104 protein-coding genes, 4 tRNA genes, 1 other RNA gene and 1 pseudogene (2 of these 110 only partly in view) are annotated in these 113,591 nt (G+C 65.0%); 59 read left to right on the top strand and 51 right to left on the bottom strand.

What is annotated here, in order from left to right; all coding sequences use genetic code 11:
• From coxB to GB880_RS08840, 10 genes are all read left to right on the top strand, one after another.
• Positions 1-467 carry the 3' portion of a cytochrome c oxidase subunit II gene (gene coxB / locus GB880_RS08795; protein WP_154491023.1) on the top strand. Its footprint begins 427 nt before the window's first position, so the window shows 467 of its 894 coding nt (coding positions 428-894); the start codon falls outside the window, past its left edge; it ends in the stop codon at positions 465-467.
• Between the two features lie 9 nt (positions 468-476).
• Complete coding sequence (gene cyoE / locus GB880_RS08800; protein WP_263467055.1) at positions 477-1,394, top strand: heme o synthase; 918 nt, start codon at positions 477-479, stop codon at positions 1,392-1,394.
• 5 nt (positions 1,395-1,399) lie between these two features.
• Positions 1,400-1,666: a hypothetical protein gene (locus GB880_RS08805; protein ID WP_229774285.1), complete on the top strand. Its 267-nt coding sequence runs from the start codon at positions 1,400-1,402 to the stop codon at positions 1,664-1,666.
• Positions 1,663-2,247 carry a cytochrome c oxidase assembly protein gene (locus GB880_RS08810; protein ID WP_154491029.1) on the top strand — a complete coding sequence of 195 codons (585 nt, stop codon included), beginning with the start codon at positions 1,663-1,665 and terminating at the stop codon, positions 2,245-2,247. Before GB880_RS08805 ends, GB880_RS08810 begins: the two co-directional genes overlap by 4 nt.
• 34 nt (positions 2,248-2,281) lie before the next feature.
• Positions 2,282-3,082: a cytochrome c oxidase subunit 3 gene (locus GB880_RS08815; RefSeq protein ID WP_154491032.1), complete on the top strand. Its 801-nt coding sequence runs from the start codon at positions 2,282-2,284 to the stop codon at positions 3,080-3,082.
• Between the two features lie 70 nt (positions 3,083-3,152).
• On the top strand, positions 3,153-3,821 hold the full coding sequence (locus GB880_RS08820) for an SURF1 family protein (protein WP_154491035.1): 669 nt from the start codon (positions 3,153-3,155) through the stop codon (positions 3,819-3,821).
• Between the two features lie 9 nt (positions 3,822-3,830).
• Positions 3,831-5,219 carry a threonine synthase gene (gene thrC / locus GB880_RS08825; RefSeq protein WP_154491038.1) on the top strand — a complete coding sequence of 463 codons (1,389 nt, stop codon included), beginning with the start codon at positions 3,831-3,833 and terminating at the stop codon, positions 5,217-5,219.
• A gap of 53 nt (positions 5,220-5,272) precedes the next feature.
• Positions 5,273-6,481 carry a M16 family metallopeptidase gene (locus GB880_RS08830; RefSeq protein ID WP_154491151.1) on the top strand — a complete coding sequence of 403 codons (1,209 nt, stop codon included), beginning with the start codon at positions 5,273-5,275 and terminating at the stop codon, positions 6,479-6,481.
• A complete protein-coding gene (locus tag GB880_RS08835) occupies positions 6,481-7,062 on the top strand; it encodes a GNAT family N-acetyltransferase (protein ID WP_154491041.1) in 582 nt (193 codons plus the stop codon). The genes GB880_RS08830 and GB880_RS08835 overlap by 1 nt, the downstream gene beginning before the upstream one ends.
• A complete protein-coding gene (locus GB880_RS08840; RefSeq protein ID WP_154491044.1) occupies positions 7,062-8,513 on the top strand; it encodes an FAD-binding oxidoreductase in 1,452 nt (483 codons plus the stop codon). Before GB880_RS08835 ends, GB880_RS08840 begins: the two co-directional genes overlap by 1 nt.
• On the opposite strand, the gene GB880_RS08845 is transcribed toward GB880_RS08840, so the two are convergent.
• The gene (locus GB880_RS08845) at positions 8,425-9,339 is read right to left on the bottom strand and encodes a LysR family transcriptional regulator (RefSeq protein WP_154491047.1); all 915 of its coding nucleotides are present in this window, start codon (positions 9,337-9,339) and stop codon (positions 8,425-8,427) included. The two genes, GB880_RS08840 and GB880_RS08845, sit on opposite strands and share 89 nt — an antisense overlap.
• Positions 9,340-9,444: 105 nt before the next feature.
• On the opposite strand from GB880_RS08845, the gene GB880_RS08850 reads away from it, so the two are divergent.
• Positions 9,445-9,870, top strand: a complete 426-nt coding sequence (locus tag GB880_RS08850) for a DoxX family protein (RefSeq protein ID WP_154491050.1) — start codon at positions 9,445-9,447, stop codon at positions 9,868-9,870.
• A gap of 64 nt (positions 9,871-9,934) precedes the next feature.
• On the opposite strand, the gene GB880_RS08855 is transcribed toward GB880_RS08850, so the two are convergent.
• From GB880_RS08855 to GB880_RS08875, 5 genes are all read right to left on the bottom strand, one after another.
• Positions 9,935-10,717: a MetQ/NlpA family ABC transporter substrate-binding protein gene (locus tag GB880_RS08855; protein WP_154491053.1), complete on the bottom strand. Its 783-nt coding sequence runs from the start codon at positions 10,715-10,717 to the stop codon at positions 9,935-9,937.
• A gap of 17 nt (positions 10,718-10,734) precedes the next feature.
• On the bottom strand, positions 10,735-11,409 hold the full coding sequence (locus tag GB880_RS08860) for a methionine ABC transporter permease (RefSeq protein ID WP_154491056.1): 675 nt from the start codon (positions 11,407-11,409) through the stop codon (positions 10,735-10,737).
• Positions 11,399-12,445 (bottom strand): methionine ABC transporter ATP-binding protein, encoded by a 1,047-nt coding sequence (locus tag GB880_RS08865; protein WP_154491059.1) that lies wholly within the window; start codon positions 12,443-12,445, stop codon positions 11,399-11,401. The genes GB880_RS08860 and GB880_RS08865 overlap by 11 nt, the downstream gene beginning before the upstream one ends.
• Positions 12,446-12,577: 132 nt before the next feature.
• Positions 12,578-13,318: a triose-phosphate isomerase gene (gene tpiA / locus GB880_RS08870; RefSeq protein ID WP_154491062.1), complete on the bottom strand. Its 741-nt coding sequence runs from the start codon at positions 13,316-13,318 to the stop codon at positions 12,578-12,580.
• A 101-nt stretch (positions 13,319-13,419) separates the two neighbouring features.
• Complete coding sequence (locus GB880_RS08875; protein WP_154491065.1) at positions 13,420-13,791, bottom strand: HesB/IscA family protein; 372 nt, start codon at positions 13,789-13,791, stop codon at positions 13,420-13,422.
• A gap of 190 nt (positions 13,792-13,981) precedes the next feature.
• Here GB880_RS08875 and rpsD point away from each other — a divergent pair, with 190 nt between their 5' ends.
• Together rpsD and GB880_RS08885 are read left to right on the top strand one after the other, a co-directional pair.
• The gene (gene rpsD, locus GB880_RS08880) at positions 13,982-14,602 is read left to right on the top strand and encodes a 30S ribosomal protein S4 (RefSeq protein WP_154491068.1); all 621 of its coding nucleotides are present in this window, start codon (positions 13,982-13,984) and stop codon (positions 14,600-14,602) included.
• A gap of 165 nt (positions 14,603-14,767) precedes the next feature.
• On the top strand, positions 14,768-15,406 hold the full coding sequence (locus GB880_RS08885) for a hypothetical protein (RefSeq protein ID WP_154491071.1): 639 nt from the start codon (positions 14,768-14,770) through the stop codon (positions 15,404-15,406).
• A 78-nt stretch (positions 15,407-15,484) separates the two neighbouring features.
• Here GB880_RS08885 and acnA read toward each other — a convergent pair whose 3' ends face one another.
• A complete protein-coding gene (acnA, locus tag GB880_RS08890; RefSeq protein ID WP_154491074.1) occupies positions 15,485-18,265 on the bottom strand; it encodes an aconitate hydratase AcnA in 2,781 nt (926 codons plus the stop codon).
• Positions 18,266-18,521: 256 nt separating this feature from the next.
• Here acnA and GB880_RS08895 point away from each other — a divergent pair, with 256 nt between their 5' ends.
• The 12 genes from GB880_RS08895 to GB880_RS08950 all read left to right on the top strand — a co-directional run bounded on the left by GB880_RS08895 (position 18,522) and on the right by GB880_RS08950 (position 31,035).
• Positions 18,522-19,658, top strand: coding sequence for a DUF1223 domain-containing protein (locus tag GB880_RS08895; protein ID WP_229774286.1), 1,137 nt, complete (start codon positions 18,522-18,524; stop codon positions 19,656-19,658).
• Between the two features lie 45 nt (positions 19,659-19,703).
• Positions 19,704-20,306 carry an inner membrane-spanning protein YciB gene (locus GB880_RS08900; RefSeq protein WP_263467057.1) on the top strand — a complete coding sequence of 201 codons (603 nt, stop codon included), beginning with the start codon at positions 19,704-19,706 and terminating at the stop codon, positions 20,304-20,306.
• Positions 20,307-20,363: 57 nt separating this feature from the next.
• Positions 20,364-21,536, top strand: a complete 1,173-nt coding sequence (gene metZ / locus GB880_RS08905) for an O-succinylhomoserine sulfhydrylase (protein ID WP_154491077.1) — start codon at positions 20,364-20,366, stop codon at positions 21,534-21,536.
• Positions 21,537-21,631: 95 nt separating this feature from the next.
• Positions 21,632-22,597, top strand: coding sequence for a GTP cyclohydrolase FolE2 (folE2, locus tag GB880_RS08910; protein WP_154491080.1), 966 nt, complete (start codon positions 21,632-21,634; stop codon positions 22,595-22,597).
• 54 nt (positions 22,598-22,651) lie between these two features.
• Positions 22,652-25,048 (top strand): ATP-dependent helicase, encoded by a 2,397-nt coding sequence (locus GB880_RS08915; RefSeq protein WP_263467058.1) that lies wholly within the window; start codon positions 22,652-22,654, stop codon positions 25,046-25,048.
• Positions 25,049-25,093: 45 nt separating this feature from the next.
• Positions 25,094-25,463: RNase P RNA component class A (gene rnpB / locus GB880_RS08920), an RNA gene on the top strand.
• A gap of 181 nt (positions 25,464-25,644) precedes the next feature.
• Complete coding sequence (rpmG, locus tag GB880_RS08925; protein ID WP_011750518.1) at positions 25,645-25,812, top strand: 50S ribosomal protein L33; 168 nt, start codon at positions 25,645-25,647, stop codon at positions 25,810-25,812.
• A 97-nt stretch (positions 25,813-25,909) separates the two neighbouring features.
• Positions 25,910-26,644, top strand: a complete 735-nt coding sequence (locus tag GB880_RS08930; protein WP_154491083.1) for a TIM barrel protein — start codon at positions 25,910-25,912, stop codon at positions 26,642-26,644.
• Positions 26,645-26,870: 226 nt separating this feature from the next.
• On the top strand, positions 26,871-28,166 hold the full coding sequence (gene ugpB / locus GB880_RS08935; RefSeq protein ID WP_154491086.1) for a sn-glycerol-3-phosphate ABC transporter substrate-binding protein UgpB: 1,296 nt from the start codon (positions 26,871-26,873) through the stop codon (positions 28,164-28,166).
• Positions 28,167-28,217: 51 nt separating this feature from the next.
• Positions 28,218-29,099: a sn-glycerol-3-phosphate ABC transporter permease UgpA gene (ugpA, locus tag GB880_RS08940; protein ID WP_154491089.1), complete on the top strand. Its 882-nt coding sequence runs from the start codon at positions 28,218-28,220 to the stop codon at positions 29,097-29,099.
• Entirely contained in the window at positions 29,092-29,955 is an 864-nt protein-coding gene (gene ugpE / locus GB880_RS08945) for a sn-glycerol-3-phosphate ABC transporter permease UgpE (protein ID WP_154491092.1), read from the top strand. The genes ugpA and ugpE overlap by 8 nt, the downstream gene beginning before the upstream one ends.
• Complete coding sequence (locus GB880_RS08950; RefSeq protein ID WP_154491095.1) at positions 29,956-31,035, top strand: sn-glycerol-3-phosphate import ATP-binding protein UgpC; 1,080 nt, start codon at positions 29,956-29,958, stop codon at positions 31,033-31,035. It begins immediately after the preceding gene.
• Here GB880_RS08950 and GB880_RS08955 read toward each other — a convergent pair.
• Together GB880_RS08955 and GB880_RS08960 are read right to left on the bottom strand one after the other, a co-directional pair.
• On the bottom strand, positions 31,030-31,353 hold the full coding sequence (locus GB880_RS08955; protein WP_154491098.1) for a carboxymuconolactone decarboxylase family protein: 324 nt from the start codon (positions 31,351-31,353) through the stop codon (positions 31,030-31,032). The genes GB880_RS08950 and GB880_RS08955 overlap by 6 nt on opposite strands.
• A 12-nt stretch (positions 31,354-31,365) precedes the next feature.
• Positions 31,366-32,262, bottom strand: a complete 897-nt coding sequence (locus GB880_RS08960; protein ID WP_154491101.1) for a LysR family transcriptional regulator — start codon at positions 32,260-32,262, stop codon at positions 31,366-31,368.
• Positions 32,263-32,374: 112 nt separating this feature from the next.
• Here GB880_RS08960 and GB880_RS08965 point away from each other — a divergent pair, with 112 nt between their 5' ends.
• Positions 32,375-33,574 (top strand): acyl-CoA dehydrogenase, encoded by a 1,200-nt coding sequence (locus tag GB880_RS08965; protein WP_154491104.1) that lies wholly within the window; start codon positions 32,375-32,377, stop codon positions 33,572-33,574.
• Complete coding sequence (locus GB880_RS08970; protein WP_154491107.1) at positions 33,574-34,725, top strand: CaiB/BaiF CoA transferase family protein; 1,152 nt, start codon at positions 33,574-33,576, stop codon at positions 34,723-34,725. Before GB880_RS08965 ends, GB880_RS08970 begins: the two co-directional genes overlap by 1 nt.
• A 42-nt stretch (positions 34,726-34,767) precedes the next feature.
• Here the strand turns inward: GB880_RS08970 and GB880_RS08975 are convergent, their stop codons facing one another.
• From GB880_RS08975 to GB880_RS09000, 6 genes are all read right to left on the bottom strand, one after another.
• Positions 34,768-36,108, bottom strand: coding sequence for a branched-chain amino acid ABC transporter permease (locus GB880_RS08975; protein ID WP_154491110.1), 1,341 nt, complete (start codon positions 36,106-36,108; stop codon positions 34,768-34,770).
• A gap of 12 nt (positions 36,109-36,120) precedes the next feature.
• Positions 36,121-37,122, bottom strand: a complete 1,002-nt coding sequence (locus GB880_RS08980; RefSeq protein ID WP_154491113.1) for a branched-chain amino acid ABC transporter permease — start codon at positions 37,120-37,122, stop codon at positions 36,121-36,123.
• Between the two features lies 1 nt (position 37,123).
• Positions 37,124-37,834: an ABC transporter ATP-binding protein gene (locus GB880_RS08985; protein WP_154491116.1), complete on the bottom strand. Its 711-nt coding sequence runs from the start codon at positions 37,832-37,834 to the stop codon at positions 37,124-37,126.
• Complete coding sequence (locus GB880_RS08990; protein WP_154491119.1) at positions 37,831-38,712, bottom strand: ABC transporter ATP-binding protein; 882 nt, start codon at positions 38,710-38,712, stop codon at positions 37,831-37,833. The genes GB880_RS08985 and GB880_RS08990 overlap by 4 nt, the downstream gene beginning before the upstream one ends.
• Positions 38,713-38,813: 101 nt before the next feature.
• Complete coding sequence (locus GB880_RS08995) at positions 38,814-39,998, bottom strand: ABC transporter substrate-binding protein (RefSeq protein ID WP_154491122.1); 1,185 nt, start codon at positions 39,996-39,998, stop codon at positions 38,814-38,816.
• A 124-nt stretch (positions 39,999-40,122) separates the two neighbouring features.
• Positions 40,123-41,127: a GlxA family transcriptional regulator gene (locus GB880_RS09000; protein ID WP_154491125.1), complete on the bottom strand. Its 1,005-nt coding sequence runs from the start codon at positions 41,125-41,127 to the stop codon at positions 40,123-40,125.
• A 116-nt stretch (positions 41,128-41,243) separates the two neighbouring features.
• Between GB880_RS09000 and GB880_RS09005 the strand changes: the two genes are divergently transcribed.
• The gene (locus GB880_RS09005) at positions 41,244-42,650 is read left to right on the top strand and encodes a class II 3-deoxy-7-phosphoheptulonate synthase (RefSeq protein ID WP_154491128.1); all 1,407 of its coding nucleotides are present in this window, start codon (positions 41,244-41,246) and stop codon (positions 42,648-42,650) included.
• A 55-nt stretch (positions 42,651-42,705) separates the two neighbouring features.
• On the opposite strand, the gene GB880_RS09010 is transcribed toward GB880_RS09005, so the two are convergent.
• On the bottom strand, positions 42,706-43,404 hold the full coding sequence (locus tag GB880_RS09010) for a PAS domain-containing protein (RefSeq protein WP_229774287.1): 699 nt from the start codon (positions 43,402-43,404) through the stop codon (positions 42,706-42,708).
• 275 nt (positions 43,405-43,679) lie between these two features.
• On the opposite strand from GB880_RS09010, the gene gmk reads away from it, so the two are divergent.
• From gmk to GB880_RS09025, 3 genes are read left to right on the top strand one after another with little or no spacing between them, the layout of a single operon-like run.
• On the top strand, positions 43,680-44,312 hold the full coding sequence (gene gmk / locus GB880_RS09015; RefSeq protein ID WP_195840727.1) for a guanylate kinase: 633 nt from the start codon (positions 43,680-43,682) through the stop codon (positions 44,310-44,312).
• Positions 44,309-44,836, top strand: a complete 528-nt coding sequence (locus GB880_RS09020) for a gamma carbonic anhydrase family protein (RefSeq protein ID WP_154491136.1) — start codon at positions 44,309-44,311, stop codon at positions 44,834-44,836. Before gmk ends, GB880_RS09020 begins: the two co-directional genes overlap by 4 nt.
• Positions 44,833-45,885 carry an ATP-binding protein gene (locus tag GB880_RS09025; protein ID WP_154491139.1) on the top strand — a complete coding sequence of 351 codons (1,053 nt, stop codon included), beginning with the start codon at positions 44,833-44,835 and terminating at the stop codon, positions 45,883-45,885. The genes GB880_RS09020 and GB880_RS09025 overlap by 4 nt, the downstream gene beginning before the upstream one ends.
• Before the next feature lie 76 nt (positions 45,886-45,961).
• Here GB880_RS09025 and purF read toward each other — a convergent pair whose 3' ends face one another.
• The 6 genes from purF to GB880_RS09055 form a co-directional block, all read right to left on the bottom strand.
• Positions 45,962-47,464 carry an amidophosphoribosyltransferase gene (gene purF, locus GB880_RS09030; protein WP_154491160.1) on the bottom strand — a complete coding sequence of 501 codons (1,503 nt, stop codon included), beginning with the start codon at positions 47,462-47,464 and terminating at the stop codon, positions 45,962-45,964.
• Positions 47,465-47,593: 129 nt separating this feature from the next.
• Positions 47,594-48,220 (bottom strand): CvpA family protein, encoded by a 627-nt coding sequence (locus GB880_RS09035; RefSeq protein WP_154491142.1) that lies wholly within the window; start codon positions 48,218-48,220, stop codon positions 47,594-47,596.
• A gap of 42 nt (positions 48,221-48,262) precedes the next feature.
• Entirely contained in the window at positions 48,263-49,627 is a 1,365-nt protein-coding gene (gene radA, locus GB880_RS09040; protein ID WP_154491145.1) for a DNA repair protein RadA, read from the bottom strand.
• Positions 49,628-49,687: 60 nt separating this feature from the next.
• Entirely contained in the window at positions 49,688-50,878 is a 1,191-nt protein-coding gene (locus GB880_RS09045) for a UbiH/UbiF family hydroxylase (protein WP_263467072.1), read from the bottom strand.
• A 3-nt stretch (positions 50,879-50,881) separates the two neighbouring features.
• Positions 50,882-51,082 (bottom strand): hypothetical protein, encoded by a 201-nt coding sequence (locus tag GB880_RS09050; RefSeq protein ID WP_154491964.1) that lies wholly within the window; start codon positions 51,080-51,082, stop codon positions 50,882-50,884.
• 43 nt (positions 51,083-51,125) lie between these two features.
• Positions 51,126-51,812 (bottom strand): pyrimidine 5'-nucleotidase, encoded by a 687-nt coding sequence (locus GB880_RS09055; RefSeq protein ID WP_154491961.1) that lies wholly within the window; start codon positions 51,810-51,812, stop codon positions 51,126-51,128.
• Positions 51,813-51,876: 64 nt separating this feature from the next.
• On the opposite strand from GB880_RS09055, the gene GB880_RS09060 reads away from it, so the two are divergent.
• The 3 genes from GB880_RS09060 to GB880_RS09070 are packed head-to-tail and all read left to right on the top strand — an operon-like array spanning position 51,877 to position 53,796.
• Positions 51,877-52,512 (top strand): GntR family transcriptional regulator, encoded by a 636-nt coding sequence (locus GB880_RS09060; RefSeq protein ID WP_154491959.1) that lies wholly within the window; start codon positions 51,877-51,879, stop codon positions 52,510-52,512.
• Positions 52,512-53,135: a DNA-3-methyladenine glycosylase family protein gene (locus GB880_RS09065; RefSeq protein WP_154491956.1), complete on the top strand. Its 624-nt coding sequence runs from the start codon at positions 52,512-52,514 to the stop codon at positions 53,133-53,135. The genes GB880_RS09060 and GB880_RS09065 overlap by 1 nt, the downstream gene beginning before the upstream one ends.
• Before the next feature lie 10 nt (positions 53,136-53,145).
• The gene (locus tag GB880_RS09070) at positions 53,146-53,796 is read left to right on the top strand and encodes an alpha/beta hydrolase (RefSeq protein WP_154491953.1); all 651 of its coding nucleotides are present in this window, start codon (positions 53,146-53,148) and stop codon (positions 53,794-53,796) included.
• 220 nt (positions 53,797-54,016) lie between these two features.
• On the opposite strand, the gene GB880_RS09075 is transcribed toward GB880_RS09070, so the two are convergent.
• On the bottom strand, positions 54,017-54,436 hold the full coding sequence (locus tag GB880_RS09075; protein ID WP_154491950.1) for a VOC family protein: 420 nt from the start codon (positions 54,434-54,436) through the stop codon (positions 54,017-54,019).
• Between the two features lie 99 nt (positions 54,437-54,535).
• On the opposite strand from GB880_RS09075, the gene GB880_RS09080 reads away from it, so the two are divergent.
• The 3 genes from GB880_RS09080 to GB880_RS09090 all read left to right on the top strand — a co-directional run bounded on the left by GB880_RS09080 (position 54,536) and on the right by GB880_RS09090 (position 57,031).
• Positions 54,536-54,856, top strand: coding sequence for a DMT family transporter (locus tag GB880_RS09080; RefSeq protein WP_154491948.1), 321 nt, complete (start codon positions 54,536-54,538; stop codon positions 54,854-54,856).
• 126 nt (positions 54,857-54,982) lie between these two features.
• Positions 54,983-55,579 carry an HNH endonuclease gene (locus GB880_RS09085; RefSeq protein WP_154491946.1) on the top strand — a complete coding sequence of 199 codons (597 nt, stop codon included), beginning with the start codon at positions 54,983-54,985 and terminating at the stop codon, positions 55,577-55,579.
• A gap of 369 nt (positions 55,580-55,948) precedes the next feature.
• A complete protein-coding gene (locus GB880_RS09090) occupies positions 55,949-57,031 on the top strand; it encodes a PA0069 family radical SAM protein (protein ID WP_154491944.1) in 1,083 nt (360 codons plus the stop codon).
• On the opposite strand, the gene bmt is transcribed toward GB880_RS09090, so the two are convergent.
• On the bottom strand, positions 57,023-57,991 hold the full coding sequence (bmt, locus tag GB880_RS09095) for a betaine--homocysteine S-methyltransferase (protein ID WP_154491942.1): 969 nt from the start codon (positions 57,989-57,991) through the stop codon (positions 57,023-57,025). The genes GB880_RS09090 and bmt overlap by 9 nt on opposite strands.
• Before the next feature lie 78 nt (positions 57,992-58,069).
• Entirely contained in the window at positions 58,070-59,089 is a 1,020-nt protein-coding gene (gene trpS / locus GB880_RS09100) for a tryptophan--tRNA ligase (RefSeq protein ID WP_154491939.1), read from the bottom strand.
• A gap of 85 nt (positions 59,090-59,174) precedes the next feature.
• On the opposite strand from trpS, the gene GB880_RS09105 reads away from it, so the two are divergent.
• Positions 59,175-59,891 (top strand): rhomboid family intramembrane serine protease, encoded by a 717-nt coding sequence (locus tag GB880_RS09105; protein WP_154491936.1) that lies wholly within the window; start codon positions 59,175-59,177, stop codon positions 59,889-59,891.
• Here the strand turns inward: GB880_RS09105 and murJ are convergent.
• The 3 genes from murJ to GB880_RS09120 are packed head-to-tail and all read right to left on the bottom strand — an operon-like array spanning position 59,882 to position 65,456.
• Entirely contained in the window at positions 59,882-61,426 is a 1,545-nt protein-coding gene (gene murJ / locus GB880_RS09110; RefSeq protein WP_263467075.1) for a murein biosynthesis integral membrane protein MurJ, read from the bottom strand. The two genes, GB880_RS09105 and murJ, sit on opposite strands and share 10 nt — an antisense overlap.
• Before the next feature lie 19 nt (positions 61,427-61,445).
• Complete coding sequence (locus tag GB880_RS09115; RefSeq protein WP_154491933.1) at positions 61,446-64,256, bottom strand: [protein-PII] uridylyltransferase; 2,811 nt, start codon at positions 64,254-64,256, stop codon at positions 61,446-61,448.
• Positions 64,257-64,259: 3 nt separating this feature from the next.
• Positions 64,260-65,456, bottom strand: coding sequence for a penicillin-binding protein activator (locus GB880_RS09120; RefSeq protein WP_154491930.1), 1,197 nt, complete (start codon positions 65,454-65,456; stop codon positions 64,260-64,262).
• Positions 65,457-65,552: 96 nt separating this feature from the next.
• Here GB880_RS09120 and rsmI point away from each other — a divergent pair, with 96 nt between their 5' ends.
• The 3 genes from rsmI to gshB all read left to right on the top strand — a co-directional run bounded on the left by rsmI (position 65,553) and on the right by gshB (position 67,880).
• Positions 65,553-66,452: a 16S rRNA (cytidine(1402)-2'-O)-methyltransferase gene (gene rsmI / locus GB880_RS09125; RefSeq protein ID WP_154491927.1), complete on the top strand. Its 900-nt coding sequence runs from the start codon at positions 65,553-65,555 to the stop codon at positions 66,450-66,452.
• An 86-nt stretch (positions 66,453-66,538) separates the two neighbouring features.
• Positions 66,539-66,862, top strand: a complete 324-nt coding sequence (locus GB880_RS09130) for a YraN family protein (protein WP_154491976.1) — start codon at positions 66,539-66,541, stop codon at positions 66,860-66,862.
• A gap of 67 nt (positions 66,863-66,929) precedes the next feature.
• On the top strand, positions 66,930-67,880 hold the full coding sequence (gshB, locus tag GB880_RS09135; RefSeq protein ID WP_154491924.1) for a glutathione synthase: 951 nt from the start codon (positions 66,930-66,932) through the stop codon (positions 67,878-67,880).
• Here gshB and GB880_RS09140 read toward each other — a convergent pair whose 3' ends face one another.
• Positions 67,881-69,395 (bottom strand): YifB family Mg chelatase-like AAA ATPase, encoded by a 1,515-nt coding sequence (locus GB880_RS09140; RefSeq protein WP_154491921.1) that lies wholly within the window; start codon positions 69,393-69,395, stop codon positions 67,881-67,883.
• 129 nt (positions 69,396-69,524) lie between these two features.
• Between GB880_RS09140 and coaBC the strand changes: the two genes are divergently transcribed.
• From coaBC to GB880_RS09190, 10 genes are all read left to right on the top strand, one after another.
• Positions 69,525-70,784 carry a bifunctional phosphopantothenoylcysteine decarboxylase/phosphopantothenate--cysteine ligase CoaBC gene (gene coaBC / locus GB880_RS09145; protein ID WP_263467076.1) on the top strand — a complete coding sequence of 420 codons (1,260 nt, stop codon included), beginning with the start codon at positions 69,525-69,527 and terminating at the stop codon, positions 70,782-70,784.
• Positions 70,781-71,848, top strand: coding sequence for a cysteine desulfurase family protein (locus GB880_RS09150; protein ID WP_154491918.1), 1,068 nt, complete (start codon positions 70,781-70,783; stop codon positions 71,846-71,848). Before coaBC ends, GB880_RS09150 begins: the two co-directional genes overlap by 4 nt.
• A 1-nt stretch (position 71,849) precedes the next feature.
• Positions 71,850-73,376 (top strand): Fe-S cluster assembly protein SufB, encoded by a 1,527-nt coding sequence (gene sufB, locus GB880_RS09155; RefSeq protein WP_154491915.1) that lies wholly within the window; start codon positions 71,850-71,852, stop codon positions 73,374-73,376.
• Entirely contained in the window at positions 73,373-73,690 is a 318-nt protein-coding gene (locus GB880_RS09160) for a heavy metal-binding domain-containing protein (RefSeq protein WP_154491912.1), read from the top strand. Before sufB ends, GB880_RS09160 begins: the two co-directional genes overlap by 4 nt.
• 5 nt (positions 73,691-73,695) lie before the next feature.
• A complete protein-coding gene (gene sufC, locus GB880_RS09165; protein WP_154491909.1) occupies positions 73,696-74,451 on the top strand; it encodes a Fe-S cluster assembly ATPase SufC in 756 nt (251 codons plus the stop codon).
• Positions 74,451-75,776 carry a SufB/SufD family protein gene (locus tag GB880_RS09170; RefSeq protein WP_154491906.1) on the top strand — a complete coding sequence of 442 codons (1,326 nt, stop codon included), beginning with the start codon at positions 74,451-74,453 and terminating at the stop codon, positions 75,774-75,776. The genes sufC and GB880_RS09170 overlap by 1 nt, the downstream gene beginning before the upstream one ends.
• 3 nt (positions 75,777-75,779) lie before the next feature.
• Entirely contained in the window at positions 75,780-76,274 is a 495-nt protein-coding gene (locus GB880_RS09175; RefSeq protein WP_154491903.1) for a hypothetical protein, read from the top strand.
• A 4-nt stretch (positions 76,275-76,278) separates the two neighbouring features.
• The gene (locus tag GB880_RS09180; RefSeq protein WP_154491900.1) at positions 76,279-76,866 is read left to right on the top strand and encodes a YIP1 family protein; all 588 of its coding nucleotides are present in this window, start codon (positions 76,279-76,281) and stop codon (positions 76,864-76,866) included.
• Positions 76,863-78,074 carry a cysteine desulfurase gene (locus GB880_RS09185; RefSeq protein ID WP_154491897.1) on the top strand — a complete coding sequence of 404 codons (1,212 nt, stop codon included), beginning with the start codon at positions 76,863-76,865 and terminating at the stop codon, positions 78,072-78,074. Before GB880_RS09180 ends, GB880_RS09185 begins: the two co-directional genes overlap by 4 nt.
• Before the next feature lie 134 nt (positions 78,075-78,208).
• A tRNA-Arg gene (locus tag GB880_RS09190) sits at positions 78,209-78,285 on the top strand.
• Between the two features lie 768 nt (positions 78,286-79,053).
• Here the strand turns inward: GB880_RS09190 and GB880_RS09195 are convergent.
• The 12 genes and pseudogenes from GB880_RS09195 to GB880_RS09250 form a co-directional block, all read right to left on the bottom strand.
• Positions 79,054-79,129 (bottom strand) — tRNA-Phe (locus tag GB880_RS09195).
• Between the two features lie 73 nt (positions 79,130-79,202).
• Positions 79,203-79,352 carry a DNA gyrase inhibitor YacG gene (locus tag GB880_RS09200; protein WP_154491894.1) on the bottom strand — a complete coding sequence of 50 codons (150 nt, stop codon included), beginning with the start codon at positions 79,350-79,352 and terminating at the stop codon, positions 79,203-79,205.
• Complete coding sequence (locus GB880_RS09205; protein ID WP_154491891.1) at positions 79,349-80,407, bottom strand: ribonuclease E/G; 1,059 nt, start codon at positions 80,405-80,407, stop codon at positions 79,349-79,351. Before GB880_RS09205 ends, GB880_RS09200 begins: the two co-directional genes overlap by 4 nt.
• Positions 80,404-80,940, bottom strand: a complete 537-nt coding sequence (locus tag GB880_RS09210) for a Maf family protein (protein WP_327077741.1) — start codon at positions 80,938-80,940, stop codon at positions 80,404-80,406. Before GB880_RS09210 ends, GB880_RS09205 begins: the two co-directional genes overlap by 4 nt.
• Positions 80,941-81,008: 68 nt before the next feature.
• A complete protein-coding gene (gene infA / locus GB880_RS09215) occupies positions 81,009-81,227 on the bottom strand; it encodes a translation initiation factor IF-1 (protein WP_022707441.1) in 219 nt (72 codons plus the stop codon).
• A 159-nt stretch (positions 81,228-81,386) separates the two neighbouring features.
• Complete coding sequence (locus tag GB880_RS09220) at positions 81,387-82,496, bottom strand: FliM/FliN family flagellar motor C-terminal domain-containing protein (protein WP_154491888.1); 1,110 nt, start codon at positions 82,494-82,496, stop codon at positions 81,387-81,389.
• A gap of 58 nt (positions 82,497-82,554) precedes the next feature.
• Positions 82,555-85,224: pseudogene (locus GB880_RS09225) on the bottom strand (ATP-binding protein).
• Positions 85,214-85,471, bottom strand: coding sequence for a hypothetical protein (locus GB880_RS09230; protein WP_154491882.1), 258 nt, complete (start codon positions 85,469-85,471; stop codon positions 85,214-85,216). The pseudogene GB880_RS09225 and the gene GB880_RS09230 overlap by 11 nt, the downstream one beginning before the upstream one ends.
• A complete protein-coding gene (locus GB880_RS09235; protein WP_263467082.1) occupies positions 85,468-85,830 on the bottom strand; it encodes a response regulator transcription factor in 363 nt (120 codons plus the stop codon). The genes GB880_RS09230 and GB880_RS09235 overlap by 4 nt, the downstream gene beginning before the upstream one ends.
• Before the next feature lie 54 nt (positions 85,831-85,884).
• Positions 85,885-87,183 (bottom strand): short-chain fatty acyl-CoA regulator family protein, encoded by a 1,299-nt coding sequence (locus GB880_RS09240; RefSeq protein ID WP_154491879.1) that lies wholly within the window; start codon positions 87,181-87,183, stop codon positions 85,885-85,887.
• Between the two features lie 138 nt (positions 87,184-87,321).
• Positions 87,322-90,447, bottom strand: coding sequence for an efflux RND transporter permease subunit (locus tag GB880_RS09245; RefSeq protein ID WP_154491876.1), 3,126 nt, complete (start codon positions 90,445-90,447; stop codon positions 87,322-87,324).
• A gap of 32 nt (positions 90,448-90,479) precedes the next feature.
• Positions 90,480-91,736: an efflux RND transporter periplasmic adaptor subunit gene (locus GB880_RS09250; protein ID WP_263467083.1), complete on the bottom strand. Its 1,257-nt coding sequence runs from the start codon at positions 91,734-91,736 to the stop codon at positions 90,480-90,482.
• A gap of 166 nt (positions 91,737-91,902) precedes the next feature.
• Between GB880_RS09250 and GB880_RS09255 the strand changes: the two genes are divergently transcribed.
• Positions 91,903-91,976: transfer RNA gene (locus GB880_RS09255), tRNA-Gly, on the top strand.
• Between the two features lie 43 nt (positions 91,977-92,019).
• On the opposite strand, the gene GB880_RS09260 is transcribed toward GB880_RS09255, so the two are convergent.
• Positions 92,020-92,442, bottom strand: a complete 423-nt coding sequence (locus GB880_RS09260) for a DUF1489 family protein (RefSeq protein WP_154491163.1) — start codon at positions 92,440-92,442, stop codon at positions 92,020-92,022.
• A 124-nt stretch (positions 92,443-92,566) separates the two neighbouring features.
• Between GB880_RS09260 and GB880_RS09265 the strand changes: the two genes are divergently transcribed.
• Positions 92,567-93,781 carry a multidrug effflux MFS transporter gene (locus GB880_RS09265; RefSeq protein WP_229774289.1) on the top strand — a complete coding sequence of 405 codons (1,215 nt, stop codon included), beginning with the start codon at positions 92,567-92,569 and terminating at the stop codon, positions 93,779-93,781.
• Positions 93,782-93,820: 39 nt separating this feature from the next.
• Here GB880_RS09265 and GB880_RS09270 read toward each other — a convergent pair whose 3' ends face one another.
• Entirely contained in the window at positions 93,821-95,206 is a 1,386-nt protein-coding gene (locus GB880_RS09270; RefSeq protein ID WP_154491316.1) for a Glu/Leu/Phe/Val family dehydrogenase, read from the bottom strand.
• A 187-nt stretch (positions 95,207-95,393) separates the two neighbouring features.
• Positions 95,394-95,468, bottom strand: a tRNA-Glu gene (locus tag GB880_RS09275).
• 211 nt (positions 95,469-95,679) lie between these two features.
• On the opposite strand from GB880_RS09275, the gene GB880_RS09280 reads away from it, so the two are divergent.
• Positions 95,680-97,113 (top strand): NAD-dependent succinate-semialdehyde dehydrogenase, encoded by a 1,434-nt coding sequence (locus tag GB880_RS09280; RefSeq protein WP_154491166.1) that lies wholly within the window; start codon positions 95,680-95,682, stop codon positions 97,111-97,113.
• Here GB880_RS09280 and GB880_RS09285 read toward each other — a convergent pair.
• Positions 97,110-97,688: a cupin domain-containing protein gene (locus GB880_RS09285; protein WP_154491169.1), complete on the bottom strand. Its 579-nt coding sequence runs from the start codon at positions 97,686-97,688 to the stop codon at positions 97,110-97,112. The two genes, GB880_RS09280 and GB880_RS09285, sit on opposite strands and share 4 nt — an antisense overlap.
• Positions 97,689-97,828: 140 nt before the next feature.
• Between GB880_RS09285 and gabT the strand changes: the two genes are divergently transcribed.
• Entirely contained in the window at positions 97,829-99,109 is a 1,281-nt protein-coding gene (gene gabT, locus GB880_RS09290; RefSeq protein WP_154491172.1) for a 4-aminobutyrate--2-oxoglutarate transaminase, read from the top strand.
• A gap of 9 nt (positions 99,110-99,118) precedes the next feature.
• Here gabT and GB880_RS09295 read toward each other — a convergent pair whose 3' ends face one another.
• On the bottom strand, positions 99,119-100,087 hold the full coding sequence (locus GB880_RS09295) for a helix-turn-helix domain-containing protein (RefSeq protein WP_154491175.1): 969 nt from the start codon (positions 100,085-100,087) through the stop codon (positions 99,119-99,121).
• A 272-nt stretch (positions 100,088-100,359) separates the two neighbouring features.
• Here GB880_RS09295 and capB point away from each other — a divergent pair, with 272 nt between their 5' ends.
• The 3 genes from capB (at position 100,360) to GB880_RS09310 (ending at position 105,719) form a co-directional block, all read left to right on the top strand.
• Entirely contained in the window at positions 100,360-102,108 is a 1,749-nt protein-coding gene (capB, locus tag GB880_RS09300) for a caprolactamase subunit beta (RefSeq protein ID WP_154491178.1), read from the top strand.
• Between the two features lie 89 nt (positions 102,109-102,197).
• Positions 102,198-104,321 carry a caprolactamase subunit alpha gene (capA, locus tag GB880_RS09305; RefSeq protein WP_154491181.1) on the top strand — a complete coding sequence of 708 codons (2,124 nt, stop codon included), beginning with the start codon at positions 102,198-102,200 and terminating at the stop codon, positions 104,319-104,321.
• A 75-nt stretch (positions 104,322-104,396) separates the two neighbouring features.
• A complete protein-coding gene (locus GB880_RS09310; protein ID WP_154491184.1) occupies positions 104,397-105,719 on the top strand; it encodes a purine-cytosine permease family protein in 1,323 nt (440 codons plus the stop codon).
• A 198-nt stretch (positions 105,720-105,917) separates the two neighbouring features.
• On the opposite strand, the gene GB880_RS09315 is transcribed toward GB880_RS09310, so the two are convergent.
• The 5 genes from GB880_RS09315 to thrS form a co-directional block, all read right to left on the bottom strand.
• Positions 105,918-108,179, bottom strand: a complete 2,262-nt coding sequence (locus GB880_RS09315) for an adenosylcobalamin-dependent ribonucleoside-diphosphate reductase (protein ID WP_154491187.1) — start codon at positions 108,177-108,179, stop codon at positions 105,918-105,920.
• A 63-nt stretch (positions 108,180-108,242) separates the two neighbouring features.
• Complete coding sequence (locus tag GB880_RS09320; RefSeq protein WP_154491190.1) at positions 108,243-108,893, bottom strand: DsbA family oxidoreductase; 651 nt, start codon at positions 108,891-108,893, stop codon at positions 108,243-108,245.
• Positions 108,890-110,353, bottom strand: coding sequence for a class I adenylate-forming enzyme family protein (locus GB880_RS09325; protein WP_154491193.1), 1,464 nt, complete (start codon positions 110,351-110,353; stop codon positions 108,890-108,892). The genes GB880_RS09320 and GB880_RS09325 overlap by 4 nt, the downstream gene beginning before the upstream one ends.
• 132 nt (positions 110,354-110,485) lie before the next feature.
• Positions 110,486-110,692 (bottom strand): cold-shock protein, encoded by a 207-nt coding sequence (locus tag GB880_RS09330; protein WP_154491196.1) that lies wholly within the window; start codon positions 110,690-110,692, stop codon positions 110,486-110,488.
• A 227-nt stretch (positions 110,693-110,919) separates the two neighbouring features.
• Positions 110,920-112,866 (bottom strand): threonine--tRNA ligase, encoded by a 1,947-nt coding sequence (gene thrS, locus GB880_RS09335; RefSeq protein WP_263467085.1) that lies wholly within the window; start codon positions 112,864-112,866, stop codon positions 110,920-110,922.
• Between the two features lie 157 nt (positions 112,867-113,023).
• On the opposite strand from thrS, the gene GB880_RS09340 reads away from it, so the two are divergent.
• Positions 113,024-113,591, top strand: the 5' portion of a protein-coding gene (locus GB880_RS09340; protein ID WP_154491199.1) for an alpha/beta hydrolase. It continues 179 nt past the right edge of the window; 568 of the gene's 747 nt are visible here — the first part of the coding sequence; it begins with the start codon at positions 113,024-113,026; the stop codon falls past the right edge of the window.

Genomic DNA, 113,591 nt, shown 5'->3' on the forward strand with positions numbered 1-113,591 from the left:
AGGCCATCGGTCATCAGTGGTACTGGTCCTATGAATATCCCAATGACGGTGTCGCCTTCGACGCGCTGATGCTGGAGAAGGATGCGCTGGCAGATGCCGGTTACACCGAGGACGAGTATCTGCTGGCGACCGACAACCCGGTCGTGGTGCCCGTGGGCAAGAAGGTTCTGGTTCAGGTGACCGCGACCGACGTCATCCATTCCTGGACCGTTCCCGCCTTTGCGGTAAAGCAGGACGCCGTTCCTGGCCGGATCGCACAGCTGTGGTTCGAGGTCGACAAGGAAGGGGTCTATTTCGGCCAGTGCTCCGAGCTTTGCGGCATCAACCACGCCTACATGCCCATCGTGGTCAAGGCTGTCAGCCAGGACAAGTATGACGCCTGGCTTGCGGGGGCGAAGGAAGAATTCGCCGCCGACGCCTCGGACTACCTGCCCGCCCAGCCGGTAAAGCTGGCGCTGGCGGAATAAGGACGGCTCGTGGCCCAGATCAACGCATATGAGGGGCCCGCCGAGGCGGGCTTCGGCGATTACGTCGCCCTGCTGAAGCCGCGGGTGATGTCGCTGGTGGTGTTCACGGCCTTTGTCGGCCTGTGGATCGCGCCGCAGCCGGTGAACCCCTTTGTCGCCTTTTGCGCGGTGCTGTTCATCGCCCTGGGCGGCGGCGCCTCGGGCGCGCTGAACATGTGGTATGATGCCGACATCGATGCGGTGATGCGCCGCACCTCGGCGCGGCCGGTGCCGGCGGGCCGGGTCACCGCGGGCGAGGCCCTGGGCCTTGGCATCGGGCTGTCGGTCCTGTCGGTGATGATGCTGGGTCTGGCGGCGAACTGGTTCGCGGCAGGCTTCCTGGCTTTCACCATCTTCTTCTACGCAGTGGTCTATACCATCTGGCTGAAACGCTCGACGCCGCAGAACATCGTCATCGGCGGTGCTGCCGGGGCGTTCCCGCCCATGATCGGCTGGGCCTGCGCCACCGGCGGCATCAGCTTGGAATCGCTGCTGATGTTCGCGCTGATCTTCTTCTGGACGCCTCCGCATTTCTGGGCGCTGGCGCTGTTCATGAAGGACGACTATTCCAAGGCCGGCGTGCCGATGCTGACGGTCACGCATGGCCGCAGGGTGACGCGCCGCCACATCTTTGCCTATACGCTTGTTCTCGCGCCTTTCGCGCTGTGGCTGGGTTTTACCTCTGTCGGCGGACCTCTGTATCTGGCGGTGTCGATGGTGCTGAACATCCTGTTCATCGCGGGCGGCTGGCGAATCCTGCGCCGGACCGAAGAGATGGCCCAGGCCGATGGCTACAAGGTTGAAAAGGCTTACTTCCGGCTGTCGCTCTATTACACCTTCCTGCACTTCCTGGCGCTGCTGGTCCAGCATTGGGTGGGGTCGTGGTGATGCCCATGCCGGTCGAACACGAATTGCACAAGCGCCGGCGCAGCCGCAACCTCGGGCTGCTTGCCGTCCTGCTGGCCTTTGTCGCGCTGGTGTTCGGGCTTTCCGTGGTCAAGATCACCCAGGGCGACCTGATGCAGGGCTATGACCATCGCCCGCGGGCGTCGATGCTGCCGGTCGATCCCGACGCTCCGCCGCGCGATGGACGCGCTGGTCCCGTTGCCGCGCCGGGGACGCCTGCCGCCGCGCAAGAGCATGAGGAGTCCGGCCAATGACTGCCAAACCCCGTTCCAACGCGCACACCGTGGCCATGCTGGCGGGGGTGGTGCTGGTCATGGGCGCATTGTCCTGGGCGGCGGTGCCATTCTATTCCTGGTTCTGCCGCGTGACCGGCTTTGCCGGCACCACCAACGTCGCCACGGCCGCCCCCGATACAGTCCTGGAAGAAACCGTCACCGTGCGCTTCGACGCCAATGTCGATCCGAACCTGGACTGGACCTTCCGACCCCTTCAGCGCGAGATGAAGCTGCGGATCGGTGAAAACGCCATCGGCTTCTACGAGGCGGTGAACAACAGCGATCAGCCCCTTACCGGCACGGCAAGCTACAACGTCGCGCCCGATGCCGCGGGCTATTTCTTCAACAAGATCGAATGTTTCTGTTTCACCGAGCAGACTCTTGCCCCAGGCGAGCGGGTCGAGATGCCGGTCAGCTTCTTTGTCGATCCCGAACTGGTCAAGGATCGCGATGCGGGTCGCATCCGCGACATCACCTTGTCCTATACCTTCCATCGGACCGATCCGCCGGCGCCGAAACAGGCGGCGCTGGACGCGGCAGCCGCACCGACCGTAAACTGAGCAACAAGAACCAGCAACAGCCGGGAACCCAGCCATGGCCCATGTAAAAAATCACGATTACCAGATCCTGCCACCATCCATCTGGCCTTTCCTGGGCGCCATCGGCGCCTTTGTGATGCTGTTCGGCGCCGTGCTGTGGATGAAGGACAGCGGCCCTTGGCTGTTCCTGATCGGCCTTGCGGGGGTGCTGTATGTGATGTTCGGCTGGTGGGCGGATGTCGTGAAAGAGGGCGAGACCGGCGAGCATACCCCCGTCGTCCGTATCGGCCTGCAATACGGCTTCATCCTGTTCATCATGTCCGAGGTGATGTTCTTTGTCGCCTGGTTCTGGGCCTTCATCAAGAACGCCCTCTATCCGATGGGGCCGGACAGCCCGATCAAGGATGGCGTCTGGCCGCCCGAGGGTATCGTTACCTTCGACCCGTGGCACCTGCCGCTGATCAACACGCTGATCCTGCTGCTCTCGGGCGTCGCCGTGACCTGGGCACACCATGCCTTCGTGCACGAAGGCGACCGCAAGACCACCATCAACGGGCTGATCGTGGCGGTGATCCTGGGCCTGTGCTTCACCGCGCTGCAAGCCTATGAATACAGCCATGCCGCCTTCGGTCTGGCCGATACGGTCTATGCGGGCACCTTCTACATGGCGACAGGTTTTCATGGCGCCCATGTGATCATCGGCACCATCTTCCTGTTCGTCTGCCTGATCCGGTTGTTGAAGGGCCAGATGACGCAGGAACAGCATGTCGGCTTCGAGGCTGCGGCATGGTATTGGCACTTCGTCGATGTCGTGTGGCTGTTCCTCTTTGTCGTGGTCTATATCTGGGGCCGCTAGGCGCGGCGCAAACGAATGACGGCGCGGCGGCATCCCATGGCCCCGCGCCGTCTGCATTCCAAGGGTGGTCATGCGCCGATACCTGTTTCCGTTGATCCTGGGGGTTGTGGGCTGCGCGATCCTGGTGGGATTGGGCCTGTGGCAGTTGCAGCGGCTTGAATGGAAGCAGGCCTTGCTGGACGACATCCAGCAGCGTATCGACGGCCCGCCCGTGGCGCTGCCCCGGACTGTTACGCCGGACATGAAATATCTGCCGGTTGCAGTCTCCGGGGCCACGACCGGAGAGGAAATCGATGTGCTGTCCGGCACCCGCGAAGGTGCAGGCTATCAGGTCATCACCGGGCTGGTCACCGATGACGGTCGGCGGATTCTGGTCGATCTGGGTTTTGTGGACCAGGATCACAAGCGTGAACCGCGGCCCCCTGTGCATCTCGAAATTGTCGGCAACCTGCACTGGCCGGACGAGGCAGGGGGCGCGACCCCTGCGCCGAACCTTGAGCGCAATATCTGGTTTGCGCGAGACGTGCCGGCGATGGCGCGGCATCTGGACACCGAGCCGGTGCTGGTCGTCGCCGCCAGGGTAACGGGCGACAGCCACGGCGTGGTGCCGCGTCCCATCGGCATCGAGGGCATCCCGAACAATCATCTCAGCTATGCGGTTCAGTGGTTCCTGATCGCGCTGGCTTGGGCGGGGATGACAGTGGGTCTGATCTGGCGTATCAGGCAACGCAGATTCTAGGGGGACGCGATGCGTTACGTTTCGACCCGGGGGCGGGCCCCGGTCTTGGGCTTCGAGCAGGCGATGATGACCGGGCTGGCGCGCGATGGCGGGCTTTATCTGCCCGAAACCTTGCCACGGTTCACCGTTTCCGACATCGCGCGCCTGGATGGCCTGCCCTATGAAGAGGTGGCGCTGCGGGTGATCCAGCCCTTTGTCGGCGACAGCTTTTCCGAGGCCGAACTGGCCGGCGCCATCCAGCGCGCCTATGCGGGTTTTGACCATGTGGCGCGGGCGCCGCTGCGGCAGCTGGCACCGGGTCAGCACCTGCTGGAACTGTTCCACGGGCCCACGCTGGCCTTCAAGGATTTCGCCATGCAGCTGATCGGCCAGCTGTTCCAGCTGGCGCTGGCGCGCTCGGGGCAGCGGGTGACCATTCTGGGCGCGACGTCGGGCGACACCGGCTCGGCGGCGATCGAGGCGTTTCGCGGGCTCGACAATGTCGATGTGTTCATCATGTATCCGCATGATCGGGTCAGCGAGGTGCAGCGTCGCCAGATGACGACGCCCGCCGACAGCAATGTGCACGCCCTGGCCGTGGACGGCACCTTTGACGATTGCCAGGCGCGGCTGAAGGATCTGTTCAACGATCATGACTTCCGCGATCGCGTGGGTCTGGCCGGGGTCAATTCCATCAACTGGGCCCGGGTTCTGGCGCAGATCGTCTATTACTTCAGCGCCGCGGCCACGCTGGGCGCACCCCTGCGTCCGGTGGACTTCAGCGTGCCGACCGGAAATTTCGGCGATGTTCTGGCCGGGGCATTGGCGCGCAGCATGGGCCTGCCGGTCGGCAAGCTGTGGGTGGCGACGAACCACAACGACATTCTCTATCACGCCCTGACCGAAGGCGAATACCGGATCGGTGCGGTGCGTCCCTCGATCAGCCCGTCGATGGACATTCAGGTCAGTTCCAATTTCGAGCGTGCGATCTGGCTGGCTTGCGGCAAGGACGGCGACGAGGTCACGCGCCTGATGGAGGAGCTGAAAACCGGCGGCTTTTCCATCCGCGCCGGCATCCTGCACGGTCTGATGGCGACCTATTGCCCGGGCCGCGCCTCGGAACAGGAAACGCTGGACACCATCGCCACCGTGTTCCGTGAAACCGGCACGGTGATCTGCCCCCATAGCGCCGTCGGGGTGAAGGTCGCGCGCGAACAGAAGCGCCCCGAGGTGCCGATGGTCACGCTGGCGACCGCGCATCCGGCCAAATTCCCCGATGCCGTCGAACGGGCCATTGGCCAGCGGCCGGCGCTGCCGGCGCATATGGCCGATCTGTTCGACCGGCCCGAGCGGATCACCCGCATCGACAACGATGCCGATGCCATCCGCGCCCTGATCCTGGAACGGAGGACGGCGTGAGCCAGACCCGCATCGCTACCTTGCCCAACGGGCTGCGGGTCGTGACCCGCGACATGCCCGGCCTGCATTCGGCCGCCATCGGCATCTGGGTCAACGCCGGCTGCCGGGACGAACGCGCCGAACAGAACGGCATCGCGCATTTCCTGGAACACATGGCGTTCAAGGGCACCGCAAGCCGCAGCGCGCTCGAGATCGTCGAGGCGATCGAGAATGTCGGCGGCTACATCAACGCCTATACCTCGCGCGATGTCACCAGCTATTACGCGCGGGTGCTGGCGGGGGATGTATCGCTGGCGCTGGACGTGATTTCCGACATCGTGCTGAACCCGATCTTCGAGCCGCGCGAGATCGAGGTCGAGCGCGGGGTGATCCTGCAGGAAATCGGCCAGTCGCTGGACACGCCCGATGATGTGATCTTCGACTGGCTGCAAGAGGCGGCCTATCCCGACCAGCCCATGGGCCGCACCATCCTGGGGCCGGCCGAACGGGTCAGCCATTTCGGGCGCGAGGATCTTGCCGGGTTCATCGGCGAACATTACGGCCCGGAACGGATGATCGTGGCGGCGGCCGGCGCCGTCGATCACGACCGGATCCTGCGCCAGGTCGAGGCGATCTTTGGCCATCTGGCGGCGCGTCCGCGCACCACGCGCGAGCCTGCCCGCTGGCAGGGGGCCGAGGCGCGCCACATCAAGGGCCTGGAACAGGCCCATTTCGCCCTGGCATTCGAGGGGCCTGGGTATCAAGCCCCCGACTTCTACGCCGCGCAGATCATGACCTCGGCGCTTGGCGGCGGCATGTCGTCGCGCCTGTTCCAGAAGCTGCGCGAGGAAAAGGGCCTGTGCTATTCGATATTCGCGCAATCGGGTTTTCACGATGATACCGGCATGATCACCATCTATGCCGGCACCTCGGGCGAGCAGATCGCCGATCTGGCGCATCTGACGATCGATGAAATCAAGCGTTCGGCCGAGGACATGACCGAGGCCGAGGTGGCGCGCGCCCGCGCCCAGCTGAAGGCGGGTTTGCTGATGGGGCTGGAAAGCCCGACCGGCCAGGCCGAGCGCATGGCGCGGTCGTTGGCGATCTGGGGGCGCGTGCCCGATCCGACCGAAGTGGCCGAGCGTATCGACGCGGTGACGGTTGCCGACATTCGCAACCATGCGCAATCGCTGATCGCACGGGCCCGTCCGGCGCTGGCGCTATACGGGCCGGTGGCGGGCGCCCCAAGCCGCGAGGCACTGTCCGAAAGGCTTGCCGCCTGATGTTCGGCCGGCGCCGTCCGCTGCTTCTCGAGACAGAGCGGATGGTGCTGCGCCTGCCTGCGCACGCCGATTTCGCGCAATGGGTGGCGCTGCGCGTGGAAAGCCGCGAGTTCCTGACCCCTTGGGAACCCGTCTGGGCCGCTGACCACCTGTCGCGGCGCAGCTTTACCAATCGTGTCTATTGGGCGCAGCGCGCGCGCCGGAATGCCACCGCGCTGCCGCTGTTTCTGATGCGGCGCGACGGTGTGCTGCTAGGCGCGATCACCCTGGACAACATCCGGCGCGGCCCGGCGCAATCGGCCACCATCGGCTACTGGATCGGGCGTCCGCATGCGCGCCAGGGATACATGCGCGAAGCCATTGCCGCGTTGGTCCAGCATGCGTTCGGTCCGCTGGACCTCAGCCGGATCGAGGCGGCCTGCCTGCCCGAGAACACCCCTTCGCGGGGGGTGCTGGAAAAGTCCGGGTTCAAGTATGAGGGCGTCGCGCAAAGCTATCTTCAGATCAACGGCCGCTGGCGCAACCATGTGCTTTACGCCAACCTGCGCAATGACCGCCGCGGCAAGACCGAGGTGCGGTGATGCTCAATCCTGCCGATGAATCCCTGGCCGCGCGGCTGCCTGCGGGGGTGCTGCGTCCCGTGACCCCCGCCTATGTCGAAGAGCCGCGCGGCCGCTATCACGGTCAAGCCGGTCTGGTCGCCGCCCCGCGCAGCACCGCCGAGGTGGCCCAGATCGTGCGCGCCTGTGCCGCTGCGCGGGTGGGCATCATCGCCCGCGGCGGCGGCACCGGGCTGGTGGGCGGTCAGGTGATGACCCACGGCCCCGCGCCCCTGCTGCTGTCGCTCGAGCGGATGACCGCCCTGCGCGGCCTGTGGCCCGAGGAAAACGTGATGATCGTCGAGGCCGGCATGACCCTGCAGTCGGCGCGCGATGCGGCACAGCAGGCGGGGCGGCTGTTTCCGCTGTCGCTGGCGTCGCAGGGCACCGCGACCATTGGCGGCAATCTGGCCACCAATGCCGGCGGGGTCACGGCGCTGCGCTATGGCACCGCGCGCGCACTGTGCCTGGGGATCGAGGCGGTGCTGCCCGACGGTTCGATCGTTCAGGACCTGAAACGGTTGCGCAAGGACAACACCGGCTATGACATTCGTGATCTGCTGATCGGGGCCGAGGGCAGCCTGGGCATCATCACCGCCGCCAGTCTGAAGCTGGTGTTGCCGCCGCCGAATGTCGGGGTGGCGCTGTTGCAGGTGCCCGACCCGGCGGGGGCCCTGCGCCTGCTGGCCCTGGCCGAGGGGCGTATGGCCGGCTGTGTCACCGCTTTCGAGCTGATCGGCGGCCAGGGTCTGGCCTTTCTGGCCGAGGTTCTGCCCGAAATCCGTCAGCCCTTGCCCGGGGTGCCGTGGTCGGTGCTGATCGAGGTCGGCCTGCCGCAGGGGCTTGCGCCGCAGGCCGCGCTGGAAGGCCTGCTGGACGAGGCCATGCAGCGCGATCTGGTCGTGGATGGGGTCATCGCGCAATCGGGTCAGCAGGCCCAGGATTTCTGGAACCTGCGCGAGCACATCCCCGAGGCGAACCGTCGCATCGGTGCCATCGCCAGCCATGACATCAGCCTGCCGTTGTCGGAAATCCCGGGCTTTATCGCCGATGCCGACCGCGTGCTGGCGGGCGCAGGGGTGCGGATCAACTGCTTTGGCCATCTGGGCGATGGCAACCTGCATTTCAACCTGTTCCCGGCGCCCGGGCGCGGCCGGGCCGAATACGACGGCCAGCGCGCGGCACTGTCGCAGCAGGTGCATCAGATGGTGGTGGATCGGGGCGGGTCATTTTCGGCCGAACACGGCATTGGTCGGCTGAAGGTGGCCGATCTGGAACGCTGGGCCGATCCGGCGCGGCTGGCGGTCATGCGCGCGTTGAAATCGACGCTGGACCCGCAAGGCATCATGAATCCCGGAGCGGTGCTTTCGCCAGCTGTGGCGCCAGGGCCTGGCGCAGGTGATCCAGATAAGCCGTCACCCGCGGCGGGATGAACGCCTGCGGCAGATACAGCGCCTGAATGTCCAGCTGCGGGCCGGGGAATTGTGCCAGCACCCGGATCAGCCGACCCTGGGCCACGTCCTGCGCCACCATGAAGCGGGGGATGATCGCCACCCCCTTGCCGTGCAGCGCCAGTTGCCGCAGCGCCGCCGCGCTGTTCACGGTGATCTGGCCGGGCAGGGGCACGCTGACCTGCTGGCCGTCGATGACAAAGCTGGCACGGGTGGCCACGGCGGCATTGCTGTCGCGGATGTTGCGATGCGCGCGCAGATCGTCGGGATGTTGCGGCACCGGCGCCCGGGCCAGATAGTCGGGGCTGGCGACCACCCAGGTTTCGGTGCTGCCGATGCGCCGCCCGATCAGGCTGGAATCGGCCAGCACGCCGATGCGCAGGGCCAGATCGAAGCCCTCGGCGGCCAGATCGACATAGCGGTCGCTCAGGTTCAGGTCCAGGCTGACGCCGGGATGGCGGTCGACGAAATCCTGGGTCAGGGTGACGGCAAACATTTCGCCAAAGCTGACAGGGGCGGTGATGCGCAACCGGCCCGCAAGCGCGCCGCGATCGGCATGGGTCTGGGCGTGCAGCTCCTCGACCGCGGCCAGAACCCGGCGGGCGGCGGCGGTAAAGCGCTCGCCCGCCGGTGTCAGCGACAGCGACCGGGTAGTGCGATTGAGCAGGGTAATCCCCTGCTGGCGTTCCACCGCGGCGACATATTTGCTGACCAGCTTGTTCGAGATGCCCAACCGCTCACCCGCGCGGGTGAACGACCCCGCGTCCACCACCGCGACAAAGGCGCGCAACCCGTCGATGCGATCCATTTGATACCCGTAGTGGCGACAATATTTCCATGAATATGCCCATTATGGCGACAATGACCAAGCGCTATCTTGGCCTTATCGCAATTCTTTTCCGGGAACGCTCCGATGAACACCGACACCACGCTGCGCAATGCTGAACTGGCCGCCCTGATCCTGCGGCTTTCGACGGGCCTTTGGTTCGTGATCCACGGCCTGATCAAGGTCTTTGTCTTTACCCCCGCTGGCACCGCCGGCTATTTCGAGTCGATCGGCCTGCCGGGTGTGCTGGGCTATCTGACCATCGCGGCCGAGGTGCTGGGTGGTCTGGCCCTGCTGGCGGGGATCGGCACGCGCCTGGTCTCGTTGCTGCTGGCGGCGGTGCTGCTTGGCGCGGCCTGGTTCGGGCATGGCTCGGCCGGTTTTACCTTCAGCAATGCCGGCGGCGGCTGGGAATATCCGGTGCTGTGGGCGGTGGTGATGCTGACCCTGTCGCTGCTGGGCGATGGCGCCTGGTCGCTGGCCCGGCGCGGCCGGACCACCGCCGCCGGCTGACGCCCGCAACCCGCAATCGCAAGGCGCCGCGCGCCCCGTTGGAACGGGGCGCGCGCATATGTTCTTACCAGGCGGGGATCACCGCGCCGGTGTATTTGCCCTGGATATAGGCCTTGACCTCATCCGAGTGGTAGGCCTCGACCAGGGCCTTGGCCCAGGGTGCATCCTTGTCGGCGCTGCGCACCACGATGATATTGGCATAGGGGCTTTCGGCCGCCTCGATGGCGATGGCGTCCTTTTCGGGGTTCAACCCGGCCTCGAGCGCGAAATTGGTGTTGATCACCGCGATGTCGGCATCGGCCAGCGCCCGCGGCAGCTGCGCGGCATCCAGCTCCAGGAATTTCAGACCGCGGCTGTTTTCCGTCACATCCAGCGGGGTCGGGGTGAGGCCGGTGCCCTCGGCCAGCTTGATCAGCCCCTTTTCCTGCAACAACAGCAAGGCCCGGCCGCCGTTGGTCGGATCGTTGGGGATGGCGACCTTGGCGCCCTCGGCCAGGTCGTCAAGCGACTTCAGCTTGTCGGAATAGACGCCCATGGGGGTGGTGATGGTCTTGCCGACGGCGACCAGGTCAAAGCCGCGGTCCTTGATCTGGTTGTCCAGATAGGGCTGGTGCTGAAAGCTGTTCGCGTGCAGGTCGCCGTCGTTCAGCGCCTGGTTCGGGATCACATAGTCGGTGAATTCGATGATCTGGATGTTCAGCCCCTTGGTCTCGGCGACCTTGGCGACCTGTTCCATGATCTGGGCATGTTCGCCGACGGTCACGCCAACCTTGATGTCCTCGGCCGCGGCCATGCCGGCGCCCAGCGCCAGGATCGAGGCGGCAAGGGCAAGGCGAAATCTGCGCATGGTGTATCCTTTCATGCTTACCGGCCCCGGTTGCGGGGCGCGCGCTTGTCGAAACGGGCGGCGATCCATTCCCCAAGGGATTGCACCGCCTGAACCAGGAAAATCAGGATAAGGACGACGGCCAGCATCACCTCGGGCATGAAGCGCTGATAGCCATAGCGGATGCCCAGGTCGCCCAGGCCGCCGCCGCCGACCGCGCCGACCATGGCCGAATAGCCGATCAGGCTGACCACGGCCAAGGTCAACCCCAGGATGATGCCGGGCATCGCCTCGGGGACCAGCACCTTGCGCACGATCTGCAAGGGCGTGGCCCCCATGGCACGGGCGGCCTCGATCAGGCCAGCATCGACCTCGCGGATGGCGGTTTCGACCAGCCGGGCGATGAAGGGCGCGGCGGCGATGGTCAGCGGCACGATGGCGGCGGTGGTGCCGATCGAGGTGCCGGCGATCAGCCGCGTGAAGGGGATGATCGCCACCACCAGGATGATGAACGGGGTCGAACGGGCCGCGTTGACCACCAGCCCCAGCGCCGTGTTCACCAGCGGCGCCGACAGCAGTTCCCCCCGGCGCGAGGTGGCCAGGAAGATGCCCAGCGGCGCGCCGATCAACGTGCCCAGCACCGTCGACATCAGCACCATGTAAAGCGTTTGCAGGGTCGAGCCCCACAGGATCGGGATCAGGTTAGCCGACATAGCCCAGCACCTCGGTCATAAGCCCGTGTTGTTCCAGAAACGCCTGCGATTGCGCCAGCCGTCCGGCGGGCAGGCCGACGATCAGGCTGCCAAAGGGCTGGGTGCCGATTTCCTCGATGGCGCCGGCCAGGATATTGACGCTGACGCCATGTTCGGCGGTCAGTCGCGCCAGCATCGGGTCGGTGGCGTGCTGGCCGGTGAAGGTGATCTGAACCACCGCCTCGGCATCCGCGGTCTGCGGGCTGTCGGTCAGCAGCTTGGCCACGAATTGCGGAATGGCGACGCTGGTCACGCCTTGCAGGAAACTGCGTGTGGTCGGGTGCTGCGGGCGCGAGAATACCCCGTAGGTTTCGCCTGCCTCGACGATGCGCCCGGATTCGATCACCGCCACATGGCTGCAGATGTCGCGCACCACCGCCATTTCATGGGTGATGAGCAGGATGGTCAGGCCCAGATCGCGGTTGATGTCGCGCAGCAGGTCCAGAACCTGCCGGGTGGTATCGGGATCCAGCGCCGACGTTGCCTCGTCCGACAGCAGCACGCGGGGCCCGGTCGCCAGCGCGCGGGCGATGCCCACGCGCTGTTTCTGCCCGCCCGACAGTTCCGCCGGATAGCGCCCGGCCTGGGCGGTCAGGCCGACGCGCTCGATCAGTTCGGCCACACGGGGGGCGATGCCTTCGGCCGGCTCGCCGGCGATTTCCAGCGGCAGGGCGATGTTTTCGGCAACCGTGCGCGAAGAGAGCAGGTTGAAGTGCTGAAAGATCATCCCGACCTCGCGCCGGATTGCGCGCAAGGCCACGTCGCTTGCGGCGCCGACGTCATGGCCATTGACCAGCACCTGCCCGGACGAGGGACGCTCAAGCCCGTTCACCATCCGCAAGAGCGTGGATTTGCCCGCGCCCGAGCGGCCGATGATACCGGTGATCGCGCCCTGGGGCACGTCAAGGTCGATGTCATGCAGGGCCACCACATCGCCGCCGCCCTTTTGCGGATAGCGACGTGTCACCCCCCGGAATGAGATTGCTGGCTCGGCCATGGTCCTGTCCTGAGTGTCCGGGCTGACCTATGCGGCATCGGCCCCGCTTGACAAGGGCAGGCGGGGCCGAAATCCGATGACATCATTCCGGTGCAGGGCGTCGATCAGGAACAGCGTTCCCTTGCGCCGGTATCACGCCGCGTCAAGCGCGGCGATGATCGGGCCGAAATCGTCGGCCTTCAGGCTGGCGCCACCGACCAGCGCCCCATTCACATGCGCGATGGCAAAGATCTCGGCTGCGTTGCCCGGCTTGACCGAACCACCATATAGCAGGGTGATTTCTGCACCATCGGACAGGCGTGCCGCCAATTCCTTGCGCATCAGGGCGTGAACCTCGGCGATCTGATCGCCGGTCGGGGTGCGGCCGGTGCCGATGGCCCAGACCGGCTCATAGGCGATGACGGTATTTGCGGCCGTTGCGCCTTGCGGGACCGATCCTGCCAGCTGCGCCGAAATCACCGCCAGCGTCTCGCCCGCATCGCGCTGGGCTTCGGTCTCGCCCACGCAGATCACGGCGACCAGGCCGGCGGCATGGGCGGCCTGCGCCTTGGCGGCGACCAGGGCATCGGTTTCGCCGTGATCGCTGCGGCGCTCGGAATGGCCCAGGATCACATGGCTGGCGCCCGCATCCCGCAGCTGCGCAGCGGCAATATCGCCGGTGTGCGCACCGGCGGGCTGCGGATGGCAGTCCTGACCGCCGACCGCGATATGACCCGACCGCGCCGCCAGGGCGTGGATCAAGGTCGCCGGCGGGCAGATCAGCACGTCGCAGCCCGGAGCCGGGTGATCGGACAGCAGTCGATCGACCTCGGCCAGCGAGGCCAGGGTTCCATTCATCTTCCAATTGCCGGCGGCAAGTTTGCGCGGGGCCATCAGCCTCTCCCTCATGATGTTTGGGCGGGGATAGGCCGCGATGCGGCGCCAATCAAGACGGCATGGCGGGGCCGGGCTGCCTGATCGGCCGCCACGGACCTTCAACCATCCGCGCGCGCTGTCGGAGCGGTGCCGAAACTCACCGATTCGCCGCATCCGCAGCTTTCGGTGACATTGGGGTTGCGAAAGCGGAAACCGGATTCCAGCAGGCCCGTTTCATAATCGATTTCCGTTCCGAACAGGAACATCTGCGCCGTGGGTGCGATCAGCAGCCGGGCATCGCCCTGTTCCACGATCTCGTCGCCGGGCGCGGGGGTGTCGGCCAGTTCCAGCGTATATTCCATGCCGGCGCAGCCGCCCTTCTTCAGGCCGATGCGCAGCCCGTTGGCCGATTTTGCAGCCATCAGCCGCGCGATCTGGCGTTCGGCGGCCGGGGTGAGGGTGACGGGGCTTTTGCCGGGGATCGAAAACATGACCTGTCTTTCCTGTTCGCTGCCCCTGACATAAGAACATGCAGCCTGCGGCTCAAGGGCCGCTTGACACTGGCGCTGCTGCGGCTATAAGCGCCGCTTCATTGGTGTTGGTGGACCCCGCAAGGGGAACCCTGTCGGGCATGATGCCAAAGGACAACGCCCTTCGACAAGAGACAGAAGGAGATCAGCGATGACGAAACGCACCGCTGCCAAGTACAAGATCGACCGCCGCATGGGCGAAAACATCTGGGGTCGCGCCAAGTCGCCGCTGAACAAGCGCGAATACGGCCCCGGTCAGCACGGTCAGCGCCGCAAGGGCAAGCTGTCGGATTTCGGCACCCAGCTGCGCGCCAAGCAGAAGCTCAAGGGTTATTACGGCGACCTGACCGAAAAGCAGTTCCGCCGCATCTATGCCGAGGCCGAGCGTGTGAAGGGCGATACCGGCGAAAACCTGATCGGTCTGCTGGAGCGCCGTCTGGACGCGGTCGTCTATCGCGCGAAACTGGTCCCCACCATCTTTGCCGCCCGCCAGTTCGTGAACCACGGCCATGTCGAGGTGAATGGCAAGCGCGTGAACATCCCGTCCTATCGCGTCAAGGAAGGCGACGTGATCTCGGTGCGCGAACGTTCGCGTCAACTGGCCATCGTGCTCGAGGCCGTCGGCTCGGCCGAGCGTGATGTGCCCGATTATCTGGAAGTCGACCACAACAAGATGACGGTTTCGTTTGTCCGCACCCCGGCCCTGGGCGATGTGCCCTATCCGGTGGTGATGGAACCGAACCTGGTCGTCGAATTCTACGCCAAGAACTGATCCGTTCAGGATACGGGTTTGCAGGCCGTCCCACCGGGGCGGCCTTTGCATTTTCCCGGCTTGCGCTGCGGTTTTGGCGCAACAGCGCGATCCCTCACGCGCGCGTGGTTTGCAACCCTTGGCGTCCTGTCCGAAACCGGCCACAGACGACCAAGGGGAAAAGTCATGCGCATCTGGATCATGCTGCTGGCCGCCGCTGCTCTGGCAGGCCCGATCAATGCCCAGGAAACCGACGCAACCGCAGAGCCCGCGGGCCGACCCGTGCCCGAGGAACGGCTGTGGACCTGCGAGACGTCGATTGCAGGCGAACGGACTGAAATCAACTATGTCCGCGACGCCGAATTTCATGCCAATGTCGGCAGGTTGGAGCGGAATCTGGCGGGCTGGGGACGCATCAGCTGTCCGGGCTATGTCACCCTGCGCGAGATCCTGCGCCGCAACCAGATGGCCGATGACGGCAGCTATTGTCTTTTGTGGGACAAGGCGGGCGACACCTATATCGGCGCGCAAAGGGGCGCGCGCAAAGCCAATGCGCTGTGTCGCAAGACGTTTTGCGAACGCGTCAACGCCACCCGCCAGGCCGCCTTTCGCAACGCCAATGCGCTGGCCATTGCCGGTTACGACAGCGTGACGCAACGCCCGGGCGCGGCGATCCTGGCCGCAACCTCGGGATCGATGGTCGGCACGCTCGAGGCGGCCGGTGCGGCAGCCGCAGGTCTGGCGGCTTCGCCCGTGGCGGTCGGCTCGATGGTCATCGGCTCGGCCGCGGTGGGCGGCACGCTGTGGTATTGCGCCGAGGAATAGCAAGCCGGACCCCGGATGCGGAAGGGGCCGCCCGTCGGCGGCCCCTTGTCATTGCTTTCGCCCGGGATCCGCCCGGGATCAGGCGCGGGCCAGGTTGCGCAGCACGTAATGCAGCACGCCGCCGTTTTCGAGATATTCGATCTCGACCTCGGTATCGACGCGGGCCTTGAGCTGGATGGTCTTTTCCCGACCGTCGGCATAGCGGATGGTGCAGGGCACCAGCGACAGCGGCTTGAAGTCACCCTCGAGCCCGTCGATCGAGATCACCTCGTCGCCGGTCAGGCCCAGCGTCTTGCGGTTGTCGCCGCCGGTGAACTCGAACGGGATCACGCCCATGCCAACCAGGTTGGAACGGTGGATGCGCTCGAAGCTTTCGGCGATCACCGCCTTGACGCCCAGCAGGTTGGTGCCCTTGGCCGCCCAGTCGCGCGACGAACCGGCGCCGTATTCGATGCCGCCCACCACGATCAGCGGGATACCGGCGTCCTTGTAGGCCATCGCCGCGTCATAGATCGACGTCTGCTGGCCGTCCGGCCCCTTGGTATAACCGCCCTCGACGCCATCGAGCATCTCGTTCTTGATGCGGATATTGGCAAAGGTGCCGCGCATCATCACTTCATGGTTGCCGCGGCGCGAGCCATAGCTGTTGAAGTCCTTGGGCGCGACCTGACGCTCGGTCAGGTATTTGCCGGCCGGTGTGGTCGGCTTGAACGACCCGGCGGGCGAGATGTGGTCGGTGGTGATCATGTCACCCAGCAGCGCCAGGATGCGGGCGCCGTGGATATTGTGGATCGCGCCCTTGTCCTTGCCCATGCCCTGGAAATAGGGCGGGTTCTGGATATAGGTCGAGCTCGCCGGCCAGTCATAGGTTTCGCTGTCCGTGACCTCGACCGCCTGCCAGCGTTCGTCGCCCTTGAACACATCGGCGTATTTCGACTGGAACATCTCGCGGGTGACGATGGTATCGACCAGTTCCGCCACCTCTTTCGAGCTGGGCCAGATATCCTTCAGGAACACAGGCTTGCCGTCGGCGGTATGGGCCAGCGGCTGTGTCGTCAGGTCGATATTCATGTCGCCGGCGATCGCATAGGCCACGACCAGCGGCGGGCTGGCCAGATAGTTGGCGCGCACGTCCGGGCTGATGCGGCCCTCGAAGTTGCGGTTGCCGGACAGGACCGAAACCGCGACCAGATCGTTGTCATTGATCGACTTCGAGATTTCCGGCGCCAGCGGGCCCGAGTTGCCGATGCAGGTGGTGCAGCCAAAGCCGACCAGGTTGAAGCCCAGCGCGTCCAGATCCTCTTGCAGGCCGGCGGCTTGCAGATATTCGGCCACCACCTGCGATCCCGGCGCCAGCGAGGTCTTGACCCAGGGCTTGCGGGTCAGGCCAAGCGCGCGCGCCTTGCGTGCCACCAGGCCTGCGGCCATCAGCACATAGGGGTTCGAGGTGTTGGTGCAGGATGTGATCGAGGCGATCACCACCGAACCATCGCGCAGGGTGTAATCCTGGCCCTCGACTGCGCCGGTATTCAGATGGCCGTGATGGCCTCCGGGAATTTCCTCGGGCGCGGGATTGGGCGCGCCGCCTTCGCGGGTCATCTTTTCCTTTTGCTCGGCCGGGACCGAGGGGGCGGGACGGACGCCAAGGATATAGTCGCGGAAGGCCTTGGCCGAATCGGTCAAGGCGACGTGATCCTGAGGCCGTTTCGGTCCCGAGATGGCGGGCACCACGTCGCCCTGATCCAGTTCCAGGGTCGAGGAATAGACCGGCGCATAATCGCGGGTCCGCCAGAAGCCGTTCTGCTTGGCATAGGCTTCGACCAGGGCGATGCGGGATTCGTCGCGGCCAGTCTGGCGCAGATAGCGCAGGGTTTCGTCATCGATGGGGAAGAAGCCGCAGGTGGCGCCGTATTCGGGGGCCATGTTGGCGATGGTGGCGCGGTCGGCCAGCGGCATGTGGTCAAGCCCTTCGCCGTAGAATTCGACGAACTTGCCGACGACGCCGTGCTTGCGCAGCATCTGCACCACCTTCAGCACCAGGTCGGTGGCGGTCACGCCTTCGCGCAGCGCGCCGGTGATCTTGAAGCCCACGACCTCGGGGATCAGCATGGACACCGGCTGGCCCAGCATCGCGGCCTCGGCCTCGATCCCGCCCACGCCCCAGCCAAGGACCGCCAGACCGTTGACCATGGTGGTGTGGCTGTCGGTGCCGACCAGCGTGTCGGGATAGGCGACGGTCTTGCCGTTCTGGTCGGTGTCGGTCCAGACGGTCTGGGCCAGGTATTCCAGGTTGACCTGATGGCAGATGCCAGTGCCCGGCGGCACCACGCGGAAGTTCTGGAAAGCGTTCTGGCCCCATTTCAGGAACTGATAGCGTTCCATGTTGCGTTCATATTCCAGCTCGACGTTGCGCTGGAAGGCGCGGGGCGTGCCGAATTCATCGATCATCACCGAATGGTCGATGACCAGATCGACCGGGTTCAGCGGGTTGATCTTTTGCGGATTGCCCCCCAGCGCCTTGATGCCGTCACGCATCGCAGCCAGGTCCACCACCGCCGGAACGCCGGTGAAGTCCTGCATCAGCACCCGCGCCGGGCGATAGGCGATCTCGCGCGGGTTCTGGCCACCCTTTTGCGCCCATTCCGCAAAGGCGCGGATGTCATCGACGCTGACGGTGCGTCCCCCATCCTCGAAGCGCAGCAGGTTTTCCAGCACCACCTTCAGCGAGGCCGGCAGCTTCGAGAAATCACCCAGTCCGGCTTCGGTCGCGGCGTCGATCGAATAATAGTCGTAGCTTTGTCCGCCGACCTGCAACTGGCGGCGGGTCCGGGCGGTGTCGGTTCCGGTTTCGATGGGCATGGCTCGGCTCCCTATCCCTGAAAGGTGGCTCAGTGACGCTGCGTCCCGGCCCATGTGCCCGTTTTCGGGCAGCGGATCAAGAGGCGCTGGCGATGTTTGTATGCAATGGTATGCCAAATTCTGCGGCCTTCATCAAGATGTGGGTTTTGGGTCACGCTCACGGGGCGGGCACATGGGTCTAACAAAGCCTTGATTTGTTGTCGGCGCTGCCCAGGGGTTAGCTGATGCATCTGCAAGGGTTCGGACTACGGATGAGATGGCGTTGGTGCAGCGCATGACGGGCAGGGCGGGCAAGGGCGGTCGGAGGTTGCTGCTGCTGGCGCTGACGCTTTTGCTATGGGGCGTTGCGCTGGGCGGCGGGATTTCGGCGCAGGCCCAGCCGGGGCCGGATGGTGCGCAGGCTGCCGCGACGGATACCATGGTCGACAGTGAGGCGGGGCCCGCAGCCGCCCCCGGGCAGCAATCCGATACGGGCCGCAGCCTGAATGACCCGGCAACAGGTGATTCCCTGTCGCCCGGTTCGGGGGACGGCGCGCTGATCGAGGCGCCGGCCGAACCTGGCACGGTGCCTGCGACGGAAGTTCCCGCGGATCCGAACCCCGACGCCCGCGCCGCCTGGGGTCTCGAGATCCAGTCCCCGCAACCCGGCCCTGCCGCGCCCGTGAACCGTTTCACCGAGTCGCAGGGCCGTCAGCGACTGGTCGGTCCCATCGACCACCCCCCCATCGTGATCGAGCTTTTCACGTCCCAGGGCTGTTCGTCATGTCCCCCCGCGGACGAGATGCTGGCCGATCTTGCCGACCGGCAGGACGTGCTGGCACTGTCCTGGCATGTCGATTACTGGGACTATCTGGGTTGGGTCGATGAATTCGCCCGTCCCGAATTCACCCTGCGCCAGCAGGCATATGCACATCAGTCCGGCGAACGGGCGATCTATACGCCGCAGATGATCGTGGGCGGCACCGATACCCTGATCGCCCTGCGCCCGGCCGAGGTGATGACCTTGCTGCATGGCCAGATGGCCCGACCGGCGCCGGTGATGGTTTCGGCCCGCCAGGATGGGGGCAGCTATCGCATCGACATCACCCCCCGGCGGGCGATCGGCGAACGGGTCGCGATCATCCTGGTGCGCTATCTGCCCAGCCGCAAGGTTCCGATCCGCGCCGGCGAGAACCGCGGCCTGACTGTCGAATATCGCAATATCGTCGTGGCCGCCGAACGGGTGGCGGAATGGGACGGCCGCGCGCCGCTGCGCATCAGCGTGACGCCCGAGGGCAAAAGCGGTGACCAGTTCCCCGGTGATACCCGTCACGCCATCCTGGCCCAGCAACTTGGCCAAGGCGATCCCCGGCGGGCCAGCGGCCCGATCCTGGCCGCGATCCGGCTGGACTGAACGCCCGGATCGCCATAGACAGCCTGCATCCACAAGGAGGCCGCCGTGACCCCGGAACGCAAGATAAATCCCTGGCTCAAGGTCGGGCTCGAATTCGGTCCGCTGCTGCTGTTCTTTGCGGTGTTCATGCGCCTGCGCGAGCGCAGCGTGATGCTGGCGGGGACCGAGTATTCCGGCTTTGTGGTGGCGACGCTGGTGTTCGTGCCGGTGCTGGTTCTGTCCACGCTGGCCTTGTGGCGCCTGACCGGGCGGCTGGCACCGATGCAGATCGCCACCCTGGTGCTCGTGGTCGTGTTCGGCGGGCTGTCGGTGTGGTTGAATGATCCGAAATTCTTCAAGATGAAGCCCACGATCATCTACCTGCTGTTTGCGGCGCTGCTGGCGATCAGCCTGCTGCTCAGGCGCAACTGGTTGCAGCTGGTCATGTCCGAAGCCCTGCCGATGGATGCCGAAGGCTGGCGCATCCTGACCCGGCGGCTGGTGGCGCTGTTTCTGGGGCTGGCGCTGGCCAACGAACTGGTCTGGCGCAGCATGTCGGAAACCGCCTGGGTCAATTTCAAGACCTTTGGCCTGCCGGCGATCATGGTGGTGTTTTTCGTGCTGAACGCCCGACTTTTCGAGCGTCACGCCGTCAGCCGGGACGACTGATGGCTTGAACGGCTGCCGCGCCAGGCGTATCCGGGCCCCATCCAAAGGGAGTCCGCCATGACCGAAAAGCCTCTGCATCCGCGCACCCGGGCCGTGCATCACGGCATCCGCCGCAGCCAATACGGCGAAATGGCCGAGGCGCTGTTCATGACGCAGGGCTTTTCCTATGACAGCGCCGAACAGGCCGAGGGCCGCTTTGTCAAATCCGGGCCGGACGAATTCATCTATGCCCGCTACGGCAATCCCACCTCGCGCATGTTCGAGGATCGCGTCGCCAATCTGGAAGGAACCGAGGACGCCTTTGCCACGGCATCGGGCATGGCGGCGGTCAATGGCGCGCTGATGTGCCTTGCCCGGCCCGGAGATCACATCGTCTCGTCCAGGGCGCTGTTCGGATCCTGCCTTTACGTGCTCGAGGTTCTGGCCCGTTTCGGGGTCGAGATCAGCTATGTGGACGGCACCGATCTGGATCAGTGGCGCGCGGCGGTCCGTCCCGGCACCCGTGCGGTGTTCTTTGAATCCGTGTCGAACCCCACGCTCGAGGTCATCGACATCCAGGCGGTGGCCGAAATCGCCCATGCCGCCGGCGCGCTGGTGGTGGTGGACAACGTCTTTGCCACCCCGGTCTACAGCCGCGCGGCCCAGCAGGGGGCGGATGTGATCGTCTATTCCTCGACCAAACATATCGACGGGGCAGGGCGCTGCCTGGGCGGGGTGATCTGCGGCAGCCGCCATTTCGTGCGCGAGGTTGCCGAACCCTATCTGAAGCACACCGGCGCGGCCATCAGCCCCTTCAACGCCTGGATCATGCTGAACGGCCTGACCACGCTGGACCTGCGGGTGCGGGCCCAGACGGAAAGCGCGCTTGCACTGGCGCAGGCGATGCAGGGCCAGCCCGGGGTGGCGCGGGTGATCTATCCGGGCCTGCCCGATCATCCGCAATACGACCTGGTTCAGCGCCAGATGGGCGCCGGCGGCACCATGGTCGCCATCGATCTGGGCAGCAAGGACGCGGCCTTTGCAGCGCTGAACCGGCTGCGCGTCTTTCAGATCTCGAACAACCTGGGCGATGCGAAATCCATCGCCACCCATCCGGCGACGACCACGCATCAGCGCCTGACCCCCGAGGCGCGGGCCGGTCTGGGCATTACCCCCGGACTGCTGCGGCTGTCGATCGGGCTGGAGCATGCCGACGATCTGATCGCCGATTTGCGTCAGGCGCTGACCTGAAGGCGCCAGGCGGGGGCGATTGTCCTTCGCCCCCCCTTTTGTTTGCGGCGGGCAATCCCCACATTGCCTGCCGACCGTCATGCCGGAGGGAGACCATGACCGAGGCCCGCCCCGTCGCCACCCTACGCGCCTATCCGGCGCTGTCGCGCGATTATCCCGCCGATTTTCGCGTCGATGCCGCCTACAAGGCCAGCCTGCCGGATCTGCAGAACGGCCCGGCCAGCCTGATCGTCGGCGCCCGCGCGCCGATCCAGCACGTGGGCATTTCCAATTTCCGCTTGCCGATCCGCTATCAGACCCGCGAGGGCGGCGAGATCACGCTGGAAACCAGCGTCACCGGCACCGTCAGCCTGGAGGCCGATCGCAAGGGCATCAACATGAGCCGCATCATGCGCTCGTTCTACGCCCATGCCGAAAAGCAGTTCTCGATGCGGGTGCTGCAAGCCGCGCTCGAGGATTACAAATCCGACCTGGACAGCATCGATGCCCGCATCCAGATGCGGTTGAGCTATCCGATGCGGGTGGGGTCGCTGCGATCGGGCCTCAGCGGCTGGCAATATTACGACATCGCCCTGGAACTGGCCGAGAAGGCCGGCGAACGGCTGCGCATCATGCATTTCGATTATGTCTACAGCTCGACCTGCCCCTGTTCGCTGGAACTCAGCGAACATGCCCGGCAGATGCGCGGCCAGCTGGCGACGCCGCATTCGCAACGCTCGATCGCGCGGATCTCGGCGGTGATGCAGGGCGATACCCTGTGGTTCGAGGACATGGTCGAATTGTGCCGGCGCGCCGTGCCCACCGAAACCCAGGTCATGGTCAAGCGCGAGGATGAACAGGCGTTCGCCGAACTTAACGCCGCCCACCCGCTGTTCGTCGAGGATGCGGTGCGCGCCTTTGCAGCCGAACTTCTGGCCGAACCGCGCATCGGCGATTTCCGCGTCGTGGCCAGTCATCAGGAATCGCTGCATTCCCACGACGCGGTGTCGGTGCTGACCCAGGGCGACACCTTTGCCCAGGCCAGTCTGGATCCGTCGATCTTTGCCGGCTTGCGGGCCTGAACAAGTCGTGAACATGGGCTTTCTTCGCGCGGCAAGCGCCGCTATGCTCGCGTCATGAGCGATTTCGACGATTCCGATGCCTTTCTTGCAGCCGACGCGGCCGCGCCGGTGCCGCTGTCGCAGCGCGCCGCCGCCGCGCGTCCCGCGCCCTATCTGGAGGGGCTGAACCCCGCCCAGCTTGCCGCCGTGCAGGCGCTTGACGGGCCGGTGCTGCTGCTGGCCGGGGCAGGCACGGGCAAGACCCGGGCCCTGACCACGCGCATCGCGCATCTGCTATCCCAAGGCAAGGCGCGGCCGGGGCAGATTCTGGCGGTGACCTTCACCAACAAGGCCGCGCGCGAGATGAAGGATCGCATCGGCAGGTTGCTGGGCGAAATGGTCGAGGGCATGCCTTGGCTGGGCACCTTTCACAGCATCAGTGTGAAGATCCTGCGCCGCCACGCCGAACTGGTGGGCGACGGCGAGCTGCATCTGAAGCCCAGCTTCACCATCCTGGACACCGACGATCAGCTGCGGCTGCTGCGCCAGTTGATCGCGGCCGAGAATATCGACGAAAAGCGCTGGCCGGCGCGACAACTGGCCGGGCTGATCGACGGCTGGAAAAACCGCTGCATCACCCCCGCCAGCCTGCCCCGCGGCGAAGAGCGCGCCTTTGACGGCTGGGGCGGGCGGCTTTACCGCGCCTATCAGCGGCGACTGCTGGAACTGAACGCGGTCGATTTCGGCGATCTGCTGATGCATTGCGTCAGCATCTTCCAGGCGCATCCCGATGTGCTGAAACAATGGCAGGACCGTTTCCGCTATATCCTCGTCGACGAATATCAGGACACCAATGCGGCGCAGTATCTGTGGCTGCGCCTGCTGGCCCAGGGGCATCGCAACATCTGCTGCGTGGGCGATGACGACCAGTCGATCTATGGCTGGCGCGGGGCCGAGGTGGGCAACATCCTGCGGTTCGAGACCGATTTTCCCGGTGCGACGGTCATCCGGTTGGAACAGAACTATCGCTCGACCCCGCATATCCTGGCTGCCGCCTCGGGGCTGATCGCGGCCAACAAGGGCCGGCTGGGCAAGACGCTGTGGACCGAGGCGACGGGCGGCGAGCGCGTGCGCCTGATTGGCCATTGGGACAGCGAGGCAGAAGCGCGCTGGATCGGCGAGGAAATCGAGGCGTTTCACGGCGGCCATCGCCACAGCATCGGCCGGCGCAGCCTGAACGATATCGCGATCCTGGTGCGCGCCAGCCACCAGATGCGCGCCTTCGAGGATCGGTTCATGACCATCGGCCTGCCCTATCGGGTGATCGGCGGGCCTCGCTTCTACGAACGCCAGGAAATCCGCGATGCCATGGCCTATTTCCGGCTGGCGGTCAGCCCGGCCGACGATCTGGCTTTCGAGCGCATCGTGAACGTGCCCAAGCGCGGCCTGGGCGACAAGGCGGTGCAGAAGATCCAGGCCGAGGCGCGCGTCCGCGGCCTGTCGCTGACCGAAGGCGCGGCCTCGGCGGTGGCAACCGGGGTGCTGGGCGGCAAGGGCGCGGCGGCGTTGCGCCATCTGGTCGAGGCGCTGGGCCGCTGGCACGTCGATGCGCTGGACAGCCGCGTCAACCATGTCGAGCTGGCCGAGCGGATCCTGGACGAATCCGGCTATACCGCCATGTGGCAGAACGACAAGTCCCCCGACGCGCCGGGGCGGCTCGACAACCTCAAGGAACTGGTCAAGGCGCTTGAGGAATTCGACAACCTCCAGGGCTTTCTGGAACATGTCGCACTGGTGATGGATGCCGAACAAGGCGAGCAGGCCGAACAGGTCAGCATCATGACCCTGCATGCCGCCAAGGGGCTTGAATACCCGATCGTGTTCCTGCCCGGGTGGGAGGACGGCCTGTTCCCCAGCCAGCGCAGCATGGACGAAACCGGCACCCGTGGCCTCGAAGAGGAACGCCGCCTGGCCTATGTCGGCATCACCCGGGCCGAGGAACTGGCGACGATCAGTTTTGCCGGCAATCGCCGGATGTATGGGCAATGGCAGTCCAGCCTGCCGTCGCGCTTCATCGATGAACTGCCGCCCGATCATGTCGATGTGCTGACCCCCCCGGGGCTTTACGGGGGCGGGTATGGTGCCGCGGCGCAGCCCTTTGCCGCATCGGCCATGCATGAGCGTGCGGCACGCGCCGATGTCTACAACTCGCCCGGCTGGAAGCGCATGCAGGAGCGCAGCGCCCAGCGGGCGCAGCCGGTGCACCGCGTGCCGGTGACGATCGACGCCGAACCTGCGGCGCGTTTTTCGGTCGGCGACCGGGTGTTTCACCAGAAATTCGGCAATGGCACGATCATGGGCATCGCCGAGGATACGCTGACGGTCGAATTTGCCACCGGCTTCAAGACCATCAAGGCGTCATATGTTCAGCCCGCGCATCAGGACGGGTCACGGGACGACGTGCCCTTCTAGTCCGGTGCTTGACCGCATCTGTGGTCCCGCCTATCTCTGCGGGGCGCGGATGGCCGGATGACCGCGGCGAGCGATCGTCGAGGAAAGTCCGGACTCCATGAAGGCACGGTGCCGGGTAACGCCCGGCGGGGGCAACCCCAGGGAAAGCGCCACAGAGAACAGACCGCCCGCGCCTGCGCGGGCAAGGGTGAAACGGTGGGGTAAGAGCCCACCGCGGGCCTGGCAACAGGACCGGCACGGCAAGCCCCACCGGGAGCAATGCCGAATAGGGACCGCGCGTCGCAAGACAGGGCTGCCTTTGCCCCAGCAGGTCCGGGTTGGCAGCTAGATCCCGTCAGCAATGGCGGGGCCAGATGAATGGTCATCGAAGGGGGAAACCCCGGAACAAAATCCGGCTTACAGGCCATCCGCGCAATCTGATGCCTTGTCGCTGGCCGACCGACCAAAGCGGCGCGCTGCATGCCGGCCTTGCCGCAAAGAGCCGTTTTCTGCCCGATTCCCGGTTGACTTCGACCGGATCACGGCTAAAAGGCGGGCTTCAAGAGATTCCACGGGGTCCGCGTCACGCGTCTTGCCCCGCAGCAGGAGCGACGAAGATGGCGAAGCCGACGACGATCAAGATCCGTCTGAACTCGACGGCCGGGACCGGGCATTTCTATGTCACCAAGAAAAATGCCCGCACGATGACCGAAAAGATGACGGTCAACAAATACGACCCGGTCGTGCGCAAGCATGTCGAGTACAAGGAAGGCAAGATCAAGTAAGATCTGCCCGCGAAGATTTGATTGAGGCCGTGCCTTGCAGGTGCGGCCTTTCCCTTGTGGGCGCTTGCCTTGCACCGCCGTCGGATCAAGGGCTGTCATGCTGCTGCTGGCCAATACGGGCTTTCTGTTCACCGATCTGCCGTTTCCGCAGCGTCTGGCCGCGGCTGCGGCTGCGGGGTTCGACGGCATCGAATGTCACGACGAATTGCAGCGTCAGGATACGGGCCTGGTTGCGGCCGAGCTGGCGCGGCTGGGGCTGGTCATGGGCGGGCTGAACCTGCGCATGGGGCCCGGCATGGGCGTGGCCGCCCTGCCGGGGCATGAGGGGCGCTTTGCCGTCGATGTTGCTGCGGCCCATCTTGCCGCGACGCAGGTCGGTGCCGGGGCCATTCATGTCCTGGCCGGTCGCGGCGACACGGACGAGGCCACCTATCGTGCCAACCTGCGCCGCGCCTGCGATCTGACCGACCGGCTGTTGCTGATCGAGCCGATCTGCGCGCAGGCGGTGCCGGACTATCATCTGTCGCGGGTGGAGCACGCGCTGGAACTGGCGCAGATGCTGGGTCCGCGGGTCCGGGTCATGTTCGACTGGTTTCACGCCGCCACCGAACTGGGCGCGGCGCCGGCGGCCGCGATGCTGCGCCGCCATCGCGAGCTGATTGCCCATGTGCAGGCGGCCTCGATTCCAGACCGCAACGAGCCGCCGGCCGAACTGCTGCAAGACCTGGCTGGCGTCGGCTTCGACCGCATCGGCATGGAATATCGCCCCAGCCGCCCTCCGGCAGACTATCTGCGCGGGTTGGCCGGGGGCCGGGGCGTCAATCCGTCGTGACGCAGCGTCGCAAACCGTAACGCGCTGAAATGTCACCCGGCTTTTACACGCTGCGCCGATGGTTGCGCCGCAATGACGCGCCCTGCGCTGCCATCGTGCCATACCAGAATGTCAGTTGCGAATTGACAGGCTCGACCCTGGCGGGCCAGAAATTCGGCATGGCATGCCGGCGGGCAGGGGACGTCAGGCGCAAATGCGACGCCCAAGGGCGAAATCGGAGGATGACATGAACAAGACTGTTTTCTGGCTGGCCGGGCTGATGGCGCTGCCGGTCGCGGCCGAGGCCAAGACCGAAATTTCCTGGTGGCATGCGATGACCGGCGCCAATGCCGAGGTCGTCGCCAAGATCGCCGGCGATTTCAACGCCAGCCAGTCTGATTACGAGGTCAAGCCCGTGTTCAAGGGCACCTATCCCGAAACCCTGAACGCCGGTATTGCCGCCTTTCGCGCTGGCCAGGCCCCGGACATCATTCAGGTGTTCGATGTGGGAACCGGGGTGATGATGGGCGCGCAGGGCGCCATCAAACCCGTGGCCGAGGTGTTGCAGCAAGGCGGTTTCACCTTCGACAAGGCCCAGTATCTGCCGGGCATCGTCGGCTATTATTCGACGCCCGCCGGGGAAATGCTGTCCTTTCCTTACAACTCGTCCTCGCCCGTGTTGTATTACAACAAGGAAATCTTCAGAAAGGCCGGGCTTGATGTCGACAACCCGCCCAAGACATGGGCCGAAGTCTGGGCCGCCGCCCGCAAGATCAAGGAATCCGGGGCGGCCAGTTGCGGCTATACCTCGACCTGGCTGACCTGGATCCATACCGAGAACTTTGCCGCCTGGAACAATGTCAGCTGGGGCACCAACGAAAACGGCCTGGCCGGCACCCCCGAGCTGAAGATCGACGGGCCGCTGTTCGTCAAACACTTCCAGGAACTGGCCGATCTGGCCAAGGAAGGCGTGTTTGTCTATGGCGGCCGCACCAGCGAGGCCAAGCAGAACTTCACCTCGGGCGAATGCGGGATTTTGACCGAAAGCTCGGGCGGGCTGGGCGATATCATCAAATCCGGCATGGATTACGGCATCGGCCAGTTGCCCTATGACGAGACCGCCGAAGGTGCGCCGCAGAACACCGTGCCGGGCGGGGCCTCGCTGTGGGTGATGGGTGGCAAGTCGGACGAAACCTACAAAGGGGTCGCTGCCTTCTTCAACTATCTGTCCCAGACCGAGGTGCAGCAGTATCTGCACGAACAATCGGGCTATCTGCCGGTGACGCTGGCCGCCTATGAGGCGACCAAGGCCTCGGGGTTTTATGAGCAGAATCCGGCCCGCGAAACGCCGGTGCTGCAATTGATGGGCAAGGCGCCGACCGAAAACTCCAAGGGCGTGCGGGCGCCGAACCTGCCGCAGCTGCGCGACATCCAGAACGAGGAATACGAAAAGATGCTGGCTGGACAGCAGGATGCCGCGACGGCGCTGAAGAATGCCGTCGAACGCGGCAATGCCGCGATCAAGGAAGCCGTCGGCGGCTGAGGAGATACCGGGGGCGCCCCCTGGCGGGCGCCCTCTGGATTCGGGGGACGGATGCGACGCACGGTATTTCCGCACAAGTTGCTGCCCTGGCTGCTGCTGGCGCCGCAACTTGCCATCACGCTGGTGTTCTTCTACTGGCCGGCAGCGCAGGCATTTCGCCAGTCGCTGCTGAGGGAAGATGCCTTTGGCCTGAACAGCAGCTTTGTCGGCCTGGCCAATTTCCGCAAGGTCCTGTCGGATCCCAATTACCTGAACGCGGTTCAGGTGACGGTGATATTCTCGGCCCTGGTCGCCTGTCTGGCGATGGCCATTGCCCTGTTTCTGGCGGTTCAGGCCGAAAAGATCATTCGCGGCAAGGGTTTTTACCGCACGCTGATGATCTGGCCCTATGCGGTGGCGCCGGCAATCGCCGGGATGCTGTGGCTGTTCATGTTCAACCCCGGCTTCGGCACCCTGGCCTGGCCGCTGCGGCAGATGGGCATCGCCTGGAATCCGTTGCTGGATGGGGATCAGGCGATGGCGCTGGTGGTGGCGGCTGCGACCTGGAAACAGATCAGCTACAATTTCCTGTTTTTTATGGCCGGCCTTCAGGCCATTCCGCGTTCGCTGATCGAGGCGGCGGCGATCGACGGCGCCTCGCGCCGCCATACCTTCTGGACCATCGTCTTTCCGCTGCTGGCGCCCACCAGTTTCTTTCTGCTGGTCGTCAATACCGTCTATGCGCTGTTCGACACTTTCGGCATCATCCATGCGGTCACCGGCGGCGGGCCGGGCAAGGCCACCGAAACCCTGGTCTACAAGGTCTATAACGACGGTTTCGTCAATCTGATCATGGGCGATTCCGCCGCGCAATCGGTCATCCTGATGCTGATCGTGATCGCCCTGACGGCGTTTCAGTTCCGCTTCATCGAAAGGCGGGTGCATTATGGCTGAGCCGCCTCCGCTGGCGCCGCGCGGGGCGGGGCGCGTGGTCGCGCATCTGTGGATGATCCTGGGGGTCATCATAGTCGCCTTCCCGGTCTATTACGTGGTTATCGCCTCGACCCATTCAACCGCAACGATCCTGCGGCCGCCGCTGCCACTGCTGCCCGGCCCGCATGCCGCCGAAAACTATGCCGAGGCTTTCGCTGGCGGCGTCAGTCGCATCGGCGGCGTCAGCCTGTGGCGGCTGCTGGCCAATACCACGCTGGTGGCGCTGGGGATCGCACTGGGCAAGATCGCGATCTCCATGGCCTCGGCCTATGCCATCGTGTTCTTTCGCTTTCCGCTGCGCATGGCCTGTTTCTGGCTGATCTTCATCACGCTGATGCTGCCGGTCGAGGTGCGCATCCAGCCGACCTACAAGGTCATGGTCGATCTGGGCCTGATCGATACCTATGCCGGGCTGATCCTGCCGCTGATCGCCTCGGCCACGGCGACGCTGCTGTTTCGGCAATTCTTCATGACCATCCCCGACGAACTGCTCGAGGCGGCACGGGTGGACGGTGCGGGGCCCTGGCGGTTTTTCCGCGACATCCTGTGGCCGCTGTCGCTGACCAATGTGGCCGCGATCTTCGTGATCCAGTTCATCTATGGCTGGACGCAATATCTGTGGCCGCTGCTGGTCACTAATTCCAACGAAATGAACACCATCGTCATCGCGCTGAAAAAGATGATCTCTTTCGCCGATGCCGATACGCCCTGGAACCTGGTGATGGTGACCAGTGTGCTGGCGATCCTGCCGCCGATCCTGGTGGTGGTGCTGATGCAGCGCTGGTTCGTCAAGGGCCTGGTCGAGACGGAGAAGTGAATGGCGCAGATCCGGTTGAAGGATGTCCGCAAAAGCTATGCCGGCAATCAGGTGATCCACGGCATCACCATGGATATTGCCGATGGCGAATTCGTGGTGATCGTCGGGCCCTCGGGCTGCGGCAAATCAACGTTGCTGCGCATGGTGGCGGGGCTTGAGGCGATCACCTCGGGCACGGTTCAGATCGGCGAGCGCGTGGTCAACGACCTGGAACCGCGCGAACGCGATATTGCCATGGTGTTCCAGAACTATGCGCTTTATCCGCATATGTCGGTGCGCGAGAACATGGCCTATGGGCTGAAGATCGCGCGTATTCCGGCGGCCGAGATCGACCGGCGCGTGGCCGATGCCGCCCGGATGCTGGAGCTGGAACCCTATCTGGACCGCAAGCCGCGCGCCCTGTCAGGTGGCCAACGCCAGCGCGTGGCGATGGGGCGGGCGCTGGTGCGCAACCCGGCCGCCTTTCTGCTGGACGAGCCGCTGTCGAACCTTGATGCCAAGCTGCGGGTGCAGATGCGCCTGCAGATCAAGGAAATGCACCTGCGCACCGGGCAGACATCGCTATACGTCACCCATGACCAGGTCGAGGCGATGACCCTGGCCGACCGGCTGATCGTGATGAACAAGGGCGTGGCCGAACAGATTGCCACCCCGCTCGAGGTCTATGCCCGCCCGGCCAGCGAATTCGTTGCCGGCTTCATCGGTTCGCCGGCGATGAACATTCTGGACGTGCAGGTGCAGGCGGGGCAGGTCATCCTGCCCGGGGGTCAGCAATTGGCCTTGCCGCTGCCGGCGGGTCGCTGGCGGCTGGGGTTGCGCCCCGAACATCTGCGCCCTGCGCGATCCGATGAGCCGGCGATGGCGGTGGATCTGCGTTCGGTCGAGCGGCTGGGGGCGGATGCCTTTGGCTATGGCATGCTGGCCGACAGCGACGTTCCGATCACGCTGCGGCTTTCGGGCACGACCGCGGCACAGCGCGGCGACCGGCTGCGGGTGGTGCCCGATCCCGCGCATCTGCATCTGTTCGATCCGACCACCGGCCGGCGCGCGGGCGAAGGGCCGGCTTACAGCTCGTCATAGGCGGCCAAGGGCCTTGGCGGCATAGACGGTGCCGGGCCCGCCCGACATTTCGATGGCGACGGCCAGCACCTCGAGCAACTCCTCGCGGCTGGCGCCGTGCGCCTTGGCCTCGCTGGTGTGAAAGATCACGCAATCCTCGCAGCCGCGACCGATGGCAACCGCGAGGGCGATCAGCTCCTTCATTGCCACGCTGATCGTGCCCGGCTGCATCGCGCTGCGCATCAGCCCGCGAAATGCGCCCATCGTGCGGCTGTCTGCGCGGAAAAGCGCGGCGGCGCGGGCATTCATGGCATCCAGCTTGTCGCGCGATGCGGTCATGGTGTTTCCTTTCTAGCTGTCCTGCAGGGTTTCGATCCAGTTCCGAAAGGCGTTCAGCGGCGCATGGTCGCGCCGGCTTGCCGGCCAGGCCAGCCAATAGGCGCCGGTGCCCTCTACCGCGGGCCGCAGCAAGGGGCGCAGCCGGCCCTCGGCGATTTCGACGCGGGCAAGGTAATCGGGCAGCAAGGCCACCCCCAGCCCGGCAATCGCCGCCTGGATCATCATGGAAAACTGATCCATCACCATCCGGCTTGGCGCCGCTGGCGGCTGCGCACCCTGGCCGCGAAACCATGCCGCCCAGGCATCAGGGCGCGTGGGCAGTTGCAGCAGCGTCAGCCCCGCCATGTCGCCCGGGTCGCGAACCGGATGCTGCGCCAGCAACCCGGCCGAGGCGCAGGCCGTCAGCCTTTCGTCAAACAGCCGCAGATGTTCGGCCCCCGGCCAATCGTCCTGCCCGAAGAAGATGACGGCATCGAAAGGTTCGGCCTCGAAGCTGAAACGGGTAAATCGGGTGGCCAGGTTGATCGATACACCGGGATGCGCCGACAGGAACTGTGGCAGGCGCGGCGCCAGCCAGCGGGTGCCAAAGGTCGGCAGCACCGCCAGGTCCAGGGTGCCGCCTTCGGGGTTGGCGATCAGCGCCATGCTGGCGCGCTGGATCAGGTCCAGCGCCGCCTGGATGTCGCGGGAATAGCGGCTTGCCGCCTCGGTCGGGATCAGGCGCTTGCGGTGGCGGATGAACAGCTGCAGCCCCAGCTGCTGTTCCAGGGTCTGGATCAACCGGCTGATGGTGCTTTGGGTCAGGCCGATATCCTCGGCGGCGCGCGTGACCGAACCCATGCGCATCACCGCATCAAAGGCCAACAGCAGGCTGAGGTTGGGCAGAAAACGCCTTGGTCGCAAGAACATTCATCCCATACATGATATTATGAGGATTATCCGTTTCTTGCGAATCCGGCAAAGGTATAATGCATGAACTGCCGGCATCGAGCGCGGCGGCACAGCAGCAGGGAGCACTGGCATGGCGGTAAAATCTCACAAGGGCGCGGCATTCACCTGGTCCGACCCGTTTCTTCTGGACGATCAGCTGACCGAAGAAGAGCGCATGATCCGCGACAGCGCCGCCGCCTTTGCTGCCGACCGGCTGCTGCCGCGGGTCGAGGACGCCTATCTGAACGAACATACCGACCCTGAAATCTTTCGCGAGATGGGCGCGGCCGGTCTGCTGGGCGTCACCGTGGACGAGGCTTACGGAGGGGTAGGCGCCTCTTACGTCGCCTATGGCCTGGTGGCGCGCGAAATCGAACGCGTCGATTCCGGCTACCGCAGCATGGCCTCGGTGCAAAGTTCGCTGGTGATGTTCCCGATCGAGGCCTATGGCAGCGAAGAGCAGAAGCAGAAATACCTGCCCAAGCTGGCGACCGGCGAGTTCATCGGCTGTTTCGGTCTGACCGAGCCCGAAGCCGGTTCCGACCCTGCCGGCATGAAAACGCGCGCCACCAAGGTCGATGGCGGCTATGTGCTGAACGGCGCAAAGATGTGGATTTCCAACGCGCCCATCGCCGATGTCTTTGTGGTCTGGGCCAAATCCGATGCGCATGGCGGCAAGGTGCGCGGCTTTGTGCTGGAAAAGGGGATGAAGGGACTGTCGGCGCCCAAGATCGAAGGCAAGCTCAGTCTGCGCGCCTCGATCACCGGGGAAATCGTGATGGAAAACGTCGAGGTCGGCGAGGACGCGCTGCTGCCCGGGATCGAGGGCATGGGCGGCCCCTTTGGCTGTCTGAACCGCGCCCGCTATGGCATTTCCTGGGGGGCCATGGGTGCGGCCGAGGATTGCTGGTTCCGCGCCCGTCAATACGGCCTGGATCGCCAGCAGTTCAAGCGGCCGCTGGCGGCGACCCAGCTGTATCAGAAGAAACTGGCCGACATGCAGACCGAAATCGCCCTGGGCCTGCAAGCCAGCCTGCGCGTCGGCCGGCTGTTCGATGAAGGCAAGTTTGCCCCGGAAATGATTTCCATCGTCAAGCGCAACAACTGCGGCAAGGCGCTGGAGATCGCCCGCATCGCCCGCGACATGCACGGCGGCAACGGCATCCAGATCGGCTATCATGTGATGCGCCACGCACAGAACCTGGAAACCGTGAACACCTATGAGGGCACCCATGACGTGCACGCGCTGATCCTTGGCCGTGCGCAGACCGGGCTGCAGGCCTTTGGCTGATGGGCAGCGCACCGCTGCGGGGCCTCAAGGTCGTCGAACTGGCGCGCATTCTGGCCGGCCCCTGGATCGGCCAGACCCTTGCCGATCTGGGCGCCCAGGTCATCAAGGTCGAGGCGCCCGAGGGCGATGACACCCGCCGATGGGGGCCGCCCTTCATCGACCGGTTGCGCGCGGATGGCACGACCGAACGGGTGGCCGCCTATTTCCACGCCGCCAATCGGGGCAAGACCTCGGTCATCTGCGACTTCAACGACCCCGCCGACCTGGCGCGTCTGCGCGAACTGATCGCCGAGGCCGATGTGGTGATCGAGAACTTCAAATGCGGCGGGTTGCGCCGTTTCGGCCTGGATTACGACAGCCTTTCGGTCGCCAATCCGGGGTTGGTCTATGCCTCGATCACCGGCTTTGGCCAGACCGGGCCGCGGGCGACGCAGCCGGGCTATGATTTCCTGATTCAGGGCATGTGCGGCATCATGGACCTGACCGGAGAGCCGGGGGGCGAGCCGCAAAAGGTCGGGGTGGCCTGGATCGACATTTTTACCGGGCTTTACGGGGTGATCGCGGTGCAGGCGGCATTGGCCGAACGGGCGCGCTCGGGACTGGGCCAGCATCTGGACCTGTCGCTGCTTGACTGCGGTATTGCGGTGCTGGCCAATCAGGCGACCAATTATCTGCTGGGCGGGCAAGTGCCGCATCGGTTGGGCAACGCGCATCCCAATATCGTGCCCTATCAGCTGTTCCCAGCCGCCGATGGACATGTGATCATCGCCTGCGGCAACGATCGCCAGTTCCAGGCCCTGTGCCGGGCTCTGCATCTGCCCGATCTGGCGGAAGATCCGGATTATGCCACCAATCCCGGCCGGGTTGCGAATCGCGAACGCCTGGTGCCGCTGCTGGCGCAGGCGACGCGGCAGCTGGAACGGGGCGAACTGATCGGTGCGCTCGAGGCGGTGGGCGTGCCGGCGGGGCCGGTCAACGATCTGGCCGAAGGTCTTGCCGATCCGCAGGTGGTCGCCCGGGGACTGCACATCGCCCCCGAAGGCATCCCCGGACTGCGCAGCCCGATGGTGTTCTCGCGCAGCGAACTGGACACCCGGCGCGCTGCCCCCGCTTTGGGCGAGGGCCAATGGCACTTCGCGCCCGAGGAATGACCGTGCCGGCCGGGCACCGCGCCCGGCCGGCACCATCGCGTCCTAGCGTTCCGGCACCAAGCCGCGCGGGGCAAAGCGCAACACCAGCAGCAACAACAACCCCAGCGCGATGAAGCGCATATGCGGCGCGCCGCCCAGCAGATGATCGCGCAGCGCGCCTTCGGGCAGCGGCATGGTCACCAGCCGCATCAATTCGGGGCCCCAGACCTCGGCCTTGATCCACAGGAACCAGATCAGGATCGCGCCCAGCACAGCGCCCCAGTTGTTGCCCGAACCGCCGACCACCACCATCACCCAGATCAGGAAGGTATAGCGCAACGGGTTGAAGCTGTTGGGTGCCAGCAACCCGTCCAGCGTCGTCATCATCGCGCCAGCCAGGCCGATCACCGCGCTGCCGATGATGAAGATCTGCAGATGCCGCCGGGTGACATGCTTGCCCATCGCCTCGGCAGCGGTCTCATTGTCGCGGATCGCGCGCATCATCCGACCCCAGGGCGATTTCAGCGCCAGTTCCGCCATCAGGATCAGCACCAGCAGCACGGCCCCGAACAGGCCCGCATACAGCAGCTTGACCCAGATGCCCGAGGCGGTCGCAGGGTCCAGACCCCATTCCGCCGCCCGCGCGACAAAGCCCGGATCGCTTTGGAGGTCCAGCTCATATGGAACGGGCCGCGGAATGCCCGACACGTTCTTGACGCCGCGCGACAGCCATTCCTCGTTGCGCATCACGGCGACGATGATTTCGCCGATGCCCAGCGTGGCGATCGCCAGATAGTCCGACCGCAGGCCAAGGGCCACCTTGCCGATGCCCCAGGCGGCTGCGGCGGCAAACAGCGCCCCCACCGGCCAGGACAGCAGCACCGGCAGGCCCAGGCCGCCGATATTGCCGGCCGCGGCGGCATTGTTCGCCTCGATCGCCATGACGGCCGGGTCGAAGAGGCGACGATAGATCACAAAGCCCACGATCAGCACTGCCAGCATGGCCAGCAGACGCAGGGGCCCGGTCATGCGCCGCCAGACCTGTGCGGCCAGCACCAGCGTGCCCAGCCCCACCAGAAGGGCCAGCAGCACCCGTGGGCCGCCCGCGGTCCAGGCGCCTTGCACTGGCGGCAGCGACACCAGCACAGGTGCCAGGCTGCCCAGGGCCAGGAAGCCCACGACACCGGCGTTGAACAGCCCCGCATAGCCCCATTGCATGTTCACGCCCAGTGCCATGATCGCCGAAATCAGCCCCATGTTCAGGATGGCCAGCGCGGTGTTCCAGCTGCCCGAGAACATGGCGTTGCGAAAGCTGCCTTCGGCCAGGAACAGCGCGATCAGGATGATCAGCAGGATCGGCGCGCGCCAGGGGCTGCTTGCCTCGGCCTGACGAGAGTTCGACATGAATAAACCTCCTCAGACGGATTTGCCGCGGAACAGGCCGGTGGGCCGGAACAGCAGGACGACGATCAGGATGACGAAGCTGACGGCGAACTTGTATTCGGTCGACAGCAGTTGCAGCATGCCCTGCGGCTCGAACCCCAGATAGGTTGCGATCTTTTTCCAGGGGTAGGTCACGGCCACCTCGGAAAAGGCGACGATGAAGCCCCCGGCGACCGCGCCCAGCGGGCTGCCCAGCCCGCCGACGATGGCGGCGGCAAAGATCGGCAGCAGGATCTGGAAATAGTTGAAGGCCTTGAAGCTCTTGTCGAGGCCATAGAGCGTACCCGCAGTGACCGCCAGCGCGGTGGCGATGATCCAGGTCAGGCGGACAACCCGCTCGGGATCGATCCCCGACAAGAGCGCCAGATCCTCGTTGTCGGAATAGGCGCGCATTGCCTTGCCCGACCGCGAGCGGCTGAGGAAACGGAACAGTGCCCAGCAGGCCAGCGCCGTCACCACCAGCGTCAGCGCCTGGCTGACACGTAGCGAAAGACCTTCGGCCAGACCGGTCCAGGCGCGAAAATCCTGAACCGAAATCAGAAAGCGCGCGCCGTCGTCAAAGCGGATTTCATCCACGCCGATGATCAGCCGCGTCAGGCCGTTCATGATGAACATGACCCCGACCGAGGCCATCACCAGGATGATCGGTTCTGACCGTTTCTTGCGATAGAAGCGATAGACTACCCGGTCGGTGCCCAGCACGAAGAGCGAGGTCAGCGCAATGCCGATCGGCAGGGCCAGCAAGGCGGTTGGCAGCGGCGTCAGGCTGATGCCCATTGCCTGCAACCCCCAGGTCACCAGGATGACCAGCGCCGTTCCCAGTGCCATGGTGTCGCCATGGGCAAAGTTGGAAAACCGCAGGATGCCATAGATCAGCGTCACCCCCAGCGCCCCCAGCGCCAGTTGTGCCCCGTAGGCGGCTGCGGGGATGACCACGAAATTCAGAATGGCGACAATCGCGTTCAGAATGTCCATATCAGCCCCCCAGGAAGGTTCGGCGGACCTCGGGGTCGGCCATCAGGGCCTTGCCGCTGTCGGTGTAACGATTGGCGCCCTGCACAAGCACATAGCCGATGTCGGCGATTTCCAGCGCCTGGCGGGCGTTCTGTTCGACCATCAGGATCGAGATGCCGGTGCGCGCGACCTCGATGATGCGGTCGAACAGCTCGTCCATCACGATGGGGCTGACACCGGCGGTCGGTTCGTCCAGCATCAGCAGGCTGGGCCGGGTCATCAGCGCCCGGCCCACGGCCACCTGCTGGCGCTGGCCCCCCGACAGTTCGCCCGCGTTCTGCTTGCGCTTGTCGGCGACGGCGGGAAACAGTTCATAGACCTGGGCCATGGTGTCGCGATAATCGTCGTCGCGGATGAAGGCGCCCATCTCCAGGTTTTCCTCGACCGTCATGGTCGGGAAGATGTTGTGGGTCTGGGGAACGAACCCCATGCCCTTGTGCACGCGCTGTTGCGGGTTCAGGTGGGTGATGTCCTCACCGCCCAGCGTGACCGAACCCTCGCGCAGTTTCAGCATGCCGAATACGGCCTTCATCGCCGTCGACTTGCCGGCGCCGTTGGGGCCGACGATGACCGCGATCTGGCCCTTGTCCACCGTCAGGGTGCAGCCGTTCAGGATGTCGGCCTTGCCATAGCCGCCGCGCATGCCGGTGGCGGAAAGATAGGCGTTGCTCATCGAATATCCCCCGCCGGCTTGCCATCGCCCCCATGCCCCGCCTCGGCCCCCATGCCCGGCTGGGCACCATGGCTTTCGCCAAATGCGGTTTCCTCGGCGATTTCGGCGGCGACCTTGTTCTTCAGCCCGGTGCCCAGATAGGCCTCGATCACGGCTTCGTTCTTCATGATGCTGTCGGCCGAACCCTGCGCAAGGACATTGCCGGCGGCCATCACGATCACCGGATCGCAAAGCCGGCCGATGAAATCCATGTCGTGCTCGATCACACAAAAGGTATAGCCGCGTTCCTTGTTCAGCCGCACGATGGCATCGCCGATGGTGCCCAGCAGTGTCCGGTTCACGCCGGCGCCCACTTCGTCCAGGAACACGATCTTGGCGTCAACCATCATGGTGCGACCCAGTTCCAGCAGCTTCTTCTGGCCGCCCGACAGGTTGCCGGCCTTTTCATCGGCGACATGAGAAATGGTCAAAAATTCAAGAACTTCATCCGCCTTCTTGCGCAGGGCGCGCTCTTCCTCGCGGATGCGACCGCGGCGGAACCAGGTGTTGATCAGGGTTTCCCCTGCCTGGCCTGCCGGCACCATCATCAGATTCTCGCGCACCGTCATCGAGGAAAACTCGTGCGCCAGCTGGAATGTGCGCAGCAGCCCCTTGTGGAACAGCTCGTGCGGCGGCAGGCCGGTTATGTCCTCGCCATCCATGGTGACGCGCCCCGAGGTGGGTTTCAGCACACCGGCGATGACGTTGAACAGGGTTGACTTTCCGGCCCCGTTCGGACCGATCAGGCCCGTGATCGAGCCTTTCTCGATCGTCAGGCTGGCACCGTTTACGGCGCGGAAGCCGCCAAAGTGGCGGTGCAGGTCTTGGACCTGGATCATGACGCTCCCCACTTCATGCGTTGCATGAAGAACTTCCCTTGCGGGATTGTTTTTATTTACAGAAGGGGTCCGAAAATATCGGACCCCTTCCAGGTTTCATATCAACGGAAGCCGACGACGTTCAGCTTGCCGCCCTTGAAGTCGACTTCGCGGTATACGCCAGCGCTTTCGCCCGGCTCGACCAGTTCGACCGAGGTGGCGCCCACATAATCGATGTCGGTGCCTGCGGCGAGCAGTTCCAGCGCCTTGCCAAGTTCGCCGGGGTTGATCTTTTCACCCGGAGCGTTGGCAACTTCCATGATCTTGTCCTTGTAGACCTTGGGGTCCGAGGACTTGGCGGCCTGCATCGCCAGCAGCATCAGCGCGGCTGCGTCGTAGGATTCGCCCGCATAGGCCGAGGTTCCGTCAAAACCGGCAGCCTTGGCCAGCTCCTGGAACTTGGTCTGCCCATCGCCCTCGGCCGAGGGGTTCTGTCCGAACGAGGTTTCAAGCTGGGTGCCGAACTTGTCGACCAGCGTCTGGTTCACCATGCCGTCGGGCAGCACGAAGGTCGAGAAGGCGCCGGTGTCCAGCGCGCCCTGGATCACGCCCGAGCCGCCCTGGTCGGAATAGCCTGCCACCACCAGCGCGTCGCCGCCGGCCGCGGCCAGCGCGGCGACCTCTGCCGAATAGTCGGCCTTGCCGTCGTCATGGGCAGAGACAACGGTGACGGTGCCGCCCTTGGCCTTGTAGGCATTGGCAAAGCTGTCGGCCAGGCCCTTGCCGTAGTCGTTGTTGGTATAGGTCACGGCCACCGACTTGATGCCGCGTTCCAGCACCAGATCGGCCATGACTTCGCCCTGGCGCGCGTCAGAGGGCGAGGTGCGGAAGAAGAAGCCCTTGTCGTCGATGGTCGACAGCGCCGGCGAGGTGGCCGAGGGCGAAATCATCACCACACCGTTCGGCACGCCAACCTTTTCCAGAGAGGCAATGGTTTCGCCCGAGCACATGCCACCCATGATGCCGCTGACCTTTTCGGCCGTGACCAGACGTTCCACGGCGGCCACCGAGGCAGCTGCATCGGCGCAGGTATTGTCGGCAACAACTGCCGTCACGGTCGAACCATCCAGCAGCTTGCCGCTGTCGGATACTTCCTTGATCGCCAGTTCGGCGCCCTTCTGCATGTTCGGGGCGATCGATTCTAGCGGCCCCGTCAGGCCCAGCGAAATGCCCAGCTTGATATCCTCGGCGCTGGCTGCGCCCGCGAACATGGCACCGGCGACGCTGGCCAGAAGAAGCTTTTTCATTCTTTCTCTCCCTGAGTGGATCGTTGTCCTGTCTGACAGGTTATAAGCGCGCCGCTGAAAAGAAAAGCGGCTTGGCGTCCCGAAACATCGCCAATTCGTCAACATTCTTGCCCTGAATCGCCGTTCAGGCGCGAATTCCTTGCATGCCGCGCTGACGATAGGGTGTGCTGCCATAAGTCGCGCGATAGCATTTGGAAAAATGCGCTGCCGAGGCAAATCCGCAGGCCAGCGAGATTTCCATGACGCTCATTTCCGTCTGGCCAAGCAGATTGCGCGCGCGTTCCAGACGCAGCTCCATGTAATAGCGCTTGGGCGAGCGGCCAAGGTAGCGGGCGAAAAGCCGTTCGAGCTGACGCGGCGACATGCCTGCCTCGGCAGCCAGTCGCGCCGGGCTGATCGGATCTTCGATATTTGCCTCCATCCGCGCGATGACCTGGGCCAGACGTGGGTGGCGCGCGCCGATGCGGGTGGGAATCGACAGGCGCTGGTGGTCATCCTCGGACCGGATCGAGGTGTGGATCATCTGGTCGGCCACACGGCTGGCCAGTTCCGGGCCGTGATCCCGGGCGATCTGGCGCAGCATCATGTCGATGGCCGCGGTGCCGCCGGCTGCAGTCAGCAGGTTGCGATCCTCGACAAAAACGGTGCGGATCAGGATGACGTCCGGAAACTCTTCGGCAAACCCGTCCTGGTTTTCCCAGTGAATCGTGGCCTTTCGGCCGTCCAGCAGCCCTGCCTCGGCCAGTACCCAGGCGCCGGTGCACAAGGCGCCGATGCGCGTGCCGCGCCGGGCCTCGCGCCGCAGCCAGGCCAGGATGCCGCGGCTGGCTGCCTGGCTCACATCCAGGCCGCCGCAGACCAGGATGGTGTCATCGCGCCCGGTCTCGCCCAGGCCGCCGTCCAGCATCAGCCGTGACCCGTTCGAGCAGGTGACGGCATCGCCCGGTTCGCCGATCAGGCGCCAATCATAAAGTGTGCGGCCAGCGATGCGATTGGCCAGCCGCAAGGGTTCGATCGCGGCCGCAAAGGAAATCATGGTGAACCGGTCCAGCAACAGGAAATGATAGCGCTGGGGGCGGGCAGAGGTTGAAGGCTGGCGAGAGGGTGATTCGGGCAGGCTGGTCGTCATGGCTGGCGCGCGTCTCGGGACGGTGCAGATGAACAGCAGGCCGCAGTCGACGCAAGGCTTTTCCTTGGGTGCCGCAGGCCTTATATGGCAGGCACCACAATGTGAAGGATAGGATCATGGCACAGACGAACCCCGGTTCCGCGACCAAGGCGCAGGCATGGGACAAACGCGGCTGGCGCACCTATCCGCGCATCCAGATGCCCGACTATCCCGATCAGGCGTCCCTGAATGCTGTCGAAGCGCAACTTGCCAAGTTCCCACCCTTGGTGTTCGCCGGCGAGGCGCGGCGGCTGAAGGCATCGCTGGCCCAGGTGGCGGCGGGCCGCGCCTTTCTGTTGCAGGGGGGCGACTGTGCCGAAAGCTTTGCCGAATTTTCCGCCGACAACATCCGCGACACCTTCAAGGTGATGCTGCAGATGGCGGTGGTGCTGACTTGGGGGGCGCAGTTGCCCGTGGTCAAGGTCGGGCGCATGGCCGGCCAGTTCGCCAAGCCGCGTTCGGCGCCGACCGAGACCCTGAATGGCCAGGAACTGCCCAGCTATCGCGGCGACATCATCAATGGCTTCGATTTCACCCCCGAGGCGCGGGTGCCCGATCCGCAACGGATGCTGTGGGCCTATACCCAGGCGGCGGCCTCGCTGAACCTGCTGCGTGCCTTTTCGACCGGGGGCTATGCCGACATGCATCGCGTCCAGAGCTGGATCAGCGATTTCACCGGCGGTGACGAGGCCGCGCGCTATCGCGACATCGCCGACCGGATCAGCGACGCCATGGCCTTCATGGCGGCGGCGGGCGTCACCTCGGAAACCGCGCATGATCTGGGCAAGGTCGATTTCTACACCAGCCACGAGGCGCTGCTGCTGGAATACGAGGAAGCACTGGCGCGTATCGATTCGACCACCGGCCTGCCGGTGGCCGGGTCCGGGCATATGCTGTGGATCGGCGACCGCACCCGCCAGGTCGATGGGGCGCATGTGGAATTCTGCCGGGGTGTGCAGAACCCCATCGGGCTGAAATGCGGCCCCTCGATCAGCGACAGCGACTTGAAGGCGCTGATGGCGCGGCTGAACCCGGAAAACGAACCGGGCCGGCTGACACTGATTGCCCGCTTTGGTGCCGGCAGCGTGGGCGACCACCTGCCGCGTCTGATCAAGGCAGTTCAGGAAGAGGGGGCGAATGTCGTGTGGTCCTGTGACCCGATGCACGGCAACACCATCAAGTCGGCATCGGGCTACAAGACTCGGCCCTTCGATTCCGTCCTGCGCGAGGTGCGCGAATTCTTTGCCGTGCATCGCGCCGAAGGCACCATTCCCGGCGGCGTGCATTTCGAGATGACGGGCAAGGATGTCACCGAATGCACCGGCGGCGTGCGTGCTGTCACGGACGAGGATCTGTCCGACCGTTACCACACCGCCTGCGATCCGCGCCTGAATGCCAGCCAGTCGCTGGAACTGGCCTTCCTGGTGGCCGAGGAATTGCGCCAGCGCCGCGAAACCGGCGTTGCCCGGGCCAAGGCCAGCTAATACGCGGCCCCGCGCCATCGCGGCCGCCCGCAGGGGCGGCCGTTTTCATGCCACGTCAGGTTTTGCGGTCGCGCGGGTCGCTGGATTTGGCGCCGGGGATGACCCGAAAACTCGCGCGCCGCTGTTCGGGGCTGGTCTCGGCCGGGGCGCTGGGCGGGGCAGGGCGCTTTTCCGGCAGCCATGGGGTCGGTCCCTCGGCAAAGCCGGGGGCCGATGGCGACGGCTCCAGCACCTTGGCGCCGGGGATGACCGGGAATTGCGCATCGGCGACCAGGTCGAAGCGGCGCGGGGGCTGTCCGATCTCGCCCTCGGCCACCAGGCAGCCCAGGGCGCGGGTCACATCCCCCAGATCGGACCGCAACGGCATCACCAGCATCTTGCCGGCCAAGCCCGGGCGGCCGTAGCCGGCGGGCGAATCCAGCGTGATTTCGGCGATCTGGGGGCCGCGAAACACGCTTTCCAGCACATCCGAAAGCCGACCGCGTGAACTGGTGTTCAGGAATGCACATAGCGGCATGCCGCGCACCTCCATTCCCATCAGGTCGACCAGATGCCGACCCGCCAGACGAAATCGCGCGGCACCGGGGGCGATGCGTTCCAGGATAAAGGCGTAATCCAGGGCGCGACGGATGCCGCGGGGTTCGACATCGGCGCGGGCCGGGATGGCGCGCCCCTGACGCAGGCCTTCCCAATAGCCGCGCAACTCACCGATGATGCGATCGATCTGCACCGGCTCATAGTCTGCCAGGCGCAAAATATTTGGCCTGCCCGCGCGATCGCGCGGCAATACCCTGTCCGAGGGGACGTCCCCATCCGCGTCGTGATCGTTCGCCATGTGACTCGGCCCGGCCCAGATACTGATTAAAAACCACTTGCTGCGCCAAATCTAAAGCTTTCGTTTACCGGTTCCGAGTGTTTTCTTGGCCAATGGTTAAAATGGCCACGCTCTGGCAGGGGCGGCCCTTGACCCCGCGGGCGGCCAGCGCCATTCAGGCGCCAGGTTGGCCTGGGACGGACAAGAAGATGGAAATGATGCGCAGCGGCCTGTTGGTGATCCTGTCCTCGCCCTCGGGAGCGGGCAAGTCGACGCTGGCGCGGCGGCTGATGGAATGGGATCCCAGCCTGCGGTTTTCGGTTTCGGCCACAACCCGCGCGCCCCGTCCCGGCGAGATCGAGGGCGAGCACTACTATTTCCGCAGCATTGCCGAGTTCCATGCCATGGTGGCGGCGGGCGAGATGCTGGAACATGCCGAGGTGTTCGGCAATTTCTACGGCACCCCGCGTGCGCCGGTGGAACAGGCGATGCAGGCCGGGCGCGATACGCTGTTCGACGTGGATTGGCAGGGCGGACAGCAGATCCGGGCCTCGAGCCTCGGAGGGCATGTGGTGTCGATCTTTGTGCTGCCGCCCAGCCTGGCCGAACTGGAGCGGCGCCTGATCGCCCGCCAGCAGGACGCGCCCGAGGTGATTGCCGCGCGCATGCGCAAAAGCCGTGATGAAATCAGCCATTGGGCCGAATATGATTACGTGATCGTAAACGACGATCTCGAGGCCAGCACGCAGGCACTCAAGACCATCCTGACGGCGGAACGCCTGCGGCGCAGCCGGCAGGTCGGTCTGGGCCCCTTTGTCCGCGAACTGATGCAGGAGGAAAGCGCATGAACTGGCAACTGGACGGTATTGCGCCGCAGATCGCCCCCGACGCCTGGGTGGCGCCGGATGCGCAGCTGATGGGGCGGGTCGTGATCGAGGCTGCGGCCAGCGTCTGGTTCGGCGCCGTGCTGCGCGGCGACAACGAGGAAATTCGTCTGGGCGCCGGCTCGAACATTCAGGATCTGTGTGTCTGCCACACAGACCCCGGTTGTCCGCTGGTGATCGGGCGCGACTGCACCATCGGGCACCGCGCCATCCTGCATGGCTGCACCATCGGGGATGGCGCGCTGATCGGCATGGGGGCGATCGTGCTGAACCGGGCCGTGATCGGGCCGGGGGCACTGATCGGCGCCGGCGCGCTGGTGGCCGAAGGCAAGGAAATCCCGGCCGGCGCGCTGGTCATGGGGACGCCGGGGCGCGTGGTCCGTATTCTGGACGATGCGGCCCAGGCCGAATTGCGGGAATCGGCACGGCGTTATCAGGCGAATGCGCGCCGCTTCCATGGCGGTCTCAAGGCAGCGGCCGAACCATGACCGGCGACGGCCTGCATCAGATCCTGCGCGGGGTTCCGATCGCCATTCTGGCCGTGGATGCCGAAGGCAGGGTCATGGGGGCCAACGAAGCTGCCGAGGCTCTGCTGGGGCATATTCCGGGCGGACGTCCCTTTGTGAACGTTCTGCGCCAACCCGAGGTGATCAGCGCGCTGGATTCGGTGCTGGCCGGGCAGGATCGTGCGCAGCTGAGCGCCGCCCTTGGCTCGGCCGAAAGGCGGGTGCTATGCGAAGTGACCGTCACGGCCTTGCGCGCGCCGCCCTGGACAGGGGCGCTGATCGCCATCGAGGACCGTTCCCGCGAGCAAGCGACGGGCCAGATGCGGCGCGATTTCGTCGCCAATGTCAGCCATGAATTGCGCACCCCGCTGACGGCACTGCTGGGATTCATCGAAACGCTGCGCGGGCCAGCCAGGAATGATGCCGTCGCACGCGAGCGATTTCTGGACATCATGGCGCGCGAGGCAGGACGGATGAACCGCCTGGTATCGGACCTGCTGTCCCTGAGCCGGGTCGAGCAGGACGAAAGGCGACGCCCGCTGCAATCGGTGGATCTTGCGGCGCTGTTGCGCAGCACGGTCGCCACGCTGACCCCGGCTGCGCGCGATGCCAAGGTCAGGTTGGAGCTGGAGGGCGCCCAATCTGAGGTGTTGGTGCCGGGAGATGCGGATCAACTGGTGCAGGTATTTCACAATCTGATCGAGAATGGCGTGAAATACGGCGGTGGCGGCGGCGTGGTAACGGTGCGCCTGACGCATCTGACGCATGAACCTGTCCTGCGTGGTCCGGCATGGATGGTGGCGGTGAGCGATCAGGGCGATGGCATCGAGTCGCAGCATCTGCCGCGGTTGACCGAAAGGTTCTATCGCGTCGACAGCCACCGCTCGCGCGAAAAGGGAGGCACCGGCTTGGGGCTGGCCATCGTCAAGCATATTGTCAACCGCCACCGTGGCCGCTTGCAGATCGAAAGCCGACTGGGTGAAGGCAGCTGCTTCACGGTTATCCTGCCCGAGAGGATCGGCAGGGTCTGAGCCTGCAAAAGCCAAGGCCGGCGGGGGGATCGACCCCCCGCCGGCCTTGCGGCTTGCCAGCCGCCGGGCGCCGCGCCTATTCGGCGGCGTGGCCGGTGACGGTCGGATGCGCAGGTTTGTCCGGCGATTTCATGCGGAAGCCGCGTTCCAGCTGATCGAAGGGCGCCACCGGATATTCGCCCGAAAAGCAGGCGTCGCAATATTGCGGGCAGGACTTGTCGCGGCCCTTGGCCTCGCCCACGGCGCGGTAAAGCCCGTCCAGCGACACGAAGGCGAGGCTGTCGACGCCGATCCATTCGCGCATTTCATCCTCGGTCATCTGGGCGGCAAGCAGCTTTTCGCGATCAGGTGTATCGACGCCATAAAAGCACGGCCAAGCCGTCGGCGGCGAGGCGATGCGGAAATGCACTTCGGCCGCGCCGGCGTCCAGGATCATGTCCTTGATCTTGCGCGATGTGGTGCCGCGCACCACCGAGTCGTCGACCAGCACCACGCGCTTGCCGGCCACCAGCGCCCGGTTCACGTTCAGCTTCAGCCGCACACCCATGTTGCGGATCTGTTCGGTCGGTTCGATGAAGGTGCGGCCCATGTATTGGTTGCGGATGATGCCCATGCCGAAGGGGATGCCGCTTTCATGGGCATAGCCGATGGCGGCGGGGGTGCCGCTGTCGGGCACCGGGCAGACCAGATCGGCCTCGACCGGGGCCTCGCGCGCCAGTTCCACCCCGATCTGGCGGCGGGTTTCATAGACCGAACGCCCGCCGATGATCGAATCGGGCCGCGAGAAATAGACATGTTCAAAGATGCAGAACCGCCCCTTTGACGGGCCGAAGGGGCGCGAGCTTTCCACCTCTCCCTTCGAGATGACGACCATCTCGCCCGGTTCGATCTCGCGGATGAACTCGGCGCCGATGATGTCGAGCGCGCAGGTTTCCGAGGACAGGACAAAGCCTTCCTCGCCGATCCGTCCCAGAACCAGCGGCCGCACGCCCAATGGATCACGCACGCCGATCAGCTTGGTGCGGGTCATGGCGATGACCGAGAACGCCCCTTCGATGCGGCGCAGGGCATCCTTCATCCGTTCAGGGATGTTGCGCTGGATCGAGCGCGCCATCAGGTGGATAATGCATTCGGAATCGGAGCTGGACTGGAAGATCGAGCCCCGCTCGATCAGTTCCCGGCGCAGGGCCATGGCATTGGTGATGTTGCCGTTATGGGCGACGGCGCACCCGCCCATGGCGAATTCGCCGAAGAACGGCTGCACATCCCGGATGGCGGTCGCGGCCTTGGTGCCGGCGGTGGAATAGCGGACATGGCCGATCGCCAGCGAGCCGGGCAGGGTTTCCATCAGGCTCTGTTTGGTGAAATTGTCGCGCACATAGCCGAAACGATGGGCGCTGTTGAATCCCTGTTCGGCATCATGGCTGATGATGCCGCCCGCCTCTTGACCGCGGTGCTGCAGCGCGTGCAGGCCCAGGGCAACGAAGTTGGCGGCATCCGACACCCCGATCACGCCGAACACCCCGCATTCCTCGTGCAGGCGGTCGTCATCGAAGGGATGGGCAAGGAAAGGCTGCATCATCACCGAACTCTTGTGGCTATCCCGGGCTTGGGGCTTTCAGGCTTTGCCCAATCTAGGGCTTTGGGCGGTCAGAGTCACGCCCCGGGTCGCGGGGCGTGGAACAATCTCAACTTTGCCGCGCTGCGGTCAGTTGCCGGCCGGCGGAGCGGACGGGCTGACCGGCTCGGCCGGCGGAGCGGACGGGCTGACCGGCTGGGCCGGCGCCATGCAGCCGCGCACCAGCTGCTCATAGCGGCTGACCACCCAACCGGGCGCGTCCTGGGGGATCTGCTGGTCCATCTGACCGCGCATCCGCTCGAACACCTGTGCCGAACGCGAGTTTTCCACCATCGGCACCGGCTGGGCCGCCATCACCCGATCATAGACGATGAAAGCCACCGCGACCAGCAGGATGCCGCGCGCGACGCCGAACAGGAACCCCATGCCCTGATCGACCCCGCCCAGTGCCGAGCGCTGCACGACAGATGAAAACAGCGGCGTGATGATGGAAAACACCACCAGCGCCAAGGCAAAGACCACCGCAAAGGCGGCAATCGTGGCCAGTTCGCAGCTGTCGGCCAGAAACTTGTTCAGCCCCGGAACCTGCGACACCATCGGTCGCACGGTCGGGGCAAAGATGAATGCCAGCACAGCCGCGCCGATCCAGCCCAGGATCGCCAGCGATTCGCGCACGAAGCCGCGCGCATAGGCCAGGATCGCCGACAGGATGATGACCGCCGCGACGATACCGTCGATGATGGTGAAACCGTCCATAATCACGCCCTTTCGCGGTCTTGGCCGCGCTTTTGGGGAAGTTCATCCGGCACCGAATGTCTCGCCCACGAAACTCGTCAGATCCGGAACGCGGTCCATCTGCATCCCGGTCATGCCTTCGACCTTGGCGGCCGCGGGCAGGATCGCACGTGAAAAACCAAGTTTCTGCGCCTCTTTCAACCTGTTTTCGGCCTGTGCCACCGGCCGCAGCGCCCCCGACAGGCTGATTTCGCCGAAAAGCACGCAATCGGCGGGCAGCGCCACATCCTCGCGCGCGCTCAGCAAGGCTGCGGCGATGGCCAGATCGGCGGCGGGTTCGTTCACCCGCATCCCGCCGGCGACATTCAGGAAAACGTCCAGCCCGGCGAAGGGAATGGCGCAGCGCGCCTCGAGCACGGCAAGAATGGTCGAGACCCGTCCCGAATCAAGCCCCACCACCGTGCGGCGCGGGCTGGCCAGGGTCGAGGGCGCGACCAGTGCCTGCACCTCGGTCAGGACCGGGCGCGTGCCCTCGATGCCGGCGAAAACGGCCGAGCCGGGGCTTGGTTCGCCGCGTTCGGACAGGAAAAGCGCCGAGGGGTTGGCGACCTCGGCCAAGCCGCCGCCGGTCATCTCGAACACGCCGATTTCGTCGGCCGGCCCGAAGCGGTTCTTGTGGGCGCGCAGGATGCGGAACTGATGGCCGCGCTCGCCCTCGAAATACAGCACCGTGTCGACCATGTGCTCGACCACGCGCGGGCCGGCGATCTGGCCCTCCTTGGTGACATGGCCGACCAGGATGACGGCGGTGCCGCGCCGCTTGGCAAAGGTGGTCAGTTCGTGGGCGGCGGCGCGCACCTGGCTGACCGATCCGGGCGCGGCCTCGATCTGGTCCGACCACAGGGTCTGGATCGAATCGATTACCGCCACATCGGGACCTTCCGCGTCCAGCGTGGTCAGGATGTCGCGCAGCGCCGTTTCCGCGCCCAGCCGCACCGGCGCGTCGCCCAACCCAAGCCGCTGCGCCCGCATGCGCACCTGGGCGCTGGCCTCTTCGCCGGAAATGTAGATCGCGCTGGTGCCGTTGCGGGCAAAGGCGGCCGCGGCCTGCAGCAGCAGCGTGGACTTGCCGATGCCGGGATCGCCCCCGACCAGCACCGCCGAGCCGGGGACCAGCCCGCCCCCCAGCACCCGGTCCAGTTCCGCCATGCCCGAGACGGCCCGCGGGGGTGGGGTTTCCTGCGTTGCCAGATCGCTCAGCGCGACGCGCTTGCCCTTCAGCGTGCCCAGGCCGCGGCCAGGGCCCTGGGACAGGGGCGCTTCCTCGATGATGGTGTTCCAGGCACCGCAGGCGTCGCAGCGGCCGGCCCATTTGCGATGGGCGGCGCCGCAGGCGGTGCAGGTGAATGCGGTGATCGCTTTGGCCATGCCGCCTTGTGGCAGATTGCGCGCGGCGATGCCATGCCCCCCGTTGGACGCCGGGGCGGGTCAGGCCATGCCCAGCCCCGCCCGCATCAGCAGCCGCCGGACCGGCGCGGCGGCATAAAGGCCGCCCAGGGCGGCGGCGCGCAGGTCGCGCAGCGGCCGGGCCGACATCATGCTGGCGCGGTTCAGCGCGTCGATGCCCAGCAATCGGGCCAGCGCCTCGGGGCGACGGCGGCGGTCATAGCGCTGCAGGGAGGCCGCCTCGCCCGGACGGTCCGCGGACAGCTCCAGCAGGCAGGCCAGATCCGCCAGGCTCATGTTCAGCCCTTGCGCGCCGATGGGCGGCACCACATGCGCTGCCTCGGCGATCAGGGCGCAGCGCGGGCCGCTGAAACGGTCGGCGATCTGGCTGATGATCGGCCATTCGGTCAGCCGCGTCGCCAGGGTCAGATGCCCCAGCACCCCGGCCGAGCGGCGGTTCAATTCGGCCTCGAACTCGGGGGCGGGCAGGGCGCGCAGGCGCGCGGTTTCGGCGCCGCGTTCCATCCACACCACGGCCGAGGAAGGCCGCCCGTCACGGTCGGGCAGCGGCACCAGCGTGAACGGGCCGCCGCTGCGATGGATTTCGGTCGAGACATTGTCATGCGGGCGGTCGTGGGTGACGGCAAAGGCCAGCGCCTTCTGGCCATAGCGAAGCGTGCGGGTGCCGATCCCCAGCGCCTGGCGCACGGCCGAGTTGCGCCCGTCGGCCCCGATCACCAGCCGGGCGCTGATGCGGCTGCCATCGGTCAGACTGACCAGGGCCTCCGAATCGCGCGCCAGCAACGTGGCGGTGCCGGTGCCGGGCAGGAAGCGGACATTCTGCAACGATTGCAGCCGCGCGGTGATTTCGCGCTTCAACAGCCAGTTCGGCAGGTTCCAGCCAAAGGGCTGATCCGAAATCTCGGATGCGTCGAAATCGCGTGTCAGCCGTGCCTGGGGTTGTCGCCCGCCGGCATCGATGATGCGCATGATCTGCAAGGGGGTGGCATGGGGCGCCAGACGGTCCCACAGCCCTGCCGAGGCCAGCACCGCGATGGACGGGTGCAGGAAGGCGGTGCTGCGCAGGTCCGAGCCCTCGGCCGCTTCATCGGTGACAGGCGGCGCAGGGTCCACGCAGATCACGCTGTGGCCGGCGCTGCCGAAGGCAGCCGCGGCAATCAGCCCGGCGATGCCGCCGCCGGAAACCAGGACATCCGTTTCGTCCGTCTGCATCGGCTAGAAGCCGGCCGCATAGGCCGCCAGCATCCCGAACACCAGCACGGTGGCAGCCAATCCCAGGATGGCCAGCCCCGGCAGCCCCCAAAGCACAACCGCAACCACGGCAAGAACGATCACCAGCAGCGCGAACATGAACAGGTTGCGGGCGGTGCGGGCCTCGCTGCGGGCCTGGGCAGAGTTCTCGGCGGCTTGGGCCATCGGCGCGATCCTTCTGAGCGGTGGGTGGCTAAGGTTTTTCGGATCAGATTGTAGCGCCCCGCGCATTTCCGGCAAGATCGCGCAGAAAGGCGGTCAGGTCGGCTGTGCGATGATGGACATGCGGGCCGTGGGCGTGGTCCTGGGCCAGAACATCGGGCCCATGCCGACCGGCCCCGACAAGAATCGTTGTCATTCCAAGGCGATAGGGTTCGACCAGATTGCGCGGATCATCCTCGAACATGGCGGCGGTCGCCGGGTCGAAGCCTTCGGCCGCCAGGACTGCGGCATAAGCGCGCGGGTCGGGCTTGGGGTGGAAACCCAGGCTGTCGATGCCGTGGATGCTGTCGAACACCATCAGCCCGCGGTGGCGCAGCACTTGCGCGGCATAGGCGCAGTCGCCGTTGGTGTGGATGATCTTGCGTCCGGGCAGCGCAGCGATCAGCGCCGCCAGTTCCGGGTCCGGGGTCAGCGCGGAAAAGTCGATGTCATGGACATCGCGCAGATAGGGCATCGGATCGACGCCATGTTCCTGCATCAAGCCTGACAGGGTGGTGCCGTGCTGGCGCCAGTAGTGCTGGCGCAGATGCCGCGCCTCGTCCGCGCTGACGCCAAGTTCGCGCATCACATAGTCGGTCATGCGCTGTTCGATCTGGGCAAACAGGCGCACCTCGGGCGGGTAAAGCGTGTTGTCCAGATCGAAGATCCAGGTGGTGACGCGCGAGAAATCCATGCGGTTTCCTAAACCGCCTCGCCGCCCCTTGCAATCGCCGCCGCAACTGCGGATCGTGCGGCGCATGAAAGACGCATATTCGCTGATCCTGTCCGCCATCGACAACGGCATCTATCGCCCCGGCGACCGTCTGGTCGAATCCGAACTGGCCGAACGTTTCGGCGTTTCGCGCACCCCCGTGCGCGAGGCGCTGCAACGGCTGGAAACCCAGTCGATGCTCAAGCGCGACGGTCGCAGCCTGATCGTGGCCACCCTGGATCACAACCAGCTGGCCGAGCTTTACACCGTGCGCGCCGAGCTCGAGGCGCTGGCCGCGCGCCTGGCCGCCCTGCACGCGACGCCCGAAGAGGTGCGGGTGCTGGCGGGCATGGTTGCGGACGACCGCGCCATGCTGGGCGATCCGCAGGCGCTGGCGCGCGCCAATCGCCGCTTTCACCATCAGATCCACCTGGCGTCGCACAACAGATATCTTGTGCAACAGCTTGATCTTGTTCATCGCAGCATGGCGCTTATGGCGCGCACGACCCTGGCTGCCAAGGGGCGTGACGCGGTCACCCTGGACGAACATCAGGCGATTGTTGATGCGATTGCTGCGCGCGATGGCGCCGCGGCCGAACAGGCACTGCGTCATCACATCTCGATGGCGTTTGAGACGCGGCTCAAGGAAGAAGCCCGGATCGCCGACGAAAGCCAACGCTGATGAGACTGATCGTCACCCCGCAGGACATCGAGCAAGGGGCGGCGCATCTGATCGAGGTCTGTCCCGTCTGGGCGCGCGAACTGCCAGCGCTGATGCCCTTGCCGTTGCGACGCTGGCAACCTGGTTTTGCTGCCCTGCGCGATGCCGTGATCTCGCAACAGATTTCGGTGCAGGCGGCGGCTGCGATCTTGTCGCGGCTGACCGCGGCCGGGCTGGATACCGAGGAGGGGCTTGTGGCCGCAGACGACGATGCCTTGCGCGCCGCCGGTCTGTCGCGTCCCAAACAGCGCTATCTTCGGGCAATAGCGGCCGCCGGAGTGGACTGGCAGGGGCTGGAGCGGCTGCCTGACGACGAGGTTGTCGCTCAGCTGACCGCGCTTCCCGGGATCGGGCGCTGGACTGCGGAAATTTATCTGAAATTCGCGCTGGGTCGCGCAGATGCCTTTGCTGCGGGCGATCTGGCGCTGGCCGAGGCCGCGCGGTTGCTTTACGGCCTGCCGCATCGGCCGGACCCGACGGAACTGACGGCGCTGGCCGAGCCCTGGCGACCCTGGCGTGCCGTTGCGGCGCGGGCGCTGTGGGCCTATTACCGGGTGGCAAAAGGGCGCGAGGGCGTCCGCTAAGGGGAGATTCATGCTGCGCAAACTGACTTCCGCTCGAAAAGGGCCTGCCAAGGCCGATTCCGTCGTCATCTTTCTGCATGGATACGGCGCTGACGGCGCTGACCTTCTGGGACTGGCCGATCCGCTGGCACCGCACCTGCCCAATACCGCCTTCCACGCGCCCAATGCGCCTGAACCCTGTGTGAACAACCCGATGGGTTATCAATGGTTTCCGATCCCATGGATGGACGGATCCAGCGAGGAACAGGCCCGGGCCTCGGCCAGTCAATCCTTTGCCGACATCAATGCCTTTGTTGACGACGTTCTTGAAAAGGAAGGCGTTGCGCCGCGCAGGTTGGTGCTGGTGGGATTTTCGCAAGGCACCATGATGGCGCTGGCCGTCGCACCCCAGCGGCCCGAGGAAATCGGCGGCGTCGTCGGCTTTTCGGGTCGATTGCTGGATCCAGACGCTGTGGGCCAGGTGCGCAGCAAGCCGCCGGTGCTGTTGATTCACGGCGATCAGGATCCGGTGGTGCCCTTTGAAAGCATGGACATCGCGGGCAAGGCCCTGCAGCAGGCCGGCTTTACCGTCTATGGCCATGTGATGAAGGGCACCGGTCACGGCATTTCCCCCGATGGCCTGTCCGTTGCGCTGGCCTTTCTCAAGGACCGGTTGGCCTGAACACAGCGAATTGCCGCCGGGTCACTGGCATGGCGGCAATTTCGACCTTGAAGCTGCCGCGCCAGCCCTTACCTTGTAGGGTAGAGACGAGGAGAAAGATCATGACGCTGCTGTTCACAAGTGCCATCGCCCTGATTCCCGTCAGCCTGTTTGCCATGCGGCTCAGCAGGATGCAGCGTCAGGCGGTTCCGGTGCGGGTGCGCGCGCGGCGCTGAGCTGATCAGTCCCAGATCGCCGGATCGGCGATCTCGATCGAATTTCCAGCCGGGTCGCGAAAGTAGATCGACCTGCCGCCTTGGGGCCAGGTGAAATCGGCCTCGATCTCGATACCGCAGGATTGCAGATGATCGCGCCAGGCCGGCAGGCTGGCCGGATCGGCGGCCATGCAGAAATGGCCCGGGCCTTTGGCCCCGTGCGGCGGCACCGGCAGGCGGCTGTCGGGTCTTGGTGGTTGCCGGGTCGCCTGCGCACAGAACACCAGCAGCACCTGCGCGCCGCAGCGAAAGAACACGTGTCGCCCGGGCACATGCGCGATCTGTTCCAGCCCGATCACATTTCTCCAGAAATCTGCGGCGGCCTGCAGGTCGCTGGCGTAAAGGGCTGATTCCAGGGTGCCGATGACAGGGGGTGGTTGCCGCATGGCAACCATCCTGCCACCTATCCGCGCCAACGGCCAGCTTTCCTTGACCCTCGCCGGGGTTGAGGCCAGCCTGTGCCCACAAGGAAAGGAGCGTTGAGCATGGCGTGGGTCTATCTGGGTCTGGCGGGGTTGCTTGAGGTCATATGGGCATTTGCCATGAAGCAGTCGGCCGGGTTCACCCGCCCGCTGGCGACCACGGTGACCATCATCGGCATGGTCGCCAGCGTCTGGTTCCTGTCCTTGTCGATGAAGGTGCTGCCACTGGGCACGGCCTATGTGATCTGGACCGGTATCGGCGCGGTGGGGGCCTTTGTGCTGGGCATCATGTTTCTTGGCGAATCGGCAGACATGCTGCGTCTGCTTGCGGCGGCGCTGATCATCGTCGGGCTGGTGCTGATGAAGATCGCTTCGCCGCATTGATTGTCACCGCGCTGTCACGGCGGGCTGCTATCGGGGGCATATATTCGGGGACTTGTCAGACAATGACCGCGATATATAGTCACAGTCAGCCCGATGCGGGCGACGACAAGACGGGGCGACCGGCCTATGCTTGACGAACACGGCGATTTCAGAACCCAATTCGTGCGCGAGCCCTCGGCCCTGCGCCATCACCCGGCCTTGGTGCTGAACGCTGATTTTCGCCCGCTGAGCTATTTCCCGCTGTCGCTTTGGCCCTGGCAAGAGGCGATCAAGGCGGTGTTCCTGGAGCGGGTGCAGATCATCGCCGAATACGACGAAAGGGTGCACAGTCAAAGGCACAGCATGCGCATCCCTTCGGTCGTGGTGCTGAAGGATTACGTAAAACCCCAGAAGCGCGTGGCCTTCACGCGCTTCAATCTTTTTCTGCGGGACGAATTCTGCTGCCAGTATTGCGGCGCCCGTGGCGACCTGACCTTCGATCACGTGGTGCCGCGATCGCGTGGCGGGGTGACCAGCTGGGAAAACGTGGTCGCAGCCTGTTCGCCCTGCAACCTGAAAAAGGCCAACAAGTCGCTGCGCGCCTCTGGCATGCATCTGCGCAGATCCCCTCGACGCCCCACACCCGCCGAGATGCACGCTGTCGGCCGGCGCTTTCCCCCCAACTATCTGCACGAAAGCTGGATGGATTTCCTGTATTGGGACACCGAGCTGAGCGCCGACTGACGGGCCAGCATGTCGCGGTGGGCAAGGCAATCCCCCTGCCTTGGCGTGGGTGGATAGCCCGTGTTTCATGGACGATTGCGGGGCGGTCACCCTGGCAGGCGCGGCCTGCCACATCTGGCTACGGCGATGAGTCCGCGCAAGCGACCCGACCTGCCTGAAGAACCAGGGTTTACCGGCGCCAACTGCGGCCTGCGCACAGACCGCGAGCAGACCACGGCGGCGGACAGATGCGGTTGCTTCCGGTCCGGCAAGTTCACGAGGAACATGGGCAAGGCGTCGCGTCTGTGCTGACGCCGATGCACAGATCGATGGGGCGGTTATCGGCGGCGTCGGCTTTCAAATGTTCATGTAATGTTCTAAGCTGTCCGCATGACCGACCTGCATCGCGACCCCGACGAAATTCTGCGCGCGCGTGGCGCCGATTCGCGACCGGCAGCCCGGTTCGAGCCGCTGACCCGCGCGCGCGAGTCTGACGGCTGGGACATGGTCGAGGACGGCCGTCTTGTGCAGACCGAGATCGCCCGCGAACAGGCGCGCTCGATCATCAGTCGCAACGATTCCCCCGACATCCCATTCGACCGTTCCGTCAATCCCTATCGCGGCTGCGAGCACGGTTGCATCTATTGCTTTGCCCGTCCCAGCCACGCCTATCTGGGCCTGTCGCCGGGGCTGGATTTTGAAACCCGTATCATCGCCAAGCCGAATGCGGCAGAGCTGCTGGCGCGCGAAATCGGCCGGCGCGGCTATGCGGTCGCGCCCATCGCCTTCGGCACCAATACCGACCCCTATCAACCGGCGGAATCGCGGCTGGGCATCATGCGCGCCTGTCTTGAGGTGCTGCGCGACTGGAACCATCCGCTGAGCCTTGTGACCCGTGGCGCCACCGTCATGCGTGATGTCGATATCCTCGGCCAGATGGCGGCGCGCTCGCAGGTGACCGTGGGCATCTCGATCACCACGCTGGACAGCGATCTTGCCCGCGCAATGGAGCCGCGCGCCCCGACCCCCGCGACACGGCTGCGCATGATCGCCGTGTTGGCCCGGGCGGGCGTGCCGGTGCGGGTGATGGTCGCGCCGATGATCCCGGTGCTGACGGCCCATGAACTTGAACGGATCATGCAGGCGGCTGCCGATGCCGGCGCCCGCAGCGCCAGCATGATCCCCCTGCGCCTGCCGCTGGAGGTAGCGCCGCTGTTTCGGGACTGGCTGGAACGCCATCACCCCGGCAAGGCTGCGCATGTGATGGCACAGATCCAGGCAATTCGCGGCGGCCGCGACAACGATCCCCGCTTCGGCAGCCGGATGCGGGGCGAGGGGCCGCATGCAGACCTGCTGCATCAGCGCTTTCGCCTGGCGCGTCGGCGTCTGGGGCTCGACGCCCCGGCCGAGGTGCTGGATTGCAGCCGCTTTGGCCCGCCGCCGCGGAGCGGCGACCAGCTGTCGCTATTCTGATGGATCGGCCGCGGCCATGGCCTGGGCGATGCGGGTCGAAATCGTTTCGGTCGTGGGGCGGGGCGCGCGGGGCGTGGCCAGCATGGCCTCGCGCATGGCGGCAAGATGCGCCGGCGTGGTGCCGCAGCAGCCGCCGATGATCCGCACCCCCATGTCCCGCGCCAGCACCGCGAACTCGGCCATCACCGCCGGGGTCGCGTCATAGATCAGCCCCCCATCCTGATATCGCGGCACCCCGGCATTGGGCTTGGCGATCAACGGTCGTTCGTTGCCTGATGCGGCAAAGCCTGTCAGCGCCAGCAGCAGCTCTGCCGGCCCGGTGCCGCAATTGGCGCCATAGGCAAGCGGCGGATTGGGCAGACGGTCCACGAAAGCCGCCAGTTGCGGCGGCGTGACACCCATCATGCTGCGACCACCAGGCTCGAAGCTCATCATCCCGCACCAGGGCATCTGCACGGCCTGGGCGGCGCGGGCGGCGGCACGCAGTTCCTCGAGCGCGCTTATCGTCTCGATCCACAACAGATCGGCGCCGCCGTCCTTCAGTGCCTGCGCCTGTTCGACAAACATTGCGGTTGCCTCGGCCTCGGTCAGCCGGCCGACCGGGGTCATGATTTCGCCGATGGGGCCGACAGAGCCCGCAACCACGACCGCGCGACCGGATTCGGCCGCCGCCTCGCGGGCCAGGCGGGCGGCGGCGCGGTTCAGGTCGGCCACGCGCCCCTCGGCCCGGGCCAGACGCAAGCGGCTGGCATTGGCGCCGAAGCTGTTGGTCAGGATCAGGTCGGCGCCTGCGGCGATCATCTGGCGATGCAATTCGCGCACCCGCTCGGGGTGGGATTCGCACCACAGGTCGGGGGGCTGGCCCGGCGCCAGACCCATGTTGTAAAGATTGGTGCCGGTCGCGCCATCGGCCAGAAGCCAGGGGCGCTCGCCAAGCATCCGCGAAAGCTGGTCAGGCATGATCGTTCCCGTTCCGAAGCCGGCCGCCGGGGCTGTCTGCTGCCCCAGCCTAGCATGTTTGCGCTGCTGCGTCCGCGCCTAGCGTGAGCGGATCATCCCCATGATTTCCTTGGTGCGCTCGACGATAGGGGCGGCGATGGCCTGGGCCTGATCGGCGCCGCGCCCAAGGATACGGTCGATTTCGGCCGGATCGGCCATGAATTCGTTCATCCGTCGGGTGATCGGGGCCAGGCTGGCGACCGCGACCTCGGCCAGCGCGGGTTTGAAGCTGGCAAAGCCCTGTCCCTCGAAACGGGCAAGAACCTGATCGGCGGTCATGCCGGCCAGCGCGGCATAGATATTGACCAGATTTCGCGCCTCGGGGCGGTCCTTGAGGCCCTCCATGCTGCCGGGCAGCGGATCGGCGTCGGTGCGCGCCTTGCGGATCTTTTGCGCAATGGCGTCGGCGTCGTCGGTCAGGTTGATGCGGCTGGCATCCGAGGGGTCGGATTTCGACATCTTCTTCGAGCCGTCGCGCAGCGACATCACCCGCGTCGCGGTGCCCTCGATCAGCGGCTCGGTGATCGGGAAGAAGTCCTGGCCGTAATCATGGTTGAACTTGGCCGCGATGTCGCGGGTCAGTTCCAGGTGCTGCTTCTGGTCCTCGCCCACCGGCACGGCGGTGGCATGATAGGCCAGGATGTCGGCGGCCATCAGCGACGGATAGGCCAGCAGCCCCAGCGAGGAGTTTTCGCTGTTCTTGCCGGCCTTGTCCTTGAACTGGGTCATCCGATACATCCAGCCGACCCGCGCCACGGTATTGAACAACCACGCCAGTTCGGCATGTTGGCTGACCTGGCTTTGATTGAACAGGATCGATACTTCGGGATCCACGCCGGCGGCCATGAAGGCTGCGGTGACCTCGCGCGTGTTGTGGCGCAGCTTTTCCGGGTCTTGCCAGACGGTGATCGCATGCAGGTCGACGACGCAATAAATCGTTTCAGCGCCGGTGCCCTGATAGTCGGCAAAGCGTTTCAGGGCGCCCAGATAGTTGCCCAGCGTCAACCCGCCCGAGGGCTGGATGCCGGAAAAGATACGCTTGGCGAAGCTCGTGGTCATGGCACTACCTGCTTGGAAAATCCCGGTCGCTGGCTTACCCCTTGGCCCGTCCGGGCGCAACCGCCCAACCAGCAAAGGAGGAAAGATGCGACCCGGTTTCGATGAATCGCCGCTGAACCCGTTGCCCGCCGTCATCTGGGCATTGGCCTTGCCCATGATCGCGACCGAAGCGGTGTTCGGACTGGGCCAGCTGGGCTTTGTCGGCGGGGGTGGCGGGCAGGGGGCGGGGCTGGCGATGCGCCAGATCGCGGTGGAACGTACCGCCTATTTCCCCGAACTGCTGCTGCGTCTGTGGCAGATGGGGGCGCTGGTCCTGGACCAGAGCTGGCGCATCCTCACCTACTCCTTCGTGCATCTGTCGCTGACCCATGCGCTGTTCGTGATCGTGTTCACCCTGGCGCTGGGCAACCTGATTGCGCAGCAGTTCCGGCCCTGGGCGGTGGTGGCGCTGTTTCTGGGTTCGGCGATCGGGGGCGCGTTGATCTATACACTGGTGGCGGGATTGCTGCCGCAATTCCGGTTCCAGCCGCTGATCGGCGGCTATCCGGCGGTTTACGGCTTTGTCGGCGCCTTTACCTTCCTGCTGTGGGCGCGGCTGGGGCAGCAGAACGCCAATCGCCTGCGCGCCTTCAGCCTGATCGGCATGCTTCTGGCCTTTCAACTGGTGTTCGGCATCCTGTTTCAGGACGGCAGCCTGACCTGGATCGCCGAGGTGGCGGGCTTTGGCTGCGGGTTTCTGCTATCGTTCGTGCTGGTGCCGGGCGGGATCGGCCGCGTCATGCGTCAGATCCGTCAACGCTGACGGCGCAGGCCGCTGCGCAGATCCTGGCGGTTGATGGCGCCCAGCAGGATGGCGGCCAGTCCGTAACTGGCCATGCCGCCCAGAACCAGCGCCGTCAGCGCCAGATAGCGCAGCCCCGGTTGCTGCAGCGCGTCGGACAGCACCAGCTTCAGCCCCAGGATCACCACCCCCATCACCACGGATGCCGCGACGATGCGCGGCAGCCGGCGACGCAATCGGGCATCCAGCGCCGCCGCCTCGCCATAGGCGCGGGTGCCGTGCCAAAGCTGTGCGGCCATGGTCCAGCCGGCGATGGTGGTGCCCCAGGCCGCGGCGGAAAAGCCGATCAGCGGTGACAGCCCCAGGGCCACCACGGCATTCACCACCATCGACCACAGCGCAAAGCGGAACGGCTGGCGGGTATCCTCGCGCGCGAAATACAGCGGTTGCAGCACCTTTTGCAGCACGAATGCCGGCAACCCCAGCCCATAGATCGCCAGCGCCAGCGCCGTCGGGCCGACATCGGATTCCAGAAATGCCCCGCGCCGGAACAGCACCGAAATAAGCGGATAGGAGGCCACCATCAGCGCCACCGCCGCCGGCACGGTCAGAAACAGCGCAAATTCCGCCGCCCGGTTATAGGCGTGCCGTCCACCGTCGGTGTCGCCCGCCTTCAGCCGGCGCGAGATGTCGGGCAGCAACACGATGCCGATGGCGATGCCGACCACGCCGAGGGGCAGCTGGTAAAGCCGGTCGGCGTTGGTCAGCCAGGCGATGGCGCCGTCGAAGAAGGATCCGACCTGCCGGCCCACCAGCAGGTTCACCTGCACCACACCGCCCGCCAGCACCGCCGGCGCCGCCACCGCCAGCAGCCGGCGCATGTCGGGCGACAGCCGGGGGCGGCGCAGGCGCAGGGGAAAGCCCATGCGCTTGGCCGCCCACCAGACCGTGGCGAACTGGGCGATGCCGGAAATCGGCGTCGACCAGGCCATGGCCAGACCCATGTCCCAGCCCAGCCAGTCTGCCAGCAGCATCGCCGCGATCAGGATGAAGTTCATCAGCACCGGCGCGGCAGCAGAGGCGACAAAGCGCCCCCCCGCGTTCAGCAGCCCCGACAGCAGCGCCGTCAGCGAGATGAACAGGATATAGGGAAAACAGATGCGGCCATAGATCACCGCCAGGTCAAAGCGTTCGTCACCGCGAAAGCCGGCCGCCATTGCCAGCACCAGCCAGGGCATGGCCAGATGCGCGATCAGCGACACCACCAGCACCACGCTGAACAACCCGGCAAAGGCCTCTTCGGCGAAGCCGCGCGGGTTCTCGCCCGATTCCAGCCGCTTGGAAAACATCGGCACGAAAGCGGTGTTGAAGGCGCCCTCGGCAAAGAAGCGGCGGAACATGTTGGGCAGGGTGAAGGCCACGATATAGGCTTGCGCCACCGGGCCGGTGCCCAGATAGGCGGCGATCATCACGTCGCGGACAAAGCCGACGATGCGGCTGGCCAAAGTCCAGGCCCCGACCGAGAGGAAGCCCCGGATTAAGCGGATGGGTTGCATGTATGGTCCTGTCTGTCCCTCAGAACGTCACGCCGCGCGGGCGTTCGGCCTTTTCGGCGCGTTCGAATCCGTCCTTGATCGCCTGTCGCAGCTTCTTTTCCAAGGCCTCGCGGCGTGCGGGCTGGTGCAGCTTCAGACCGAACATGTCCTTGACATAGAAGGTATCGACGACCTGCGCGCCAAAGGTGGCGATGACCGCACTGGCGATCTGGATGTGATTGTCGGCCAGGGTGCGCGTCAAATCGTAAAGCAGGCCGGGCCGGTCGCGGGTGTCGACCTCGATCACGGTGTAGACGTCGGAACCTTCGTTGTCGAAGGTGATATGGGTGGGAAAGCGAAACGCCGCATCGCGCTTGCGTGGTTTGTCGCGGTCGGCCAGCGCGTCGCGGGCCACGATTTCGCCCTTGAGCGTGCGTTCGATCATCTTGCGCAGACGCGGCAGGCGTTCGACGTCATAGGGGTGGCCGTCGGCGTCCTGAAGCCAGAACACCGCCGTGGCGAAGCCGTCCTTGGTGGTATAGGTGCGGGCATCGACGATGTTTGCCCCCACCAGCGCCAGCGCCCCGGCCAGGCGCGAAAAGATGCCGGGGTGATCGGCCAGCACGAAGGCCGCGCGCGTCGCGTCGCGGTCGGTGTCGGGATGCAGGTCGATGCGGATTTCGTCATCGCCCAGCCCGGCCAGCATTTCGGCAAAGACATATTGCGTTTCTGTGGGCAGCCCCGGCCAGTAGGCGTCGTAATGGCGCGCCAGCTCTGCCTTGATGGCGCGGGCTTCCCATTTCTTGGCGCTCAGCAGATGGCGCAGCGATCGCTTGGCCTCGCCGATGCGTTTTTCGCGGTTCAGTTCCTCAAGCCCGTTGCTGAGCGCCAGCTTGGTTTCCTGGTGCAGCTTGCGCAGCAACATCGCCTTCCAGTTGTTCCAGGTGCCGGGACCGACGCCGCGAATGTCGCAGACGGTCAGCACCAGCAACATGTCCAGCCGCCGCGTCGTCTTGACCGCCTTGGCAAAGTCGCGCAGCGTCCGCGGATCGGCGATGTCGCGCTTCTGCGCCACGTCTGACATCAGCAGATGATTGCGGATCAGCCATTCGATGGTTTCGATCTCGTCCGCAGGCAGACCGAAGCGGGTGCAGATCCGCCGCGCCAGCCGCGCCCCAAGGATCGAATGATCCTCGCTGCGGCCCTTGCCGATATCATGCAGCAGCACTGCCAGGTAGATCACCCGACGGTTCACCTTGCCCTTCATGATCTTGCTGACCACGGGCAGGTCTTCGGCATCGTCCCCGCGTTCGATGGCCGCAAGGGCGGCCACGCATTGGATCAGGTGCTCGTCGACGGTGTAATGATGATAGACGTTGAACTGCATCATCGCCACCACCGGCGCGAATTCCGGGATGAAGGCGGCCAGCACTCCCAGTTCGTTCATGCGCCGCAGCGAGCGCTCGGGATTTCCGTGCTTCAGCAGCAGGTCCAGAAAGATGCGCACCGCCTCGGGGTCGGATCGCACCCGGTCGTCGATCATCCTGAGGTTTGCCGCCACGGCGCGCATGGCGTCGGGATGGATCAGGATGCCGGTGCGCAACGCCTCTTCGAACAGGCGCAGGATGTTCAGCGGATCGGACAGGAACGCGGTTTCGTCGGCATAGTTCAGCCGGCCGCGATCGACGCGAAAGCCCGCGCGCACCCGGCGGCGCCGCTGGAACAGGATGTTCATGATCGGCGCCTTGTAGAGGTGCCGCGCCTCGAGTGCGACCAAGAACACCCGCGTCAGTTCCCCCACGCGGGTGGCGTGCAGGAAATAGTCCTGCATGAAGATCTCGACCGCCCGCCGCCCGCCCTGATCGCGATAATTCATGCGCTGGGCGACCTCGACCTGCATGTCGAAGGTCAGCTGGTCCATCGGCCGGCCCGCGATCAGGTGCAGATGGCAACGCACGGCCCACAGGAAATCCTCGGCCTGCCAGAAGGTCAGGTGTTCTTCTCGGGTAAAGAAACCCAGGTCCACCAGTTCCACCGCCCGGTCAACGCGATGGATGTATTTGGCGATCCAGTAGAGCGTCTGCAGGTCGCGCAGCCCGCCCTTGCCTTCCTTGACATTGGGTTCCAGAACATAGCGCTGGCCGCCCTGGCGGCGGTGACGTTCGGCCCGCTCGGCCAGCTTGGCCTCGATGAATTCCGGCACGGTATGGTCGAAAAGCTCGCTCCACAGCCGGTCGCGCAGGGTTTCAGCGGTGGCGGCATGGCCGCAGATCAGCCGATGTTCCAGCAGGCTGGTGCGGATGGTGATGTCGCCCGCGCCCAGCCGCAGGCAGTCATCGACCGAACGCGTGGCCTGGCCCACCTTAAGCTTCAGATCCCACAACATGTAGAGCATGGATTCGATGACGCTTTCGGCCCAGCCGCTGACCTTCCACGGGGTCAGGAACAGCAGGTCGACATCCGAATGCGGTGCCATTTCCGCCCGGCCGTAGCCGCCGATGGCCAGAACTGCCAGCCGCTCGGCGTCGGTGGGCGTGGTCTGGCGGTGCAGGATGGTGGTCGCGACGTGATGGATCGCCCCGACCGTGGCATCGGTCAGGCTGGCCACGGCGCGCACGGTTTCGCGGGCCGCGCGCGGGTGGCTCATGAAGCCTGCGGCCAGATCGGCCATGGCCTCGGCCCGCGCCCTGGACAGGATTTCCACGGTGCGGGCACGAATGGCGCGGTGGTCGCTCAGCCCCGTCAGGGCCTGTTCCAATCCCGGCAGAAAGCTGTCCAGCGAAAACAGCGCATTGGCCCCGGGCAGGGCCGGGGCGCTCTGCGGCAGCGGGTCTGGGGCGGGATTCGTCAAGTCCTAGAACCCGAAACCGCCGAAGCTGCGCGGCGCGGGATCGACAATCACCACCTGATTGTTGCGCACCGTCGCCACGGCCAGGGCGCGTTCGTTGGTGCCGTCGCGGTTCAGCCGGAAAGCGCCGTTGACGCCGGCAAAGCCCGCGCGCTGGGTCAGGCCGGTGGTGGTCAGCGCATTGCGCTTGCCCGCGCGGACCAATGCGGCGATGGCGGCCACCCCGTCATAGGCCAGCGGGCCCAGATCGTGCGGCGTTTCGCCATAGGCCGAGCGGTAGCGCTGATCGAACTGCCCACGCAGCGCCGTGTCCGGAAGGGCAAACCACCCGCCCTGCACACCCCGCAGCTGCAACCGGGCAGCCGGCTGGTCCCAGCGCGTCAGTCCCATCATCTGCACCCGCGCCGAGGTCACGCCCGCGTCAGCCAACTTGTCGGTCAGATAGGGCAGCACCGCGCCCTGGTTGGCGGTCATGAACACGGCATCGACATTGCCCGACAAAGCCGCTTGCGCAACATTGGGCACCACGCCGTCGATGCCGGTTTTCGACACCGGATGAACGGCGCTTCCCGCCAGGGTCGCGCCATTGGCTGCGATCGCGCGCTGGATGGCACGCGCGCCCACCTGCCCGGCGGTATCATCCTCGGCCACGGTCAGGATCCGCCGCTTGCCGTTCTGGACCGCATATCGCACCAGGCGGTTTGCCACATTGTCGAATGTGTTACCCAGCACAAAGACATTGCCGCCGGCGATGTCGGGGTTGTTGGAAAACGACAGCACGTTGATGCCACGCGGTGCCATGGCGTTGCCGACGGCATTTGCACTGTCGGCAAACAGCGGCCCCAGGATGATCTTGGCGCCCTCATCCGCAGCAAGATTGGCCTGGGCGACCGCGACGCCGGGGTCTGAGCCCGCATTATAGACCCGCAGGTCGATGCGGGCGCCCTGAGCGTCAGCGGCGGCCATGCGGGCGGAATTGGTCAGCGACCGTGCCAGCCAGTCCAGGTCGGAATTGCCACCCGGCACGAGCAGGGCGACCGGCACCGGCTGGGCGGGGTCGATCACCTGCCCGGTCTGCGGGCCCGACGCGCCCATCTCGACCGGTTCGCAGGCGGCAAGCGTCAGTGCGGCGACGACGGCTCCGATTCGCGCGAAGGGGCGGCGCAGACCGAAGGCGCCGAGGATCGTTTTCTGGACGGTCATGGCGTGATTCCCTGTGGATCGAGGCTGGGGGTTGGTCCGGGCAGGTTATTGGCATATTCCGGGCGTGGCAACGAGGGCAGCACAGGAAAGGCGATCATGGATCACAGCGAGATTTCCCCCGCCCGCCCGCTGTCCATGCGCGTCGAGGCAGAGCGCATCGAGCCGGCCCTGTATCTGGTCGCCACCCCCATCGGCGCAGCCCGCGACATCACCCTGCGGGCGCTGGACGTGCTGAATACTGCCGATCTGCTGGCGGCCGAGGACACGCGCACCCTGCGCCATCTGATGGATATTCACGGCATTCCGCTGCGCGGCAGGCGCATCGTCGCCTATCACGATCACAACGCCGACCGTCAACGCCCGCTGATCCTGAACGCACTGGCAGAAGGCGGCGCCGTGGCCTATGCCTCGGATGCCGGCACGCCGCTGGTGGCCGATCCCGGCTATCGTCTTGCACGCGACGCGGCAGAGGCAGGGTTTGCGGTGCGGGCGCTGCCCGGCGCATCGGCGGCACTGGCGGCGCTGTCGGTTTCAGGCCTGCCCAGCGATCGCTTCCTGTTCGTGGGTTTTCCGCCGACCGCCGCCGGCGCCCGCCGCAGCTGGATCGACAGCTGGCGCAAGACCGACGCCACGGTGATCGTATTCGAAAGTCCCCGCCGCGTTAAGCAACTGTTGGAAAATATCTGCGAAACTGAGCCGAATCGCCCTACGGTGATTTGTCGGGAACTGACCAAGAAATTCGAAGAGGTGCGGCGGGGAACTGCGGCAGAACTGATGGACACGATCCCAGAGGCGGGGCTGAGGGGCGAGGTTGTGGTGCTGTTCGGTCATCCTCAGGCCGAAATCATCAGCGACGACATGCTGCGCGCGGATCTGGCCGATCTGCTGGCCCGCATGCCGGTCAAGGCGGCGGCTGCCGAACTTGCCAACCGCCACGGATTGCCCAGGCGCGACATCTATGCCCTGGCCTTGAGCATGCGGAAGGATGAGCATTGAAACATCAGCGCATCGATCATGGTTTGCCGGTCGGGCCTGGCGCGTCGGAGATCTGGCGCGGCAGCATCGCCAATTCCGCCGGCCGCATGGCCGAAGAATCCGTCGCCCGCCATTATGCCAGCCTGGGCTACCGCGTGGTTGCCGAACGCTGGCGGGGTCAGGCGGGCGAAATCGACCTGATCGTGCAACGCGGCGGCGAATATGTCTTTGTCGAGGTCAAGAAGGCGCGGCGTCACGATTTGGCCGCCCTGCGCCTGGGACACGCACAAATGCGGCGGATCTGTGCGGCTGCGCAGGAATATTGCGGCTGCCTGCCCCAAGGCTTGGCCACGCCGATGCGCCTGGACGCTGCACTGGTCGATGACCTGGGGCGCGTCGAGGTGATCGAGAATGCATTCGGCGGCTGCTAGGTCGCGACGCTTGCAATATCCCCCCTGCGGTGAAAAAACGAACCGGATCTAGCCCGGAGCAAGCTGCATGAGCCTGAACGTCGCCCTTCAGATGGATCCGATCGAACATGTTTCGATCACCGGTGACAGCACCTTTCGCATCGGGCTGGAGGCCCAGTCGCGGGGCCATCGGCTTTTCCAGTATACGCCCGACCGGCTGAGTTATCGCGAAGGCCGCCTGATTGCCGTTGGCCGATCCGTCACCCTGCGCCGCGAACAGGGCAATCACGTCAGCTTCGGGGATTGGGAGGAGCGCGACCTGGCCTCGTTCGACGTGGTCTGGCTGCGCCAGGATCCGCCCTTTGACATGGGATATATCACCAACACCCACCTGCTAGAACGGGTGCATCCGGAAACGCTGGTGGTCAATGACCCGTTCTGGGTGCGCAATTGCCCTGAAAAGCTGCTGGTGCTGGATTTCCCCGATCTGACCCCGGCCACGCTGATCACGCGCGACATCGCCCAGATCCGCGACTTTCGCCAGCGTCACGGCGACATCATCGTCAAGCCGCTTTACGGCAACGGCGGCGCGGGTGTGTTCCACCTGCGCCCCGACGATCCCAACCTGTCGTCGTTGCTGGAAACCTTTCTCGGCTTCAGCAACGAGCCGGTCATCGTGCAGAAATACCTGCCTGCGGTGGTCAAGGGCGACAAGCGCATCATCCTGGTCGATGGCGAACCGGTCGGGGCGATCAACCGCGTGCCTGCCCAGGGCGAGGCGCGGTCGAACATGCATGTGGGCGGGCGGGCCGAAAAGATCGGCCTGACCGAGCGCGAGCGTGAAATCTGTGCCCGCCTGGCCCCGACGCTGAAGGAAAAGGGTCTGCTGTTTACCGGCATAGACGTCATTGACGGCTGGCTGACGGAAATCAACGTCACTTCGCCCACCGGCATCCAGGAGCTGGAACGGTTTGACGGCACCAACGCCGCCGAGCTGATCTGGCAGGCGATCGAGACGCGCCGCGGCCAACGCAGCTGATCATTCCATCCGTGCGGCCGTGATCCGGAACGAAATCGCCTCGGCCAGATGGGGTTGGCGAATTTGGTCAGACCCATCCAGATCGGCGATGGTGCGCGCGGCCCGCAGGATCCGGTGATAGCCGCGCGGCGTCAGCCCCAACCGGTCGGAAACCCGGGCCAGCAGTGCCTGACATTCGCCGTCAAGCGGCGCGATTTCGTCGAGCAGGCGGCCGGTGGCTTCGGCGTTCACCCGCACCCGGGGATGATCCGCAAAGCGGCGCGTCTGGATGTTGCGGGCGGCCTGCACGCGCGCTGCCACCTCGGCCGAGGTTTCGCCGCGGGCGGGCATCTGCATTTCCTCAAGGCTGATCTGCGGCACCTCGATGCGCATGTCGAAGCGGTCCATCATCGGTCCCGAAATGCGACCCATGTAATCGGCGCCGCAGACCGGCGCCTTGGAGCAGGCCCTTGCCGGATCGATCAGATAGCCGCAGCGACAGGGGTTGGCGGCCGCGACCAGCAGGAAGCGGGCGGGATAGCGCACATGGGCATTGGCGCGCGAAACGTGGATTTCGCCGGTTTCGATGGGCTCGCGCAGGGCATCGATCACGCGCCGCTCGAACTCGGGCAATTCGTCCAGAAACAACACGCCATTATGCGCCAGGCTGACCAGTCCCGGGCGTGCGTTGCGGCCACCACCGATGATCGCGGCGGGGGAAGCGCTGTGATGGGGCTGGCAAAACGGTGCCTGACGCGAAATGCTGCCATTCTTCAGCTGTCCGGCGACCGAGTGGATGACCGATGTTTCCAGCGCCTCTTGCGGCGTCAATTGCGGCAGGATGCCGGGCAGGCGGCGGGCCAGCATGGTCTTGGTGGCGCCGGGTGGGCCGACCATCAGCAGGTGGTGGCGTCCGGCCGCAGCGATCTCGATAGCGCGGCGGGCGCGTTCCTGGCCCTTGACCTCGGCCAGATCCTCGAATCCTTCGGTGACTTCGGCTGCACCGGGCGTGGCGCGGGGCAGGGGTGCGCGGTCGGTCAGATGATCGATGGCGGCGCGCAGACTGCGTGGCGCAAAGACGGGTGTAGCCTCGACCCATGCGGCCTCGGGGCCGCAGGCGTAAGGCACCATCAGGGCCCGTTCCTCGGCCGCGGCTGTCAGTGCGGCGGGCAGCGCCCCCGGCACAGGCGCCAGACGCCCGTCCAGTGCCAGCTCGCCCAGGGCGACCACACCGTCAACCGCGTCGGCCGGGACGATGTCCAATGCTGCCAGGATGGCCAAGGCGATCGGCAGGTCGAAATGCGAGCCCTCTTTGGGCAGATCGGCCGGCGCAAGATTGATGGTGATGCGGCGCGCCGGCATGGCGATGGCCAGCGCGGCGAAGGCGGCCTTGATGCGTTCGCGCGCTTCGCTGACCGCCTTGTCCGGCAGTCCGACGATGCCGAAACCCGGAAGGCCCGGCGCAACCGAGCATTGCACCTCGACCAGCCGAGCCTCGACCCCCTCGAAGGCCACGCTATGGGCGATTGCGGCCATGGTCTCCTCATGCTTGTCGCGAACTGGTTAACGACGCAGGCTTAAGGAAAGGTTAACGCCGCAGCCTTGCTTGTTCCGGGACGCGGTTCGGCCTATGTCGGGAACAGGATCCGGCCAGGGGGTGCGACAATGCTGGGCAGCCGCATATTGTTGATCGTTGGGGGGGGTATTGCCGCCTTCAAGGTGCCGGAGCTGATCCGCATGCTGCGTCGCGAAGGCGCCAGCGTTGTCCCGGTTCTGACCGAGGCGGGGGCGCAGTTCGTCACGCCGCTGACCCTGTCTGCCCTGGCCGAGGCGCCCTGTCACAGCGCGCTGTTCGATCTGACGCGCGAATCGGAAATGGGGCATATCCAGCTGTCACGCGCGGCCGATCTGGTGGTTGTGGCACCGGCAACTGCCGATCTGATGGCGCGGATGGCGGCGGGTATGGCGAACGATCTGGCCTCGACCCTGCTGCTGGCCACCGACAAGCCGGTATTGATCGCGCCTGCGATGAACGTGCGCATGTGGCAGCACCCGGCCACGCAGCGCAATCTGGAATTGCTCGAGGCCGATGGCATCAGCCTGGTCGGCCCGGATGAAGGCGACATGGCCTGTGGGGAATACGGGCCCGGACGCATGGCAGAACCCGATGTCATCCTGCAGGCGATCCGCGCGGCCCTGGGCAAGACAGGGCCGCTGCGCCTGCCGCCCGAGGCGGCCGTGCTGCCGCCCAGACGGCTGAGCGGACGCCACGTCATCGTCACCTCGGGGCCGACGCACGAGCCGATCGACCCCGTCCGCTACATCGCCAATCGGTCCAGCGGGGCACAGGGCACCGCAATCGCCGAGGCGCTTCGTGATCTTGGCGCGCAGGTGACCTTTGTCACCGGCCCGGCCGAGGTGCCACCCCCGACAGGCGTCGATGTGGTGGCCGTGGAAACCGCGCGCCAGATGCATGAAGCGGTCGAACGCGCCCTGCCGGCGGATGCGGCGGTCATGGCCGCGGCGGTGGCCGATTGGCATGTCGCCAATGCGCGCAGCGGCAAGATCAAGAAGGACGGGCACGGCAGCCTGCCGCAGCTGCAATTTGCCGAAAATCCCGACATCCTGGCCTGGATCAGCCAGCTGGATCACGGCCGGCCCGACCTGGTGGTGGGGTTTGCTGCCGAAACCGATGACGTGATCGCCAATGCCACGCGCAAAAGGCTGCGCAAGGGCTGCGATTGGATCGTGGCCAATGATGTCAGCCCGGCGACCGGCATTATGGGCGGGTCCGAAAATGCGATCACGCTGATCACCCCCGACGGCAGCGAAAGCTGGCCACGGCTGGGCAAATCCGAGGTGGCGCGGCGTCTGGCCGACCGGATCGCCCAGGCCCTGGCCCCCGGGGACGAGGATGACGCATGAGCCGGGTCTATCTGGACTGGAACGCCACCGCCCCCCTGCGCCCCGAGGCCCGCGCAGCGATGCTGGATGCCAGCGACATCGTCGGCAACCCTTCCTCGATCCACGCCGAGGGCCGCGCCGCCAAGGCCGCGCTTGAGCGCGCGCGCGAGCAGATCGCATCGGCGCTGGGCGCCGAAGGCGCAGACGTGATCTTCACCTCGGGTGCGACCGAGGCCGCCGCACTGGCCTTGCAGGAACGGGGTCTGGCCTGTTCGGGCGTGGAACATCCCGCCGTGCTGGCATGGTGTGCGACCGCGTTGCCAACGGATGCGCAGGGCCAGGTCGCGGTGCCTGAGCCTGCCGCGGCCACGCTGCAACTGGCAAATTCCGAAACCGGCGTCCTGCAAGATCTGCCGCAAGGTCTGGCGGTCAGCGACCTGACCCAGGCATTCGGAAAGATTCCGTTTTCCTTCAACTGGCTGGGTGTGGACGCCGGATTTGTGTCCGCCCACAAGCTGGGCGGCCCGCGCGGCGTTGGGGCGCTGATCCTGCGGCGCGGAACCGAGATCGAGGCACGGCTGAAAGGCGGCGGCCAGGAACAGGGCCGCCGGGCCGGAACCGAGAATTTGATCGGCATCATGGGCTTTGCCGCCGCCGCGCAGGCGGCCCAGAATGATCTGGATCAAGAAATCTGGGAAAAAGTATCGGAAATTCGCGATTCGCTGATGCGAACACTGGAATCCGGGACGGAAATGGTTACATTCCCGGGGCGCGAATCCCGCCGCCTGCCCAATACGCTGTGCATCCTGACCCCGGGATGGCGTGGCGAGACGCAGGTGATGCAGATGGATCTGGCCGGCTTTGCGATTTCGGCAGGCTCGGCCTGCTCGTCCGGCAAGGTAAGGCCAAGTTCGGTGCTGACGGCCATGGGAATCGCGGCGGAAAGGGCGGGCGATGCGATCCGCGTCTCGATCGGTCCGACAACGGACCCTCGGGACGTTGCGCGTTTTGCCGATGCCTGGCTGGCGGCCCATCACCGCTGGCGGCAACGGAACGATCAGCGGGCGACCGCAGGAAGGGTTTGAGATGGCTGAACAGATCAGCGAAGCAATCGAGGTCCGCGAAGGCGTCGACCGCGAAACCGTCGAAACCGTCCAGAACATGGGGGCCTACAAATACGGCTGGGATACCGACATCGAAATGGAATACGCCCCCAAGGGCGTGAACGAGGATATTGTTCGTCTGATCTCGGCCAAGAACGATGAGCCCGAATGGATGACGGAATGGCGGCTGCAGGCCTTTCGCCGCTGGCAGACGATGTCCGAACCGAAATGGGCAATGCTCCATTATCCGGAAATCGACTATCAGCAGCAATATTACTATGCCCGCCCTAAAAGCATGCAGGTCAAGCCAAAGTCGCTGGACCAGGTCGATCCCAAGCTGCTGGCCACCTATGAAAAGCTGGGAATCCCGCTGAAGGAACAGATGATCCTGGCGGGGGTCGAGGGGGCCGAGGGCAGCCCCGCCGAAGGTCGCAAGGTCGCGGTGGATGCGGTTTTCGACAGCGTGTCGGTCGGCACAACCTTCAAGGATGAGCTGGCCAAGGCCGGCGTCATCTTCTGTTCGATCAGCGAGGCGATCCGCGAACATCCCGAGCTTGTGCGCAAGTATCTGGGCTCGGTCGTGCCGCAATCGGACAATTTCTTCGCCACGCTGAACAGCGCGGTGTTCTCGGATGGATCATTCGTCTATGTGCCGCCGGGCGTGCGCTGCCCGATGGAACTGTCTACCTATTTCCGCATCAATGCCGAGAATACCGGCCAGTTCGAGCGCACGCTGATTATCGCCGACAAGGGATCCTACGTCAGCTATCTGGAAGGCTGCACCGCGCCCAAGCGGGACACCGCCCAGCTGCACGCGGCCGTTGTCGAGATCGTGGTCCTGGAAGATGCCGAGGTGAAATATTCCACGGTTCAGAACTGGTTTCCCGGTGACGAAGAGGGCAAGGGCGGCATCTACAACTTCGTCACCAAGCGCGCCGATTGCCGAGAAGCGCGCGCCAAGGTGATGTGGACGCAGGTCGAAACCGGGTCGGCGATCACCTGGAAATATCCGTCCTGCATCCTGCGTGGCGAGGCGTCGCAGGGCGAATTCTATTCGATCGCCATTGCCAACAATCATCAGCAGGCAGATACCGGCACCAAGATGATCCATCTTGGCAAGAATACCCGCTCACGCATTGTTTCCAAAGGTATTTCTGCCGGGCGCGCGCAGAATACCTATCGCGGCCTGGTGTCGATGCACCCACGTGCGACCAACAGCCGCAACTATACGCAATGCGACAGCCTGCTGATCGGCGACAAATGCGGCGCCCATACCGTGCCGTATATCGAAGTCAAGAATACGTCCTCGCGGGTCGAACACGAAGCGACGACCTCCAAGGTGGACGAGGACCAGCTGTTCTATTGCCGCGCGCGGGGCATGGACGAGGAAGAGGCCGTTGCCTTGGTAGTCAATGGCTTCTGCCGCGAGGTCTTGCAGGCGTTGCCGATGGAATTCGCGCTCGAGGCGCAGTCGCTGGTCGCCATCTCGCTTGAGGGGTCGGTCGGATGATCGTCACCACCACACCGGGGATCGAGGGGCGCAGGATCAGCGCCTATCATGACGTCGTGACCGGCGAAACCATCATTGGCGCCAACATCTTTCGCGACATCTTTGCCGGGATTCGCGATATTGTGGGCGGCCGCTCCGGCGCCTATGAATCGGCGCTGGCATCGGCGCGCGAGACCGCCCTGGCCGAGATGCAGGACCGCGCGCGCGCCCTGGGCGGCAATGCGGTGGTCGGTGTCGATCTTGACTATGAAGTCATCAACAACATGCTCATGGTGTCCGCTTCGGGCACTGCCGTGACCGTCGAACAGGAATGAAAACCATGCTGGAAATCAAGAATTTGCATGTCAAACTTGAGGATGAGGACAAGCAGATCCTCAAGGGCGTGGATCTGGTGGTCCCGGCGGGTGAGGTGCACGCCATCATGGGACCGAACGGTTCGGGCAAATCCACCCTGTCCTATGTGCTTGCCGGTCGCGACGGCTATGAGGTAACGGACGGCGCCGCCAGCCTGAACGGCGAAAGCCTGCTAGACATGGAACCCGAAGAACGCGCCGCCGCCGGCCTGTTCCTGGCCTTCCAGTATCCGGTCGAGATCCCGGGCGTCGGCAACATGACCTTTCTTCGCACGGCGGTGAACGCCCAGCGCAAGGCCCGCGGCGAAGAGGAACTGAGCGCCGGCGACTTTCTGAAGATCGTCCGCGAAAAGGCCCGGACGCTGAAGATCGACGCCGAGATGCTGAAGCGTTCGGTCAATGTCGGCTTTTCGGGCGGCGAGAAGAAGCGCAACGAGATCCTGCAGATGGCGCTGCTGGAGCCGCGGATGTGCATTCTCGACGAAACCGATTCCGGGCTGGATGTCGATGCCATGCGTCTGGTGGCCGATGGGGTGAATGCTCTGCGTTCGCCGGATCGCGCCTTTCTGGTCATCACCCATTACCAGCGCCTGCTGGATCATATCCGGCCCGATGTCGTGCACATCATGGCGAATGGCCGCATCGTCAAGACGGGCGGGCCCGACCTGGCGCTGGAGGTCGAACAGAACGGCTATGGCGATCTGCTGGCGGAGGTCGATTGATGTCGGATACCGCAGTTCTGGCCGTGCAGGCCCCGGCGGTCGAAGGCAAGGCCCGTCCTGGTGCGGCGGCGCTGGCCGCGCGGCTGGCGACGCTTGATCTGCCCGCCCCCGGCTTTGGGTCCGCCCGGGCCGAGGCTGCCCAGCGTCTGGATGTCATGGGCCTGCCCGGAGCGCGCGACGAATACTGGCGCTATACCGATCCGGCACCGTTCAACGCAGCCCGCCCGGCCGCGACCAATGTGCCGGCGCGTGAAGCCAACCTGTTTGCCGATGTGGACCGCTTGCGCCTGGTGTTTGTCGATGGCGTCTTCGATCCGCAGGCTTCGGATGCGCTGGAGGGCGAGGGGCTTGAAATCGCGATGCTGTCCGACGCCCACGCGCCCGACTGGGCCGAGGCGCTGTATGGTCGGCTCGAAGCGGCAGGCCAGGTGCCGGTGAAGCGTCCCTTCGCGGCGCTGAATACGCTGGCTGCCCGTCACGGTGCGCTGATCCGCGTTACCGGCAAACCGTCGCGTCCGGTGCATCTGTTCCATTGCCGTTCCGAAGGCGGGGCGGATGTGATGCTGCATCATCTGGTGCGCCTGGAACCCGGGGCCGAGCTGACCTTGCTGGAAACCGGTGGTATCGGCGCGCGCTCGAATACGGTGATCGAGGTCGATCTGGCCGATGGCGCGCGGTTTCATCACATCGCCAGCAAACGCGCCGACGACCCCAAGCTGGGCATCGGCCATATCTTTGCCCGGCTGGGGCGGCAGGCGCTGTTCAAGTCCTTTGCGCTGTCGGTCAATGGCCTGATGATGCGCAACGAGGCGGTGATCTCGATCGAAGGCAACGATTCTGTTGCCCATATCGCGGCGGCCGTGCTGGGCGACGGCGAGGAAGGCCCCTTCCACCACGATGACACGGTGTTCATCACCCATGCCGCCGAGCGTTGCGAAAGCCGGCAGGTGTTCAAGAAAGTTTTGAAAAACGGCGCCCAGGGCGTGTTCCAGGGCAAGATTCTGGTCAAGCCTGGCGCGCAAAAGACCGACGGCTATCAGATCAGTCAGGGCCTGCTGCTGGATGAAGGCAGCCAGTTCCTGGCCAAACCGGAACTGGAAATCTATGCGGATGACGTGAAATGTTCGCATGGTTCGACCACCGGTGCGCTGGACGAAACCGCGCTGTTCTACCTGCGCTCGCGCGGGGTGCCCAGGGCGCAGGCCGTGGTGTTGCTGGTGCTGTCCTTCCTGGCCGATGCGCTGGACGAGATCGAGGATGAGTCGCTGCGCGATCAGATCCTGGGCCGTCTGGACGAATGGCTGCTCAGCCGGGCGACCGCCTGAAAGATGTCTCGGTCGGGCATCCTGCCGCGCATCCTGCAAAGCTGGTGGTCGCCTGGACAGGTGGTCGTCTCGTTGCGCGGGGTGCCGGATCGCGGGCTGGTGGTGGTGCTGATGGCGGCCATGCTGATCTTTCTGATCGCGCAGGCGCCCGTGCATCAGCGCGCCGCGTATCTGGATCCCTCGGTGCCGTTTCAGGCGCGGATGGGCGGGGCGCTGCTGGCGGTGATGTTCATCATGCCGCTGCTGGCCTATGCGCTGGCAGCGCTGGTCTCGGTCCTGTCAAGGCTGACGCCATGGCCGGTCGCGCCGCGCGATTCCAGGCTGGCGCTGTTCTGGGCATTGCTGGCGGTGGCGCCGGCGATGCTGCTGTCGGGGCTGACGGCGGGGCTGATCGGTCCGGGACCGGCGCTAAGCCTGACGCAGGCCGCGGCCGGCATCGGTTTTCTGGTAATCTGGGCGGCGGGGCTGCGCGCCACCGCGCAGCCGCAAAGACGGTGACGACATGACCTTGCGTGAGTTGGCCGATCTGGTGGTCCTGACCTTTCGCGACCCGGCGGCGGCGCTGGCGGTTCTGCGACGGCTGGACCTGCCCATGTCGGCGCGCTGGATGGCGCTGTTGCTGGCGGTGACCTTGTCGGCGCTGCTGGGGCGGCTGTCGCTGGCGCTGTTCCCGATCGAAAGCGACAATCCGCTGTCGCAGCTTTTGTCCAATCCGATGTCGATGGCCGGCTTGCAGTTGATCATCATCGCCTTGGCGGCGCTGGTGGTGACACAGATGGGGCGCGCATTTGGTGGCCATGGCACCTTTGCCGATGCGCTTCTGGTGGTCGCCTGGATCGAGCTGGTGCTTCTGGGCGTGCAGGCCATGCAGCTGGTGGTGACGCTGCTGTTTCCCACCGGCGGGGCCATGTTGTCGGCGCTGTCCTTTGGCCTGTTCATCTATCTGGCCGTGACCATGACCAAGGCGCTGCACGGGTTCAAAAGCACGTTCCTGGTGGCACTTGGCTTTGTCGCCGGCGCGTTTCTGCTGGGTTTCCTGCTGTCGCTGCTGGCGGCGGCTCTAGGCATATTTCCCGAGGTGGCAGCATGAGCTTTGACGTCGATTCCGTCCGGGCGGATTTCCCGATCCTGGGCACGCAGGTCAACGGCCGGCCGCTGGTCTATCTGGACAGCGGCGCCAGCGCGCAGAAGCCGCAGGTGGTGATCGATGCCGTGACCCGCGCCTATCAGGCCGAATATGCCAATGTTCATCGCGGCCTGCATTACCTGTCGAACCTGGCGACCGAAAATTACGAACGTGTGCGCGGCATTATCGCCCGCTTTCTGAATGCCCCGCGCGAGGATGAGGTGATCTTTACCTCGGGTGCGACCGAGGGCATCAACCTGGTTTCCTATGCCTGGGCGGCGCCGCGATTTCAGCCGGGCGACGAGATCGTGCTGTCGGTGCTTGAGCACCACGCCAATATCGTGCCCTGGCATTTCCTGCGCGAACGCCAGGGGGTGGTGCTGAAATGGGTCGAACCAGAGGCCGACGGTTCCCTGCCGCCGGAAAAGGTGCTGGCGGCGGTGGGGCCACGCACCCGGCTGATCGCCGTTACCCATATGTCGAATGTGACCGGCACCATCGTCGACATTGCCGCCATTGCCCGTGGCACCGATGTGCCGGTGCTGGCCGATGGCAGTCAGGCGGCGGTGCATCTGCCCGTCGATGTCGCCGCACTGGGGGTCGATTTCTATGCGATCACCGGGCACAAGCTTTATGGGCCCTCGGGTTCGGGCGCAATCTGGATCCGTGCCGAACGCCAGGCCGAGATGCGGCCATTCCTGGGCGGCGGCGACATGATCCGCACCGTCACCCGCGAGGCTGTCGATTACGCCGATCCGCCGCTGCGATTCGAGGCGGGAACCCCCGGCATTGTCAATCAGATCGGGCTGGGCGCGGCGCTGGAATATCTGATGGGCCTCGGGATGGACAAGATCGCGGCCCATGAACGCGACCTGCGCGATTACGCGCGCGAGCGGCTGCGCAAGCTGAACTGGCTGTCGATCCAGGGCGATGCCCCCGACAAGGGCGCGATCTTTTCGATGACCATGCAGGGTGCGCATGCGCACGATCTGTCCACGATCCTCGACAAGCGGGGAATCGCCGTGCGGGCGGGCACCCATTGCGCCATGCCGCTGATGGAATTCTATGGCGTCACTGCCAGCGCCCGCGCCAGCTTTGCCATGTATAACACCCGCGCCGATGTCGACGCTCTGGTGGACGGGCTGATCTTTTGTCGCGAGCTTTTTGCCTGATGCCCATTGCAGCGCCGGGCATTTGCCGTTAATCAGCAAGAGCGCCGCAACCGCGGCCTTGCTGCTTCGGGCTTTCCGGCGGTGAGCGCGGTGAGGTGCAGGGAAATACCGACTTGCGCAAGACGCAGGACAACGGTCGCATAGCTCAGCTGGATAGAGTACTACCCTCCGAAGGTAGGGGTCACAGGTTCGAATCCTGTTGCGACCGCCATTTCCCCGCGCATTCATGTGCTGCCTTTGTTTTCCACTGAATCATCAGTATGATAAAGGCAGGTTGCAGAAATCTCTGCTGACGCCGCCTTGCCATGATCTGGTAATCCTGCCGTTCTGGGATCGCCGTGCTCGCAGAACATCGTCTGACATAGCCAACCGCTCGGGCCGCGGATCGTTTCAGGTTCGGCCCCAGGGAAATCCTGCGCTGTCAGGTGCGTTTGCTTGCAGATATTCGGGGCCCGACGGTGCATCCACAAGCGATCCGATGCGGTGTATGCACGGCACAGGATACGAGCGCAGGGCGCTTAGCGCCCGCACCATGCGGCGCTCTGGGATCCAGGAGCCCGGACGGCGGCCATGGTATTCACGCGAGAAAACTTCCAGAGGTCAGTATCAGGGATACACCCCGCCGGGCCTGGCGTTTTCGGCCCGGCGATCAGGTTAAGCCGAAAGATCCAAGCCGGCTGTTCCGCGATCCTTCGTCTGCGCGGCCCCTGTCACGCCTGCGGACGGCTGCATCCCGAGCCTCTGGTGCCGGCCTGGTCCGGTTTTCCATGAAACAGCCTTCGAGGTCACAGAATCTTTACGCGAACTATGACTGAAACCTTGCATGTCGGGCATCCTTGGAGCCAGGCGCGGCCCGTGCCGGGCGCGCACAAAATTTCAAGATGCTGCAAGGAATGGGATCACATTCTGCACGCGTCGCGACAGGAAGATTGGGCCTTTGCGGCACCAGAAGCAACTAAGCTGAATGAGGAAATGGAAATGGTGCCCGGAGGCGGATTCGAACCACCGACACGCGGATTTTCAGTCCGCTGCTCTACCAACTGAGCTATCCGGGCACCGGAGCCTTGCTTCGGTAGGCGGGTTATTAGGCCAGCCCGCCACCGGTGTCCAGAGCGAAAAGTGAAAACTTCACTCGGTTTTATCGTCCGTATTCACGGGTTCAGCAGGGATGCGGTAATCCCCTCGCAGCCAATGGGCCAAATCGATATCGGCGCAACGACGAGAGCAAAACGGGCGATAGCGTGCCACGGCGGGTTTGCCGCAGATGGGGCAGGTCAAGGCCGTGTCTCCTGCGCCAGGCGGGCCAGAGGCACCCGGTCGCGCTTGCGGTTGATTTCAAAAAGGCCCATGGCGGTCCAGCCGATCAACACCGTTTCTGCCGCCTCGCTGCGAAAGGCTGCGCGCAAGGTCTGCTCGACGGTGCCACGGTCACGCTTGGGCATCGGTGCGAAATCGACCACGATCTGTCCGCCCAGACCGCGCAGGCGCAATTGACGTGGCAGATCGCGGGCCATGGCAATATTGGCCTTCAGCCCGGCTGCAGGGCTGTGGTCGCTGCCGGTATTCACATCGATTGCAACCAGCGCCCGCAGTGATTCGATTTCTGCCCATGCACCGTGGCCCAGATCCACGCGCGGCGACAACAGCGTGCGAACGGCATCGGCTGCGCCCGTTTGCTCGAAGGCGTCGGCGCTATCGGTTACAAGATCGGGTGCAGGGTCTGTCCAGTCCTGCCATGCGGCTTCGGATGGCATGGGGGCATCCAGCAGCAGTTCAGGCTGACCATCGGCATCGCGCAGAACGGCGGTGGCGACTTGCAGCAGTGCTTCCAGCTCGTCGCCAATTTCGCAATCGTCTGTCTGGGCGGCCATGCTGCGAAAGACGATGCCGATATCTGCTTCCCTGCCGTTCAATGCCGCCTGGCCGAGCGCGGACAGCTGGTTTCGCCGATCGGGATCCTTCAGACGACGCGAGATGTTGACCCCCGGTGCGCCGGGCGTGACGATGACGTGGCGCCCCCGGAAATGCAGTCGTGCCGACACCGGTATGGCCTTGCCGGGTTCGGCGCAACCGCTCACCTGCACCAGCAGCGACTGCCCCTCGCGCAGACCCGAACGGTCGCGCAGAAAGCCGCGTGCGCCATCGGGCAGGCGCAAAAACACGCCGCCCTGGCCCTTTACGAGCCGATCGACGCGGCTGCGACAGATGGCGCCCGGAACAAGAGGTGTAGCCCCCGCCGGATCAATCCGCAGATCCTCAAGGCGACCATCCACCATCAGGGCTGCGGCTTCGCGGCCGAAGATTTCCCCAAGCACGACCTGACGACCTTTCATGGCGCGCACTCCCCTATTCCGATGGCCGCCAAAAGCGTCGATACTTCGGCGAGCGGCAAGCCGACCACGGCGCTGTAAGAACCCTGTATCCACAAAACAAACGCGCCGGCGCGGCCCTGGATCGCATAAGCCCCCGCCTTGTCCTGCCATTCGCCGCTGTCCAGATACGCCTGGATCTGGGCCTTGTCCAAAGGACGGAAGCGGATCGTGGTCTGAACCAGTCTTTCGCGTAACCGGCCATCGTGCATCAAGGCAATCCCTGTCATCACCCGATGACGTCGCCCCGACAGCAGATGCAGGTATTCACGCGCCTGATCCCTGTCGGCGGGCTTGCCCAGGATCCGGCGTCCGACCACAACCGCCGTATCGGCGCAAAGGATGGCGCCCGCCACCTGCTTCGACAGTGCCTGGGACTTTTCTCGCGCCATGCGCCGCACGTAATCTCGCGGACCTTCGCCCGCGGCGGGCAGTTCGTCGATATCCGCGGGCATGACGCGATCAGGACGCACCCCGATCTGGGCCAGCAATTCCAACCGGCGTGGGCTGGCAGAGCCCAGAATCAGCTGTGGGCGCCGGGGCGCGCAATCATCGCGGGTGCCGCTCACTTGAAGCGATAGTTGATCCGGCCCTTGGTCAGATCGTAGGTGTTCATTTCCACCTGAACGCGGTCGCCGGCCAGAACGCGGATGCGGTTCTTGCGCATCTTGCCTGCCATATGTGCGATGATCTCATGGCCGTTTTCTAGCTCGACCCGGAATGTCGCATTGGGCAGGAGTTCCTTCACGACGCCGGGAAATTCGAGCATTTCTTCCTTGGCCATGTCTTCTCCTGAAAGGGTGGTCCCGCATCTGGGCGGGCGCAAGCTACATGCGTCCGCTCGTGCAGATTTTCAAGCATAATTTCGCCACCAGGGCACTGTCAGGGCGATCAAGGGCGCTTTCTGCGGCGATTCCGGCACGATTCCTGGCCAGTTTTGAATTCAGGTGCCGTGTGCGTGCAGGGTGTTATCGGATGTCTCTGCCTGTCGGCGGAACGGGTCGGCCTGCGCCAGGTCGTCGAGAGGTGGCTCGGTCAGCGGGGCAGGCGGCTTTTGGTCCTGCGTCTGGCGATCACGAACGCCCTGGGGGTGACGCAGGCGGAGGGCGTGATAGCCCTCGGCCTCTCCCAGCCGGCCCACGGCCAGCAATTGTCCATGCATTGTTTCGACGCGCGCATTTTCCAGGGTATTTAGCGGCAGGGGCAGCAGCGAACCCGGACCCAGGCCGCGCAGCGCACCCAGGCTGATGCGCCGTCGGCACAGGATGCCGCGCAGTCTGACCGGTGCGCCTTGGACCGCCTCGACCATGGCGCGGCTGCTGTCGCCAGTGTCCGGCGAAAGGGGCGCGGGCGCCGCAATGGCGGTGGTCTCGGTCCTGGCGGGAATCGTTCCGGCGCCCGAACTGGGCAGGGCGACCACTACATGACCTGCGCGCTGCGCCCCATGGCCCATTCGGAAATGCAATGACAGGTGCAACATCTGAGCGTCCTCCAGCATCAACATCAGCGGGCGCGGATCGTCCAGATAGGTTGCATAGCGATATGTTTCGGGGGCGTCTGTCAGCTCAAGTCCCAATACCTGCTCACGCGCAAGTTCCGACAGCAGCAGATCGACGAATTCAGAGCAGATGACCGCATCCGTGCGGGTGGGGCGCCGAGGAGAGGCCGGCTTGGCGGCGATCCTGCCCAATGCCTGCATTTCGATCAGTGATGCCAGGGTTTGTGAACACAGGGCCACCACACCCAGACTGTCGCTTGCGCCGCTGACCACGCAAAACAGCGCACGTTCGGGCAAAAGTTCGGACAGTTCGGACGTGGTTATGACCGATCGGTCCACCCGTTCCAGCGTCAGCGGCAGCCGCGAATGGCGCTCTGCTGCGCGCCCCAGGGCTATCCCGGCCGCGCGCTGTGGGTCAGGGATTGCGCGCCCGATCTTTCCGCAGATTGAAGGAGCGCTGGAAGCCGCGATCATGCGCAGCAGCACTGATGCACCTTGCGCGCGGCTGCCGCCACCGCCGTCATTCTGCAGCCCGTTGCCGTTTGCAGTTGTCATCGCCCAACCGAATCACCCAATTCCTGGCCCATGATTGCATCGCGTCATTGCCAAAGACTTAATCGCCGGCGGCCTTGTCCGAGGCCAAGCTCTCGGCCACTGGCCTTGGAGGGCGTGGTGGCAACATGATGCGAAAGCATGCGCCGCCCTGACCCGGCAGATAGGTGATATCGCCGCCAAGGAAAGCCATGATTTCCTTGCAGATGGCCAGCCCCAGACCGGCACCCCCCGCGTGCGACGGGTCGTTCAGCCGTGCGAATTTCTCGAAGATCAGGGCGCGGTTTTCCGGTGCGATGCCGCTGCCGTTGTCGGCGATGTCGATTTCCGTCTGTCCCATGGCATTGCGCCGTGTTTCGATCCGCAGCACGGGCTGGGCGGCATCGCAGTATTTCCGTGCATTGGCGATGACGTTGATAAGAACCTGCAGCAATCGATCTGTATCGGTGATCACCATCAGATGTTCGGAAACCGGATTGCGTTCGATCACGAAATCGCGGGCAGGGGCAGTGGCACCGGCAGCAGTCAGCGCCCGTTCGATCAGATCGTGCAGGTTGCAAAGCTGGGGGTTCAGGCGCGCGCGCCCCGCCTCAAGCACCGAGATATCCAGCAGATCGTCCAACAAGCGCGTCATGCGACCCGCCTCGTCCTGGATGATGCTGGCGAAACGGGCGCGTTCGTCCTCTGGCAGGTCCGGCTCCATCAGGATTTCGGAAAATGCCCGGATCGAGGTCATGGGCGTGCGCAGTTCGTGGCTTATCTGACCCAGAAAGGCGTCCTTCTGCGCCGAAAGCGCGGTCAGCTTTTCGTTGCTTTCGCGCAGCATGGCGGCAGTGCGGGCCAGTTCCGCCGAGGTTGCCTCGAGCCGGCGATTATCCTCGCGCGCACGGCTGGCTTCGCGCGCCACCTCCATCAGGTCGGCGACGGTAACGCCGCCACGACCGCCCACCCGTGTCAGCAAGGCCGCTGCGGTGGCGGCGCCGACCGTCCCGGCAAGGCGACGCTCGAAATCGGCCAGGAAACGTGGGGTCAGATCGGGCAGATAGCCGCTTTTGCCCTGTTTGCTCGCTTCGTGTCGAAAGAGCTCCAGCGCCGGTTCATTGCCCCAGATGCGCCCGGCCAGTGTCAGCAACGCCTCGGCCCGGGGGGCGGGGGCGGGCTCGCCCCCGGCCGCACCGGGCGCGATCGCGTGCACGAACGAAAGACCTTGCAAACGCTCGATCGGATCGGGGAAGTCCAGAAGCGACACCCCGATCAGCAACAGTGTATTGACTGTCAGGGCCAACAGCACCGATCCGGCGAATGCATCGATCTGTGCCGGCCAAGCAGGCGCGGCGATCAGACCCAATGATGGCAGGAATACCGTCCCAAGCCAGATCAGGGCGCCCCCCAGGATGCCCGTCATGGCACCCCGCCGCGTGGCGCCGCGCCAGATCATGCCCGCGATCATTGCCGGCAGCACCTGAGCCATGCCGGAAAAGGCAACCGTGCCCATTGCTGCCAGGGCCGTGGTGCCGCCCGAAAGCCGGTGGTAAGACCATCCTGCCACCAGGACCACCGCGATGGCCACCCGGCGTGCATTCAGCATGACCGCGCCCAGATCGTCACGCGCGCGCGGCGGTCCCGACAGGGCGGCATCGCGCAGCCGCAGCCAAAGGGGCATGAGCCAGTGGTTGGCCATCATGGTGGACAGTGCGATGGCGCTGACCACCACCATCGACATGGCCGAAGAGAACCCGCCGATGAACACCAGCGCCGCCAGTCCGACGCGGCCTTGCGACAGCGGCAGGTCAAGGACGAACAGGTCGGGATTCGAGCCCTTGGGCAGAACCTCCATCCCCACAACGGCGATCGGCAGCACCAGGAACGACATGGCCGCCAGATAGGCTGGAAAGGCCCAGCCCGCCTAGCGCAGGCGATCCTCGTCGCTGGCCTCGACCACCAGGACATGGAACATGCGCGGCAGCACCACCACGGCGGCCCCCGACAACAGCACCAGCGTGACCCAGCGCTCGGGCTGGATCAGCCAGCCCTCGCCAGCGGGTAACAGCGCCATGCGGTCGATGCGCGCCAGCACATCCGCGGGCCCTTCGGCGATGCCCCAAAGAACGAACACCCCCACGGCGACAAAAGCCGCCAGCTTCACCACGGCCTCGACGGCGATGGCCATGACGACCCCGTGGTGACGTTCATCGGCGGCCAGATTACGGGTGCCGAACAGGATCGCAAAGGCGGCAAGCACGCCCGCGACCCAGGCCGAGACGTCATGCGGCAATTCATGGCCGTCGCTGGCAAATGCCGACAAAGCCATCGAGACGGACTGAAGCTGCAGGGCGATATAGGGCGTCGCCGCCATGAAACCGATCAGCGTGACCAGCCCTGCAAGGCCCGGCGACTTTCCAAACCGGCTCGAGATCAGGTCGGCGATGGAGGTGATGCGGTGCATCCGCGCCACCCGGACCAGCCGTCGCAACCCCCACCAGGCGCCGGCAAAGACAATTCCCGGCCCCAGGTATATCGTCAGAAACTCGAGCCCAGAGCGTGTTGCATAGCCAACGGCGCCATAAAAGGTCCAGGCCGAGCAATAGACCGAAAGGGACAAGGTATAGACAAGCGGGCTGTCCATCCATTGCCAGCGCCCGCGCGCGGCGGCCCGGTCTGCCGCATGGGCCAGCAGGAACATCAGCCCAACATACAGAATTGCCGCGCCGCCAAGGGCCTCAGGCGTCATCCTCATCCTCCGTGGGCGAGGTTCCTGCCAAGGCGCGATGCAGCAGGGCCGTCGCCACTATGGTGATGGTCCATGCGATTGCCAGCCAGATGGCGCCGCGGGCATAGCTGAAATGCTGCGGAAACCAGATCGGAGGCACCAGTGCCGACATGGCGAACAGAATCGGCACGATGCGCGTCGCATCTGCCACGCGCCGACGGCGGTAGGCGCTGCGTCCCAGAAACAGGCGACGCACCCTCTCTTTCATGTCGGAGCCAACAGTTCGCGCACCGCCTGGCGCAGTTCGTCATTGGCAAAGGGTTTGGTCAGCGTTCGATCCGCACCCGTTGGCAGGTTGGCCAGGCCGCGTGCGCTCAGCAGCAGCACGGGCAGGCTTGCCAGATGCTTGTCCGCGCGCAGATCCGCCAGGATTTCCCCGCCGCTGCGGCCCGGCAGCATCACATCCAGAATGACCAGGCGGGGCTGCAACAGGCGGATCCGTTCCATGGCGCCGCGACCCTCGGGCCATTCCGAGCAGCGCCACCCCTCGCGCGACAGAATGAAGCCCACCGCCTGGGCGATGCTGGGTTCATCCTCGATCAGCAGCACGTCAACGGCAGTGGTCACGGCTTCCCCATTGGTTTTCGAGATCATGCGCGGCGAAGGGCGAGCTGTCAAAGCTCAGTCCGGGGCAAGGATCGATGGTTCGTGCCGTGCGGGGCAACCTCGGCGTGGGCAGATGCGGCAGGACGGCCCGACCGGCCATGCCGCGCGCGGATCGTTTTCGGGTGCCGGCAAGAGCAGCATCTGCGCCCGCACCAGCGTCGGTCCATCGATGCCCAGAGGCAACTGCCGCTCAGCCACTGCCCAGGATTGAAACCGCAGACCGCCCACCGTTTCGATCAGACGTGCCACGGGCAGATGCGGTTGCGCCAATGCCTCGAACAAGGGCCAGAGAGCGCAGCCCTCGCCGGGTCGCGGCAGTTCGAAGCCAGGGGGCGGATGGCGATAGATTGAAGCGCCGGTTCCGTTGCAGACGATCAACCCCGCCCGCGCCCATGGCTGCGGTCGCAGCATCCCCAAGCGACGCAGCACGACCGGCAGGGGTCTGTCCAGGCGCAAGGCCAGGCTGGCGGGGTCGGTATCCTCTACCCCCTCGGCCAGAACCGCCTCCAATACGCTATCGGGCAGGATGCTGCGGTCGGATTCCTGAATGCGCAAAACCTCATCTGCAAGGGTGCGCGCCGCATCCGAAACCAGTTCGCCCGCCTGCTGGATCGCGGGCTGGCCAGCAGCAACCCAGGCCTCGAGTTCATCCTGGGGGGTCATAGGGGCAGCTTCATTCTCGAAACTGTCCAGATAGGCGACCAGGGATTGCGCGGTGCGAGACAGGCGCTGGCTGTCGCTGTCGATATTGGCGTGAAATCGCGCCCGCCATTCGGGTTCGATTTCGGGCGTCTCGGCCAATATCGAGGCCGTCGAGCGCAGCGCGGTCACGGCCGATTGCACCTCGTGCAGGGTCGTCAACAGATAGGGGTCGCGGGTCATGCGATCCGACAGCACGATCAGTCGCTGTTCCAGCGCCTCGGCCCGCTGGGCTGTGGCGGCCAGGGTGGCGGCCCAGCCAGGATAGCGCGCGGCAAACTCGCTGATCTGGTCCAGTTCGGCGCCGGGGGGCGCGACAGTGCCCGGATCGGCATTCGGGTGAGCGGCCGCGCGGCGCAGGGCTGCGATCAACGCCTCTTCCCGGTCCGAGACCAGGTCGTCGGCCTGGATTTCCAGCGCCGCGGCCAGTCGGTGCAGCAGCGCCGGACCGACCGGGCGGCGGTTGTGTTCGATCAGGTTCAGATAGGCGGCCGAGATTTCGGCGCGCTGTGCGATCTCGGCCTGGCGGCGGCCCAGGGACAGCCGCCGTTCACGGATGCGGCTGCCGATCAGCGGACGCGGTGAGGCTGCACGCGGCGCGGCGGCGCGGGTCATCGCAAGCCGTTCTGTCAGGCTGTCCGCGGGGACTCTGTCCGGCAGCTGCGCATGTTCTCCCTCCATCTTCCGCGCATCTTCGCGGCCTCCCCCCGCAAGATTAGGCCGGGCCTCGAGGCGCGGCAAGCATCCGTCGCGTCAACCGCGAGCCGGGCTTGCCTGCGCCTTGTCCGTCCTGCCCAGCGCACGGCGCACCAATACGAAGAACAGTGGCACGAACAGCACGCCCAGGACAGTGGCAGAGATCGTTCCGCCCAGCACCGTGGCCCCGATGGTGTTGCGGCCGTTTGCGCCTGCACCGGTGGAAAGCACCAGCGGCAGCACGCCCAGCGAGAATGCGACCGAAGTCATGACGATGGGACGGAAGCGCTGGCGCGCGGCCTCGACCACGGCCTGGAACAGGGGCTTGCCATGCTGTTCGACCTGTTCGCGGGCAAATTCGACGATCAGGATGGCGTTCTTGCCGGTCAGGCCGATCACCGTCAGCAGCCCGACCTGGAAGAACACCCCGTTGTCGTAGCCGCCCAGCCAGGCGCCGACCAATGCGCCAAGCACCCCGATCGGCATGGCCAGCATCACCGCGAATGGAATCGACCAGCTTTCATAAAGCGCCGCCAGGCACAGGAAGATCACCGCCAGTGACAATCCGTAAAGCAGCAGCGTCTGGTTGCCGGCCTGCTGTTCCTCCAGCGACAGACCGGTCCATGCCACGGCAAATCCGGGCGGCAGCTGCGCGGCCAGCTCCTCGATCGCGGCCATGCCCTGGCCCGAGGACACACCCGGCGCCGGGCTGCCCTGGATCTGCATGGCGGGAACGCCGTTATAGCGGTCGAGACCCTGCGGGCCATAGGTCCAGTAGCCTTCGGCAAAGTTGGAAAACGGCACCAGCCCGCCCATGCTGTTGCGCACGCGCCACTTGTCGATGTCGGTGGGCACCGCGCGGCTGTCCGATTCGCCCTGGACATAGACGCGCTTGATCCGGCCGCGGTCGATGAAGTCGTTCACATAGCGTCCGGCCCAGGCTACCGACAGCAGACTGCCGACATCGGTGGCAGAAACTCCCATCGCGCCGGCCTTGCGCCAGTCGATGTTCAGCCGGAACTGCGCGGCGTCCTCCAACCCGTTCGGACGGGCCGAGGCGATGCGGCCATCCTGTCCCGTCATGCCCAGCAACTGGTTGCGCGCATCCAGCAACTGTTCATGCGTCTGTCCGCCGCGCGCCTGCAGGTAGAAATCGAAGCCCGAGACATTGCCCAGTTCGATCACCGAAGGCGGCACGATGGGAAAGGCCATGGCATCGCGTATCCCCATCAGCGCGGGAAACGCCCGTCCGGCGATGGCCTGAACGGACTGCGCGGGCGATGGGCGCTGGTCCCAGTCCTTCAGGCGCAGAAACGCCAACCCCATGTTCTGCCCGGCACCGGCGAAGCTGAAGCCCGAGACGCCGAAGAAGCTTTCGACATTGTCGGATTCGTTCTGCGCGAAATAGGTCTGGATCTGGTCGATCACGGCGTCGGTGCGTTCGATGGTCGCGCCAGTCGGACCCTGGACCAGCACGAACATGATGCCCTGATCCTCGTCGGGCAGGAACCCGGTCGGCGTGCGCAGGAACAGCATCACCATGGCCGCGCCGATGCACAGATAGATCAGCATCATGCGCAGCGGCCGCCGGATCAGCCAGTTCACCGCCTTGCCATAACCGCCCATGGTGCGGTCGAAGCCGCGGTTGAACAGCCCGAACAGGCCGCGGGTCTTGTGGCCGTGTTCATTGCGCAGCAGCGTGGCGCACAGCGCCGGCGTCAGCGTCAGCGCCACCAGCACCGACAAACCCATGGCAGAGGCGATGGTGATGGCGAACTGCTTGTAGATCACCCCGGTCGAGCCGCCAAAGAAGGCCATCGGCACGAACACCGCCGACAGCACCAGCGCGATGCCGATCAGCGCGCCGGTGATCTGGTCCATGCTCTTGCGCGTCGCCTCGCGCGGCTCAAGGTTCTCCTCTTCCATGATACGCTCGACATTCTCGACGACGACGATGGCGTCGTCGACCAGCAGGCCGATGGCCAGCACCATGGCCAGCATGGTCAGGGTGTTGATGGTAAACCCCAGCGCCGCCAGCACCCCGAACGTCCCCAGCAGCACCACCGGAACCGCCAGCGTCGGGATCAGCGTCGCCCGCCAGTTCTGCAGGAACAGCAGCATGACGAAGAACACCAGCACGATGGCTTCGATCAGCGTCTTGACCACCTCTTCGATCGAGATCAGCACGAAGGGCGTGGTGTCAAAGGGGATGACGTATTCCATGCCCTCGGGGAAGAAGCGGGCGAATTCCTCCATCCGCGCCTTGACCCGTTCGGCCGTGTCCAGTGCGTTCGCGCCTGATGCCAGGCTGATCGCCAGCCCCGATGCCGGTTGCCCGTTGTAGCGGGCATTGGTCATGTAATCCTCGGCGCCGATCTCGACCCGCGCCACGTCCTTGAGCAGGATCAGCCCGCCGTCCTGTTCGGCGCGCAGCACGATCTGCTCGAAATCCTCGGGCGTGGACAGCAGCGATTGCGCGGTGATGGTGGCGTTCAGCATCTGCCCCTTGGGCGCGGGCTGGCTGCCGAAGGAACCCGCCGAAATCTGCGCGTTCTCGGCCGAGACGGCGGCGACCACGTCGCCGGGCGTCAGCTCGTAGGCGGCCAGTTTCGACGGGTCCAGCCAGATGCGCATCGCATATTGCGCGCCGAACACCTGCACCGAACCCACGCCCTCGACCCGGCTGAGGTCGTTGACGATGTTCGAGATCAGGTAATCCGACAGGTCAACCTGTTCATATTGCCCGTTGCTGGACGTCAGGCCGATCACCATCAGAAAGCCCGAGGCCGATTTCTCGACCGTCAGCCCCTGGCGCTGGACGGGTTCGGGCAGCAGGGCGGTGGCCTGCGACAGCTTGTTCTGCACCTGCACCTGGGCGATGTCGGGATCGGTGCCGGTCTCGAAGGTCAGGGTGGTCGTCGACATCCCCGCCGAAGTCGAGCTGGAGGAGAAATAGCGCAGGCCGTCCAGCCCGGTCATCTGCTGTTCGATGACCTGCGTCACCGTATTGGCGACAGTTTCGGCCGAGGCGCCCGGATAGATCGCCCGCACCGTGACCGAAGGCGGCGCAATCTGCGGATATTGCGCAACCGGCAGCGTCAGGATCGACAGTAGCCCCAATCCCATGATGAGGATCGAGATCACCCAGGCAAAGACCGGACGGTCGATGAAAAAGCGCGCCATGTTGCGTTCCTGTCCTGTGACTTGACGGCAGGTTAGTTGGCTGCCGGTTCGGCCGGCGCTGCGGCCTTGTCCTTCGTGTCGCTTTCGCCATCAGGCTGATCGGGCGCGGCCCGGCCAGCGGCCTGATCGTCGGGCTGCTGGCGGTCCCCTGCTGCGGCGGGCTGGCGTTCCTCGGGCGCGACGGTCATGCCGGGGCCGATCTTTTGCAGCCCTTCGACCACCAGGCGGTCGCCGTCCTTCAGCCCGGCGCTGACGATCCAGTCGTTGCCCAAATCCTGCAGGATGGTCAGCTGCCGCGCCTCGACCTGATTCTGTTCATTGACGACCAGCGCGGTCGGCTGGCCGCGGCGGTCGCGCGTCACGCCCTCTTGCGGGGCCAAGACGACATCGCGCGCGGTTGCCTGCTGCACCACTGCCTGCACATACATTCCCGGCAGCAGCACGCGGTCCGGGTTGGGGATCGAGAGGCGCAGCGTGACCACGCCGGTGGTTTCGTTCACAAAGGGCTCGGCCGCGGTCAACAGGCCGGTCTGGTCGAACTCGCTGCCATCGGCCAGACGCAGCGTCACCCGGCGGCTGGGCAGCGCGTCCCCCGATTCTTCGGCCATCTCGCGCCGCAGGCGGATGATTTCGGCCGCCGACTGCGTGACATCCACATAGACCGGATCCAGCTTGCGGATCACCGCCAGCGGGGCGGGCTGGCTTGCGGTCACCAATGCCCCCTGGCTGGTCTGCGCCAGGCCGATTTCGCCGTCCAGTTCCGCGCGGATGGTGGTGCGTTCCAGTTCGATGCGCGCGGTCTGCAATTGCGCCTCGGCCACCTTCAGCGCGGCCTCGGCGGCGTCGCGCGCGGCAATGGCGTTGTCGGTGCTGCTTTCGCTGGCCACGCGGCGGTCGCGCAACGCGCCCACGCGCTCGGCCTCGCGGCGGGCATTCTCGGCCTGGGCGCGGGCCTGGGCCACGCCGGCCTCGGCCTGCGCAACGGCAGCCTCATAGGTGGTGGCGTCGATGCGGAACAGCGGATCGCCGACCTTGACGCGGCTGCCTTCGCGGAACAGGCGTTCGGTGACGATGCCGTTGACCTGCGGGCGCACCTCGGCCTCGGCCGAGGCGGCGACGCGGCCGGGCAGGGTGGTGGTCAGCACCACGTCCTGACTATGCAACGTTACCACCGTCACCGCAGGCGGCGGCATCTGCGCGGGATCCTGCGCCAGGGCCGACCGAACACCCGGGCCCAGGGCAAGCGGCAGCATCAGGAAAATCGCCATCTGGCGCGAAAGCGCGGACATCGTCTTGCTCCGGGCAGTTTGCTGACTTGCTGCATAACGAACAGGTTACTGCGGCGGATTCAATCCCCAATTGCCCGCGGCATGGCGCAAGGTCGCGCCGCGCGGCCCACCGGGCGCAAAATGCCCTTGCAGCAAACGGCGCCAGCCGCTAATCAAACGCCAGCGCGCGGGTGTAGCTCAATGGTAGAGCCGCAGCTTCCCAAGCTGAAGACGAGGGTTCGATTCCCTTCACCCGCTCCATTCCCTTGGCAGTTGCAGAAACACCGGAACGGTTACTGCGAGCTCAGCGCAGGCCCATTTCCGCCAGGGCGCGCGCGATTTCGGGCGGCAAAGGCGTTTCCTCCTCGCGTCCGGCGGGCAGGTCGGGCGGCGCATCGGTCGTGGTCAGATAGCGCCAGCCCTGGAACGGCCGGCGCGGCACCGCGGCCACGCGCACCATTTCCGGCGCCAGGATCAGTGCGCAGCGGCGGATGCCGTCGGCGCCCTCGACCTCTTCAAGGCCGATCAGGCGCTGACGCGCCTGCATCATGCCCTTGAACACCCAGTAGATCGACCCACCCGCCAGCAGTTCGGCCTCGCGCTTGGGCCACATTCTTGTGATGTGTCGTGCGGGACCGCCGCGAAAATGCTGCGCCTGCCAGCGCTGCAATTCCGCCGGATCATCGCAGCCGACGCAGAGTTTCATCAGGTTGAGGGTCGCGGTCATGGGCCAGATATAGCCAGCGCGCAGGCAGGTTCAACGCCCCCGGTGGTGGCAACCGATCGCGCCGCCCGGTCTTGCGATACCCGACCCGCGGGGGTAGTCCGGGGCATCACTGTGGAAAATCGTCATGTTCAATCCAGCCATGCGGCAGTCGGGCGGTCAGCCCCTGCCCGAATTCATCGCGATGCAGGCGCTGATTTTTGCCGTCATCGCCTTTTCCATCGACTCGATGTTGCCCGCGCTGCCCGAGATCGCTGCGGCCTTGACCCCGGACAACGTCAACCGCGCGCAACTGGTGCTGACAGCCTTTGTGGCCGGGTTGGGGGCGGGGTTGCTGTTTTCCGGCCCGCTGTCGGACGCCTTGGGCCGCAAGCCCGTGATCACGGCCGGCTTCGTCTTGTATGCTGCTGCTGCGGTGGCGGCCATGTTCGCCGAAAGCCTGGAAAGCCTGCTGCTGGCGCGCTTTGTGCAGGGGTTGGGTGCCGCCGCGCCGCGCATCGTCGCCCTGGCCATGGTGCGCGATCTTTATCAGGGCCGCGAAATGGCGCGGATCACCAGTTTCGTGATGATGATCTTTATCCTGGTGCCGGCGGTCGCGCCGTCGCTGGGCGCGGTCATCATCCATCTGGTCGGCTGGCGTGGCGTGTTCGGCAGCTTTGTGCTGATGGCGCTGATCGGGAGCCTGTGGTTGAACCTGCGCCGTCCCGAAACCCTGCCGCCGCCGGCGCGCCGACCGCTGAAGCTGAAGACGCTGCTGGGATCGGCCCGCGAGGTGCTGGGGGATCGCCAGGTGCAGCTGGTCACGCTGGTCATCACTTTGGGCTTTGGTCAGATGTTTGCGTTGCTGAGTTCTGCCCAGCAGCTGTTCGTGGATACCTATGACAAGGGGGATCAGTTCCCGCTGTGGTTCGCGGGGATGGCGCTGCTGTCCGGCACGGGGACGGTGCTGAACGCGCGTTACGTGGTGCGGCTGGGGATGCGGCGGATCGTCACCTGGGCCTATCTGATGCAGGTGGTGGTGTCGGGCGTCATGAGCGTGCTGGTCTTTGCCGATCTGCTGCCTGCGGCGCTGCGCTTTCCGCTGTTCTTCGCCTGGGCGGTAAGCGTGTTCTTCATGGCGGGTGTCACCTTCGGCAACCTGAATGCCATGGCGCTGCAACGCATGGGCCATATTGCCGGCATGGCGGCATCGGTGGTCGGGGCAGTTTCCACCCTCGGCGCAGTGGTCATTGCGGCGCCGGTCGGCCAGCTTTACGACGGCACCGCGCGACCGATCATCCTGGCAACCCTGGTCTGCTCGGCGCTGGCCTTGTGGATCATGCGCAGCGTGAATGAGGCATGAGGATGGCGGGCCCGGTACCTTGCCGGGCCCCGACCATTCCTAGAGCCCCTTCGAGCGATAGGTGCTGGCCACCCTTTCGATGGCGACGATATAGGCCGCCACGCGCAGATCGGTTACGTCGTTTCGGCTGTGCCACAACTCGCGCATCGATTGATAGGCGATGCGCATGGTGTCATCGAGCCCCGAACGCACCAGCGCCAGTTCGTCCGAGCCGGTCAGGAACTTTTCCTTGAAGTTCGGCTTCAACTCCCAGCCCAGGCCGCGGTCGGCCGACAGACGTTCCAGTTCGGCCACCAGCAGCCGCGACCGCGCTTCTTCTGCGCGACGCTGCATCCGGCCGAAACGAATGTGCGACAGGTTCTTGACCCATTCGAAATAACTTACCGTGACGCCGCCGGCGTTGGCATACATGTCGGGAATGATCAGCACCCCCTTGTTGCGCAGGATTTCATCTGCGCCGAAGGTGACCGGGCCGTTTGCGGCCTCGATAATCAGTTTTGTCTTGATCCTGGGGGCGTTTTCGCGATGGATCACCCCCTCCATTGCGGCCGGTATCAGGATATCGCAAGGATGTTCCAGGACACTGGCGCCGTTCTCGACAAACTTGGCGTTGGGAAAACCCTTTACGCCGCCATGCTGGCCGATCCAGGACCGCAGCGCCTCGATGTCCAGGCCCTTGTCGTCGATGACGGCGCCGTCGCGCTCGATCACCGCGATGATGCGCACGCCATCCTCTTCCGACAGGAACTTGGCGGCGTGATAGCCCACATTGCCCAGACCCTGCACCACGGCGGTCTTGCCCTCTAGCGTGCCATCCAGCCCGGCCAGGGTCACGTCCTCCTTGTGGCGGAAGAATTCGTGCAGCGCGTATTGCACGCCGCGCCCGGTGGCCTCGACCCGGCCGCGGATCCCGCCCGAGTTCAGCGGCTTGCCGGTGACGCAGGCCTTCGCGTTGATGTCGGTGGTGTTCATCCGCGCATATTGATCGACGATCCAGGCCATCTCGCGCTCGCCCGTGCCCATGTCGGGGGCGGGCACGTTCTGCGCGGGGTTGATCAGGTCGCGCTTGATCAGCTCATAGGCAAATCGGCGGGTGATCTGTTCCAGCTCGTGTTCTTCCCACTGCCGGGGATCGATGCACAGACCGCCCTTCGAGCCGCCAAACGGGGTTTCGACCAGTGCGCATTTATAGGTCATCAGCGCCGCCAGCGCCTCGACCTCGTCCTGGTTGACCGACAGCGCATAGCGGATGCCGCCCTTGACTGGCTCCATATGTTCGGAGTGGACCGAGCGATAGCCGGTAAAGGTCTCGATCTTGCCGCGCAGCCGCACACCGAAGCGGACGGTATAGGTCGAGTTGCAGACGCGGATCTTTTCGGCCAGACCCGGCGACAGATCCATCAACGCTGCCGCGCGCTGAAACATCAGATCGACGGATTCACGAAAGCTGGGCTCATTGGGGGCAGACAAGGCTTCTCTCCTTCGTGCAGGAACGTGAGGGCCGCAGCATGTGCCGATGGCATCGCCGTGACCTTGGGCCAGCTTCGTCCAGACAGAGGCGTTTGTCGAGTTTTCCGCATCGCCGGCAGTTGCCGCGACCTGGCGGGCAGGATGGCAGCCCGTAGGGGAGTCGAACCCCTCTTTTCAGGTTGAAAACCTGACGTCCTAACCGATAGACGAACGGGCCAGCCTTGTTGTCGCTTTGCTGCGACAGGCAGGCGTTTACTTCAGGCACCGGCACGCCGCAAGAGGTGAAGTCGGAATTTTTTGCAGCCGACAGCGGATGATCGCATCTGACAATGGCGACGCCGATGTTCAATATATTGAGCATCAATGATTGATAATCTGTGCAATACCGACTAAGCAACCTGCGCGTTCATGCGAATTCAGGGGGGATCATGGCCTATCGCGACACGCAGCTTCTGATCGATGGCCGGTGGCAGGCAGCCGGTGATGGGCGCAGGATCGAGGTCATCGATCCTGCGACTGGCCAGGTGATCGGCCATGTGGCCCATGCTGGCCGATCCGACATGGACGCCGCCCTGATGGCCGCCGATCGGGCCTTTGCGGCCTGGCGCCACACGTCTCCGCTGCATAGATCCGACCTGTTGCGCAAGGCGGCTGCGCTGCTGCGCGAAAGGGCTGAGACCATTGCGGCGCTGATGGTTGCCGAACAGGGCAAGCCCCTGGCACAGGCCAGGCTCGAAACCCTGGCAGGGGCCGAAATCCTCGAATGGTTCGCAGAAGAGGCTCGCCGCACCTACGGCCAGGTCATCCCGCCTCGCCAGCCCGGCGTCACACAGTTGACCTTGCGCGAGCCGCTGGGGCCGGTCGCGGCGTTTACGCCCTGGAACTTTCCGATCAATCAGGCAGTGCGCAAGCTGTCGGCGGCCCTGGCGGCGGGATGCACGATCATCGTCAAGGCCCCAGAGGAAACGCCTGCCTCGCCTGCCGAGTTGATCCGCTGTCTGGTCGATGCAGGGATTCCGGCGGGGGTGGTGAATCTGCTGTATGGCGATCCGGCCGAAATCTCGTCCTATCTGATCCCGCATCCGGTGATCCGCAAGGTTTCCTTTACCGGCTCGACTGCCGTGGGAAAGGAACTGGCAGCGTTGGCTGGCCGACACATGAAGCCCGCCACAATGGAACTGGGTGGCCATGCGCCGGTCCTGATCTTTGATGATGCCGATGTCGATGCCGCGGTTGCGGCCATGGTTCCGGCCAAGCTGCGCAACGCGGGTCAGGTCTGCATATCACCGACCAGATTTCTGGTGCAGGATGGCGTGGCCGATCGCTTCACCATGAAATTCACCCAAGCCATGGCTGCGGCGCGTGTGGGGCCCGGCATGTCGCCTGACAGCGACATGGGGCCACTGGCGAACGTGCGCCGCATCCCTGCCATCGAGCGGCTCATCCGCGATGCGCTGGATCGCGGGGCGCGACTTGCAACCGGTGGTGCGCGCATCGGCAACGAAGGCTGGTTCTTTGCGCCCACCGTGCTGACGGATGTCCCTGGCGATGCCGCAGTGATGAACGAAGAGCCGTTCGGGCCGATTGCCGTGGTCAATCGCTTCGGTCACGATGATGAGGCGTTTGCCGAGGCCAACAGATTGCCCTATGGGCTTGCGGCCTATGCCTGGACGCGCAGTTCGGCAAGGGTGCAGCGGTTGCAGGACGAAATCCAGGCCGGAATGCTGACGATCAACCACATTGGCCTGTCCTTGCCGGAACTGCCCTTTGGCGGCCTTCGCGATTCGGGAATGGGCACGGAAGGCGGTTCCGAAGCGATCGGCGCCTATCTTCAGACCCGTTTCGTGACCCGCAAGGGCTAAAGATAGGGCGGGGTGCAGGCCGAGACGACGATGGCCTCGCGGTCGGAAAGATTGCGAAAACGATGCGGCTGGTTCGAGGCGAACAGATAGCTGTCGCCTGCCTTGAGCAGGCGGCAGTGTTCGCCCACGGTCAGCTCGATCTCTCCGGCAATCACGATCCCGCCCTCGCTTCCGTGATGGGCCAGCATGGTTTCGCCGGTATCTGCGCCGGGTTCATAACGCTCGTGCAGGATCTGAAGATTGTGCAACCGCGCGTCACCCACCTGCCGCAGGGTGATGCGGCCCATCGTGTCCTGCGCCGTCGAATACAGGCGGGATGTCAGATCGCGCAGTTCGGTCGGGGTGAAAAAGGGCTGCGGGCTTTGCGATGCGTCGGGCTCGAAGAACTCGGCCATGGTTATCCCCATGCCGCCAAGGATCTTGCGCAGCGATGCTACCGATGGGCTGGATCGCCCGGTTTCGATCATTGAAATCTGCCCATGCGGCACGCCCGAGGCTTCGGCAAGCTGCCGTTGCGACATGCCGGCCGCAGTGCGCAGCTCCTTCAATCTGGCCCCGACGTCGAAATCGCTCATCTGCAATTCTTCCTTTCCGGGGCAGCTTATCAGGGCAGGGTCTTGCGCACCAGCTTGGACCGCCTGCGGAAATCCGAAAATCTGTTGCTCAAAATATTGAGCATGATATACCCGCTCTGCGCAAGCGTGGAGGAGAGTGCATGGAATCGGAACATTTGATCGCCCGTCGTCAGGCAGCTGTCGCGCGCGGGGTAGCCACCCGCGACATCTATGCCGTTCGGGCCGAGAACGCGCAGCTATGGACTGCGGACGGTCGTCGGATGCTTGATTTTGCCGCGGGCATAGCCGTCAACAATACCGGCCATCGCCACCCTCGCGTCATGGATGCGGTGCATCAGCAGATGCAGGCATTCAGCCATACCTGCTTTCACGTGGCGCCGTATGAATCCTACATCGCCCTGGCAGAGGCGCTGAACGAGCTGACCCCGGGCGATTTCCCCAAAAAGACCATGTTTGCCACCACTGGCGCGGAAGCAGTGGAAAATGCGGTCAAGATGGCGCGGGCGTATACGGGACGTTCGGGCGTGATCGCCTTCAGCGGGGCCTTTCACGGACGCACGCTCATGGGCATGGCTCTGACCGGCAAGACTGCACCCTACAAGGCCGGTTTCGGAGCCATGCCGGCCGAGGTTCACCACGGGCTGTTCCCAAATCCGATGACCGGGATCACCACAGATCAGGCCATCGCGCATCTGCAGACGATGCTGGCTTCGTCCATCGATCCGCAGCGTGTCGCCGCGATCATCGTCGAGCCGGTGCAGGGTGAGGGAGGGTTCAACATCGCGCCGCCCGAGTTCCTGTCTGCCTTGCGCGATATCTGCGACAGTCATGGTATCGTGCTGATCGGCGACGAAATCCAGGCCGGCATGGCCCGCACCGGGCGGATGTTCGGCTTCGATCACGCCGGCGTGGCGCCCGATCTGGTCACCATGGCCAAGGGCCTTGCCGGTGGTTTTCCGCTGTCTGCGGTGACCGGTCGCGCCGAGATCGTCGATGCGCCTGCGCCGGGTGGGCTGGGCGGCACCTACGCCGGAAATCCGCTGGCCATTGCCGCCGCACGCGCGGTCCTGGAGATCATCGTCGACGAGGATCTTTGCGCCCGTGCCGAGGAAATCGGCCTGGCTATCCGGTCGCGGTTGCAAAAGCTGGCCGAACGCTTTCCCGCTATTGGCGACGTGCGCGGGTTGGGGGCGATGAATGCCTTTGAACTTGTCAGGATCGCAGATCGCAGCCAGCCTGATCCCCAGCTGACCGCTGCCATCGTTGCCCAGGCGCAGGCACGGGGGCTGATCCTGCTGTCCTGTGGCACGCGCTACAACGTCATCCGGCTTCTGCCGCCGCTGACCATACCCGACGATCATCTGGCCGAGGCGTTGGACATTCTTGAATCCGCCGTTTCGGCAGCGATGATCCCGGCATGAGAGGGGCGGCTATAGCCGCCCCCCACCTTGCCTTTCGGTGCGACAGGCGGCGCGAAAGCTGCTGGGCGTCTGGCCGAACAGGGCGCGGAAAAGCCGCGAGAATTGTGCCTGGTCGCTGAAGCCGAAGCGATAGGCGATATCTGCAAGCGACAGGTCGTGGCGCATTGCCAAGAGGTCACGGGCAGCCTGCAAGCGCGCATGACGAATGAACTGCGCGGCGGTCATGTCGCTGTCCTCGAACAGGTTGTGCAGATACCGCCTTGATATGCCGCAGCGGGCGGCAACCGTTGCCGGGGACAGTGCGGGATCTGCCAGGTCGCGCAAGATAACGGCCTGCGCGCGACGCAGGTGAGCGGCGCGGATGACGCTGGCAGCGCCCTTGTCGGTCTCGGCCTGACGATCCAGTGCCAGCGCCAGCAGTTCCACCAGATGGCGCCCCAGAACCTCGCCGGCGCCAAAATCCTCGTCCATGCCATGGGCCCGTCGCACGGTTTCTACAAACAGCCCACCCAGCCCCTCGCATCCGTCAAATACCGTGGCGCACAGCCGGTCAGGCTGCCGGACCCGCGCGGCCAGATCCTTGTGCGCGATCTTCATGACCAGCAGGTCGTTGGACGAATGATAGGCGAAGCGGTAGGGCTCATCCCCCCGCTCGACGATGAAACCGCCCGGCGCGCAGGTCACGTCGCGACCCAGCTGGCGAAACAGCACCGGGGCAAGGCTGGGAATGGTGATCAGGTAAGCCTCGGCCTCGCCTTGTCGGATCAGGCCGGGCACACGTTCATAGCGCGCGGGCTCGGTCCGCAGCCGTGACAGGGACACGGCACCGGCTGTGCGGCGCTGTAACCAGCCCTGAAACCGGTCCGGATCGCGATAGCTCAGGTGCAGCGGAAAATATGTATCGGCGATGATCGTGGACCATTGCGCAGCCCGTTCGGGCGGCGCAGTCGCGGCCGTGCTGTAGGTTTCGATGGTCATGATGCGTCCTCCCTCGCATCGACCCTGCAAGAGGTAGCGCGGCGGGGGCAGGTGGGCAAAAGAAAATTTCCACCTGCCGGCACCTGTCTGCCGCGATGCGCGCAATGACAAATTTATGTGCGCGCGGCGCCAAGACCGCGGCGCATCCGCGGCGCAACATGACCCATCGGAAATTGCCGCGACAGACGGCGCGCCGCAGGGAGCAAGCTAGCGAACCGCCGCAGTCGGCGGCCCTGCCGTGTGCGGCATCGCGGCCCTGACAGGACATAGCCATGATGCGACCAAAGCCCGACCCGATCACCTTGTCCGTGGTAAGGGGTGTTCTGGAAACCACCCAGCGCGAAATGACGCTGACGCTGGAACAGACCGCGCGCAGTTCGGTGTTCAATCTCGCGCATGATTATTCGACTGCGCTGTTCAACCACACGCCCGAGATGATCCTGCAAGGCCAGGACATCCCGATCCACCTCGGCAGCCTGATCCCGGCCATGAAATCGGTGGCGCGGTTCTTTGACGGGGACATTCATGAAGGCGATCTGATTCTGCACAACGACCCCGCCTATGGCGGCAGCCACATCATCGACACCTGCATGTATTACCCTGTGTTCTATCAGGGCGAGCTGGTGTTCTGGACGGTCTGCAAGGGCCATCTGACCGATATCGGCGGCCCCGTGCCGGCCGGCTACAACCCCAATGCGACCGAAATCTTTGCCGAAGGGCTGCGCATCCCGCCGGTCAAGCTATGGGATCGCGGCAGGCCGCGCCAGGATGTGATGAACCTCATCCTGACGAACATGCGCGCAAGGCGGGATCAAGAGGGTGATTTCAATGCATTGATCGGGGCTTGCCAGGTGGGGGCGCGCAATCTGGTCCGCTTGATGGACCGATATGGCAAGCAGGTGGTTCAGGATTGCATCTCCGAATTGCTGGACATGGCTGAAATGCACATGCGCAAGCTGATCTCGCAGGTGCCTGATGGCACCTACAGCGGCACGGCAGTGCTGGAGGATGCCGGCCATGGTTTTGGCGACATGAACATCACCGCTACGGTCACGATTACCGGCGACAGCTGCCATATCGCGGTCAGCTCTCCGCCGCAGGTGCCCTATTTCATCAACAGCTACGAAGGCAACAGTCACTCTGGGGTATATCTGGGGTTGATGATGTTCGCGCAGTTGCCGCCCCCCTATAACGAAGGGCTTTACCGCTGCGTGACCACCGACATGGGCCCCAAGGGCAGCCTGTGCAACGCGGTCTCTCCGGCGCCCCACATGAACTGCACCACCACGCCCATGGAAACGCTGACCGATGCGGTGCGGCTGGCTTTCGAGCAGGCGGCACCTGACAAGGTTTCGGCAAGCTGGGGCCACGCCAACGGCTGCAATATCGCCGGCTGGGACAATCGCCATGACGAGGAATATGTGACAATGGTGCTGGCCTCGATCATTTCGGGGGCTGGGGCAACCGCCAGTCAGGACGGCTGGCACGCGTGCGGACCCGAATGCTGTTTCGGCGCGCTGACATCGGGCGATATCGAAATGCTGGAACACAGCTATCCGATCATCATTCACCGCTATTCGTTGATGCAGGACTCGGGTGGTGCCGGGAAATTCCGGGGCGGTTCCGGAACCTGCTGGGAGGTCGAACCGCTGGACAGCCCGATGACGCTGATCACCTTTGGCGAGGGACGGCGCATCCCCGCCATGGGGGCGGCAGGTGCGCAGTCCCGTCTGATCCCTCCCAAGGTCGGCAGGCTCGAGATCACGCGAAACGGCCAGACCCGCGTCATCACCGAAAATGTCATCGAAACCATCCACCCAGGGGAACGCGCCGCCAATCGCAACCCCGGAGGCGGCGGTTACGGCAATCCGTTCGAGCGTCCGGTCGAGAAAGTCGTCGAGGATGTGCGCAACGGTCTTGTCAGCCTGGAAGGCGCAAGGCTCGACTATGGTGTCGTCATCGTCGACGCCGAAACGCTGACCATCGATCGCGCGGCGACCTCGGCCTTGCGGGCGATCTGACCTCACCTTTCCCAAACGCGCTGGCAAGGCCGGGTTCGCGTGTGCGCGCAACGGCATCTGCAGGCCCGAAAGCAAGGATATGATCCACCATGAAACAGAAATATCGACTTGGCATCGACGCGGGCGGCACCTTCACCGATTTCATCCTGGCCGACCGTGACGGTGGGCTGCGTATCTTCAAGGCGCTATCCACCCCGCAGGATCCGACGCTGGCCATTGGCAACGGCCTTGCGCTGATTCACGAAGATACCGGCGTCAGCCCGCAGGAACTGGTTTCCAATGCCGACCTGTGCATCAACGGAACAACCGTCGGGCTGAATGCGCTGATTACCCACAGCGGCGCCAGGACCGGCCTGATCGCCACCCGCGGGCACGAGGACAGTATCGAAATCCGCCTTGGCCACAAGGAGGACGGCTATCGCTACGATCCCGAATATCCGCCGGCCAGGATGCTGGTGCCGCGCCATCTGCGCTGCGGCGTTCGCGAACGCATCCTGTCCACCGGCGCGGTGCATACAGCCCTGCATGAGGAAGATGTTCGCGAAGCCTGTCGCCATTTCCTGAAAAACGACGTCCAGTCGGTAGCGATCAGCCTTGTCTGGTCCGTGCTCAATCCCGAACACGAATTGCGCGCGGCAGAGATCGTGCGCGAGATGATGCCAGAAGCGTTCCTGACGGTCGGCAGCCAGCTTTATCCGCAGGTGCGTGAATACACCCGCACCTCGACCGCGGTTGTCAACGCCTATCTGTCGCCGATCCTTTCGCGATACGTGCAGGCTGTGGACGAGTATTTTCAATCGCTGGGCGCTCGCCAGCCGGTGCGGTATTTCCAGTCGAACGGTGGCCTGGCGCCGGGTGCGGTGGTCGCGGATCGGGCGGTTTACGCGATCAATTCGGGGCCGGCCTCGGCGCCGCGCGCGGCGCTTTATCTGGGTGAACCCTATGGTTTGCGCGACATCATCACCGTCGACATGGGCGGCACAAGCTTCGATATCACGCTGACCCGCGACGGGCAGGCCAACGTCTCGAAGAACATCGACTTCCTGCGCTATCGGATCGGAGTTCCGATGATCCAGGTCGAGACGCTGGGCGCAGGCGGCGGGTCGATCGGCTGGATCGATTCCATGGGGCTGATGCAGATGGGACCGCAATCGGCAGGCTCGCAGCCCGGTCCGGCCTGTTATGGCAAGGGTGGCGAGCGGCCGACGACAACCGATGCCAATCTGGTGCTGGGCTATCTGGACCCGAAAGGGCTGGTTGGCGGCCGGCTGCCGCTGGATATCGGCAAGGCGCGCGAGGCCATAAGGCGGCATCTGGCGGAGCCGCTGGGGATCAGTGTCGAGAAAGCCGCATATGGCATGTTCACCATCGTGAACAACAACATGGTAAACGCCATTCGTCGCGTGTCCGTGGAACGCGGCTATGACCCGCGTGATTTCGTGCTGAATTGTGCCGGTGGCGCGACGGGGGCACATATAACGGCCTTGGCCCGGGAAATGGGCATCACCAGGATCCTGGTTTCCAAACTGGCATCGGGTCTTTGTGCTTTTGGCCAGATCATTTCCGATGTCAAATACAACTATATGGCCCCTATCGCTGCACGTCTTGACGGAGCCGATGCCGCCCGGCGCCTGGACAAGACATTCGCGGAAATAGAGGCTCGGGGCCGCGCTGATCTGACCGCCGACGGTTTTGCGCCGGAACGCATAGGTGTCCGCCGCAGTCTGGACATGCGATATGTCGGACAGGTGCATGAATGCACGGTGAATGTCGATGCCTTCGATATCGACGAGGCCGCGCTGGAACACCTTAAGGTCGCATTTCATGCCCGGCATCACGAACTTTACACCTATGCCGAACCGAACAGCCCGGTCGAGGTGGTGAATGTCGAAAGCGCCCTCTGGGGGGTTCTGGATCAGCCGACGCGCATGCGTATCCCGGCAGGGGCGGGGGCCTCGGCGGCGCAGATCGGCACAAGGGCGATGATTTTTGACGCGTCTGCGATGGCGCGTGAAACGCCGGTTTATGACGGCGCGCGGTTGGGTGCAGGCGATGTGATCGTCGGCCCGGCAGTCATCCAGGAAGTCACGACGACCATCGTCATCGAGCCCGGATGGACCGCAGCGCTGGATGTGAATGGCGTCTATGTCATGACGCAAACCACTGCCGCCGAGCAGCACGCCGCGCCGGCTCGGGATCTGGCGGCCGTCTGATCCCCGGGTGGGCGGCCGCTCGAACCCGCCGCCCGCCCCATTTGTCTCGACAAAACATGACAGGGAGTTTCAGCCATGGCTGGAGTATTGGAAAACAGGCAGGAACTGGAATTTTCGGACAGGCCCGTGCCGCCCGATCAGCGCATGGGCAAGCTGTCGCTGAGCATGGCCTGGTGGTCGGTCTGTTCGGCGATGTTCTATCTGGTCATCGCCGCCTCGCTGGCACTGGCTTACGGGGCGCGCAATGCAATCATCGGATTGGTGCTGTCGGTCGTCACCTATGCCGCGGTCAATGCGGTGCTGGTGCGCCATGCGATCCGCACCGGGCTGAGCGTGGCGCTGTTTTCGCGGGTGTTGCTGGGTCGTAGCGGTGCTTCCGTGGCGACACTGATCTTTTTCGCCACCGCGATATATTACGCCGTGTTCGAGGGCTCGGTGATTGCCGTGGCGCTGCGCGAATATGCAGGTCTGTCCTATCCGGTGGCGGCCCTGGTGGTGGTCGTCTATTCGGTCGCGCTGATCTTCGGATCGATCCAGAACTGGCTGGACAGGTTCAATGGCGTGCTCTTGCCGTTCTATCTGCTTGGGCTGGGGGCCGCTGTGGTGCTGGCGGTGGCCGAATACGGATATTCGGATGCCTGGCTGGATCTCGGCCCGTCCCAGGGGGCCAGCTCGGGCGGCTGGTGGGACTGCTTTGTTGCCTATATGGGTGTCTGGATCCTGATGATGTTCACCTTTGACTATGCCCGCTTCGGTCGCCCCGAAGATGCACGCTTTCATGCGCTGATCAGCTTTGGTGCGCCCTTTTATGCAGTGGCCTTCCTGCTCAATGGGCTTGTCGGGATATTCCTGGCGGCAAGCCTGCCGACCGAGGGCGCAGTATCCGAGGTTTCGGTTGTCTTTGCGCTGGTGCAGCTGATGGGTCTGGCCGGTCTGGCGTTTGTCTGGATTTCGCAGACCCGTATCAACACCGCCAATTACTACCTGGCCGCAGTCAACATGGAAAGCTTTGCTCGAACCGTGTTCCGGCTGCGGTTTCCCAAATGGGTCTGGGCCTGTGTCGTGGGCGCGATCACATATGTGCTTATGCTGGCCGACGTATTTTCCTATATCCTGCAGGCATTGGCGTATCAGGGCATCTTCGTCGTGGCCTGGGTGGGCATTGCATTGGTCCATATCGCCATGGAGCGCCCGAGCCGACAGGCAGAACCCGATCCCGACCGCGCGGTCAATCCTGCCGGACTGGTAGCCTGGTTGCTGGCTGCGGGAGCAGGGCTGGCGTTGCATCTGGCGGGCGGGGCGGTGGCGTCCTTTTCTGCTCCGGTCACCTTTCTGGTCGCTGCCAGCGCTTATGCGGCGCTGTCGACCAGGGCATCGACCCAGCGCGCGCTGCCCTGACCTGCGACAAGTGAACTGGCCCCCGTTTCGATCGGACAACAAGGCATGACCATGCAGGCTTCGGCATGACGGCAAAAGCGCGCCCTGGATCGTGATCGGGCAAGGATTTCTGCGATGGCGGCTTGTCGGTTCAGTGGTGGCCAGACCTGTCCGGCACTGGTCAGGAACTGAGCGTCGCCAAGCCCTGCGGGCGCACAGCTAACCGCATCTGGAAAAACCGCAATGCGGGCAGGTCATGCAGCCTTCGATCATCTGCATGCCATATTGACCGCAGGACGGGCAGGCGGGGCCGCGCGGGGCCTCGCCAGTCACCATTGCGGCCTTGGGGTCGGATTTCAGGGCCTTGCCCTCGGCTTCCAGAAACCCGATGGCGATCATGTGACGTTCGATGACGCCGCCGATCGCCGCCAGGATCGAGGGGACATAGCGCCCGTCCAGCCAGGCGCCCCCGCGCGGATCGAATACCGCCTTGAGTTCCTCGACGACAAAGGACACGTCGCCGCCGCGACGAAAAACGGCTGAAATCATCCGGGTCAGCGCCACGGTCCAGGCGAAATGTTCCATGTTCTTCGAGTTGATGAATACCTCGAACGGGCGGCGGTGGCCGCCCTGCACGATGTCGTTGATGGTGATATAGATGGCATGTTCGCTGCCGGGGAATTTCAGCTTGTAGGTCGCCCCCTCCAAAGCCGCGGGGCGTTCTAGCGGCTCGGTCAGATAGACCACATCAGCGCCCTGGTCGGTCTGGGGCGCGACATCGCCGGCCTCGGCCACCGACAGCACGCTGCCGGTCACGTCATTGGGGCGATATGTCGTGCATCCCTTGCACCCCGCCTGCCATGCGGCCAGATAGACGTCCTTGAAATCCTGAAAGGATATGTCCCTGGGGCAATTGATGGTCTTGGAAATGGAACTGTCCACCCATTCCTGCGCGGCGGCCTGCATCGCCACATGATCCGCCGGGGCCAGGGTTTGCGCATCGACGAAATGCGCCGGCAGGGGGGCATCGCCGTTAAGCTGGCGCCAGACCTGCACGGCATGATCGACGACCTCTTCCTCGGTCCGCGAGCCGTCCTTTTGCAGCACCTTGCGGGTGTAGGCGTGGGCAAAGATCGGCTCGATCCCGGAACTGACATTGCCGGCATATAGGCTGATGGTGCCGGTGGGCGCCACACTGGTCAGCAGCGCGTTGCGGATGCCGTGCCGGGCAATCGCATCGCGCACCTCGGGGTCCATGCGCTGCATGAAGCCCGAACTCAGGAAGGCGTCGGCCTGAAACAGCGGAAACGCGCCCTTTTCACGCGCCAGGTCGGCGCTGGCCAGATAGGCGGTGCGGGCGATTTCATGCATCCAGGCGCGGGTCTGATCGACGGCCGCCGGCGCCCCATAGCGCAGGCCCAGCATCACCAGCGCATCGGCCAGCCCGGTCACGCCCAGGCCGATGCGGCGTTTCGCCCGGGCCTCGGCCGCTTGCTGGGGCAGGGGAAAGCGCGAGACGTCCACGACATTGTCCATCATGCGCACCGCGACCCGCACCAGATCGGCCAGCGCCGCCCCGTCCAGGCGGGCCCGCGGCGAGAACGGGTCCTGCACCAGCCGCGCCAGGTTGATCGACCCCAGCAGGCAGGCGCCATAGGGCGGCAAAGGCTGTTCGCCGCAGGGGTTCGTTGCGGCGATGGTTTCGGCATAGGCTAGGTTGTTCATGCGGTTGATGCGGTCGATGAAGATCACACCGGGCTCGGCATAATCATAGGTTGCGCGCATGATCCGGTTCCACAGATCGCGCGCCGGCAGGGTGTGATAGACCCGGTCCTGGAACTGCAGATTCCAGGGGGCATCGTCCTGAACCGCCTGCATGAAGGCATCGCTGACCAGCACCGACAGGTTGAACATGCGCAGCCGCGCGCTGTCCTGCTTGGCCTGGATGAAGGCTTCGATGTCGGGGTGATCACAGCGCATGGTCGCCATCATCGCGCCGCGACGCGAACCTGCCGACATGATCGTGCGGCACATCGCATCCCACACATCCATGAAGCTGAGCGGCCCCGAGGCGTCGGCGGCCACGCCCTGCACCTTGGCGCCCTTGGGCCGGATGGTGCTGAAATCATAGCCGATGCCGCCGCCCTGCTGCATGGTCAGCGCCGCCTCTTTCAGCGCCTGAAAGATGCCCTCCATGCTGTCGGGAATCGTGCCCATGACAAAGCAGTTGAACAGCGTGACCTCGCGCCCGGTGCCGGCGCCGGCCAGGATGCGGCCGGCGGGCAGAAAGCGGAAATCCTCGAGCGCGTGGTAGAACGCCTGTTCCCAGCGCGCGGGATCTGCCTCGACGCGCGCCAGATCGCGCGCGACGCGGCGCCAGCTGTCCTCGACCGACAGGTCGATGGGTTGGCCGTCGGCGTCCTTCAGCCGGTATTTCATGTCCCAGATCTGTTCGGCGATCGGGGCGGCAAAGCGGGTCATGCGAATCCTCCGGTCCGGTGAACCGAGGATAGCAGAAATCCGCCCGTCGGGGCGCATCGCGCCTTAGCGCGCGGTCAGTTCGTCGATGACGTTCTGCCACAGCGCGGCGGGCTGGGCGCCAGTGACGACATGGGTATCGGCGACGATGAAGGTCGGCACCGACTGGATGCCGCGTTCGCGGGCGTGCATTTCCTGGGCGCGCACCACATCGGCGTCGGCATCTGTGGCCAGCAGCCGCCGGACCATCGCGCCGTCCATCCCGGCCGCTTCGGCGATGCGCACCAGCACATCGGGGTTCGAGATGTTCTGGCCTTCGCGCCAATGCGCCCGCATCAGCCCGGCCATGACCGGGGTCTGCGCGCCTTCGAGCCCGGCCCAATGCAGCAGGCGATGCGCGTTCAGCGTGTTCGGCACCCGTTCGATCAGCGAAGGGTTCAGCCACAGGCCCAGCCTTTCGCTGGCCTCGATCACCGGGCGCATTGCCGCCAGAATGCCGGCCTCGTCGCGGAACTTCATCTTCATGTAGGCAACATGATCCATACCCGCTGCCGGCATCTGCGGATCAAGCCGGAACGGCCGCCAGGTGATGACGAAGGGGTGGCCTGGACGGCTTTCCAGCGCGCGATCGAGCTCCGCCTTGCCGATCACGCACCAGGGGCAGACCGGATCGGCAAAGATGTCCAGTCGCACCTGACCGGGAAGCGGGTCGTTCATGGGATATCCTTGCGGTAAAGCGCGCGCAGGGCGCGACGGTTGATCTTGCCCGTGGCCGTGCGCGGCAGGGCGTCCAGATGGATATATGCCCGGGGCTGCTTGTAGCGCGCAAGCCGCTGCGCGGCCTGGCTGCGCAGGGCATCCTCGCTCGCGGCGCCGGTCCAGAACAGGGCGATGATGCTGGTGCCGGCGGCGACGGGCAGTTCGGTTGCGGCCAGATCGCCCGCCTGCGGCACATCGGCCAGAGCCTCTTCGACCTCGGGCGGGGCGACGCGAAAGCCGCCGGCATTCATCATGTCGTCGCGGCGTCCCAGGATGCGGATGGCGCCCGAGCCATCGTCTTGCGCAAGATCGCCGGTCAGGAACCAGTCGCCCGCGAAACGGGCCGCGGTTTCATCCGGCTGGTCGAGATAGCCCAGAAACAGCCCCGGATCGCTGCGATGCACCGCCAAGGTGCCGATGCCGTCGGTGGGCTTTCCAGACGGGTCGAGGATTTGCACCTTGCGACCGGGCTGGGCAAAACCCGCCGTGCCGGGCGGTGCCGGGCGCTCCGGGCTGCCCGAGACAAAGGTCGAACATTCGGTCATGCCCATGGCCTCGTGCAGATCTGTGCCGGTGCGGTCCTGCCAGGCGGTGCGCAAGCCCGGGTCCAGCCGTTCGCCGGCGGTCAGCCCGTGGCGAAGCTCGGGCCAGGGCCGCCACTGGGCGCGCAGCATCCGCCGGAACACCCCGGGGGCCGCGGCGAGGATCGAGGCGCCGTGCCGGGCCGCCAGCAGCGGCAACTGCTCGGGCCCGACCGAGGGTTCAGGGATCAGCGCGCTGGCGCCCATGGTCCAGGGATCCAGAAGGCCGGTGCCAAGCGTGAAGGTCCAGTTGAAGGCGCCCGCATGCATCACCCGGTCCTGCGCGGTCAGACCATACCAGCCTTGAAACATCATCTGCCGGGCCAGAATGGCGCGATGGGCGTGACAGACCGGCCGCGGCGTTCCGCCGCTGCCCGAGGTGAACACGATATAGGCCATGCGCTCGGGATCGCCCTGGACGAACTCGGCCGGCGGCAGGTCGCGCCAGGCGGTCAGTTCCTGCAGGCTTAGCACCTGGGCCGGGCTGTCGGTCGGCAGCGGCGCGGTTCCATCGGCCGCGATCGCGGCCGGCCCGATCAGCCTGGACAGGGCGGTGATTTCGGCCGCGGTCAGCATCGCCGAACTGGGCACGGGCACGACGCCTGCCGCGATGGCGGCCAGATACACGACCGGAAAGGCGGGCGTGTTGCCCATGCGAATCAGCAGGCGATCCCCTTGCACCAGACCGTGGCGTCGCAGGCCTGTTGCGGTGCCCAGCACTGCCTGCCGCAGACGACCATGAGACCAGCGGTCGGCGCGCGACAGGCCCACGACCGACAAGGCCAGCTTGTCGGGATGGCTCAGACCAGCCCGCAGCACGTGTTCCGCCAGATTCATCGCATTCGCCCCGAAATCAGTGCTAGCGCATGACATAACCGGCCGGCGACGCCGTGCAAGTGGCTGCCTGCCGAAACGCGAAACGGCCCGCATCATGCGAGCCGTCCGGAATCTGCTGATATCTGACAGCGATCAGAGCAGTTTCAGATCCGCAGCCGAACTGCGGCCATCGCGGCCCGATTGCAGTTCGTAGCTGATCTTCTGATTGTCGTTCAGCCCAGTCAGGCCCGCACGTTCCACGGCCGAGATGTGCACGAACACGTCCTTGCCGCCATCATCGGGCGCGATGAAGCCATAGCCTTTGGTGGCATTGAACCATTTCACGGTGCCGGTAGCCATTATACCGTCTCTCCTTCAAGTCATCCCGGCGCGAGATTGCCCCGGGCCGTGCAGCCATCTTTCCCGTCCAGTCCGGCTGCCCCGTGAAGGGAGGCGGTAGAAAGTCATGCTCACGCGCAAGAGAGGATGAATGATTTCCACAAAAACGCAAGCAGGAAAGTCTCACGCAAGTTACGTAACGTCAACTCGCGTGAGAGTTTTGATATTGTTGCTTAAAATCCGCGCAATCAAAGCAGGTCGGGGGGCGTCGCCTCGCTCGCCAGGGCCTGAATCGCCGACTCGAGCGGCTGGCTTTCGCTGCCCTGCCGATCCAGCCTGCGGATCGAAACGCTGCGGTCCTCGACCTCTTTCATGCCGATGGCCATGATGACCGGCACCTTGCCGACCGAATGCTCGCGCACCTTGTAGTTGATCTTTTCGTTGCGGGTATCGGCCTCGGCGCGCAGGCCGGCGGCGCGCAGGGCCGCCACGACCTCGTGAACGTAATCGTCCGCCCCCGACACGATCGAGGCCACCACCACCTGCCGTGGCGCCAGCCACAGCGGCATCTTGCCCGAATAGTTTTCGATCAGGATGCCGATGAAGCGTTCAAAGCTGCCCAGCACGGCACGGTGCAGCATGACCGGCATGTGCTTGCCCCCATCCTCGCCGACATATTCGGCGCCAAGGCGCTGGGGCAGGTTGAAATCGCATTGGAAGGTGCCGCATTGCCATTCGCGGCCGATGGCGTCGGTCAGCTTGAAATCCAGCTTGGGGCCATAGAAAGCGCCGTCGCCGGGGTTGATTTCGTAGGGCAGGCCCAAATGCTCGATCGCGCCTTTCAGCGCCGATTCGGCCTTGTCCCAGATTTCGTCGCTGCCCACGCGCACGTCCGGCCGCGTCGACAGCTTGATGTCGAATTTCTGGAAGCCGAGATCGTGATAGACCGACGATAGCAGTTCGATGAAGCCCGCGCATTCCTGCTGGATCTGATCCTCGGTGCAGAAAATATGCGCGTCGTCCTGGACAAAGCCGCGCACCCGCATCAGCCCGTGCATCGAGCCCGAGGATTCATAACGGTGACACGAGCCGAATTCGGCCAGGCGCAGCGGCAGGTCGCGATAGGATTTCAGGCCCTGGTTATAGACCTGGACATGGCAGGGGCAGTTCATCGGCTTGAGCGCATTGATGCGCTTTTCCTTGGCGCCTTCCTCGTCCACCTCGACCAGGAACATGTTCTCGCGATAGGCTTCCCAATGGCCGGATTTTTCCCACAGGATGCGGTCAACGACCTGGGGCGTGCGGATTTCCTTGTAACCGGCCCGGATCAGGCGACGGCGCATGTATGCTTCCAGCTCGCGATAGATCGTCCAGCCGTTCGGGTGCCAGAACACCATGCCCGGTGCTTCTTCCTGAAAGTGGAACAGCTCCATCTCGCGGCCAAGCTTGCGGTGGTCGCGCCTGGCGGCCTCTTCCAGCATGGTCAGATGCGCCTTCAGATCGTCACGATTGCGGAAGGCGACGCCGTAGATGCGTTGCAGCATCGGGCGCGAGGCATCGCCCAGCCAATAAGCGCCGGCGACATGCGTCAGCTTGAAGGCATCGGCCGGCACCTGTCCGGTGTTTTGCAGGTGCGGGCCGCGGCACAGATCCTGCCAGTCGCCGTGCCAATACATGCGAATCGGCTCGTCGCCCGGGATGCGATCGATCAGTTCGACCTTGAAGGGCTCGTTCGCGGCCTCGTAATGGGCGCGGGCCCGGGCGCGGTCCCAGACCTCGGTCCGGACCGGGTCGCGCGCGGCGATGATCTGTTTCATCCGTGCCTCGATGGCGCCCAGATCCTCGGGGGTGAACGGCTCGGCACGGTCGAAGTCGTAGAACCAGCCCTGATCGCGAACCGGGCCGATGGTCACCTTGACGTCCGGCCAGATCTCTTGCACGGCGCGGGCCATGATATGGGCCAGATCGTGACGGATCAGTTCCAGCGCCGGCTCGCTGTCCTTCATCGTGTTGATGGCGATGCGACCAGAATTCAGGATCGGCCATTGCAGGTCGATGTGTTTGCCGTCCAGCATGGCCGAAATGGCGTTTCTGGCAAGGCTGGGCGCGATCGAGGCCGCGACCTCGGCCGCAGTCACGCCGACGGGATAATCGCGCGAATTGCCATCGGGAAAGGTCAGCGAAATCTGGGACACGGCGGTCCTCCTCGTCGGTTTGGCGCCCACGGAACGCCCGGTTGCGGGTATAGGGGCTGCGTGTCGCGCGATTGCCGGGCCTTGTCAATGCGTCTAGGAACGAAAGGCGGGCGCCGCGCGCGTCCCGTGATCGCGCCATCCCGAACGGAGCCACACCATGCCCAAGTTTGTCGATACCCCGCAGGGTCGCCGCATTGCCTGTGAACCGCAGCCGGGGCAGGGGCCGGGGGTGGTGTTCCTGGGTGGGTTCAAATCCGACATGCAGGGCACCAAGGCGCTATGGCTGGCCGAACGGGCGCGCATGCAGGGCCGGGCCTTTCTGCGCCTTGATTACTCGGGTCATGGCCAGTCCTCGGGCCGGTTCGAGGATGGCTGCATCGGTGACTGGCTGGCCGATGCCCGCGCCGCGATCGAGGCGCTGACCCAGGGGCCGCAGGTGCTGGTGGGTTCCAGCATGGGGGGATGGATCAGCCTGCTGCTGGCACGGGCAATGCCCGAAAGGGTGGCCGGCCTGGTCACCATTGCCGCTGCCCCTGATTTCACCGAACGCGGCTTCTGGGCCGGTTTTTCGGACGAGCAACGTCAGGCGCTGATGCAACAAGGACGGATCGAACTGCCCAGCGAATATGACGATGCCCCCTATGTCATCACCCGCCGCCTGATCGAGGACGGCCGCGATCATCTGGTTTTGGACAGCCCCCTGCGCCTGCCGATGCCTGTGCGAT

Origin of the sequence: Paracoccus sp. SMMA_5_TC (genome assembly GCF_009696685.2) — a bacterium.
Lineage (GTDB): Bacteria > Pseudomonadota > Alphaproteobacteria > Rhodobacterales > Rhodobacteraceae > Paracoccus.

Excerpts from the sequence above, each read along its gene's own strand:
- GB880_RS08805 (WP_229774285.1), top strand. The coding sequence starts at position 1,400 with ATGCCGGTCGAACACGAATTGCACAAGCGCCGGCGCAGCCGCAACCTC.
- GB880_RS08810 (WP_154491029.1), top strand. The coding sequence starts at position 1,663 with ATGACTGCCAAACCCCGTTCCAACGCGCACACCGTGGCCATGCTGGCG.
- GB880_RS08815 (WP_154491032.1), top strand. The coding sequence starts at position 2,282 with ATGGCCCATGTAAAAAATCACGATTACCAGATCCTGCCACCATCCATC.
- GB880_RS08820 (WP_154491035.1), top strand. The coding sequence starts at position 3,153 with ATGCGCCGATACCTGTTTCCGTTGATCCTGGGGGTTGTGGGCTGCGCG.
- thrC (WP_154491038.1), top strand. The coding sequence starts at position 3,831 with ATGCGTTACGTTTCGACCCGGGGGCGGGCCCCGGTCTTGGGCTTCGAG.
- GB880_RS08830 (WP_154491151.1), top strand. The coding sequence starts at position 5,273 with ATGCCCGGCCTGCATTCGGCCGCCATCGGCATCTGGGTCAACGCCGGC.
- GB880_RS08835 (WP_154491041.1), top strand. The coding sequence starts at position 6,481 with ATGTTCGGCCGGCGCCGTCCGCTGCTTCTCGAGACAGAGCGGATGGTG.
- GB880_RS08840 (WP_154491044.1), top strand. The coding sequence starts at position 7,062 with ATGCTCAATCCTGCCGATGAATCCCTGGCCGCGCGGCTGCCTGCGGGG.
- GB880_RS08845 (WP_154491047.1), bottom strand. The coding sequence starts at position 9,339 with ATGGATCGCATCGACGGGTTGCGCGCCTTTGTCGCGGTGGTGGACGCG.
- GB880_RS08850 (WP_154491050.1), top strand. The coding sequence starts at position 9,445 with ATGAACACCGACACCACGCTGCGCAATGCTGAACTGGCCGCCCTGATC.
- GB880_RS08855 (WP_154491053.1), bottom strand. The coding sequence starts at position 10,717 with ATGCGCAGATTTCGCCTTGCCCTTGCCGCCTCGATCCTGGCGCTGGGC.
- GB880_RS08860 (WP_154491056.1), bottom strand. The coding sequence starts at position 11,409 with ATGTCGGCTAACCTGATCCCGATCCTGTGGGGCTCGACCCTGCAAACG.
- GB880_RS08865 (WP_154491059.1), bottom strand. The coding sequence starts at position 12,445 with ATGGCCGAGCCAGCAATCTCATTCCGGGGGGTGACACGTCGCTATCCG.
- tpiA (WP_154491062.1), bottom strand. The coding sequence starts at position 13,318 with ATGGCCCCGCGCAAACTTGCCGCCGGCAATTGGAAGATGAATGGAACC.
- GB880_RS08875 (WP_154491065.1), bottom strand. The coding sequence starts at position 13,791 with ATGTTTTCGATCCCCGGCAAAAGCCCCGTCACCCTCACCCCGGCCGCC.
- rpsD (WP_154491068.1), top strand. The coding sequence starts at position 13,982 with ATGACGAAACGCACCGCTGCCAAGTACAAGATCGACCGCCGCATGGGC.
- GB880_RS08885 (WP_154491071.1), top strand. The coding sequence starts at position 14,768 with ATGCGCATCTGGATCATGCTGCTGGCCGCCGCTGCTCTGGCAGGCCCG.
- acnA (WP_154491074.1), bottom strand. The coding sequence starts at position 18,265 with ATGCCCATCGAAACCGGAACCGACACCGCCCGGACCCGCCGCCAGTTG.
- GB880_RS08895 (WP_229774286.1), top strand. The coding sequence starts at position 18,522 with ATGGCGTTGGTGCAGCGCATGACGGGCAGGGCGGGCAAGGGCGGTCGG.
- metZ (WP_154491077.1), top strand. The coding sequence starts at position 20,364 with ATGACCGAAAAGCCTCTGCATCCGCGCACCCGGGCCGTGCATCACGGC.
- folE2 (WP_154491080.1), top strand. The coding sequence starts at position 21,632 with ATGACCGAGGCCCGCCCCGTCGCCACCCTACGCGCCTATCCGGCGCTG.
- GB880_RS08915 (WP_263467058.1), top strand. The coding sequence starts at position 22,652 with ATGAGCGATTTCGACGATTCCGATGCCTTTCTTGCAGCCGACGCGGCC.
- rpmG (WP_011750518.1), top strand. The coding sequence starts at position 25,645 with ATGGCGAAGCCGACGACGATCAAGATCCGTCTGAACTCGACGGCCGGG.
- GB880_RS08930 (WP_154491083.1), top strand. The coding sequence starts at position 25,910 with ATGCTGCTGCTGGCCAATACGGGCTTTCTGTTCACCGATCTGCCGTTT.
- ugpB (WP_154491086.1), top strand. The coding sequence starts at position 26,871 with ATGAACAAGACTGTTTTCTGGCTGGCCGGGCTGATGGCGCTGCCGGTC.
- ugpA (WP_154491089.1), top strand. The coding sequence starts at position 28,218 with ATGCGACGCACGGTATTTCCGCACAAGTTGCTGCCCTGGCTGCTGCTG.
- ugpE (WP_154491092.1), top strand. The coding sequence starts at position 29,092 with ATGGCTGAGCCGCCTCCGCTGGCGCCGCGCGGGGCGGGGCGCGTGGTC.
- GB880_RS08950 (WP_154491095.1), top strand. The coding sequence starts at position 29,956 with ATGGCGCAGATCCGGTTGAAGGATGTCCGCAAAAGCTATGCCGGCAAT.
- GB880_RS08955 (WP_154491098.1), bottom strand. The coding sequence starts at position 31,353 with ATGACCGCATCGCGCGACAAGCTGGATGCCATGAATGCCCGCGCCGCC.
- GB880_RS08960 (WP_154491101.1), bottom strand. The coding sequence starts at position 32,262 with ATGTTCTTGCGACCAAGGCGTTTTCTGCCCAACCTCAGCCTGCTGTTG.
- GB880_RS08965 (WP_154491104.1), top strand. The coding sequence starts at position 32,375 with ATGGCGGTAAAATCTCACAAGGGCGCGGCATTCACCTGGTCCGACCCG.
- GB880_RS08970 (WP_154491107.1), top strand. The coding sequence starts at position 33,574 with ATGGGCAGCGCACCGCTGCGGGGCCTCAAGGTCGTCGAACTGGCGCGC.
- GB880_RS08975 (WP_154491110.1), bottom strand. The coding sequence starts at position 36,108 with ATGTCGAACTCTCGTCAGGCCGAGGCAAGCAGCCCCTGGCGCGCGCCG.
- GB880_RS08980 (WP_154491113.1), bottom strand. The coding sequence starts at position 37,122 with ATGGACATTCTGAACGCGATTGTCGCCATTCTGAATTTCGTGGTCATC.
- GB880_RS08985 (WP_154491116.1), bottom strand. The coding sequence starts at position 37,834 with ATGAGCAACGCCTATCTTTCCGCCACCGGCATGCGCGGCGGCTATGGC.
- GB880_RS08990 (WP_154491119.1), bottom strand. The coding sequence starts at position 38,712 with ATGATCCAGGTCCAAGACCTGCACCGCCACTTTGGCGGCTTCCGCGCC.
- GB880_RS08995 (WP_154491122.1), bottom strand. The coding sequence starts at position 39,998 with ATGAAAAAGCTTCTTCTGGCCAGCGTCGCCGGTGCCATGTTCGCGGGC.
- GB880_RS09000 (WP_154491125.1), bottom strand. The coding sequence starts at position 41,127 with ATGACGACCAGCCTGCCCGAATCACCCTCTCGCCAGCCTTCAACCTCT.
- GB880_RS09005 (WP_154491128.1), top strand. The coding sequence starts at position 41,244 with ATGGCACAGACGAACCCCGGTTCCGCGACCAAGGCGCAGGCATGGGAC.
- gmk (WP_195840727.1), top strand. The coding sequence starts at position 43,680 with ATGATGCGCAGCGGCCTGTTGGTGATCCTGTCCTCGCCCTCGGGAGCG.
- GB880_RS09020 (WP_154491136.1), top strand. The coding sequence starts at position 44,309 with ATGAACTGGCAACTGGACGGTATTGCGCCGCAGATCGCCCCCGACGCC.
- GB880_RS09025 (WP_154491139.1), top strand. The coding sequence starts at position 44,833 with ATGACCGGCGACGGCCTGCATCAGATCCTGCGCGGGGTTCCGATCGCC.
- purF (WP_154491160.1), bottom strand. The coding sequence starts at position 47,464 with ATGCAGCCTTTCCTTGCCCATCCCTTCGATGACGACCGCCTGCACGAG.
- GB880_RS09035 (WP_154491142.1), bottom strand. The coding sequence starts at position 48,220 with ATGGACGGTTTCACCATCATCGACGGTATCGTCGCGGCGGTCATCATC.
- radA (WP_154491145.1), bottom strand. The coding sequence starts at position 49,627 with ATGGCCAAAGCGATCACCGCATTCACCTGCACCGCCTGCGGCGCCGCC.
- GB880_RS09045 (WP_263467072.1), bottom strand. The coding sequence starts at position 50,878 with ATGCAGACGGACGAAACGGATGTCCTGGTTTCCGGCGGCGGCATCGCC.
- GB880_RS09050 (WP_154491964.1), bottom strand. The coding sequence starts at position 51,082 with ATGGCCCAAGCCGCCGAGAACTCTGCCCAGGCCCGCAGCGAGGCCCGC.
- GB880_RS09055 (WP_154491961.1), bottom strand. The coding sequence starts at position 51,812 with ATGGATTTCTCGCGCGTCACCACCTGGATCTTCGATCTGGACAACACG.
- GB880_RS09060 (WP_154491959.1), top strand. The coding sequence starts at position 51,877 with ATGAAAGACGCATATTCGCTGATCCTGTCCGCCATCGACAACGGCATC.
- GB880_RS09065 (WP_154491956.1), top strand. The coding sequence starts at position 52,512 with ATGAGACTGATCGTCACCCCGCAGGACATCGAGCAAGGGGCGGCGCAT.
- GB880_RS09070 (WP_154491953.1), top strand. The coding sequence starts at position 53,146 with ATGCTGCGCAAACTGACTTCCGCTCGAAAAGGGCCTGCCAAGGCCGAT.
- GB880_RS09075 (WP_154491950.1), bottom strand. The coding sequence starts at position 54,436 with ATGCGGCAACCACCCCCTGTCATCGGCACCCTGGAATCAGCCCTTTAC.
- GB880_RS09080 (WP_154491948.1), top strand. The coding sequence starts at position 54,536 with ATGGCGTGGGTCTATCTGGGTCTGGCGGGGTTGCTTGAGGTCATATGG.
- GB880_RS09085 (WP_154491946.1), top strand. The coding sequence starts at position 54,983 with ATGCTTGACGAACACGGCGATTTCAGAACCCAATTCGTGCGCGAGCCC.
- GB880_RS09090 (WP_154491944.1), top strand. The coding sequence starts at position 55,949 with ATGACCGACCTGCATCGCGACCCCGACGAAATTCTGCGCGCGCGTGGC.
- bmt (WP_154491942.1), bottom strand. The coding sequence starts at position 57,991 with ATGCCTGACCAGCTTTCGCGGATGCTTGGCGAGCGCCCCTGGCTTCTG.
- trpS (WP_154491939.1), bottom strand. The coding sequence starts at position 59,089 with ATGACCACGAGCTTCGCCAAGCGTATCTTTTCCGGCATCCAGCCCTCG.
- GB880_RS09105 (WP_154491936.1), top strand. The coding sequence starts at position 59,175 with ATGCGACCCGGTTTCGATGAATCGCCGCTGAACCCGTTGCCCGCCGTC.
- murJ (WP_263467075.1), bottom strand. The coding sequence starts at position 61,426 with ATGCAACCCATCCGCTTAATCCGGGGCTTCCTCTCGGTCGGGGCCTGG.
- GB880_RS09120 (WP_154491930.1), bottom strand. The coding sequence starts at position 65,456 with ATGACCGTCCAGAAAACGATCCTCGGCGCCTTCGGTCTGCGCCGCCCC.
- rsmI (WP_154491927.1), top strand. The coding sequence starts at position 65,553 with ATGGATCACAGCGAGATTTCCCCCGCCCGCCCGCTGTCCATGCGCGTC.
- GB880_RS09130 (WP_154491976.1), top strand. The coding sequence starts at position 66,539 with ATGGCCGAAGAATCCGTCGCCCGCCATTATGCCAGCCTGGGCTACCGC.
- gshB (WP_154491924.1), top strand. The coding sequence starts at position 66,930 with ATGAGCCTGAACGTCGCCCTTCAGATGGATCCGATCGAACATGTTTCG.
- GB880_RS09140 (WP_154491921.1), bottom strand. The coding sequence starts at position 69,395 with ATGGCCGCAATCGCCCATAGCGTGGCCTTCGAGGGGGTCGAGGCTCGG.
- coaBC (WP_263467076.1), top strand. The coding sequence starts at position 69,525 with ATGCTGGGCAGCCGCATATTGTTGATCGTTGGGGGGGGTATTGCCGCC.
- GB880_RS09150 (WP_154491918.1), top strand. The coding sequence starts at position 70,781 with ATGAGCCGGGTCTATCTGGACTGGAACGCCACCGCCCCCCTGCGCCCC.
- sufB (WP_154491915.1), top strand. The coding sequence starts at position 71,850 with ATGGCTGAACAGATCAGCGAAGCAATCGAGGTCCGCGAAGGCGTCGAC.
- GB880_RS09160 (WP_154491912.1), top strand. The coding sequence starts at position 73,373 with ATGATCGTCACCACCACACCGGGGATCGAGGGGCGCAGGATCAGCGCC.
- sufC (WP_154491909.1), top strand. The coding sequence starts at position 73,696 with ATGCTGGAAATCAAGAATTTGCATGTCAAACTTGAGGATGAGGACAAG.
- GB880_RS09170 (WP_154491906.1), top strand. The coding sequence starts at position 74,451 with ATGTCGGATACCGCAGTTCTGGCCGTGCAGGCCCCGGCGGTCGAAGGC.
- GB880_RS09175 (WP_154491903.1), top strand. The coding sequence starts at position 75,780 with ATGTCTCGGTCGGGCATCCTGCCGCGCATCCTGCAAAGCTGGTGGTCG.
- GB880_RS09180 (WP_154491900.1), top strand. The coding sequence starts at position 76,279 with ATGACCTTGCGTGAGTTGGCCGATCTGGTGGTCCTGACCTTTCGCGAC.
- GB880_RS09185 (WP_154491897.1), top strand. The coding sequence starts at position 76,863 with ATGAGCTTTGACGTCGATTCCGTCCGGGCGGATTTCCCGATCCTGGGC.
- GB880_RS09205 (WP_154491891.1), bottom strand. The coding sequence starts at position 80,407 with ATGAAAGGTCGTCAGGTCGTGCTTGGGGAAATCTTCGGCCGCGAAGCC.
- infA (WP_022707441.1), bottom strand. The coding sequence starts at position 81,227 with ATGGCCAAGGAAGAAATGCTCGAATTTCCCGGCGTCGTGAAGGAACTC.
- GB880_RS09220 (WP_154491888.1), bottom strand. The coding sequence starts at position 82,496 with ATGACAACTGCAAACGGCAACGGGCTGCAGAATGACGGCGGTGGCGGC.
- GB880_RS09230 (WP_154491882.1), bottom strand. The coding sequence starts at position 85,471 with ATGAAAGAGAGGGTGCGTCGCCTGTTTCTGGGACGCAGCGCCTACCGC.
- GB880_RS09240 (WP_154491879.1), bottom strand. The coding sequence starts at position 87,183 with ATGACCCGCGCCGCCGCGCCGCGTGCAGCCTCACCGCGTCCGCTGATC.
- GB880_RS09245 (WP_154491876.1), bottom strand. The coding sequence starts at position 90,447 with ATGGCGCGCTTTTTCATCGACCGTCCGGTCTTTGCCTGGGTGATCTCG.
- GB880_RS09250 (WP_263467083.1), bottom strand. The coding sequence starts at position 91,736 with ATGTCCGCGCTTTCGCGCCAGATGGCGATTTTCCTGATGCTGCCGCTT.
- GB880_RS09260 (WP_154491163.1), bottom strand. The coding sequence starts at position 92,442 with ATGACCGCGACCCTCAACCTGATGAAACTCTGCGTCGGCTGCGATGAT.
- GB880_RS09265 (WP_229774289.1), top strand. The coding sequence starts at position 92,567 with ATGTTCAATCCAGCCATGCGGCAGTCGGGCGGTCAGCCCCTGCCCGAA.
- GB880_RS09270 (WP_154491316.1), bottom strand. The coding sequence starts at position 95,206 with ATGTTTCAGCGCGCGGCAGCGTTGATGGATCTGTCGCCGGGTCTGGCC.
- GB880_RS09280 (WP_154491166.1), top strand. The coding sequence starts at position 95,680 with ATGGCCTATCGCGACACGCAGCTTCTGATCGATGGCCGGTGGCAGGCA.
- GB880_RS09285 (WP_154491169.1), bottom strand. The coding sequence starts at position 97,688 with ATGAGCGATTTCGACGTCGGGGCCAGATTGAAGGAGCTGCGCACTGCG.
- gabT (WP_154491172.1), top strand. The coding sequence starts at position 97,829 with ATGGAATCGGAACATTTGATCGCCCGTCGTCAGGCAGCTGTCGCGCGC.
- GB880_RS09295 (WP_154491175.1), bottom strand. The coding sequence starts at position 100,087 with ATGACCATCGAAACCTACAGCACGGCCGCGACTGCGCCGCCCGAACGG.
- capB (WP_154491178.1), top strand. The coding sequence starts at position 100,360 with ATGATGCGACCAAAGCCCGACCCGATCACCTTGTCCGTGGTAAGGGGT.
- capA (WP_154491181.1), top strand. The coding sequence starts at position 102,198 with ATGAAACAGAAATATCGACTTGGCATCGACGCGGGCGGCACCTTCACC.
- GB880_RS09310 (WP_154491184.1), top strand. The coding sequence starts at position 104,397 with ATGGCTGGAGTATTGGAAAACAGGCAGGAACTGGAATTTTCGGACAGG.
- GB880_RS09315 (WP_154491187.1), bottom strand. The coding sequence starts at position 108,179 with ATGACCCGCTTTGCCGCCCCGATCGCCGAACAGATCTGGGACATGAAA.
- GB880_RS09320 (WP_154491190.1), bottom strand. The coding sequence starts at position 108,893 with ATGAACGACCCGCTTCCCGGTCAGGTGCGACTGGACATCTTTGCCGAT.
- GB880_RS09325 (WP_154491193.1), bottom strand. The coding sequence starts at position 110,353 with ATGAATCTGGCGGAACACGTGCTGCGGGCTGGTCTGAGCCATCCCGAC.
- GB880_RS09330 (WP_154491196.1), bottom strand. The coding sequence starts at position 110,692 with ATGGCTACCGGCACCGTGAAATGGTTCAATGCCACCAAAGGCTATGGC.